This is a genomic window from Streptomyces oceani (assembly GCF_001751245.1).
Lineage (GTDB): Bacteria > Actinomycetota > Actinomycetes > Streptomycetales > Streptomycetaceae > Streptomyces > Streptomyces oceani.
This window is the reverse complement of the sequence record NZ_LJGU01000104.1, coordinates 5,362-109,121: the sequence shown is the minus strand read 5'-3', so window position 1 is coordinate 109,121 and position 103,760 is coordinate 5,362. Positions and strand designations below refer to the sequence as shown.

Here is a 103,760-nt window from a genome sequence, read left to right as displayed (position 1 = left end):
GGCCCCGGACGCCCCGCCGGAGGCCGTCCCGGTCATGGCCGAGGCGCCGCCCCCCGCAGCGGGCGCCGGACCCGCGGCCGGACCGGTGCGCTTCCACTCCACGTACGCCTCCGGGATCTCCTCCAGGAACCGGGACGGCGGGTTGTACTGCGGCCTCCCCCACACGCTGCGCATCACCGAGCGGGTGAGCATGAGCCGTTCCCGGGCGCGGGTGATGCCGACGTACGCCAGCCGACGCTCCTCCTCCAGCTCCTTGGGCTGGCCCAGCGCCCGCTGGTGCGGGAACACGCCGTCCTCCAGGCCGGTGAGGAACACCGTCGGGAACTCCAGGCCCTTGGCGGTGTGCAGCGTCATCAGGGTGATCACGCCGGTGTCGTCCTCCGCCGCGTCCTCGTCCGGGATCTGGTCGGAGTCGGCGACGAGGGCGACCTGTTCCAGGAACTCCGCCAGCGTGCCAGGGTTCTCCTCGCCCCGGTCCTGCTCGAACTCCAGGGCGACCGCGGCGAGTTCCTGAAGGTTCTCCACCCGGGTCTCGTCCTGCGGGTCGGTGGAGGTCTGCAGCTCGGCGAGGTATCCGGTCTGCTCCAGCACCGCCTCCAGCACGGTCGCGGGACCGGCACCGGACTCCACGATGGTGCGCAGTTCCTCCATCATGGTGTTGAACCGACGCACCGCGTTCGCCGAGCGCGCGGCCATGCCGTACGCCTCGTCCACCCGTACGAGCGCCTGCGGGAACGTGATCTTCTCGCGCAGCGCCAGGGCGTCGATCATCGCCTCCGCGCGGTCTCCGATGCCCCGCTTGGGGACGTTCAGGATACGGCGCAGCGGCACGGCGTCCTCCGGGTTCGCCAGGACGCGTAGATACGCCAACACGTCCCGGACCTCCCGACGCTCGTAGAAGCGCACCCCGCCCACGACCTTGTACGGAAGCCCCACCCGGATGAACACCTCCTCGAACACCCGGGACTGGGCGTTGGTCCGGTAGAAGACCGCGACGTCGCCGGCCCTCGTCTCCCCGGCGTCGGTCAGCCGGTCGATCTCGTCGGCGACGAACTGCGCCTCGTCGTGCTCGGTGTCCGCGACGTACGCGCGGATACGGGCGCCCTCGCCGGCCTCGGTCCAGAGGTTTTTGGGACGGCGGTTGTCGTTGCGCTCGATCACCGCGTTGGCGGCGCTGAGGATGGTCTGGGTGGAGCGGTAGTTCTGTTCCAGCAGGATGGTCTCGGCGTCCGGGTAGTCCTCCTCGAACTGGAGGATGTTCCGGATGGTCGCGCCCCGGAAGGCGTAGATCGACTGGTCGGCGTCGCCGACGACGCACAGCTCCGCCCGCTCCGGTCCCGACTCGTCCTCGCCCGTACCCACCAGCTCCTTCACCAGGGTGTACTGGGCGTGGTTGGTGTCCTGGTACTCGTCGACCAGTACGTGGCGGAAGCGCCGACGGTAGTGCTCGGCGACGTCCGGGAACGCCTGGAGGAGGTGCACCGTCGTCATGATGATGTCGTCGAAGTCCAGCGCGTTGGCCTCACGCAGCCGCGCCTGGTAGAGGGAGTACGCCTCGGCGAGGGTCTGCTCGAAGCCACCGGCCCGGTCACCGGAGGTCTGGGCCGCGAAGTCCTCCTCGTCGATCAGCTCGTTCTTCAGGTTCGAGATCCGGGCGCTGAAGGTCTTCGGTGGAAAGCGCTTCGGGTCCAGGTCCAGGTCCCGGCAGACCAGCGCCATGAGGCGTTTCGAGTCGGCCGCGTCGTAGATCGAGAAGCTGGAGGTGAAGCCGAGTTGCTTACTCTCCCGGCGAAGGATGCGGACGCAGGCACTGTGGAAGGTGGACACCCACATGGCCTGGGCCCGCGCCCCCACCAGCTCCGTGACCCGCTCCTTCATCTCACCGGCGGCCTTGTTGGTGAAGGTGATCGCCAGGACCTGCCCGGCGTGCACCCCCCGCGCGCCCAGCAGGTACGCGATCCGGTGGGTCAGCACCCGGGTCTTCCCGGAGCCCGCGCCCGCGACGATCAGCAGCGGCGAGCCCGTGTGCACGACGGCTTCCCGCTGCTGTCCGTTCATACCCTCCAGCAGCGTCGCGGGGTCGATCACCGTACGCGGCGCGCCGTCCAGGTGGTACGGGTCCCGGCCGGTGCCGCCCGCGAAGGTGCCGGAGAACAGGTCGTGCGGCACGGGCTCCGGCACGGACTGCTCGTCCTGCTCGGGCGGAGGCGGCGGCCCGTCCTCGGCCGGGGGCTCGGACCCGAGCTCGTGGGCGAGGCTGGCCAGGAAGCTGTCGTCGAAGAGGCTGCTCATCGTCGTCCGAGTCTAGGCTGCTGCACGGACAGCCGGCGGGCGGTATCGGGAAACCGACGGAGGAGCGGAAAGCCGACGACGGGCCCGGAAGCCGACTGAGGACCCGGCGAGCCGCTCGGCTTCGGAGGGTATCGGCCCGCTGCGCACCGCATGGCCGAACCCGGTCGCCGCCACGGACCTCCCACCCGCGCCGGTGGAGCAGATAACGGACGGATCTCGGATGTAGGGCACCCCAGCCTTCACACCAGCCCCACACCTTCGCTACGGTGCCGTGCCAGGCAGTCCGTACCCCCAGTCGGCGAAAGCGCCGGCACGGGCCGCCTCCGCCGAGTCCGGTCCCGACCGGAGCCGGGGACCCAACACGACACCGGGGTGAATCGGAGCACCAGCCGTGCTCCGTAGGACCGCCTTCCGAGGTCCGAACCCGACAGCTAACCCGGTAGGCGGTCCTTGGAAGGAGTCGCTGGTCTTGGCGTCCCATCGCAAGCCCCGTGCCCGTACTCACCTGTCGGCCGCGAGCCGACGCGGCACCGTCGGTGTCACCACCGCGGCCCTCGCCTCCGCCACGCTGCTGACGCAGAGCGCGAGCGCCGACCCGCAGGACGACAAGCCGTCCCTGGAAGAGGTGAAGCAGCGGGTCGACAAGCTCTACCAGCAGGCCGGTCTCAAGACGCAGCGGTACAACGCGGCGAAGGAGCAGACCGACCAACAGCGGAAGACGGTCGACAAGGCCCTGGACGCGGTAGCCAAGCGCACGGCCAAGGCGAACGACGCCCGGCGGGCGCTCGGCCAGTACGCCACCGCGCAGTACCGCAACGGAGGCGCCTCCGGCACCGCCACGCTGCTGCTCACCGAGGACCCGCAGGGGTACTTCAGCCAGCAGCACCTGATGGGCCGGCTGACGGAGCGCCAGAAGCAGGCCGTCGGCGAGTTGGAGAAGCAGCAGCGGACGGCGAGCACGAAGCGGGCCGAGGCCAGCAGGGAACTCCGCTCGCTGACCTCGGCGCAGAAGCGTCTCAAGAGCAGCAAGCAGGACGTGCAGACGAAGCTTTCCCAGGCGCGGGAGCTGCTCTCGGAACTGACCGCAGAGGAGAAGGCGCGGCTGGCCGCGATCGAGCGGGAGAAGCGCGCCGAGGCGAAGCGCGAGGCCAAGGAGCGGGAGGAGCGCGAACAGCGGGAGAACGAGCGGCCGGGCGGCGGCACGGACGAGTCCCCCGACGCGCCGGCCACCGGGCAGGTCGACAAGGTACTGGCGTTCGCCAAGGCGCAGTTGGGCAAGCCGTACGTGTGGGGAGCCGCCGGGCCGAACTCGTACGACTGCTCGGGCTTCACCCAGGGCGCGTGGAAGGCCGCCGGGGTGTCCCTGCCGCGTACCACCTTCGACCAGGTCGAGGTCGGCACCAAGGTCGCCAAGTCCGATATGCGGCCCGGGGACTTGATCTTCTTCTACGACGACATCAGCCATGTCGGCATCTACGTCGGCGACGGTCAGATGATTCACGCGTCAAAGCCGGGCGATGACGTGAAGTACGAGTCGGTCGACTACATGCCGTTCCACAGCGCGGTGCGTCCCGGCTGAGCTGAGCGGGTTGCTGACGGCTTGGGCCGGCGGCCCGGGCGGGGGGTCGTCGATGGCGCGGGAGTTCCCGTACGCCGGCCGACGGGCTCCGGCGTACGGGAACCGGGCGTACGGGGCTCCGCGCGCCCGGGTCCCTGCGTACGCGCCGCCGGCCTGCGGGACACGGCGGAGTCGGTCGGTCAGATCCCCGCCTGACGCGCGGCGGTGAGCCATGTCGGGAACTCGCCCAGGAGCTGGTCGTACACCTCGCTGTCGGCGACGGCGCGTGGGTCGGCCCCGGCGTGGAAGAAGCCGGCGTTGTCGACGACGCGCTTCTCCGGTACGGGCAGGTCGTCCAGTTTGTGCAGGAAGGCGAACTCGTCATCGTCCGGCGCGCCGAACCCGATGAACTGCCAGAACAGCGGCAGGCGCGCCGCCTTGCACAGGTGACGTTCGGCGGCGAACCGGCTCGTCGGTCCGCCGTCGGTCTGGAACACCACCAGCGCCGGCGCCTCGTTGCCGGAGGCGAGGTGGTGGTCGATGACCTCGTCCATCGCCCAGTGGTAGTTGGTGCGGCCCATATGGCCCAGCTCATCGTGCAGTTGCTGGACACGGCCCCGGTAGTCGGTCAGCGACAGCAGCGCGGTGCCGTCCACGTCTGTGGAGAAGAACACCAGTGGCACGGCGCCGTCGTCATCGAGATGCGCCCCGAGCGAGAGCACCTGCTCGGCGAGGTGCTGCACCGTACCGTCGCGGTAGTACGGCCGCATACTGCCGGAGCGATCCAACACCAGGTAGACGGCGGCTCGTTCCCCCGCGAGGCCGTTGTTGCGCAGGCTGACGCCGGCCTTCTTGTAGAGATCGACCAGCCCGGGCGCGGTGCTCTCCACCGTGCTCAGGCCGGCCCCGGACTCCAGCGGCATCTCTCGGTCCCTCCCGTGTGACTCCGGCGCGACGTGCGTTCTCGTGCCACGCGTACGCGTTTCACGCGTACGCGTCCGTGCTGTGCTGTTCTCCCATCCCGTACGCGGTGGCCGACCGACGGCACTGCCGAGCTCCTGCCCTCGCTCCCGGGACGTCCGATCGTGCTTCAATGACCGGATGCTGCGACGCAGGCCGCCACCGGAACTCGGCAAGCTGATCGACAAGCATCATCCACTCCACCCCGTGCTGGGCTGGGGTCTGATCGTCCTCGTCACGCTGGTGCTCACACCGTTCGCGACGAACGCCGAGCCAGCGCCATGGCCGGTCTACGCCCTCGTCTTCGGGGGACTGTTCTACCTTGAGGCGCTCGTCCTCGCACCACACTTGCTCCTCGAACACCGTCTGTACGAGCACGGTGTCGTGCTGCGCACCATGGTGATCGGCACCCCGATCTACGTCATACCGCACTACACGGTGCAGCCCCGGCTCATGAGCGCGGTATCGCGCGACCGCTCGGGGGACTCGACCTACGACAGTCCGCACCGGCGCAAGTGCGCCTGGTCGCGACCCAGTGTCCGGCTGTACGGCTTGGCGCCGGAGCACGCGCGGCAACTCGGCAAGGGGAGGGTGAGCTGGGACGCGGCGGGGCGCCAGGGTTCCGGAGAACTGCCGGACGGGAGTCGGTCGTTCAGTGGGCAGACGCACTGGGAGATCGACTACCAGGACGCGGAACACCAGCGGAAGTTGATCATCAGTACGGCACTCGCCAGTCACCACACCCGGCCGTACTTCAAGGGGTGGGGCTGAAGTGGCGGAGGAGCCTGTGGCAGTTGAGGGGGCGGGCGGAACGAGGTGGGACGGCCAGGCGACCGGAGCGGCCCTGGGAGACCAGGACGACCGAAGCGACCGGAGTGGCGAAGTCCGTACGTGCTGACGGGTTGCGTGCGGCCGGTGCGACCCGGAAGCTCTTCCCCACTTCGTGATGTCGTGCGCGAGCGTCACGAGACATAGGCATGCCGGACGTATCCAGGAGGCCGATCCCCCATGTCGCTGTCAGGCCAGGTAGGCGGCGGGCACGGGCCGTTCGACGGCGTCGGGGCCAGCGGTGGCGTAGCGGGCGGGCCTGGCGGCAGCGACATGCGGCCTGGCGCCGTGCGGAACATCGCCAAGCGGTACGCGCTGCTGCCGCTACGGCTCTTCCTCGGCGTGACGTTCACCTACGCCGGCGTCGACAAACTCACCGACTCCGGCTTCCTGACCGGTTCCGGTGCCGGCTCCTTCGCGGGCCTGCTGCACAGCGTGCATGACACCGCAGCCGCGAGCTGGCTGGTCGACCTGGCGCTGAGGAGCCCGGCGGGCTTCGGATACGCCATCGCCTGCGGTGAACTCGCCGTGGGGCTGGCCACTCTCGCGGGTTTGTGGGCACGGCTGGCCGCCACCGGCGGCGCGTTGCTGTCGCTGGTCTTCTGGCTCACGGTGAGCTGGTCGGCGGAGCCCTACTACTACGGCAACGATCTGCCGTATCTGATGGCCTGGACCCCGCTGATCGTGCTGGGTGCCCCGCTGCTCTCCCTGGACGGGCTGCTCAGTGCCCGCCGCCGACGCAAAGGGCAGCACATTTTCGGTTGAAGCGCTCTCATGTGGGGTGCGTTGGGGGTACTGCCACGGGATTCCTCCGCTTGACCCTCGATGCTGCTACGCGTGAGCGCCGCACCGTGCTCGGCGGTGCCGCGAGGACGTTCACCGGGCACTCGACCGTTCCACGTTATCCGTCACCTCCCGGGTCGAGTGCCGGCGTCCGCATGCCCGCACGCCTCCCACCATGGCGTTGCCCAATACTCCGACGGCGGCGGCGGCAGGCACGAGCAGGAGCAACACGACGGTTGGCGGCTGCACCACCCCGACGCCCTCCAGCACGTACACCACCCCCGCGCCGGTGATCGGTAGGCCGTACAGCAAACCAGCGGGCTTGAACGACTGCCGGTTCATCGCGTCGTGGCCTCCTTTCCGGTGTTCTCCCCGCCACCCTCCGACGAGAGCCGCAGCACGGACGCGTCACCGACACCGACGTCGACCACGAGTCGGAGCGTCCCGTGGGAGTCGGCTGACTGCCCGGCTCCGAGAGTGCGTTTCAGCGAGAGATTGAAGCCACCTCCGGTGTCCTGGCCGACGTCTCCCGGCACGCGGTAACTGCCCAGGCCCAGCTTGATCTCAACCCGCACCCTCATATCCTCGGGCACCAGAACCCGCAGCTGTCCGGCACCGACCCGAGTCTCCACCCGCTCGGTCCGCCCCTTGGGTACCCGGACGTCCGTGAGATCCAACTCACCCTGTCCCGAGCCGATCGCGTACCTATCGCGCACCTCAGCGACGGAGGTCGGTGCCCAGCGTCTCTCGTCGACCTGGCTGGATATGTCGTCCGGCATAACGGACGTCCCCACCAGCAGGGCGGCGGCCAGAATGATGCCGAAGAGCGTCCCGCCGCCCGTACGCCCCCGGAAGGCACTGGCTGCCAGGCCGAGGCCGAAGACCGCCAAGGCACACCCGAGGCCCGCTGCCAGGCTGGCGCTGAGTGGCTCCGAGGACCAGGTCAGAGACGTGCCCAGGGAAGCTGCCAGACAGGCGAGCAGGAAGGTCACACCGTCCAGGCTTCGCGGTCTCTCCGGGCGCGGGTCGTTGCCCTTGCCCCGCGCGACTCCCCTCGGGTCGTACGGGCCGTGCGCGTAGCGACCCTTCGCGGACGAGTCCGCGGGGCCCTCCGGGTCCTCTCCGTACGGCGCCATGCTGTCCGGCCCCCAGAGATAGCCCGTACGCGCGCCCACCCCGGCTCCTGCCTGCTCCCTGACCGGCTCCCGCCACCAGGAGGGGGCGGACAGGGTGGGCGGGGCCTGAGTCTCCGGTGGCGCGTTGGGCACCGTGTGCAGGGACGCGGAACCCGAGGTGGTCGGATCCGCCGGCGCTCTTCGCTCGGCGCCGGATGCGGGGACCTCACCCCTCGAGTGTCGACGCTGCGACCAGTACGCCGCACCGAAGACCGCTGCCGCCAGCCCGACGGAGAAGGAGGCTTTCGTGCCGCTGCCGAGGGAGACGAGGGACAGGCCACCGCCGACGAGCGCGACGAGCGCAGCCGTGAGCGAACTGCCCTCGATCCGGCCCGACAGCAACCGGCGCGCTTCGTTCTCCCGCTCCCCCTCGGCGGGAATCAGCAACCACGCGATCCCATACCACACCAGGCCGAGCCCGCCGATCAGCGAGAGCACGGTCACCGGCACGCGGAAGATCACCGGGTCGAGGTCGAAGTGTCGCCCCAATCCCCCGCAGACGCCGCCGAACACCTTGTCCGCGCGGCTACGCGTGATCTTTCGTCCCACTGGCGCCACCGACACACCAGAGGTGTCCCGCGAACCGTCGGACGAATCCGTCGGAGGGGACTCCCGCGCTCCGGACGCACCGGACTGGTCTTCTGCCATGACCCCATCGTGGACTGCGAACCGTGAGCGGGGTATCGGGGGCGTCCCGGAGCTATCCCTGATATTCGGGAACGACCGCGGGCGCCACGGCCGATCCGGTACTGCTGGGGGTTCCGCTGGGGTCCGTGGGGTTTCCGCCGCACGATCCGCCGTCCCCGACCGCTTATCCGGGACAGATCAGGGGCCGACCCTGATGTCCACGCCATGGAAGCGTGTGACGATCGGACCATGACCGCCACCACCGCGCCCAGGACGCCGATCGACGAGGAGCCGTCTCCGCGGAAGCTCTACCGCTCCTCGGAGGGTCGGCTCCTCGGCGGCGTCGCCCGCGGTCTCGCCGGCCACCTGGGGATTCCCGTCTCCTGGGTGCGGATCGTGTTCATAGCGCTGAGCACGGCGAACGGCTTGGGTGGGGTGCTGTACGCCTCTTTCTGGTTCGCGGTCCCGCTCGGCACCGGTGGAGTGGATGCTCCGGCCCTCGCCACGCCCGTCGGGCAAGCCCCGGAGGACGGCGGCCGCAGGCGCCCACGACACTGGATTCGCCGCTTCGGCAAGGGCGAGTTCGCCACTGTCCTGGGCCTGCTCGGCGTGCTCGTCGCCCTGGTCAGCAATGTCGGGTTCGGCCGGGCCAACACCTATCTCTGGCCGGTGCTGCTGATGGCCCTCGGTGTGGTGCTGGTCTGGCGTCAGGCGGATGACGCCCGCCGTGCCCGCTGGGCCGCCGCGAGCCGCCGCAAGGGCGTCCTGCCGCTGGCGCGCAGCCTGGTCGGAGTGCTGCTCGTCGTGGTGGGCGTGACCGGGATCCTCGTCGTCCAGGGCTCGACCCGTTATCTGGGCTCGATCGTGCAGGCGTCGCTGGCGGTGCTCATCGGGATCGCGCTGCTCGCTGGTCCGTATCTCGTGCGGATGATGCGTGACCTCTCCGAGGAGCGCCTCATGCGCATCCGAGCCCAGGAGCGCGCCGAAGTCGCGGCACATGTGCACGACTCCGTGTTGCACACTCTCACCCTGATACAGCGCAGTTCCGACAACTCCCGCGAAGTCAGCCGTCTCGCCCGGGCTCAGGAGCGCGAGCTGCGCGAGTGGCTGTACAAGCCGGGTCCGAGGAGCGCGCACAGCGACACTGAGGCCGATGAGGCGGCGACTCTCACCGCGTCGGTCAAGGCCACCGCCGCGGAGGTGGAGGACTACCACGGGGTGCCGGTGGAGGTCGTCTGCGTAGGCGACTGCCCGCTCGACGAACGGCTCAGCGCGCAGCTCCAGGCCGCACGGGAGGCCATGGTCAACGCCGCCAAGTACGGTGGCGAGGGCGGCACCGTACAAGTCTTCGCCGAAGTGGAGGAGAGCACGGTCTTCATCTCCGTACGGGATCGTGGACCCGGCTTCGACCAGGACACGGTCCCCGAGGACCGGATGGGGGTCCGGGAGTCCATCGTCGGCCGGATGGAACGCAACGGCGGCACGGCGCGCATCCGGTCCGCCGCAGGTGAAGGAACAGAGGTCGAGCTTGAGATGGAGAGGGTGGCGAGGACGTGAACGGCCAGCGAGTGCCCGGGGCGGGCGGTGAGCCACAGTCCGGAGGAGTGCCCGCTTCCGTACGGGACACGGTGTCCGCGGTCGGCGAGGTCCCGCCAGCGGGCCCGGCACAAGGACGTGGTGGTGAGGCATCCCGTGACGCTGTGACCAGCCAGGTCAGCGACACCGACGAGACTGTTGCGACCGGCGGGAACGGGGAGACGGTCGGGGCGAACCAACCGGGCGGGGCGAGCGCGACGAGCCCCGAGGACGCCCATGGCGAAGCCAGCCGCCAAACCGTGTCGGACCAGCCGTCGAAACCGGCTGGCGAGGCGGCGCAGAGCGAGCAGCCGGCGGCCCCTCATCGGGTGGTCCGAGTGGTCTTGGTCGACGACCACAGGATGTTCCGCGCGGGCGTCCAGGCCGAGATCGGGCGCACCGAGACGACCGGTGTCCAGGTGGTTGGTGAGGCGGGAGACGTGGACCAAGCGGTTTCCGTCATCCAGGCGACCCGGCCGGACGTCGTGCTGCTGGATGTGCACCTGCCCGGTGGCGGGGGCGTGGAGGTGTTGCGCCGCAGCGCCGCGATAATGGCCGCCCAGGAAGCACCGGTGCGTTTTCTCGCGCTCTCCGTCTCGGACGCCGCGGAGGACGTGATCGGCGTGATCCGAGGTGGCGCGCGAGGCTATGTCACCAAGACCATCACCGGCTCCGACCTGGTCGACGCCATCTTCCGGGTCTCCGAGGACGATGCCGTCTTCTCCCCGCGGCTGGCGGGCTTCGTGCTCGACGCCTTCGCCTCCACCGACGCGTCTCCGGTGGACGAGGACCTGGACCGGCTCACCCAGCGCGAGCGGCAGGTGCTTCGGCTCATCGCCCGCGGATACGCCTACAAGGAGATCGGCAAGCAGTTGTTCATCTCGGTCAAGACGGTCGAGTCACACGTCTCCGCGGTGCTCCGCAAGCTTCAGCTCTCCAACCGGCACGAGCTCACCCGTTGGGCGACCGCCCGAAGACTCGTCTGAGCAGCCCGCCCGTTCGCGCGCGCCCGGCTGAGGGCGCTGCTCGGACGAGTGGGCGTACGGTCACGTACGCGACGGGCGTGGTCAGTAGGCTGGCGCGGTCACGCACCGCCGGGCACTTGCGCGCAGTGCTCGGGCTCGGCGCGTATGACTGGAGTGGGCACACACGCCCTGGGCAGTCCACCACCCTCTCAGTACCCCTGAAGGGGTCGAGCGGAGTTCAGGGCCTCCCTGGCGCGGTGCAGGAAGTCCTCTCGTGCCGCCACCAGTTCATCCGGGGCACGGCCGGTTCCCAGCGCGGTCACGAGCACACGGGCCGCGTCGGCGACCTCCTCGGGCCCTTCCAGGAGCACGGTAGCCAGGGCACGTTGCAGGGCTGAGCGGTCAGCGGATCCGCCTTCCCCGGTCCGGTGCGTCAACAGGACGGCTTCGGCCGCCTCCAGGAATGCCGCGTACGTCTGCCGACGCAGGTCCAACAGCCGTACGTCCCGCTGGTCCTGGAGTGTCGTCCGCACCGTGTCCAGCAGTGCGTCGGCCTGCCGGTCGCCGGCGTGCCGCGCGGCCTCGGCCTGGCGGTTGCCCGCGCTGCGCGCGAACCACCCGGTGACCAGGCTGCCCGCGAGAGCCGAACCAGCCGCGAGCAGCGCGACTCCCCACTCCGTCATGGGACCATTGTCACCACATCCAAGTGGCCTCGCGCAGGCTTTCGATACGATCTGGACATGCCCTCGGAGTGCCCCCACGACAGTCCGCTGAACTGTGGAAACGACCCTCGCGGGAGCAGCGGCACGGGTATGATCACGTCAGCGGCCAGCGGCCAGCGGCCAGCGGCCAGCGGCCAGCGGCCAGCGGCCAGCGGCCAGCGGCCAGCGGTCGGTACTCTTCGCCGCCCGGTCGGCCACCGCGCTGTACCGACTGCTCGACGTCCTCCCCGTGTTCGACGGTGACGAGCGCGTCGCCACCCAGTTCACCCTCGTCCCGGGCTCCGACTTCGCCACCGACGCGCTGGCCGCGATCGAGCGGACACGTGCCCGTACGGTGCCGTGGCCCGAGGCGGCACGGCATCCGTACGACCTGATACTGACGGCTAGCCCCAAGGGCGAACTGACCCGGCTTCGCGGCCCACTGGCCCTGTTCCCCCACGGTGCCGGCTTCGGCAAGGCGTTCCCGGACGAAGGCACGGCCGCGCGCGCCTCCGGACTCGACCCGGCGTTCCTCCAGCCCGACGGACACGCACTGGCCGACTTCCACGCCCTGGCCCACCCCAGCCAGCTCCGTGAACTCACCGCCCACAGCCCGGTGGCCGCCCGCAACGCCGCAGTGGTCGGTGACCCCACGCTGGAACGGCTGCTCGCCTCCCGCAGCCACCGCGATCGCTACCGTGCGGCGCTGCGCACCGGCGCCCGTACGTTGATCGCGCTGTGCTCGACCTGGGGCCCGGAGTCCCTGCTCCGCCGTCGCCCGGGACTGCCCGCCGCGCTGGCCCGGCACCTTCCGTACGACGCCTACCAGTTGGCGCTCCTCGTACACCCCAACGAACGCTGCCGGACCACCGAACCCGACCTCGCCCGCCACCTCGCCCCCGCCCTCGACGCGGGCATGCTCCTGGCCGAACCCCACGCGGAGTGGGCCAGCCTGTTGGTCGCGGCCGACTGCGTGATCGGTGATCACGGCTCGGCGGCGTTGTACGGCGCGGCGCTCGGGCGTCCCGTGATCGGCGCGTACGACGGCGGTGCGGAACTGCTGTCCGGCAGCCCGATGGCCGAACTGCTCGCGCACAGCCCACACCTGCCACACTTCGTCGACCTGCCGCACCCCAGCGACCTGCCGCACCCCAGCGGGCCGGACACGCCTGCCCCGGACACGTCAGACTCGGACACCCCAGTCGAAGCCGTCCTGCACGACGCGCTGACCACCGCCAGCACGGCAGTGGCCCGCTCGTGCGCGGACGCGGCGTTCGCGCGGCGGGGGCAGGCCATGGAACTGCTGGCAGCCGAACTGTACCGGCTGCTCGCCCTCACACCCCGCGTGCGGCCGGCCGCCCGCACGCTGCCCGAGCCCGCGCCGCCGGACCGTACCCCGGGTGCCTTCGCCGTACGAGTGCGGCGTACCGGGACGGCGCTCCTGCGGGTGGCACGGCTGCCCGCTGGCACGGACGCGCGGGGCGACCACCTCGCGGCCGAGCACGGGACCGCTCCGGAGCGGCATGTCCAGAGCGCCGCGCTCCTCTACCGGCGTGCGACGCCACCGCAGGCGCCCCCGCACGCGCCATCAGGCCAGCACCGCACCGCCGTGCCGGAGTGCCGCTGGACGGTCGCGGGTTGGACCGCACAGACGCTGGAGCACTACCCCGGCTGCGACACCGCCGCGGCCATCCTGTCGCACCAACACTGCGTCGTACGGGCGCGCTCGGGGCTGTTGCTGTCCGTCCGCGTCGATCCCGCTACGGACGCCCACGGCCGACGTGTCATACACGTCGATCCGGCCGCCGCGCTCAGCGCGGTGCACGCCTGGCTCAGCGGCCTCACCCGCGCCGCGACCGGGAAGGCCTCCCGCACACCGCCCGGTGGTCGTCGGTCCGGGCACGACCCCGTCGCCGCGGCGCTGCCGGCGAACCTCACCTGTCTCGTGGGAGGGCGCGCCTTCCGTACGCGAGTCGTCAGGGCCTCATCCCAGGACACGGCTCAGCCGTTGTGACCCCCGTCAGCCCGCCAGCCGTCAGCCGTCAGCCCCACCTTCACGGCCGTCACCGCCAACTCCGCCGTCCCCATCCGAACTCGAGCCTGCGCCCAACGCCCCCCGTCGCGCCCGTAGTTCCCGCACCACGGCCCGATGTTGCCGCGCTTCGGCCGGGTCCCCCGCCGCCTCCGCCACCAGGGCCGACTCCTCCAACGCGCGGACCTCCTCCACACCCGATCCCCGCTCCCGCGCGCCGGCCAGAGCGGCCTGGCACAGGTCGCGCGCCCGCTCCGGCGCTCCGCCGCGACGCAGCACCCGGGCGAGCGCCAGCCCCGTACGCGCTGTCATCCGCGCCCGACCCTCCTCCACGGCCCGCGCGCGTGCCTGCTCCAGGAGGCTCTGGGCGCGCTCCAGTTCGTCGAGTTCCGTCAACGCCCGACCCAGCTGGTAGTCCTGCAGCATGACGCCGTACGGATTCCGGTTGGCGCTGTGCATGTCCCGGCACTCCGCATGGTCCGCCGCCGCCTCCCGCCACTCGCCACGTGCCGCGTGCAGCCGTCCGCGAGCCTCTACGGCGGATGCCGCGACCTTGCGTTCCAGCGCGGAGTCGCCCAACAGGGGGATCGCCTGCCACGCCTGCCCCACCTCCGCCTCGGCTTCCGCGAACCGCCCGTCCTCCCACAGCACCCTGGCGAGCTGGCAACGCATCCGTACCAGTGCGGGAGCCTGGGAGAGCCGCCCAGCGGCCCAGACGCCGGTACGGAAGGCGGCGATGGCGTCCTGTGGATGTGGATGGTCCTGATAGTGGGTCCACAACGGTTCGCACAGCGCCACCGTCGCCCGGTCCAGGCTCGACGAGGCCGCGCGGCGCACGAGTTCGTACAGCACCTGCCGCTCCTCCTCCAGCCAGCGCATCGCCCGGGCACTGTCCGGGAACGGCAGGTCCGGCGTCCCCGGCAACTCCGGCACGTCTTCCGCGACCCGCAGCCGAGGCCCCGCCGCGACCAGGTCGGCGCGCTGCGCCTGGCGTGCGTACCAGTCGATGAGCCGACCGACCGCCGCCTCAGCGGCTTCCGGCCCCACCGCACCGACCCGCGCCGCGCGGCGCACCGCATGGGCGCGCAGCAGCTCGGACAGTCGGAGCCGCTCCTCGCGGGAGTCCAGCAGGCCGGCGTTCTCCAGCTCCTCCCGCGCCAGTTCGGCGGCGTCCCAGGCGTCTCGAGCGTCCCCGGCGTCCCCTTCGCTCCCGGCGCTACCAGCCGTCTCCGCGTCCTCGCCGCTCCCCAGCAGCACCGCTGCGGCTTCCGGCAGCACGCCCTGCGGCGGGCAGGACGCCAGCAGCCGGTAGAGCAACGCCGCCTGCGGGCCGAGCGTCTCGTACGCGGCGTCCCACACCCTCTCGACCACCGGCAGCCCCTGCTCGTGTACCTCCGTGGTGAGTTCGCCCAGCAGCCGGCCGAGCGTACGGCGTCGGTGCCGGCGCAACCAGCGGCCCGCGACGTGCAGCGCCGCCGGCAAACCGGAGCACAGCCGCAGCAACTCCTCCACCGCCGCCGGTTCCTGGGCCAACCGCGGATCGTCGGTGACCTTGCGCAACAACAGCGCGGCATGCTCGTCCGACAGTGGAGCCAGCGGCAGCTCGCACGCCGCGCCGTCCTCGAACTCGTACATCGGGCCGTGACTCGCGACGATCACCAGGCTGTCCCCGGATGACGGCAGGAGTGGCCGTACCTCGGCGTCGTACCGGGCGTTGTCGATGATCACGATGAGCCGCCGCGCCTGCGTACGGTCCCAGTACTGCCGACAGCGTGCCGTGAACGCGCGTTGGTGCCACTCCGGTTCCACCCCGAGGCCGCTCAGCAGCGCCCCCAGCACGTCATGCACCTCGACCGCGCCGTCCCAACGCCACTCGTCCAGGTCGACGCGCAGGATGTGGTCCGGATACCGGTCGCGCACCGTACGGGCGATGCGGTACGCCAGCTCCGTCTTACCAGTTCCGCCCAGCCCGCTGAGCGCCAGGCAGAGCGGGCGACTGGCTTCGCGCCACTCGGCGACCGCCCGCAGGGCGCACGCCTGCTCGTCCTCCCGGTCCACGAAGTGCGTGATCGACGCGGGGAGTTGGTAGTTCACTCGCCCTCCCTGTCCGGGTCGTGCCGCGACGCGCGCGCGGCACCCGCCGCGTAACCCTAGGTCATTCACCGGAGATTGACGGTGTTTCACGGATCACGGTCACCGCCCGCCACCGAACGGTCGACAGCGCGCCGCGGGCAGGCCGTACCGGGGAACGGCCCCCGCATCGCCCAGGAACCGATCACGGGCTGCGCAAGAGCCGCGAGAGCCCACGTACGAGCCATCGCCACGGACTCGGATACTCTCGGCCCGCATGGGATTTGACACCAGCTACCACGCTGTCGACGTGGAACTCGTGCAGCGGCGACTGCTGCCGTACCTCGCCGGCCACGGCCACGACGACGACCTGCGGGACCTCGTGGGCCGCGCGGTGGAGACGCGCAAGACACGCTTCTGGGCGAAGCAGTGGGCGCTGGGGGCGAAGCAGGCGGACTGCGGCCTCGATCCGTTCCTGCATGTCTGGGGGCGTCCGTTCTTCGTCATCGCCGACAACGCCGAGCAGGTCGCCGAGGACGTACGGCGGTACATGGCGACCCCGGCCGACGCAGTGCGCCCGCTCGCCGAGGAGATGCTGGCCCGCGTCGACCGCTCCCTCCCCGGCACCGTCGAACCAGCCGACGGCGGAGTCCTCCCGGACGACGAGTCGCTGGGCAAGGGTCTGGACTCGCGGATACGCGCGGTGCGCGAGTGCGCCGGCGCCGTTCGGGACGGGCGGGCTACCGTCCGGCTGGGCTCGGCCGAGCACGACACCGCTCAGCTGCTCGCCCGCGAAGTCCCCTTCACCGTGCTGGATTTCGCTTCGGCGCTCACCCCCGGCTGGATGTCCCGAGGACACTCGTGGCCGACCAGGCTGTACGCGGACGCGGGTGTGGAGCCGCTCGGCTTCACCGGCCCCGCGCCGCTGTACGCCGCCCTGCGGGAGGACTTCCCGGATCTCGACTGGTTCGACTGGCCCACGGTGGTGGAGAACCACATGGTCGGCGGCTTCGTGCCGGCCTCGGACGTCTCCGCGGCCCGGAGGCAGCTCCGGGACCGGTCGGTGGAACTGACCGGTGCGGCGGACGACCGTAAGGCCGAGGACATCGCTCGCGACCTGCGGAAGATCGACGAAGCCTACGCGCTCGCCGAGACTCTGGACTTCGGCTTCTGCGAGGCGACGGAGATCTACAGCGCCATGGCGGGCGAGATGAACTGACGCCCCGAACCGACCCGGTGCGTCAGGTCCGGCGCGTCAGACCCGGCGCGTCGGGCCCAACACGCCGGAGCCCGGTGCGGCCGCACCCCGCCGGCCTGGTCACGGCTTCCGCGCGACCCCGCCGTACATCCCGATATCGCGCTCAGCCACCACCTCGTCGCCTGGCTCCGGCCGCCACTTGTGCACCTGGACCACGCCCGGGTCGAGGACTTCCATGCCCTCGAAGAAGGCCGCCGCCTCCGCTAGCGTACGCAGTCGCATCGGCCGGCCCTACCGGTCGGCCGGGTAGTGGCTCTTGCCGCCCAGGATGTAGTCGTGGATCCACGCCGAGTGCGCCTCACCGGTGTTGGTCTCGTCTCGGGTGTAGCCGGCACCGGGCCGGTTCCCGGACGCCATCAGACGCTCCGGCGGCCGACGGCGAGACTGCTGGACCAGGGCTGGTACAACGCTCATACCAGGCACCCTACGGTTCCGCGGCCACCTGCCTGTCCGGCTCCTCCTCGGCGTTCCGGCACACCAGGTCCAACAGGGCGCGCAGGGTGTCCAGGTCCTGGCGCGGGATGCCGTACGCGAGAGCGGCGTTGGCCTCCTCGATGACGCCGGCCAGTCGTTCGTGCAGTCGTGCGCCCGTCTCGGTCAGCGTGATCTCGGCCTTTCGACGATCCGTCGACAGGCGGCGTCGACGCACCAGCCCCTCGGACACCAACCGGTCCAGGCCACGGGTGGCCGTGGGACCGCGAACTCCCAGTGTCTCGGCGAGTTCGCCCTGGATCATCGGTCCGCGCTGGGCGAGCAACTCCAGCGTCCGCCAGGTGGCGAAGCTCGCGCCGTGTGCCCGCAGTCGACGCTCGAGGAACAGTCGGGCGCTGTGCGCCACGTAGTTGAGCTGGTAACCGAAGCTGTCGCGGCCGACGGGGGTGGTCCGAGTCGATGCCGTACGGCTCGGGCCGTCGGGTTTCGCGTCGTACTGGTTCACGGGGGTCACACATTTCAATAGCTTGCTATCAGTTAGTCTCCTACTGGTAGCTCTACCACTAACAGATTCCCGTACGACAGGCACGGGACCACAGGGGAGAGGGAGGAGCGCAGTGCTGGACATCATCGGAGCGGGATTCGCACGTACCGGGACCGGGTCGCTGAAGGCAGCTCTGGAGCGGCTGGGCTACGGGCCCTGTCACCACATGAGGGAACTCTTCGAGAGCCCCCGGCAGACCGCGCTGTGGAGCGCGGTCGCCGACGGCGGGCCGGTCGACTGGTCCGAGGTGTACGCCGGTTACCGGGCCACCACGGATCTGCCGGGCGCGGCCTACTGGCGGGAGCTGGCCGCCGCCCGTCCCACCGCCAAGGTCATCCTGACCGTACGGGACCCCCAGCGCTGGTACGCCAGCGTCCGGGACAACATCCACCCCTCGGCCCAGGGGGACGCGGCACTGGACGGCAGGCACGACGTCCTGCCGCACCTCCGCGATCTGGAGGAGACGGTCCGCAAGATCGTGTGGGACGGCTTCTTCGCCGGCGAGTTCACCGACGAGGCCCGCGCGATACGGGCGTTCGAGGAGCACAACGCGGCCGTGCGGCGCGAGGTCGACCCGGAGCGGCTGCTGGTGTTCGAGGTGGCTCAGGGCTGGGAACCGCTGTGCTCGTTCCTCGGTGTCGAGATACCGGACGAGCCCTTCCCGCACGAGAACGACTCGGCCACCTTCCGGGAGATGGTCGCCGCCCGCTTCGCGGAGCTGCGAGCGACGGGGACGAGCGAGGCGACGGGGGCCGGCGAGGCGACGGCCGAGCGTTGACCGGGAAGTTCATCGGCACCGGGTCAGTCGGTCGCGCCGGCTGACCCGTGCCCCGCCAGCAACTGCCCCCGTAGCGCGGTAACCAACTCCTCACCCACCCCGAGCCGTTCGGCGGCGTATCCGCGCACCGACCCGTACCGGGAAGTCAGGCCCGCCAGGAAGAGGCGCATGACCTCGGGCGGTGCCTGACCGTAGGCGGGCCACCGAAGCGTCAGGTCGGGATGGTCGGCGTGCCATTCGGCGACCAGGCGTTCGGTGGCCAGCCCGGTCAGGGCGAAGTCGGCGACGATGTCGTCCTCCCGCACCCCGAGCAGCGCGAGGACGAGCATCGCCAGCAGGCCGGTGCGGTCCTTGCCGGAGTGGCAGTGGAACACCAGCGGGGCGGTGTCCCCGGCGAGGGTCTCCAGCGCCCGCCGGATCTCCTTGGCCCCGTCGTGCGCCACCTCGGTGTACTTCTCGGCCAGGAAACGCGCGGGCTCGACGTCCGGCCCTGGCCGGCCTGATCGTACGGACGGTGCTCGATGCTCAGGTTCTGGTAGGCCAAGCCCTCGTAATGGGCGACCCGCCCGCTGCGTGTGACCTCGAAGGGGTGGCGCAGGTCGATCACGGTACGCACGCCCAGGGCCCGGAAGCGCTCCCAGTCACGACCCCGCAGCTTCCCCAGCGAATCGGCGCGGAACACCCTGCCCCAGCGCACCGTACGCCCGTCGGCGGTCCGATAGCCGCCCAGATCCCGGAAGTTGTGCAGGCCCTCGAACGCGATACGCCGCTCCACGAGCCCCACCCTACGCCGCCGGTACGGGACGGGTACGCGGTCGGGGCGCGTACGGGCTCCCGGGGCGCGCCCGGGGCGCCCTTGCGCCCACGGCGGGGCTGTAGTCGGCTGTCGGTATGCGGAAGCGGAGTATCACCACTCTCGTCACCACCCTGATCGCGGGCTCGCTCTTCGCGAGCGCGCCGGCCCCCCGCGCGCAAGCCACCGACGCCGCCACCGGAGACCCGCCCCGTGGTTCGTCCGGACTGGGCGTCGACCTCGACACCGTGACCATCCCGGAGTTGCAGGCGCGGATGGCGGACGGCTCACTGACCTCCTCGGCGCTCACCCGTGCCTACCTGGGGCGGATCAAGGAGATCGACCCCCGGATCAACGCGGTACTGCGCACCGACCCGACCTCGCTGCGGCAGGCGGCCGCCAGCGACAGCCGGCACCGGAAAGGTGACGCCCGCGGTCCGCTCGACGGGATCCCCGTCCTGCTGAAGGACAACGTGAACACCCGGGACATGCCCACCACCGCGGGATCGCTGGCACTGGCGGGCGAACCGCCGGACACCGACGCCGCCCTGGTGACCCGGTTGCGGGACGCGGGCGCGGTGATCCTCGGCAAGACCAACCTGTCCGAGTGGGCGAACTTCCGTGCCGAGCAGCCGACCTCGGGCTGGTCCGCGGTAGGCGGCCAGACCCACAACCCGTACGTGCTCGACCGAAACCCGTGCGGGTCCTCCTCCGGTTCCGCCGCCGCGCTGGCCGCGTCGCTCTCCCAGGTAGCGATCGGCACCGAGACCGACGGCTCCATCGTGTGCCCGGCCGGGATGACCGGCGTGGTCGGCCACAAGCCCAGCCTCGGCCTGGTGAGCCAGTCCGGGGTGGTGCCGATCTCCGCGGAGCAGGACACCGCCGGGCCCATGGCGCGTAACGTGATCGACACCGCGCTGACCCTCTCGGTGCTCAGCGGCGGCGACGCCACGCCTCCCGATCCCGCGGACCTCGCCGAGGAGGCCGGTACGCATCCCGGCGAGCTGCGGGGGAAGCGGATCGGGCTGTGGCGGCTGCCGCCACTGGGCCCGGAGGTGGACGCCGTCATGACGCGTACGGCCGAGCGGTTGCGCGCCGCTGGAGCCGAGGTCGTCGAGGTGAAGCCGCCTTACCAGAAGCGGATCGCGGAGCTTGAGTTCCCGGCGCTGCTGAGCGAGTTCCACCGGGACATCAACGCCTACCTCGCCACCCGCGACGGGCCGCGCGACCTCGCCGAACTGATCGAGTTCAACCGCACGCATCCAGCCGAGCGGACCTGTTTCGCCGGGCAGGAACTCTTCGAGCAGGCGCTCCAGGCGCCGCCCACCACCGATCCGGAATACCAGGCGACGCGGGCGGAGTTGACGGACCTCGCGCGGCGCTCCATCGACGAGACGATGGCCACCCACGAGTTGGACGCCATCGCCGCGCCGACGAACCCGCCGGCCTGGACGACCGACTGCGCGCGGGGCGACGACGACGTGATCCCGTCCTCCACCCCCGCTGCCGTGTCCGGCTACCCCTCGCTGTCCGTGCCCGCCGGGTTCGTGGGCGAGCTGCCCGTCGGCCTGCTGCTGATGGCCGGTGACCGGGAGGACGCCGCGCTGCTGTCGCTGGGGGCCGCGGTCGAACAGCGGCTGGACGCCTGGCGTGCCCCGCGGTACCTGCCGTCGCTCGGTCCCGGCACGACCCGCTGAGCCCGCGCCGGGCCGCCCGTACGGCCTCGTGAGAGGTACGGACGACCCGGCGCGTGGCGTGCGTTCAGGCGCGCCTGCGCCGGAGCTTCGCGTACAGCGCGGCTCCGAGGAGCACCAGGGCACCGCCGCCCGCGGCGACGTACGGGGTGGTGGAGTCGCCGCCGGACTCGGCGAGGGCCTTGCCGTCGCTCTGCACGGTGATCCCGTCACCTGCCTCGTCGCCCTTCGGGCTGCCACCTGAGTCGCTGGAGTCGCCGGAGCCCGTACCAGAACCGTCGCTGACGCTGTTGGCCGCCTCGGCCGGCGCGGGCTCGCCGTTGAGGCTGACCTCGACTGTGGCCGAGCCCTCACCTGACTCCGTCACGTCGATCCTCACCTGACCCGCCTTGTCCGAGGCGGACTTGATGGCGTCCGCGGCCGGGGCTTCCGCCGAGGCGGCCTCCTCCGTCAGGTCCACGAGGGGCGCGCTCTGGTAGGCGCCGTCCTTCACCAGGTAGGCGTGCACGCCCTCGACCTCGGCGTCGAGCTTCCCCGCCTGGTGTCGGTACTCCACGACGAGACGGTTCTCGCCCATCGGGACGTCCAGGGCACGCAGGCCCGTGCCGCCCCGCTCGTGCAGCGAACGCAGCTCGTACGTACCGGACTTCGTCAGCCGCTTCTTCTCCTGGGAGTTCAACCACTTCATGTGGATCATCTCCGGGGCCGTCAGGCCGTGCTTCACGCCGCCGCCTCCCATCGGCGTCTTGCCGCTGGTGCCGTCCTCCTCGCAGTTGGCGAGGTCGCCGTCCTGGCAACGCAGCCGCATCTGGTGCCCGAAGCCGAAGTTGTGGCCGATCTCGTGCGAGAGCGTCGTCTGGTCCAGCCCGAAGGTCGGTATCCAGCTGTACGGGCCACCGACGCTGCCGAGTCCGCCCCAACCGCACTTGGTCTTGTCGTCCGGGAAGACCATCGAGAGGTGCCGGTAGTCGCCCTTCTCCCGGTCCAGCCCCTGCTTCCTCAGCTCCTCCTGGACCAGCGTGTTCATCCGCCCGGTCTCGCACCTCGCGGCCATCGGGATGTCGACCGGGCCGATGACGGGCTGGTCCGCCTGGGCCGGGGTGAACTGGAAACGACCGTTGGTCATGTCGTCGTAGAACGTATTGATCGACTCCGACTGACCGAAGTACCGCTCCTGGACCCTCTTCCGGGTCTCCTCCGGCTTCTCGATCTTGCTGTCGCTGAAGTTGACCATCACGACAGCCATCTCGCGGGTCTCGGTCCCCTCGTCCGCGTGCGCGGCGCCGGGGAGTACGCCGGTGACGACGGCGGCCGCGGCGACCGCGCCGGCGAGGCGGGTACGGGTGGACATCTGCATGGTGATCGCCCTCTGCTTCACGGATGGGTCACCGGTGCAGAGCGGCCTTTCGCGAGGCCGTCCCGCGACTTTGCCAACTCTTTACGAAGGTCTTGCCTGGAGAGACAGGTCCGCACTCCGGAATGACATTTGTGCAGCACAGCCATGACAGGTGTCACTGGTGCCGGCCCGGAGCCGAACGAATACTGGTCGGACTCTGTTGTACGACCACGGAGCGCCACTTGGACACCCCACTTCCGCACTTGCTGCTGACGGCCGACACGGTCACCCTCCTCCTGGTCTGCTCGGAGTTCCTGCTGCACCCCCTCGGCGGCGGCCTCCACCCCCGGGGCATGGGACCGTGGTTCGACGCCCACTCATGGCTGCCCTGGATGAACGCCCTTCTGGTGGTGGCGAGCGCCCTGGCAGCCTCACGGGTCCGCCTGCCGCCTCCGTACGCGCGGACGGACCGATGAAGCCCTGGCACACGCCCCGGCCCGGCTCACTCACATGGCGGACGAGGAATCCGGTCCGGGGAAATCAGCTACGACTCGTTGCGCGAGGAACTCCACGTTTCCTGAGAGGGACGCGTCCTCCCCCGGGCCGGGCCGAGATACTGCTGGGTGGGATCGCCAAACACCGTGGCGCCCGCCCTGGTCGCCGAGGGCGCCTTCCAGCTCGGTGCGATGGCTGCCGAAGCCGGTGAACACGAGCGGGCGGCAGAGTTCCTGAAGCGGACCATCGCAACCAGCCAGCCGGAATTCACGGAGCAGGCCAGGGAACCGCTGATCGAGTTGGACGCGAAACACGCGGAGGACATGCCCGAGGAGAAGCACCGCCCGAGCTGGTGGAAGCAACCACGAAAGGGCGCGAGACCGCGGGACTCCCCCGCCCGCCGACAGCTGACTCGCTGAAGCACAGGTCCACACAAAGCAAGCCACCGCACCACGGGGGCGGCCTGGCGTGCCCGGGTGACTCCAGCACCACGGCCAGGACGCTACAGCACTGGGCAATCCCACAACGCGAAGATCCCGCCCCGATCTCCATGATCGGGACGGGATCTCGTCAACCGTTCACCAGATCACTCAGGAACGGCCTTGCGGTGGACCTGAGGGGATTCGAACCCCTGACCCCCTCGTTGCGAACGAGATGCGCTACCAACTGCGCTACAGGCCCTTGCGGCGAGTGAAACTCTAGCATCCCACTCGCGGCACGCGGAAATCCACTGTCCCGCAGGTCACAGCCGGGGCCTCACTCGTTCACGGCACGCGGTCGGTCCTCGTCGGCGTACTGGTCGAAGAGTGGCGTACGCCCCCGCTCCGGCGTCGCGGCCTCTGTCCCGTCCTTCGCCTCAGGTCCACGCTGTCCCCGCACGTCAGCGGGACGCTGACCACTCGGGGGCTCCGCGGTGCGGGACGTGCCCGGTTCGGGGGCGGGTCCGCCCGCCCCCGCCGTGCTCGAGCGGGCGGAGCTCCAGGTGTCCGGCGCGTCCAGGTCCACTCCCCGCGCCGTACGTGGTGCGACCGGCGCGCTCACGTACGTCGGCAGCGGCACCGGAACCGGGTCCCACTCCTCGCCTTCCGACTGCTCACGGACTCGGCCGCGCTGCTGGTCGACCCACTCGGCATGGTCGGTGCGCTCGACGAGCGCCCGCCGGTCGGCGGATGGCGCCCGTCGGTCAGCGGCCGGCTCGGACGTCCCCGCCACCGCGTGCGCCTGGGTGGACTCCGGCTCCCACCGGGGCTCTCCGGCTCCCGTGGCGTCGGCCGTTCGCGAGCCGCCCGTGGTCGGGTCGGCCGCCACCGGCCTCACGCGTTGGGCCCGTAGTCGCCGAGCCGCCTCCTCCGCCTTGCGGCGGTCCATGGTGACGACGAAACGGCGCCGTTCCTGGATCCGCAGGTGCACGATGTACGCGCTCAGCAGTGCCGCCGGCGCGGCCGGCGCCCAGAGGAACGCGACGCCGCCGACCGCCGCGATGATCGCGCCGCAGGTGAACGCGAGGAACAGCGCCATGGTGGTTCGCCGCCGTCGGGCCAGCACCCGCGCGCGCTTGCCGCGTTCGGCCTTGTTCCGCTCGGTGTTGCCCCGTGCGGCCTTGCTCCGCTCGGCCTTGTCCCACTCCGGTCCGTCCGGCGGTGTGTCCGCCGTCCCGCGTCCCGCGCCCGCACGCTGCGGACGCGCGCCGGCCGCGAGCTCCGGCGCCGCCGACTCCCGGCCGTCATCCTCGCCCCGCGGTGCCGCCCCCACCATGGTCTTGGGGTCGGCGAACGCCCGGACGTCGACCGGATCCTCGGTGCTCTCGTCAGGGGCGTCCCGTGCTCCACGGTCATCCCCGGCTGGCCCGACGTCGCCCTCGGCCGCTTCCGGCTCCGAGTCGGACTCGGCGTCCGACGTACGTCTGTCGGCTTCCTTCGCGTACCGGCGCTCCATGGCCGCCTTTCCGGAAAGCAACCGGATGGCGGTGCTGAAGCGTTCTGTCGGACGCGCCTCGTTCAGCTCGTCCTGCCGGCGAAGCCACATCGGCACCAGATAGGCGGCCCAGGCCCCGACGATGACTGCGTAGATGAGGCCACTGCTGCTCACCCTCACACGGTAGAGGGGATGACGGCGAGGCATCGACCGAATGGCGCGGTGTGTCGCACCATCTTGCTGATATCACCGTAGTTTTTTCATCAGCGCGCACCAAAACGCGCCCTTTGTGCCCAACTCGCGAGCGCTCAGCGACAGTTCGAGAAATGGAATCGAACGCTTATAGCATTCTTCCCTCAGTGCGTGGACTTCCGTTTCGCCAACGGGCCAGCACTCCCTCCGGCACTTCCTCCGCCGTCAACGCGAAAACCAGATGGTCCCGCCATGCCCCGTCGATATGCAGGTACCGGGGCCGCACCCCCTCCTCCCGAAAGCCCAGTTTCTCCACCACCCGACGGCTCGGGTGGTTCTCCGGCCGGATGCACACCTCGATTCGGTGCAGTCCGACCCGACGGAAACAGTGGTCCGTGGCGAGCGCGACCGCCGTCGGCATCACGCCGCGCCCCGCGACCTCCCGGTCCACCCAGTAACCGATGTGCCCCGAGCACATCGACCCCCAGGTGATCCCCGCGACCGTGAGCTGACCGGCCAGCCGCCCCTCGTACTCCACGACGAACGGCAGCATCCGCCCGGCCTGCGCCTCGGCCCGCAGATGGCGCACCATCTGGCGGAAGGTGGGCCGGCGGGCCGGATGGTGGCCGGGCGGCGCGGGCGGGATCGTCGCCTCCCAGGGACGCAGCCAGTCCCGGTTGCGCTGGTTCACCTCTCGCCAGGCCCGTTGATCGCGCAGCTTCACCGGGCGGAGGGCAGTGCTGCCGTCCGCCAGCGCTACCGGCCAGGACGCGTTCAGTTGCTGTCGTCCCCTCTCGGGTGATCGCCGCCGTGGATCTGCTCCACCGCGTGCCACAGGAGCCGGTCCAACACGGCGAGTCCGTCGCGGACTCCGCCGCTGGAACCAGGCAGGTTCACCATCAGTGTGCGCCCGGCGATGCCCGCGACGCCACGGGAGAGCGCCGCGGTGGGCACCTTTGCGGCGCCCTCGGCACGGATCGCCTCCGCGATCCCGGGCACCTCCCGGTCCACGACGCGCCGGGTCATCTCGGGCGTGCGGTCCGTGGGGGAGACGCCGGTGCCGCCGGTGGTGAGTACGACGTCGTAACCAGCGGCCACCGCCTCCCGAAGGGCCTCCGCCACGGGCTCGCCGTCGTGCACCACCCGCGGGCCGTCCGTACGGAAGCCCATCGCCTCGAGTCCGGAGACCAGCAGCGGACCGCCGGCGTCCGGATAGACGCCGTCGGCGGCCCGGTTCGAGGCGGTCACCGCGAGCGCGCGGTACGCACCCGCCGCGTCCGCCGTGCGCGTCGCTCCGCGCGGGCCCCCCTCTGCGCCGTGTGCGCCGTGCTCGTGGTGTGCGTGCTCGCTCATTCCCGCTCCCCGGCCCCCGACCCGGCGCCCGGTGCCTCTCGTACGTCCGCTGTGTCTCGCGGCCAGTTGCCGGAGGCTCGCGACCAGTCGCCGGACGCGCCGCCGGTCTTCTCCAGCACCCGCACCTCGGTGAGCACGGCGGCCTTGTCCACGGCCTTCACCATGTCGATGACCGTCAGCCCGGCGACCGTCACCGCCGTCAGGGCCTCCATCTCCACGCCCGTACGGTCCGTGGTGCGCACGCTCGCGGTGATCTCCACGGCCTCCTCCGTGACGGTCAGCTCGACCCCGACTCCGGAAACCGCCAGCGGATGGCACAGCGGGACCAGTTCCGGGGTCTTCTTGGCGCCCATGATCCCGGCGATCCGGGCGGTGCCCAGCGCGTCCCCCTTGGGGACGCCCTCCCCGCGCAGCAACTCGACGACACGGGGCGCGACCAGCACCCGCCCGGTCGCGCGAGCGGTGCGGGCCGTGACGTCCTTCCCCGAGACGTCGACCATCCGGGCCGCGCCCGTCGCGTCGACGTGCGTGAGGTGCTGCTGCTCGGCGCTGCTCATCCTGCTCCTCCCCCGTGGGTGCCGCCCGTGGGCGTTCCCGATGGGTGGCCACCGTGGGTGCTTCGCGGGGTGTCCGCGCGCCCCGTGGCGGCTCCGGCTTCGCCCCTGGTGTTGCTCCTGGTACGTGTGTGGTGCCCGGACACGGTACCGGGCACCCGGGGAAGGCGGGAGCGGCACGACGGCCTTCGAGACCGTCAGTCGAGCCGGATCACCTCCACCTCGTCTCCCGGGGCCGCCTCCTCGGCGCGCTCCGGCAACACGATCAGGGCGTCAGCCTGGGCGAGGGCCGCGATCAGATGCGAACCGGCGCCGCCGACCGCGCGGACCGTGCCGGTCTTCTCGCCAGCGGCCGGCGGTTCGTACGCACCGCGCAGGAACTGCCGCTTGCCGGCGGGCGAGCGCAGCTTCTCGTCACCCGCCAACACGGCCCGCACCGGCTCGCGCCGGGCTGGTTCGCGCCCCAACAGGACCCGGATGGCTGGGCGTACGAACAGCTCGAACGAGACGTACGCGCTGACCGGATTCCCCGGCAGCGCGAACAGCGGCGTGTTCTCCCGGCCGATGACCCCGAAGCCCTGGGGCTTGCCGGGCTGCATCGCGAGCCGCCGGAACTCGACGTGTCCCCCGGCGTCGTCGATGCCGCTCAGCGCCTCCTTCACCACGTCGTACGCCCCCACGCTCACGCCGCCGCTGGTGACCACGACATCAGCGCGGATGAGCTGGTCCTCGATGGTGGCACGCAGCGTCTCCGGGTCGTCGTCGACCGCGCCCACCCGGTACGCGACCGCGCCGGCGGCTCGGGCGGCGGCGGTCAGCACGAAGCTGTTTGCGTCATGGATCTGACCGTTTGCCAACGGCTCGCCCGGCTGCGCGAGTTCACTGCCGGTGGACAGCACGACGACTCGCGGCTGCGGCCGTACGGTCACCGAGCCGAAGCCGAGCGCGGCCAACAGCCCGATCTGCGGCGGCCCCAGCACGGTGCCCGAGCGCAGCGCGAGCGTCCCGGAGCGTACGTCGCTGCCGCGGGCGCGGACGTGCGCACCCGCGGCGGCCGGCCGGTGCACACGGACCTCGCCGGTGGCGCCGTCCGGATCGGCGCTGCGGGCCGTCATGGAGTCGGCCGGTCCGCCGCCGGTGCCACCGTCCGTCCACTCCACTGGTACGACGGCCTCCGCCCCGGGCGGCAGCGGCGCCCCGGTCATGATCCGTGCCGCCTCGCCCGGGCCGACCTCGGGCAATTCGCCGCTGCCGGCGGCGACATCGCCGAGGACGCTGAGCACGGCGGGCAGTTCCCGGGTCGCGCCCTCGACATCCGCGACCCGCACCGCGTAACCGTCCATCGAGCTGTTGTCGAAGGGCGGCAGCGACGCGGGCACCGTGATCTCCTCGACGAGCACGCAGCCCTGCGCGTCCAACAACTGCAGCTCGATGGGCTCCAACGCGCGGAGGCCGCGCAGGACGTCCGTCAGATGCTCGTCGACGGACCAGGTTTCGCTCACTCGCCTACATCTCCTTGTTCACATACGCACGCAGCCAGTCCCGGAAGTCCGGGCCCAGGTCCTCACGTTCGCATGCCAGTCGGACAATGGCGCGCAGATAGTCCCCCCGGTCGCCGGTGTCGTAACGCCGGCCGCGGAACACCACCCCGTGCACCGGCCCGCCCAACGACGGATCGGCGGCGAGCGCCTGAAGCGCGTCGGTCAGCTGGATCTCTCCGCCGCGCCCCGGGGCGGTGTCGCGCAACACCGCGAAGACGGCGGGGTCGAGGACGTAACGGCCGATGATGGCGAGGTTGCTCGGCGCGTCCGCCACGCTGGGCTTCTCGACCAGGCCGGAGACCCGTACGACGTCCTCGTCGTCCGTGCCGCTCACGGACGCCGAACCGTAGAGGTGGATGGTCTCCGGATCGACCTCCATCAGCGCGATGACGCTGCCGCCGTGCTCGTCCCGCACGGCGTTCATCCGGGCCAGCAGCGGGTCCCGGGGGTCGATCAGGTCGTCACCGAGCAGCACGGCGAACGGCTCGTCGCCCACGTGCGGCTCCGCGCACAGGACGGCGTGCCCCAGGCCCTTGGGGTCCCCCTGGCGGACGTAGTGCATGGTGGCCAGGTCGCTGGACTCCTGCACCCGGGTCAGCTTGGTGGCGTCGCCCTTGTTGCGCAGGACTTCCTCGAGTTCGTAGTTACGGTCGAAGTGGTCCTCGAGCGGGCGCTTGTTCCGACCGGTGACCATGAGTACGTCGGAGAGGCCCGCGGTGACGGCCTCCTCGACCACGTACTGGATCGCGGGCTTGTCGACGACCGGGAGCATCTCCTTCGGCGTCGCCTTGGTGGCGGGCAGGAAGCGGGTGCCAAGGCCCGCGGCCGGAATCACGGCCTTGCTGATCCGGTTACGTGAACTAGTCATGCGAAGCACCATAACGTGTGTGTTTGAGCGGAAGATGAGGTTCTGTTCGGGTGAGTGACGTGGAGGGCAGGAAGCGGGAGTTGCGCCGGGGCATCCTGGCGGCACGTTCCCGACTGTCAGAGGAGGACGTGCGCGAGGCGCCCCGGGTTCTCTCCCGCCGGGCACTGGCACTGTCCGAGCTGGGCCGGGCGCGTACCGTCGCGGCGTACGTCTCGGTCGGCCGCGAGCCGGGCACCCGCCCGCTGCTGGACGCCCTGCGCGAGCGCGGAGTCCGGGTGCTGCTGCCCGTGCTGCTCCCGGACGACGACCTGGATTGGGGAGTCTACGCGGGCGCGCCGGGGCTCGTACGGGCCGGGCGGGGGCTGCTGGAGCCGGTGCGGCCCCATCTGGGGCCGGAGGCGGTGACCGCGGCGGACGCGGTGCTGTTGCCGGGCTTGGCGGTGGACGAGTCGGGCGCACGGCTGGGGCGTGGCGGCGGCAGTTACGACCGGGTGCTGGCCCGGCTCGGGGCCGCCGGGCGGACGCCGCCGCTGGTGGTGCTGCTCTACGACGGCGAGGTGCTGCCCCGGGTGCCGGCGGAGCCGCACGACCGGCCGGTGACCGCGGCGGTGACGCCCGCGGGGGCGCACCGCTTCGGACCGGCCGGAGCGTGGGGCACGGCGTGAGCGGTGGCGTTCCCGGGCCGACCGGGCGGACTGGGCCGACCCGGCGCCTCCGACGGCACCGGCGTCACGGCGTCACCGACCTGACCGGCGTCACGGCGTGAGCGCCATCTTGTCGTCGGTGCTCTTCTCCACCGCCTTCTCGCTGAACGCCCAGGTCAGTTGCTCGCCCTCGGCCCACATGTCCGTCTGGTCGACGTAGTTGGGGTGATAGGCGTGCCCGGAGGCACCGGTGAGGTTGATCCAGCTGGAGTCGTCGAGGTTCGCCAGGTTGACCACCATCCGCATGGACGGGACCCAGCTGACGTCGTAGCCGCCCGCGGCGTTCCAGCCCGTCGCGTTCACCGCGGCCTCGCCGCCACCCAGCTCCCACGGCCCGCGGTTGAGCAGCCACTGGATGGCTCCGGGGCCCTCGGTGCCCAGCGTCTGGTTCCGCAGCATCAACCGGTGCAACCGGCCCCAGGTCCAGGTGTCGATGTCCTTGCCCAACTCGGCGGTCAGCTCCCAGCGCGCGTCCTTCATCGCGTGTTCGAGCAGGTCGTCACGGTTCTGGTCGCCCGCGTCCCGCCGGCTGCCGCGGGTCTTCCACCAGTCGGACTCCGGCTCCTTGAGGAGCTCGCGGACCACCTCGAACCAACGGTCGCCGCCGTCCGGCTGAGCGTTCTCCGGGTCCTGCTGGCCACACTCGCGCACCCGTTTGGTCTGCCCGTCCAGTTCGTCCAGCGGCGCCGACTCGTCCGCCGGCGGTACTCGCAGGCACTCACCCTCGGGTCGCAGCTCCTTGGGGAACTTGTTGCCGAAGGCCAGCTTCAGCACGTTCCGCCAGACGCCGTTGAAGTACGCGGCGGCGGCCGAGTCCGCGTCCTGCGTGTGGTCCCAGCCGCGCAGCAACTCCTGCGCCTCACGCACGTACTCGTCCTCGATGTCGATCTCCAGCAGGTACGGCGTCAACAGCTTCGCGATCTCGCTGCTGTTGTCCAGCTGCATCTCCTGCATGTCCTGCATGGAGACCTTGCCGCCGTGCGCGATCTTCTGCCGGATCATGTCGTTGATCCGCTGGCTGCGCGCGCCGTAACCCCAGTCGTGGGTAAGGAGGTAGGGGTACTTCTGCTGGTCGACGACCGCCTGGTTGGCCGTGACGATGTAGCCACGGTCCGGGTTGTACTCCCAGGGCAGCGCGGACTGCGGCACGTAGTCCTGCCAGCGGTACTCCGGGTCCCAGCCCGGGGCCGGATACCGACCGTCGCCCTTCCCGCGCACCGGGATCCGCCCCGGCGCCTGGTAGCCGATGTTGCCCTCGGTATCGGCGTAGATGAGGTTCTGGGACGGTACGGCGAAGTCGCGGGCCGCCGCCCGGAACTCCTGGAAGTCGCTGGCGGCGTTGAGCTTGAAGACGGCGTTCATCGTCTTGGACGGGGTGAGGGCGGTCCACCTCAGGGACACGGCGTAGCCCTCCGCCCGATCCGGCGCGGAGTGGTCGACCGGGGCCTGCTCGCCGACGTCCGCGGCCTCGTCGTCCCAGTCGGAGATGATCGGCCCGTTGTTGGTCCCGCGTACGGTGATCTTCCGGTCCTTGCCGCCCGCGACCTTGATGACCTCCCGCCGGGTGGTCAACGGCACCTGCTTGCCGCCGTAGAGGTACTTCCCGTCCTTGACCTTCTGCAGGTACAGATCGGTGACGTCGGCGCCGAGATTGGTCATGCCCCACGAGATGTCCTGGTTGTGTCCGATGACGACACCCGGCATGCCCGAGAAGGTGAAGCCGGAGACGTCGAAGGGGCAACCCTCGCTCACGTTCCGGCAGTGCAGTCCCATCTGGTACCAGACGGACGGCAACTGTGGTTTCAGATGAGGGTCGTTGGCCAACAACGGCTCGCCGGTGGTGGTGTACTTCCCGGAGACCACCCAGGAGTTCGAGCCGATACCGCTGCCGTTCGGGCCCAGCATGCCCGGCACCTGGTCGAGCCGCTTCGCCACCGAACCCAGCTGGGTCCGCGCGTCCCGCATCACGTCCGTGCCCGGTGCCGAGCTCGCGGCGCTGCCGGGAGTGGTGCCACCGCCCTCGGGGCGGTACTCCTTGCTGGCCGGGTCGACCGAACCACCCTCGACGATGGGCTTGTTCCGCTTCGTCGGGTACGAGGGGTACAGCTCCTCGATCTCCTCCTTGTCGAAGCGGCTGGTCATCAGGGCTCGATCGATCTCGTCCGACATGTTCCCGCGCAGGTCCCAGGCCATGGCCTTCAACCAGGCGACGGAATCCACCGGGTCCCAGGGCTCCGGGCTGTAGTCGTACTGGAGGTCGAGCGCCGCGTACTCCACCGAGGCGGCCGACCCCTCGTGGTCGTCGAGATAGGCGTTGACCCCGTCCGAGTACGCCTGGAGGTACTTCTTGGTCTGGGCGGGAAGCTGCTTGTACTCCTTCTCCGCGACCTCGCGCCAGCCGAGCGTACGAAGGAACGCGTCCGTCTTCACCTGCCCCTCCCCGAACATCTCGGAGAGTCGACCGGAGGTGGTGTGCCGGCGTACGTCCATCTCCCAGAACCGGTCCTGCGCCTGCACGAATCCCTGGGCCAGGAAGAGGTCTTCGGGATTGTCCGCGTAGATCTGCGGGATGCCGCTGCCGTCCCGCTTGACGGTGACCGGGTCCCGCAGCTTGTCGATCTGGAGCGAACCGGTCGTCTGCGGAAACGAGTCGCGTACGGTGCTGACGCTCCAGAACGTACCGAACCCGACACCCCCGACGAGCAGCAACACGACTGCGATCACGATAAGGCGGGCGCGTCGTGAGGTCATCTTCGCGGGCATCGTTGTCCTTTGGCGGGGCACGGTGGTCCGGGTGGTGCTGGAGCCAACCATAGGCCGAGACCCGGGGCGCTCCGACAGCGAGTCGGCGAAGTCGGCCCGGCAGCACCGGCAGGGCCGACATCGACCCCGCCTCGTCGGTGCGAGGACGAACCCGCACCCACCGACGCACCGCGCCCACGCCCCTCCCGACGAGTCAGGGGCGGGAGTTCGGGCGGTGCTAGATTATTAGCCTTGCGAAGGAACCAGTGAGAGGAGCGGCCGCTGACTGTCGACCAACTCAATCAGCTCATGCTGATCAGCGCGACCGTCCTGCTCGTCGCCATGGGCGCCGTCCGCCTGTCCTCCCGCACCGGCCTGCCCAGCCTGCTCATCTACCTCGGCATCGGAGTCGTCCTCGGCCAGGACGGCTTCGGCCTCGACTTCGAGGACGCGGAACTCACTCGGACCCTCGGCTACGCGGCGCTGGTAGTGATCCTCGCCGAGGGCGGGCTGGCCACCAAGTGGTCCGAGATCCGCCCGTCGGTGCCGGCCGCGACGTCACTGGCCACCGTCGGCGTCGCGGTGAGCGTCGGCGTCGTCGCCTGCGCGGCGCACTTCCTGATCGGACTACCCTGGGAGAGCGCTCTGGTGATGGGCGCCGTCCTCTCCCCGACCGACGCCGCCGCGGTCTTCTCCGTACTCCGCAGGGTCCCGCTGCCACCCCGCCTGACCGGCACTCTCGAAGCCGAGTCAGGCTTCAACGACGCTCCCGTCGTGATACTCGTCGTCGCGTTGTCCGCCGTGGAGCACGCGCCCGCGGTGTGGTACGAGTTGGTGGCCACCATCCTCTTCGAGCTGGCCGTCGGCGCCGTCGCCGGCGTGCTGATCGGCAGGATCGGCGCGTACGGGCTGCGTCGCGTGGCCCTGCCGGCGGCCGGCCTCTACCCGATCGCCGTACTCGCGCTGTGCGTGCTGGCGTACGCGGGTGGCGCGCTCGCGCACGGCAGCGGATTCCTCGCGGTCTACGTCACGGCGCTGGTCCTGGGCAACTCAAAACTCCCCCACCGGCCCGCGGTGCGCGGCTTCGCGGACGGTCTGGCCTGGCTGGCGCAGATCGGTCTGTTCGTCCTGCTCGGGCTGCTTGTCACGCCGCACGTCCTGGCGGACGACGTGTGGCCGGCGTTGCTCATCGGCCTGGTGCTGACCCTGCTGGCGCGCCCGCTGTCGGTGGTCGTCAGCCTGCTGCCCTTCCGGGTGCCGTGGCGCGACCGGGCGCTGCTGTCCTGGGCGGGGTTGCGGGGAGCGGTGCCGATCGTCCTCGCCACCATCCCGATGGTGGCCGAGATGCACGGCAGCGAGCGGATGTTCAACATCGTCTTCGTGCTGGTGGTGATCTTCACCCTGGTGCAGGGACCCACGCTGCCGTGGGTGGCCCGGAAGCTGGGGCTGGCCGGTTCGCCGAGCCCGCGGGACGTGGAGATCGAGTCCGCGCCCCTGGAGCGGCTGCTTGGCCACCTGGTGTCCGTGGCCATTCCGGAGGAGTCCCGGATGCACGGCGTGGAGGTCGCCGAGCTTCGGCTGCCTCCCGGCTCCGCGGTCACCCTGGTCGTACGCGGCGGCTCCAGTTTCGTACCCATGCCCAGCACCGTGCTGCGTCGGGGAGACGAGCTGTTGGTGGTCACCACGGAGGGGGCACGGGACGCGACGGAGCGGCGGCTGCTGGCGGTTGGCCGGGGCGGCAAGCTGGCGAGCTGGCTGGGCACGGACGGTCCGGCGAAGCCACTGCGGTGAGCGTGGGGCGGCTGGTCGCGGGTCCGTCGCGGGGCCGTGCGGACGGTCGGTCGCGGGGCCGACCGGGCGGCCGTGCGGGGCGGCCGATCGCGGGTGCCGGCTCCCCGGCCGGGAGCCGGGCCCGCCGGCTCACCACCCGAATCCGTACGGGTTCGGGTGAGGTATGAGCTATGTCCGGTGGACTATGCAGCGGAAATACTGCACGATGGAGCGTCGTTAGCACTCCATAAGGAAGAGTGCCAGGAGGAAGCAGTGCCGACGTACCAGTATCAGTGCACGGAGTGCGGCGAGGGTCACGAGGCCGTACAGAAGTTCACCGACGACTCGCTCACGGAGTGCCCCAGCTGCACGGGACGGCTGAAGAAGGTCTTCTCCGCGGTCGGCATCGTCTTCAAGGGGTCCGGCTTCTACCGGAACGACAGTCGCAGCTCGTCCTCAAGCGGCAGTGGCGGTGGCTCGTCCGCGGCTTCGGGGACCTCGGGTTCCTCCGACTCCTCCGAGTCCGGTTCCGGCTCCTCCTCCGGGGACTCCGGCGGTTCCGGCTCCTCCTCGGGAGAGTCCGGCGGCTCAAGCTCCTCCTCCGGCTCCTCGGACAAGTCCTCCGGTTCCTCCGGCTCGGCGTCCTCCTCCGAGAAGGGCGGCGGCAAGAGCAAAGCGGGCAGTTCGGCGGCCTGACGTTTCCCGTCACCGGTCGCCTCGTAGGCTGCGCGCATGAGTTCACAGGCAGCGATCGGCGTCATCGGCGGGTCCGGCTTCTATTCGTTCCTCGACGACGTCACGGAAGTCACCGTCGACACGCCCTACGGGGAGCCGAGCGACTCCCTCTTCGTCGGGGAACTGGGCGGCCGACAGGTCGCGTTCCTGCCCCGGCACGGTCGTCAGCACCACCTTCCGCCACACCGGATCAACTACCGCGCCAACCTGTGGGCCCTTAGGTCCGCGGGGGTGCGGCAGGTACTCGCGCCCTGCGCCGTCGGCGGGCTTCGGCCGGAGTACGGCCCGGGCACGCTGCTCGTACCAGACCAGCTGGTGGATCGTACGAAAGCGCGGGCCCAGACGTACTTCGACGGCGAGACACTGCCGGACGGGTCCCGGCCCCAGGTGGTGCACCTGACCTTCGCGGACCCGTACTGCCCGGGAGGTCGCGCGGCCGCCCTCGCCGCGGCGCACGGACAGGGCTGGGAAGCCGTGGACGGCGGCACGCTGTGCGTGGTCGAGGGGCCTCGCTTCTCCACCCGCGCCGAGTCGCGCTGGCATGCTGCGCAGGGTTGGTCGGTGGTCGGCATGACTGGCCATCCGGAGGCCGTGCTCGCGCGTGAACTGGGGCTGTGCTACTCGTCGCTGACTCTGGTCACCGACCTGGACGCGGGCGCGGAAGCCGGTGCGGGGGTTTCGCACGCCGAGGTGATGCGGGTGTTCGGGGAGAACGTGGGGCGGTTGCGGGACGTGCTGTTCGACGCGGTGGTGCGACTGCCGGACGTACGGGAGTGTGGCTGTGCCGACTCGCTGGCCGGCCTGGAACTGGGCATCACACTGCCCTGAGCCAGAGCGCGCGGGGCACACGTGGCGCGGCGGTCGCGGTCGCGTGTGACGGTCACTGGGACAGGCGGCTTACTCGTGAGGTTGACCGAGTTATCCACAACCGCTGTGCTGTCCACAGCCCGGCACATGATTCGGCATGACCGTGCAGTCTGTGGGCGTTACGCCAACTCCTTCACCGCAGGCGGTGATCGTCATGTCCCAGCAGTTCGACAGCGTACGCACGGTGCGGCGCGCTCCCAGTCACGCGCGCACCGGCGGCTCCCGCCGTTTCCCCACTCTGCGGCCGGGCAGCCCTGGCTCGGCCAAACGCGCCAAGGCCCAGCCGACCGGCAGGACCGGCGGGGCGGACACGGAAGCAGCGATGTCACCTCGACACGTGGCCCACACCCGCCCTACCCGCACGGCCCCCGGGAGAGCGGGGTGTTCCGTCCCGGAGTTCGAGCCGATCCGAGCTGGCGGGGGAAGGCGGCTCGGTCGACATCGGCTGACGCGGACGGTCCGAAGGCGAGGACGTCCACTGACCGCCGGACTCGCCGTGGCCGCCGCGGCGTTCGCGGCCACGGCGCCGCACGGCCGGGAGGAGGGCGGGTCTCTCAGCACTCCGGCTCCGGAGGCCGTCGGGGCACAGGAGCGCGCGTCGAAAGACGGGAGCGGTTCGGGCGGGCGGGAGAGCCCGTCTGACCGCGACTCCCGCGAGCGTACGGTCTCCGCGCCGGTGCGGATCGCGGACGGGGCGACAGTGCGGCTGCTGCGGCCGGGCGATCGGGTTGATGTGATCGCGACCGAGGGTTCGAGTGACACCGACGCGCGGGTAGTGGCACGGCGCGCGCGGGTGACGGACGTGCCCACCGCCGAAGGGCCCGCCGTCCAAGGGGCCGGAAAGTCGGGCGGTTTGGTCGTGCTGAGGGTGCCCAGCCGTACGGCCACGAAGCTGGCCGGCGCGAGCGCCACCGCACAGCTGGCGGTGACGTTGTGCTGACCTGGGGATCACCCGGCTGGACACGGCTGGACACCGTCGGGCACCGTGTTCGACGTTCCGTTTTCCGCGGAATCACAGGGCACGAGAAGAGGCAGACCGGTGAGCGAGGAGAAACCAGGACTTCTGGCGGGCTTCAGGGACTTCCTGATGCGCGGCAACGTGGTGGAACTGGCCGTGGCGGTCGTGGTCGGCACCGCGTTCAGCAAGATCGTCACCGCGGTGGTCAACGGGTTCATCAATCCCCTGGTGGGTGCGATCGGCACGAAGAGCCTGGACGACTACCAGTCCTGCCTGCGAGGTCCCTGCGAGGTCGATCCGGCGACCGGAGAGGTCATCAGCGGCGTCCCGATCAGCTGGGGCAGTGTGGTGGGCGCGACCATCACGTTCCTGATCACCGCGGCGGTCGTGTACTTCCTCATGATCCTTCCGATGAACCGCTATCGAGAGCGGCAGGCGGCCCGGAATCCGGTCGAGGAGACCACCGAGCCCACCGAGGTCGAGTTGCTCACCGAGATCCGCGACGCGCTGCTCGCCCAGCGCGCGGGTTCCCCGAGTGTCACCGGTTCCGAAGGGTGCGCTGGTTCGTCCGAGGACGCAGGTTCCTCCGACGGCGAAGAGTCCGCGCCGCCGAGCGAGGGCGAGGGCACGGTGAGGCTGGCGACACAGCGCACGGGCGAGGGCAAGGCCTGAGGGGACGCGTCGGGGCAGGGTCCGCGTGGTCCGCTGAGTGGCGGGGCTCCCGGTGCCGTGCCCGGTTCACACGTGGTGTGGGGGCTTCTCGTTGAGGAATCGCGCGAGGTCGGCGGATTCAGCGTCGCCTTCCGCGCGCGAGTCGCCATCGCCCCACGCGTCGGAACCTTCCCGCCCCCAGCGATGCGCCGTTTCGGAGGTCTCCTGACTCAGCGGATCATCGAAGATCAGTTGAGCGGACGGCTCCGCTTTCGGTTGCTCACTGCTCATGGGGACAGGATACGGGCACCATGGCGGCCATGGATTCACTCACGGACGTGCGGGGCCTGCAGGTCGGCCACGCCCAACGAACCGGACACGGCTGGTTGACCGGGACCACCGTGGTGCTCGCGCCCGAGGGCGGCGCGGTGGCGGCGGCGGACGTACGGGGCGGTGGCCCTGGCACCCGGGAGACGGACGCGCTGGACCCACGCAATCTGGTCCAGCGTGTCGAGGCGGTGGTGCTCACCGGCGGAAGCGCCTTCGGGCTGGATGCCGCTTCGGGAGTGATGACGTGGCTGGAGGCGCGGCAGCGCGGTTTCCCCGTGGGCGACCAGCCCACCCGGGTCGTGCCCGTGGTACCAGCGGCGTGCCTCTTCGACCTCGGCCGGGGCGGGGACTGGCTAGCTCGGCCGGATGCCGAGATGGGTCGCGAGGCAGCCGAGGACGCCCAGGGTGACGTCGTGCTCCAGGGCAATGTGGGAGCCGGGACGGGAGCCGTGGCCGGCGGACTGAAAGGCGGCCTGGGATCAGCGAGCGTGCGTCTGCCGTCCGGCGCCACGGTGGCGGCACTGGCCGCGGTGAACGCCGCGGGCGCCGTGTGCCATCCGGAGTCCGGGGCGCTTTACGGTGAGTTGGGATGCGCCGATACGGTCCCGCCCGCCGCCGAGCAGCATGCCGAGGCACAGCGTCGGCTGGCAGACGCGCGGGAGGAGACCGAGCGGCGCTCGACCGCGTCCGTACGGCCGCCGCTGAACACCACGCTCGCTGTGGTGGCGACTGATGCCGACCTGAATCGGGCGCAGGCGCAGAAGCTCGCCGGCACGGCGCACGACGGCCTTGCGCGAGCCGTACGGCCGGTGCACCTGCTCAACGACGGCGACACGGTCTTCACCCTCGCCACCGGCGCGCAGCCGGTCAGCGGCCCGCAGCTGAACGAGGTGCTGGCGGCCGGCGCGGACGTACTCACCCGAGCGGTGGTCCGTGGTGTGCTGTCCGCGCGGAGCGTGGACGGGCCTGGCGGGGTGTTCCTCTCCTACGGCGAGCTGTACGCCCGCTCCTGACCCGGGGTGGGGAGCGCGGCGGATGCTCCCGCCGGACCTTCGCAAGAGGCACGTACCGCAGCGCCGTACGCCACCCGCCGGACCTCCGTGCGGGAAACGCCATGCGGGAAACGGCGGCACCTGACGCGAGCGGTTCGGTGGTGCGGGAGGTGGGCGAGGTGCGGGGGCACACCACGGCATCGCGTCGAAGATCGCGGCAGCGCCGTGCGCGGCGACGACAGCGCTCAGGCCCACGAGCCGCTTCCGTCTCTCGCCGTACCGTCGCCGTGTCCTCCCCAGGTCACCTCAGGGAGACGCGCACGTCCGGCGCAGCTCACCCCTCACAGCGTCCCCTCGCCTCCGCCCGGTGCCCGGGCGGGCGGCAACCGCCTCGGACGAGAGAAACCGCGGGCCGCGCGCTCGCGCCGACGGGCCGTAGCAGGCGCGGCGTTACGGATCCGCGCCCGCCTCGTGTGCCCAAGCGACCAGCCGCCGATCACGCGGCGGCGTCGAACCCGGTGTCGCGGGCGAGCTTCTTCAACTCCAGCAGCGCGTGCTTCTCTATCTGCCGAATCCGCTCCCGGGTCAGGCCGTGCTGCTTGCCCACCTCGGTGAGTGTGCGCTCCCGACCGTCCACCATGCCGTATCGCGCCTTGATGATCGAGGCGGTACGCGGATCGAGGCGTCCGATCAGGTCGTCCAGCTCCTCGCGCCGCAGCAACGTCAGCACGGACTGCTCGGGGGAGTCGGCCGAGGTGTCCTCCAGCAGGTCGCCGAACTGGGTCTCGCCCTCGTCGTCCACCGACATGTTGAGGCTCACCGGGTCACGTGCCCAGTCCAGCACGTCCGCGACCCGCTCCGGCTTCGCGCCCAACTCCTGGGCGATCTCGGTGTGTTCCGGATCGCGGCCGTGCTCACGGTTGAACTCGCGCTGAACCCGACGAATCCGGCCCAGCTCCTCCACCAGGTGCACGGGCAGTCGGATCGTGCGCGACTGGTCCGCGATGGACCTGGTGATGGCCTGTCGAATCCACCAGGTGGCGTACGTCGAGAACTTGAAGCCCTTCTGGTAGTCGAACTTCTCAACAGCTCGCACCAGGCCGGCGTTTCCCTCCTGGATGAGGTCCAGAAGCGGCAGGCCGCTGCGTGGATAACGCCGCGCCACCGCGACCACCAGCCGCAGGTTGGAGCGGATGAACACGTCCTTCGCCCGCTCGCCCTGGGCGACTATCGCCTCCAGCTCCGCACGGCTCGCGCCCGCGCTCGGCGCGTCCGACGAAGGGCTCTTCTCCACTCCGTCGAGCAGCCGCTGGGCATACACGCCCGCTTCGATGTCGAGTGAGAGATCGACTTCCTTCGCCGCGTCCAGCAGCGGCGTACGAGCGATCTCGTCGAGGTACATGCCGACCAGGTCGCGGTCCGCGACTTCTCCGCCGCCGGTGGCGCGAACACTGCTTGCCGCGTCGTTGGCACCTGTGGTGGCGGCCTGACGACGGGCGACGGCACGGGTTGCCATGCGTGCTCCCTTGCGTGGTCTACAAACTGGATCGGTGTCCGGGTCGGGTCACTCTGCCGAGTGCCCGCATCTGACCGAACCAACGAGGGGAATCCGGACAGAATTCCCACAACGCACAAACATTTTTCCGATCATGCAGTACCCTGCACCGCGACCGAAGAGAGAAACCCATGACGGACAGTGCCGAGGTACAGGTCAGCGACGGAACCGAAGGGGACCTCGAGGAGCTGACCGACCTCTACAACCACTACGTCCGGGTGTCGCCCGTGACCTTCGACATCGAGCCCTTCACTCCGGCGGAACGCCGTCCCTGGTTGCTCTCCCACAGTGGAGACGGCCCACACCGGCTGTTGGTTGCACGGAGGACCGGGTCAGTTGTCCCGGGGCGCCTGCTGGGCTACGCGCACAGCGGCCGATTCCGCCCGAAGCCTGCCTACGACACCTCCGTCGAGTGCTCTGTCTACGTCGCTCCGCGGGCGGCGGGCCAAGGTACCGGCACCCTTCTCTACAAGCAGCTCTTCGAGCGGCTGGACGGCCTTGACCTGCACCGCGCCTACGCCGGAATCACCGTGCCCAACGAACCCTCCGTCCGGCTGCACCAACGGTTCGGCTTCGAGCTGTGTGGTACGTACCACGAGGCGGGGCGGAAGTTCGGGCGCTTCCACGACGTGGAACGCTTCGAGAAGCCGCTGTGATCCTGGCTGACGACCAGCCTGACCACCCCCGTGGACGCCCGGGCCCGCACCCGCTGAGTAGCCGCCCGCACGCGGACCGCACCGCGCACGCCGCCTACGTCACACCGCCGCCCGTGCACCCACGCACCCCCGCTAACGCGTCAGCTCCCGCGCGAGCGGGGTCGGGAAACTCGGCACGAACCGGCTGTCCCCCAGCCACTCCGCCAGCCGCGCCGCCTCGGCCTCCACCGCCGTCTCGGCCTCCGCTCCCCGGTCGGCCAGGCGACGCCAGACGATCTCGCCGTCCGCGCGGCACGCCCAGCCCCCGATGATCTCGCCGTTCCACCAGACCGTCGGCCCGGCGTTGCCGGCGCTGTCGAACAGCAACGGAGTGTGTTCCGGGTCCAGATACCAGTCCCGCTGCTTCCAGCCCATCGTCGTCGGGTCGAGCCCTGGCAACAGCGCGGCAGCCGGCTCCTCGTCCCCTGCCCCGTCCGCGCGTCCCGCCTCCGCGGGTCCCCCGTCCCCGCCTCCTCCCGCGGCCTCCGAGGGCAGCATCCAACCGCTTCCCTCATCCAGCCTCACCTCCACCGCCCCCACCTCGGCAAGCGCCCGGCGCACGTCCCGTACGGGCCAGCCCGTCCACCACTTCACGTCCGCCGTCGTGCCCGGGCCGTACGACTCCAGCCAACGCCGCACCAGTTCCGCCTGTGCCGTGGACACGTCCATGGGGGCCGGCTCCGGCGCGACGTGGTACCGGAACTGTCCCGAGGTCCAACCGCCCAACGGCCGCCCACGCCGCAACCGACCGTCCATGGCGAGCAGTCGTAGCACCCAACCCCCGATCCGCTGCCTGGCCTCGTACGGCTTCCCGCGCGCGAGGACGACGGTCTCCCCCAACCTCGGCACCTCGGCACTGACCTCCGCCGCGCCCGCGCCACCGAGCCGTTCGACCGCGTCCAGCGCGGCCCGCTCCGCTTCCGCCAACCACCCGGCGTCCCAGCCCGGGTTCTCGCCGGCCAGCAGCTTGAGGATGCGCGAGCGCTCCTGAGCGGCGACCGCCCTGGCCGTCGAGTGGTGGTACACCGGCACCAGCCGGGTCGGTACGACGAAGAGCGTGCGCCGCATACAGTGCATCCGCAGCAACGTGCCGTCCTCGTAGAGCGCGCGCTCCACGTCCGCCAACTCCGGCTGCGCGAGCCGGGCGTACGCGCTGAGCGCCACCGTGGCGGCGTCCGTCGCGTGCAGTCCGACCAGCGCCTCCGCCACCTCTTCGGCCTGTCTGGCGCGCGCGGAGGGAGCGAGGAGATGGCGCCGCACAAGTCGGGCGCGGCGCTGGTCGGTCGTCACACGCATGCGGTGACTCTAAAGGGCCTCCGAGCCTGGCGATACTCGCTCGCCGCCGACGACTTGGCCGAGGCGGCGGCGGGCACCCCTACGCACGCCGGTGACGCAGGACACACGAGGCAACGGAATATCCGGGGAGAGCGTCCCCGTTTACGAGTGCGTCCAACGCAACCGGGGATTCGATCCCGGTGCTCCCAAGCCCGTCCACGGCTCCGACGAACCGAGCAGCCGACCGAAACAAGAGGGGAGACCGAGCGGCCATGACCCCCAGCGGCGACCCGGGAGGCGCGGCCCCGCTGCGTGCCGACGCCCAGCGCAACCGAACCCGGATCGGCGAAGCCGCGCGCGAGGCTTTCGTCCGACATGGTCCGGATGTCCCGCTCGACGGGGTCGCCCGGGACGCCGGCCTCGGGAATGCCACGCTCTACCGGCACTTCCCTGACCGGACCGCACTCGTGCGGTACGTCGTCCTGGGTGTCATGGACCGGATCACCGAGCGGGCGCAGACGGCACTGACGACGGCCCACGACGCGTTCCCGGCCCTCGAGCGCTTCGTCTTCGACGCGGTCGACGAACGCATCGGCGCGCTGTGTCCCGTACTCACCGAGCACATCGGCGAGGACGACACCGACGTGATGGCCGCCAGAAAACGACTGGAATCGACCCTCGACACGTTGATGGACTGGGCTCGCGCACGTGGGCAGTTGCGCCCGGACGCGGACACCGGCGACGTGCTGGTGACGCTCAGCCAGTTGTCCCGCCCGCTGCCGGGGACCGGTTGTCCGGAACTGGAACGCTTCGTCCACCGACATCTGTTGATCTTCCTCGACGGGCTCCGTGCTCCGGCGAGGTCCGAACTGCCCGGCAGCGGAGCCACTTACGAAGACCTGAGGAGCCGCCCTACCGTGTTCGACGCCGATCCCGCCGACGCGGCCGCTGACGCCGCCGAAGTCGCGACCAACGTCCCCGGCTGAATGTCCCGGCCGTACGCATGAGGTGGTCGCCGCGGGGCCGATGAGTTCCGGCACCCGCGAAAGTCAGTAGCACCGCCGGGCCCCCGACGACCGCAGGTCGGACGTCCCGCGATGCCCGCGCCGTCCGTACGAGCCAGGCCACCCGGCAACAACCAGCGCCACCCGGCAACACACGCACAGCCACCCGGACTCGTCCCGTCACAACAGTTCGTATCGCGAGGTAAACCTCCTATGTCGTCGCCCAGCCCACAATCCGACCCGAACCGGTGGAAAGCACTCACCTTCATCGCGGTCGCCCAGCTGATGGTCGTGCTTGACGCGACCATCGTGAACATCGCGCTGCCCTCCGCGCAGCGGGATCTCGACATATCCGTCGCCAACCGGCAATGGGTGATCACCGCCTACGCCCTCGCCTTCGGCGGCCTGCTGCTCTTCGGCGGCCGAATAGCGGATCTGTGGGGCCGCAAGAAGACCTTCATCACCGGACTGATCGGCTTCGCCGGCGCCTCCGCGCTGGGTGGCGCCGCCACCACGCCGGCGATGATGTTCGGCGCCCGCGGGCTGCAGGGCGTGTTCGCCGCCCTGCTCGCGCCCGCCGCGCTGTCGCTCCTCGCGGTCACCTTCACCGAGTCCAAGGAACGGGCCAAGGCGTTCGGCATCTACGGCGCCATCGCCGGTGGCGGCGGCGCCGTGGGCCTGATCCTGGGCGGTGTCCTCACCGAGTATCTGGACTGGCGATGGACGTTCTTCGTTAACATCCCGTTCGCCGTCGTCGCCGTCCTCGGCGCGCTGGCCACCGTGCACGAGCCGTCCCAGAGCCGTAACCGCTCGCCGCTGGACCTGCCCGGCGTCGTACTGTCCATCGTCGGACTGGTCTCGCTGGTGTACGGCTTCACCCGGGCCGAGTCGGAGGGTTGGACGGAGGGCGGCACGATCGCCGTGTTCGCCGCGGCTGCCGTGCTGCTCGCGTCGTTCGTGGTGGTGGAGTCCCGGGTACGGGCGCCGCTGCTGCCGTTGCGGGTCGTGCTCGACCGCAACCGCGGCGGGGTGTACCTCTCCATCGGGATGGCCACGGTCGGCATGTTCGGCCTCTTCCTGTTCCTGACCTACTACCTGCAGGTCGTCCAGGGATACTCGCCGGTCAAGACCGGCCTGGCCTTCCTGCCGATGGTGGTCGGCATGATCACCGGATCCACCCAGATCGGGGCCCGGCTGATGACGCGGCTGCCGGCCAGGCTGCTGATCGGCCCCGGGCTGCTGGTGGGGTCGCTCGGCATGCTGCTGCTGACCCAACTCGAGACGGACAGCTCGTACGCCACCCTGGTACTTCCCGCGCAGCTGATGCTGGGGCTCGGCCTGGGCACCGCCTTCATGCCGTCCATGTCGCTGGCCACCAGCGGCGTCAACCCGCGGGACGCGGGTGTCGCCTCGGCGATGGTCAACACCTCGCAGCAGGTCGGCGGCGCCATCGGCACCGCGCTGCTCAACACCATCGCCGCCAGCGCCACCACTGCCTATGTCGCCGATCACGTCGCGGAGGCGGGAGCCTCCCCTGAGGGTCGGAAGCTGGTGGAGTTGCGGGCCATGGTGGAGGGCTACACCTCGGCGATCTGGTGGGCGGTCGGCATCCTGCTGCTCGCCTCGGCCGCCGCGACCTTCCTCATCAACCACCGTCCCGGCGACGGGCCGGCCGCGCCGGCCCCCGGCGACGAGGCGGTGGAGGACGAGCCGGTGCTCGTGCCGGCGCACTGACCCTCCCACGCCCAGGAAGGCTGGTCCCCGCTCACTCACTGGATGGGCGGGGACCAGTGCTTCGACCGCCCGACCGTACGGCCACCCGACCGTACGGCCGAGGGCCGGCCTGGCGGCCGTACGAGCGCCAGGGCAGACGCCCCGCACACGTGCACGGCACCGCACGGCGCCGTTCCGTGAGCGCACCCGAGCGGGGTGTTTGTTGAATCTTCTACTAAATGGCAGACTCTCTTCTGTACCCAACTCTCAAGCAACAGAACGGAGCACCCATGAGCACCCCGAGCCCCGTCAAGCTGGCCGTCATCTACTACTCCGCCACCGGCACGAACACCCTCCTCGCCAAGGAGATCAGCGACTCCGCCGAGAAGGCGGGCGCGGAGGTCAGGCTGCGCCGGGTCGCCGAGCTCGCCCCGCAGGCAGCCATCGACTCCAACCCCGCCTGGGCCGAGAACGCCGCCGCCACCGCGGACATCCCGGAGGCCACACCGGACGACATGGAGTGGGCCGACGCGGTGATAATCGGCACCCCGACACGCTTCGGGAACGTCACCTCGCAGCTCAAGCAGTTCCTGGACCAGCTCGGTGGCCTCTGGCAGCAGGGCAAGCTCGCCGACAAGGTCTACAGCGGCTTCACCTCCTCCGCCACGCTGCACGGCGGCCAGGAGTCGACCCTCCTCGCGCTGTACAACAGCTTCCACCACTTCGGTGGCATCCTGGTCGCGCCCGGCTACACCGACGCGGCCAAGTTCGCCGACGGAAACCCCTACGGCACGTCGCACGTCGACGCCCAGGGGAACAACCCGGTGGACGAGACGACCCGTGCGGCTGCCCGTGTCCAAGCGGAGCGGGTCGTACGGATCGCCGCGGCGCTGCGGGCCGGGCGCGCGGTCTGAGCGGGTAACCCACGGCAGAGGGAGCGGGCGGCATGGCGACGCGGCGAGAACGACTGGTGATCATCGGTGCCGACGCGACGGGCATGTCCGCCGCCTCCCAGGCCCGCCGCCTGCGATCTCCCGAGGAGTTGGAGATCGTCGCCTTCGAGCGGGGCGACTTCGCCTCGTACTCCGCGTGCGGCATCCCCTACTGGATCGGCGGCGCCGTGCCGGACCGGGACCAGCTGATCGCGCGTACGCCCGAGGAACACCGCGCGCGCGACATCGACCTGCGGATGCGTACCGAGGTCACCGCGCTGGACGTGGCGGGACAGCGAGTACGCACCCGCCGGCTCGGGACAGGCACCGGAGACGGCCAGGACTGGACGGACGAGGGCTGGACACCGTACGACAAGCTGGTGCTGGCGACCGGCGCCCGTCCCGTACGGCCGCCGCTGCCCGGCATCGACGCCGAGGGCGTGCACGGGGTGCAGTCCCTCAGCGACGGCCAGGCGCTGCTGGACACGCTGCACACACTGGAGCCGGCCGGGCGTTCCGGCGACACGAACGACACGAACGGTGCCGGGGACGGGCGGCCCCGGCACGCGGTGGTGATCGGCGCGGGCTACATCGGGGTGGAGATGTCCGAGGCGCTCATCCAGCGCGGCTTCCGGGTCACCGTGCTCGACCAGGCCGAGCAGCCCATGTCGACGCTGGACGCGGACATGGGCGAACTGGTGCGGGACGCCATGTGCGACCTGGGCATCGAGGTGGTCACGGAGGCGGCCGTCACCGAGATCCGTGCCGACGACCGGGGCCGGGCCCGTGCGGTCCTCGCCGGAGGCACGGAGTATCCGGCCGACGTGGTGGTGCTCGGCATCGGCGTACGCCCCGAGACCACGCTGGCGCGGGACGCGGAGCTGCCACTGGGCGACGCGGGCGGGCTGCTCACCGACCTGGCGATGCGGGTGCGCGGACACCGGAACATCTGGGCCGGGGGCGACTGTGTCGAGGTGCTGGACCTCGTCTCGGGACGCCCTCGGCACATCGCCCTGGGCACCCACGCGAACAAGCACGGCCAGGTCATCGGCGCCAACGTCGGCGGCGGTTACGCGACCTTCCCCGGCGTCGTCGGGACGGCCGTGAGCAAGGTCTGCGACCTGGAGATCGCGCGTACGGGCCTGTTGGAAGAGCAGGCCGAGCACGCCGGGCTGCGGTACGTCAGCACGGTGATCGAGTCGACGAACCGCGCCGGCTACTACCCGGACGCGACCACGATGCGGGTCAAGATGCTCGCGGAGGTCCGTACGGGCCGGCTGCTGGGCGTACAGATCGTCGGCCGGGAAGGAGCCGGGAAACGCGTGGACATCGCCGCGGTGGCGCTGACGGCGGGGATGACGGTGGAGGAGATGACGGCGCTGGACCTGGGGTACGCCCCGCCTTTCTCCCCGGTGTGGGACCCGGTGCTGGTGGCGGCGCGCAAGGCCGCCCGGGCGGTACGCGAACGGGGCGGCTGAGGAGCCCACCGAGTGGCGGGCGGCTGGCTCCGTCCCCGGTCGGCGTGCCCGACCGCGCCGCCGAGCACGCGCCCACGCACCACCGAGACGCCGCCAGGGCACGGCCAAGGCACGGCCAACGGCGCTAGACTCGGGCGACATGGCTTCCGCCGAGGACCCCACGAGCGTACGACTGGACAGCTGGCTGTGGTCCGTACGCCTGCTGAAGACCCGCTCCATGGCCGCCACCGCCTGCCGCGGCGGCCACGTCCGGGTCAACGACGAGCGCGCCAAGCCCGCGCAGCCGCTGCGCGTCGGCGACGAGGTGCGGCTGCGGCAGGCCGGGCGGGAGCGGATCGTCGTGGTGACCCGGCTGATCCGGAAGCGGGTCGGCGCCGCGGTGGCCGCCGAGTGCCTCATCGACAACAGCCCGCCGCCTCCTGAGGCGATGCCCGTCCCGCGTCGCGAGCGCGGCGCCGGTCGCCCGACGAAACGCGAGCGGCGGGAGATGGACCGGTTGCGGGACGTCTGACGGGCCGGGCCGGCCCGAGGTCACCCTCGGTCATCCTGGCCTGCTCCGCCACCGGACTGGACCACTGAAGTCCCGCGCGCCGTCTAGCTGAGTCGAACACTCCGCTGTAACGATATGGCCGGCCGATCCAGCGACATGAGCATGGCACCGACCCGAGTGATCCTCGCGTCCCCGCTCGTGTGGCCGGACACCTGTCCCGTTTTCCTAAGGAGCGTCCCGATGCAGCAACCCAGTCGCAGACAGGCCCTGGCCGGCGCCGCCGGCGTCGCGGCGGGTCTCGGGATCACCGGCACGGCCCTCGCCGTCGACAACGGTGACTCGGCGGCCGACCGTCGCGATACCGACGAGCGGATCGACCGGATGTCGCTGGAGGAGAAGCTCGGTCAACTCTTCGTCGTCGAGGTGTACGGCGCCACCGCAGACACCGAGCACGAGAAGAACCGCGAGCTGTACGGCGTGGACACACCCGCCGAGGTCATCGAGAAGTACCAGCCCGGCGGAGTGATCTACTTCGACGCCCGACGCGGCACGGACAACGTGCGGGAGCCACGGCAGATGGCCCGGCTCTCCAACGACCTGCAGCGCGCCAGCCGTGTCCCGCTCATCATCTCCACCGACCAGGAGGGCGGCAGTGTCGTCTACCGGCTCACCGAGCCGGCGACCCTGCTGCCCGGCAACATGGCGCTCGGCGCCACCCGTTCGACCTCCGACAGCCGCGAGTCCGCCCGGATCATCGGCACCGAACTGGCCTCCGTCGGCATCAACCAGAACTACGCCCCGGACGCCGACGTCAACATCAACCCCGCCAACCCCGTAATCGGCGTCCGCTCCTTCGGCTCCGACCCGAAGCTGTGCTCCGAGCTGGTGTCGGCGGGCGTACGCGGCTACCACCGGGGCAAGGTCGCCAGCGCCGCCAAGCACTTCCCCGGCCACGGCGACACCGAGGTCGACTCACACCTCGGCCTGCCGGAGATCGACCACACCCGGGAGGAACTCGACCGGATCGACCTGCCGCCCTTCCGCGCGGCCATCGAGCGCGGCGTCGACACCATCATGACCGCGCACATCGTCGTACGGGCGCTGGACCCGAGCGGCGACCCGGCCACCATGTCCCAGCCGATCGTCACCGGACTGCTGCGGGAGGAACTCGGCTTCGACGGGCTGATCGTCACCGACGCCCTGGACATGCAGGGGGCCTCCGGCCAGTTCCCGCCGGACGAGGCACCGATCCGGGCGCTCGAGGCGGGCTGCGACCAGCTGGTGTTGGCGCCCGAGCTGGACACCGCTTTCGCCGCGGTGCTGGAGGCCGTACGATCCGGACGCATCCCGGAGAAGCGCGTCGACGCCTCCGTACGACGGGTGTTGCGGCACAAGCGACGGTACGGCCTGTTCTCCTCCCCGTACGTGAGCGAGGACCGCGCCGCACGGACCGTTGGCAAGCGGCGGCACCTGAGCACCGCGCGGGAGATCACCGACCGCACCGTCACCCTGGTCAAGAACGACGGGCTGCTGCCGCTGTCCCCCAAGACCAAGCGTTCGGTGTTGGTCACCGGTTGGGACGAGGAGACGACCGGCGCCCTCGCCGACGCCGTCTCGGCACGCTCCGGGCAGCGGGCGAAGGCCCAGGCGGTGGACGCGGTGCCGAGCGGGAAGCAGATCGAGGCCGCCGTGGCCGCCGCGCGGGAGAGCGACCTGGTGATCGTCTCCGCGAACGCCATGGCGTCCGGCGAGGACGAGGGGGCGGGACAGGCGAAGCTGGTCAAGGCACTAGAGGAGACGGACACCCCGGTGCTCGTCGTGGCCGTACGGAACCCGTACGACATCCAGCGCTTCCCGTCCGTGCCGGGCTACTTCGCCACGTACTCGCACGGCGCGCCCTCCATGGAGTCCGTCACGCGCGCCGCGTACGGGGAGCTGAACCCCGGCGGCAAGCTGCCGGTGGCCATCGTGGCACTGGACGAGCCGGACAAGGAGCTGTACCCGTACGGGCACGGCCTCACGTACTGAGCCGCGACCGGAACGCCGCGCACGTGTGGGGGTACGGGGGCCTGGATTCCCGTGCCCCCGCACGCGCTCCCGTATCCCTCGCCCCCGCACCTGCCGTACGGCGCGCTGGCGCGGGATACTGGGCGCATGACGGGACGAGACACCGGGCGGGGCACGGAAGCCGCGAAGCCCGCCGCTCCCACCGAGTCGGAGGGCGGGGAGAGCGCCTGCTGGCTGGACCGAGTCTGCCCGGAGTGCGGCCGACTGGCGGAGGCCGCGCCACCCACGGTGTGCGCACGCTGTGGCGCTTCGATGGGCGACACCTTCCGGTGAGTGGCACCCACTGACGAGGCCCGTACCCGCTACGCCGCACCCTCGGACGGCGTCGGACCGGCCGAGGGTCCGGCGAGGAGCTGTCAGTCGTTCACCGTGTGGCTCAACGACAGGTGCTCCGCCACGTCCTCCATTGGATCGTCGACCTGGCCCGCGTTGACCAGCCCGACCCGCGCCCCGTTGTGTGCGTTCCGGTTCGTCTCGTCGGCGTGGGCAGCAGCCGCCGGAGCTGCGAGCACCCCGGCTAGCCCGATCACGACGACCGACCTCCGCAGACCTGCTCCCCGCGGCCTCCTGGTACTGCGATGCATCAGCTGTCTCCTGTTCCCTGGCTGGACACGCGGCTCGGGGAAGTCAACTCGTGGGCGGCCGAGACGTTACGGGCACACGGGCAAGGAAGTCGGTAAATCGTTCCGCCTACCGGCAGAACGTCACGGGCGCGCCGAATCCCATGTTTCGTCCCGCACCAGGCTCGCAGGCCGTTCCCCGCTCCCAGGTTCGACCCGGTACGCTGTTCCCGGCGGCTTACCCAGCCGCCACCCGGCCTCCGTAGCTCAGGGGATAGAGCACCGCTCTCCTAAAGCGGGTGTCGCAGGTTCGATTCCTGCCGGGGGCACTCTGTCCAACCCACACGGGCAGAACGCGCGGAAGGCCCAGGCCACCGGGGAGGTATTCCGGGGCCCGGGCCTTCCTGCTGGGCCAGCCGGGAAGCTGGCCACGGTCACGCGAGAGCGCCGCGTACGGATCACGCGGGCCCGGGCCCACCACAAGACCCAGCAGTCCGCGGAGAGTTGGTGGGCCAGGAGGTACGAGTCCGCGGCCTGACCGCGTCGCGGACCTCCGCGGCCGCTGCTTGGCGGTGCGGGCTGGTCAGCGAAGGAGACCGAGGAACGTGAGCACTACGGAGCGCCCGCACTCCGTGAGCGTCGCCGGAGTCATCATCGACGACCAGGGTCGCGCTCTGCTGATACAGCGCCGGGACAACAGACAGTGGGAGCCGCCGGGCGGCGTCCTCGAAGCCGGGGAGACCGTGCCCGAGGCGCTTGAGCGCGAAGTACTCGAGGAGACCGGACTCAAGATCGCACAGCCCGCCACGCTCACCGGCGTCTACAAGAACATGACCGGCCTGATCGTCTCGCTCGTCTTCCGCTGCGAAGCGGCGGGCGGTACCCCGACGACCGGCGCCGAGACGTACGCACTGCGCTGGGCCACCCGCGAAGAGGTGTCCGAACTCGCCGACGAGGCGTACGCGATCCGCGTCCTGGACGCCCTCGACACGACCTCCCCGCCCGCCATCCGCGCCCACGACGGCGTACGACTCGTCTGACTCAGGACCGCCCCACCACGCTGAATGGAACTCATATCCCCGAATGACGTATCCCAGTGAGTTAGCGTCAGCTCCGTTCGGAATTCCGCGTGGGTCGCTTTCCCACTTCAGGTGTAGCGGAGGTGGGTGTGGCACGCTACGACTATCGCTGCGGTAATTGTGGCGTGTACGAGGTCGAATGCCCGGTGGGAAACGCGGAACCGGAGCGTACCTGCCCGCGGTGTCTCGGCTCCGCTCGTCGACTGTTCTCCACCGGTGTCCTGATCTCGGGAAGCGGACCGGTGGCCGCCGCGATGGACACTGACCGCAGGAGCGCGCACGAGCCCGCGGTGGTGCACGCTCCTCCCCCGGACCCGCTTCGTGGGAGAAGTCGTCCGGCCCATCCCCTGCATGCCAAACTGCCCAGGCCCTGAAACCCGTTGCGGCGGGAGGGAGATGTCATGCCCGAAGTACTCTTCGAAATCGACCAGTCGAAGTCCTTCTACGCGCAGGAAGTGAACTGCCACAACCGTTGGCACCCTGATATTCCTCCGGTGGCCACGGTGCGCCCCGGGACGGAGTTCAGGCTGGAATGCCGGGAGTGGTTCGACGGCACGATCGGCAACAACGACTCCGCGCAGGATGTCCGCGATGTCGATATCTCCATGGTCCATCCGCTCAGCGGCCCGGTGTCCGTGGAGGGCGCGGCGCCCGGTGACCTGCTGGTGGTCGACATTCTCGAGTTGGGGCCCACACCCCAGGAGCAGGGGCCGGCAGCCGGGCAGGGGTGGGGATACACCGGAATCTTCGCCCGGGAGAACGGCGGTGGTTTCCTCACCGACCACTTCCCGGACGCCTACAAGGCCGTGTGGGATTTCCACGGCCAGATGGCCACCTCCCGGCATCTGCCCGGCGTCCGGTTCACCGGAATCACCCACCCCGGGCTCATCGGAACGGCTCCCTCGCACGCTCTTCTCGAGCGGTGGAACACGCGGGAGGCTCAGCTCATCGCCACGGATCCGGAGGCGGTGCCACCGCTGGCGCTTCCGCCGGAGGAGCACAACGCGCTCATGGGCGGGCTCCCGGAGGCGGAGGCCCGTGCGGCGGCCCGTACGGGCGCACGGACGGCGCCGCCTCGGGAGAACGGCGGTAACCAGGACATCAAGAACCTCTCGCGCGGGTCGCGGGTCTTCCTGCCCGTCTTCGTGGAGGGCGGCAAACTCTCCGTCGGTGACCTGCACTTCAGTCAGGGCGACGGCGAGATCACGTTCTGTGGCGCGATCGAGATGGGCGGGTACATCGATCTGCGGGTCGATCTCATCAAGGGCGGGATGGAGAAATTCGCTGTCCAGGACAACCCGGTCTTCATCCCGGGAAACGTCGAGCCGCGTTACAGCGAATTCCTCACGTTCGTCGGGATCTCCGTCGACGAAAAGGGAGACCAGCGCTACCTGGACTCCCAGTTGGCCTATAAGCGTGCCTGCCTCAACGCGATCGACTACCTGACGAAGTTCGGGTACTCGCCGGAACAGGCGTACCTGCTGCTCGGCGCCGCCCCGGTCGAGGGTCGCTTCAGCGGAGTCGTGGACATTCCGAACGCGTGCGCGACCCTCTATCTGCCCACCGCCATCTTCGACTTCGACGTACGGCCTTCCGCCTCCGGCCCGCGGGCCGTTGACCGCGGTCGTTGCGCGACCACATAAGCGTGCTCGGCGGAACGGCCCGCTCCGGACTGTTCCGCCAACGGCCCGTGTCACTCGTCCCCCGCGTCCCCCGCCGCACACCACCGCACCCATCGCCCCCGCCGGTGAACGTCGCTCCGGATGCGTCACCCGGACGGCTGAGCGACGATCGAGGAGAGGCGGTCTGAGACCGACTGCCCGCAACCGACGTGGGTCGGCCTCCCACGGGCGCGTCCCGCGCTTGCCTCGGAGCGCGAGGGAGGCTGGTCGTGCCCGCATACGAATCCGCACACGAAGGCGAACCGAACGAAGGCGAGCCGTACGAAGGCGCCTGGGCCCAGCGTGCGGAGGCCGAGTTGCCCGGCTTCCGGCACCAACAGGAGACCGAGCGTTGCCTGGAGCACGGCCTGCGGGGCGCACCGACGATCACGGACCGCACGATCCCGACGTTCTCCCGCGGCGAGCTGCCCCACTTCGCCGGTGAACGCGGGACCTTCCTGAAGTGTCCGTTCGTCGAGGACGTGCGCGAGGTCGGAGACGCCGAGGTGGCGGTCTTCGGGGTCCCGCTGGATGCCGGAGCCACCTACCGGCCGGGGACACGGTTCGGCCCGCAGGGCATCCGCAGGTCCACGAACCTCTTCGGTACGTACTGCTACGAACTCGGTGTCGACCTGCGCGAGCAGCTCAACATGGTGGACATCGGGGACGTGTTCACCATCCCCGGCAACCTGGAGAAGTCCTTCGACCAGATCAGCCAGGCCATGGCGCATGTGGTGAGCAACGGCGTGACGCCGGTGGTCATCGGCGGGGACCACTCCATCGGCTATCCGACGATCCGCGGAATGGCACCCCATGTCGACGGCAACATCGGGATCATCCACTTCGACCGCCATGTCGACACCCAGGAGTCGGACCTGGACGAACGGATGCACACCTGCCCGTGGTTCCACGCCAACAACATCTCGAACGCCCCGGCCACCAATCTCGTGCAGATCGGTATCGGAGGCTGGCAGGCGCCACGTGCGGGGGTGCGGGTCTCCCGGGAGCGCGGAACCACCATCATCACGGTTTCCGACGTCGAGCGCGTCGGCGTCGAGAAGGTCGCGGAGATCGCGCTGGAGACCGCGTGGAAGGACGCGAAGGCGGTCTACCTCTCCTTCGACATCGACGTGGTGGACGCCGGCTTCGTGCCGGGCACCGGCTGGCCCGAGCCTGGCGGCCTGCTGCCTCGTGAGGCTCTCAAGCTCGTTCGCAAGGTGGCCGAAGCGGGCCTGGCTGGCGTGGAGATCGTGGAGTGTTCCCCGCCCTACGACTGGGCGGAGCAGACCGCGCTGCTGAGCAGCCGGGTCATCCTCGACAGCCTGGCGACGCTCGTACGGACCGGTCGGCTCGGCCGGAAGGCGGCCCGCCGAAGCGGGGCCGCCTGGGGCCCCGAAGCTGCTTAGGATCCCCGATCCGCGGCCGCGGCGCGGCACCCACGGTCAGGCGGCTTCCTCGACCGGCAGTCGAGCGGCCTCCATCCACACCCGGCGAAGCCGCGCCAGCTCCTCGAGGTCCGCCGGTGTCCAAGCATGCCGGCCCGCCACGAACTCGCGTATCGCGGCGTTGGCTTCCTCGAGCGCCAACCGCGACGGCGTCGACGTGGACGGCGCCTGCGATGGTGAAGAAGTAGAGGACATGCCGTCAAGGTTACGGGAGAGGACCGACAATCTCACCCACCGCGTTCAGCCGAAAGCGGCATGAACACACAACGAAACGGTCACTCTCGGTCGCCGACAGCGGCGCCGTGGAGTCGCCTCCGTCGACGGGCGGCAGGCCGCACGAAGTGCCTCAATCCGCCCCTGAACAGCACTTACCAGCGGTACTTGCCCCGCGGATAAGCCGACGCGGCAGCACCCTACGGACCGCCACCGGCCACAGCACAGCGTACTGAACCGACTCCGAAGTGTCGCATGTTGAGCCCAGGGGACGTGGGAAACGTCACCAAAACAACCCGCCCGAGGAGGGTTTGTGATCGTGATCGTCGTCGTGCGACCGCCCCCACCGCCGTCGAGGGGCCCACGTCCCCGAGCCCGCCGTCTTCACCACCCGGACCGGTTGTGGTTATCTGGCGGGGCAGCTGGTTCGCCCCACCCCGCGCGGGTGGACGCGACGAAAGAGGGAACCCGGTGCGAATCCGGGACTGCCCCGCAGCGGTGAGCGGAAACGACCGCCGTCACGTGCACTGGCCCGACCCGGGCCGGGAAGCGACGGCCACTAGGCGTCCTGCCGGCAGGCACCTGCCCGGCACGACATGTCCGCGAGTCCGAAGACCTGCCACTGCCCGCGTGCAGCCCGCACGCGGTGATCTCGGTGACCTCGAGGGCGGGTCAGCGGACGGACGGACGCGGAGTGCCGCGCCGTTCCGGATTGCTTCCCCTCCTTCGTGGTACGCGTCCGCGCGACGACCGCCGGAACGCGACGGCACCGAGGTCGTACCGTGACTCGCGAAGGAGAGTTTCGTGACCAGCAAGACCGCGGCCGCGGCAACACGGTCCACCGTGTACGGATACCCACGGCAGGGCCACGACCGGGAGCTGAAGAAGGCCATCGAGGGCTACTGGAAGGGCCGGGTCAGCGCCGAGGCGCTCCGCGGCACGGCCGCGCGGCTGCGCCAGGACAACTGGCGGGAGTTGGCGGAGGCCGGCATCGACGAGGTGCCGACGGGCGACTTCTCGTACTACGACCACGTGCTGGACACCAGCGTGATGCTCGGCGCGCTCCCCGAGCGGCACCGCGCCGCCGTGGCGGCCGACCCGCTGGACGGCTACTTCGCGATGGCCCGGGGCGGCGAGAGGACCGCGCCACTGGAGATGACCAAGTGGTTCGACACCAACTACCACTACCTCGTCCCCGAACTCGGCCCGGACACCACCTTCCAGGCGGACTCCACCAAGCAACTCGGCGAACTCCGCGAGGCCCTCGCCCTGGGCCACACGCCCCGCCCCGTGCTTGTCGGCCCGATCACCTTCCTGCTGCTCGCCAAGCCCGCGCCCGGGGTGGCCGCGGACTTCGAGCCGCTCACCCTGCTGGACCGGCTGCTCCCCGTCTACGCCGAGGTGCTCGCCGACCTACGAGCCGCCGGCGCCGCGTGGGTGCAGCTGGACGAGCCCGCGCTCGTGCGGGACTGGAACGGCGAGGTCGCGGGGTCCGAAACCCTGAGGAGCGGCAGCTCCCATGCGGGGGCCTCCCAGCCAGCGGGCTCCCAGGCCGTCACGACCGAGGCCGTACGGAGCGCCGCCGCGCGTGCGTACAAGGAGCTCGGCGACGTCCACGACCGGCCGAAGCTGCTGCTCGCCACCTACTTCGACCGGCTGGACGGCGCGCTCCCGCTGCTCGCCCAAGCGCCCGTCGAGGGCCTGGCGTTGGACTTCACCGGACCCGCCGCCGCCAACCTGGACGCGCTGGCCGCGGCCGGCGGCCTCCCCGGGAAGCGGTTGGTCGCGGGCGTCGTGGACGGCCGCAACGTGTGGATCAACGACCTGGAGCGTTCGCTGTCCACCCTGGCCACCCTGCTCGGGCTGGCCGGCCGGGTCGATGTCGCCGCCTCCTGCTCACTGCTGCACGTGCCGCTGGACGCGAGCCGGGAACGGGACGTCGATCCGCAGGTCGCCCGCTGGCTGGCGTTCGCCAGGCAGAAGACCGCCGAGGTGGTCACGCTGGCCCGCGGGCTGAGCGCCGGCTCCGCGGAGATCGCCCCCCAGCTGGCCGCCAACCGCGCCGCACGCGCGTGCCGTGCGGCCTCCGCGCTCACCNGCCGACGCCCGGCGCGCGCAGCCGTACGCCGAGCGGGTCGCCGCGCAACGCCAGCGGCTGCGGCTGCCGTTGCTGCCCAGCACCACCATCGGCTCCTTCCCGCAGACCGCCGCGCTGCGCACGGCCCGGGCGGACCTGCGTGCCGGGCGCGTCGACGAGGCGGCGTACGACGAGCGGATCGCCGAGGAGATCCGGGACGTCATCCGCTTCCAGGAGGACGCCGGCCTCGACGTGCTGGTACACGGGGAGCCCGAACGCAACGACATGGTGCAGTACTTCGCCGAACAGTTGACCGGCTACCTGGCCACCCGGCACGGCTGGGTGCAGTCCTACGGCACCCGGTACGTCCGGCCGCCCGTGCTGGCCGGCGACGTCTCGCGACCCGAGCCGATGACCGTACGCTGGACCTCGTACGCCCAGTCGCTCACCGACGCGCCCGTCAAGGGCATGCTGACCGGCCCGGTTACGATGCTCGCCTGGTCCTTCGTACGGGACGACCAGCCGCTCGCGGACACCGCGCGTCAGGTCGCGCTGGCCCTCCGGGACGAGGTGACCGACCTGGAGCGGGCGGGCACCTCGGTGATCCAGGTGGACGAGCCCGCGCTGCGGGAGACGCTGCCGCTGCGGGCGGCGGACCGGGCGGCGTATCTGGACTGGGCGACGGAGGCGTTCCGGATCACCACCGGCGGGGTGCGCGCGGACACCCAGATCCACACGCACATGTGCTACGCGGAGTTCGGCGAGATCCTCTCCGCAATCGACGATCTGGACGCGGACGTGATCAGTCTGGAGGCCGCCCGTTCGCACATGCGGGTCGCCGACGAGCTGGCGGAGGGCGGATATCCACGGGAGGTGGGGCCCGGGGTGTACGACATCCACTCGCCACGGGTGCCGAGCACCGAGGAGTTGGCGTCGCTGCTGCGCGCCGGGCTCGAGGCGATCCCCGCCGAGCGGCTGTGGGCGAACCCGGACTGCGGGTTGAAGACCCGCGGTTGGGCGGAGGTGCGCACCGCGTTGCGTCATCTGACCGCCGCCGCGCGGGAGGTGCGTACGACGCTGAAGTGACCCCACCGGGGGGCGTGCGGGCGTAGGGTCACGGGACCGGGCGCGCCCGCGGGCCCGGCTGTGCAGCTCTCCCTGACTCCCGACGTGTCCGGACCGCCCTGTGCCGGGGCGTCGGGTCCCGCCGCGGGTCGGCCCAGGCCCCGGGCCGACCCGCGGCGAACCTCCCACGACGGCGTGCGGCGTGTACCGGGAAGGAGCACGCCGGCAGGGCCGCGGTGGAACACACGTGCGGGGGGAGAAGCCGGTTTCACCTCACCGATCCGTCTTTCTGGCCAGTGACGAGAGCGAACGTGAGAAGTTCTCCACGATCGGTGTCCAGCATGGGGATCGTGGCGCGAGAGTTCTGTCTGACGGGTTCGTTGGGGGAGTGTTCGGCACACACCTCGCACCACAGCTTCCAGTCAAGCCAACCACCGGGTTGTGCCCGGCTCGCGATGACCTGAACCAGTCCGGTCTGTTCCCACTGGAAACGCCACCACTCGGGCGTGTGAAAAGAGAGAACCTCCCACCCCGCCCCGGATCGCAGATGCGCCGGGGCACCACCGAGCTCGCGCAGTTCGCGGTGCAGTGACGGCACGGCGATCGACAGCCGGCCACCTGTCTTGAGGAACTCGCTGATGTAGCCGAGGTAGAGGTCGTCGGTGCCGAAGTAGTGATAGCTGTCCACGGACAGGATCGCATCGAACTGTTCCGATGCGAACGGCAAGTCGTGCGCTTCGGCACGCACGGCGTGAACCTGGTCGCCGACGCCTGCCTGCTCGAATCGCGCGGCGTTCTCCTCGGCCGGGATCCACAGCTCCGAGGCCCACACTTCGACGCCGTACTCGCGCGCCAGGAAGATCGAGGTCATACCCAGTCCGCACCCGAGATCGAGGACCTTCATTCCGGGCCGGAAGGTACAGTCCCGGCTGAGGTCTTCGAGCAGCCACAGTGGGTTTGGACCCATACAGTTGTCGACCATCCACTGTGGATCGTACTTTGCCGCACGTGGGTATTCATCAGACCTGACGAGTGCGTCCAGCGAAGTCATCGCACCTCCGTACCAGCCCGTCTCACGGCCCGACAACGGAGTTTCCCGGGCAGGGCCACGGCAACTCCTCGGCTTCGCCGGACCCGGTGTCCGGCCGCCCCCGACTCTCGGGCGCGCGGGCGAGCGCTGGGTCGGTACGGCGGCGCGGGGCTACCCTCGGCGGATGGCGAAGTACTACGACGTGCACCCCGACAACCCACAGCGGCGCACGCTCGGCAAGGTGGCCGACGGCCTCCGCGCGGGCGCGCTGATCGCGTACCCGACCGACTCCTGTTTCGCGTTCGGATGCCAGTTGGGAGAACGGGACGGGATCAACCGCATCCGATCCATCCGCGACCTCGACGACCGCCATCACTTCACTCTCGTCTGCCAGGACTTCGCCCAGCTGGGCCAGTTCGTACAGATCGACAACGACGTCTTCCGCGCCATCAAGGCGGCGACGCCCGGCAGTTACACCTTCATCCTGCCGGCCACGAAGGAGGTGCCCCGTCGATTGCTGCACCCGAAGAAGAAGACCGTCGGAGTCCGTATCCCGGACCACAACACGGCTCAGGCACTGCTCGACGAGCTGGGTGAACCCCTGGTCTCCAGCACGCTGTTGCTGCCGGACGAGGAAGAGCCGCTGACCCAGGGCTGGGAGATCAAGGAGCGGCTGGAGCACGTCCTGGACATCGTGGTCGACTCGGGCGACTGCGGCACGGAGCCGACCACCGTGGTGGACTTCTCGGGTGCCGAGCCGGAGATCGTACGCCGCGGTGCCGGCGACCCGGACAGGTTCGGCTGACGGACATGCCCTGCAGCCGTCCGGGCGGGGGCGCCCCGGCCGCCGCGTTCGTACCGCGAGTACCGCGAGATACGCCCTGTGACACCAGCGCTGGCTGGAGACACAGGGCGTGGAGGGGCGCATCGGACGTGCACGGAGGCCACGCCTCTCCCTCCTCCTGCGACCCTAGCCACCCCCGGTGCCTCGTAGCCCACTGATCGTTTCGCTGTGACGCGCCTGTGACAGAGAAGAGTTGGGCTCGCGTGGCTGTACGAGACGGGCCGGGCGGTAGCCGCGGGCCCGGGGCTGGTGTGACCTCCGGCCTTGGCCCGCGGCCGTACCACTCAGGACTGGGGACGCCGACCGTGGTTCGCGGCGTTCTTCCGACGTGCCTGCTTCTTCCTGCGTCGCTTCGACGACATGCCGTGCTCCTCTCTCGCTGGCGGGCCGGGGAAACGCCACCGTTTCACATGGCGAACTCGCCCGTCTAACACCCCGCCGGCCGTTCCGTACGCTCCCGCGCCTCCGCCCTGGGGCCGTCCAGCGGCCGGTCAGCGCGCTATAAGCTGAGGTTATGCGGATTCGGAGAAGCACAGCGGCGGACTGGGAGCAGATGTGGCCCATCGTCCGGGAGATCGTGCGTGCGGGCGACACGTACGCCTACGAGCCGGACATGACGGCGGAGGAGGCGTACGCCATCTGGATCGAGGAGCCACCGGGACAGACCGTCGTGGCGGTCGAGGACGACCGGGTGTTCGGCACGGCGAAGATGGGCCCCAACCGTCCCGGCGCGGGGGCGCACGTCGCCACGGCGAGCTTCATGGTCAGCGCCGACGCGCGGGGGCGCGGAGTGGGCACGGCGCTGTGCCAGTTCGCGCTGGACTGGGCTCGGGAGGACGGATACGCGGGTATGCAGTTCAACGCCGTGGCGGACTCCAACCAGTCGGCCATCGAGATCTACCGGCGGCTCGGCTTCGAGATCGTCGGCACCGTCCCCGGCGCCTTCGAGCACCCCAAGCTGGGGCGGGTCGCGCTGCACATCATGTACTGCGGCTTCTGACTCCCCTCACCCTCGCGCTCCCTCCCGACTCCGACCGCCCGTAGGCCTCGACCGTCCCGTACGCCCGCCCAGCCCGTACGCCCCGGGTGTGCGGCGGCGCCACGACGTCGGCGAGGATGGGGCCATCGCAGGGGCGACGGGCCGACAGCGGCCCCCACGGCGGTCGGGACCGGGTCGTCCACGGGTCGACGAGTGAACGGGGGACGGTGTTGTCGGACACCGGGGCCGAGGAGGTACGGGCCGAGCGGGGGCAACTTGTCGCGGCGCGCTACCAGTTGCTGGAGCGGATCGGCAGCGGCGGCATGGGGACCGTGTGGCTCGCCGAGGACCCGGTCCTCGGCCGGCAGGTGGCACTGAAGAAGATGCACGCGCCCCCCGGCGAGGACGGCCGGGCGCGGGCGACGTCGTACGAGCGGACGCGGCGCGAGGCCCGCAGCGTCGCCCGGATCAGCCATCCGAACGTGGTGGTGGTGCACGACGTGGTGGACCACGACGGTCTGCCGTGCATCGTCATGGAGTACGTCCCCTCCCGCACGCTCGGGGACGTCCTGCGGGAGGACGGGCCGGTCAGCGTGGCGGAGGCCGTACGGATCGGGCACGGGATGATCCGCGCGCTACGGGCCGCACACGCCGCCGGGGTACTGCACCGGGACGTCAAGCCGGGCAACGTACTGCTGAGCGGGGACGGCCGGGTGGTGCTGACGGACTTCGGCATCGCCGTGGCCACCGACACCTCCTCGCTGACCCGGACCGGCGAGGTGATCGGCTCGGCGGACTACCTGGCGCCGGAACGCCTTCGCGGCGGGCCCCCCGACGCCGCCTCCGACCTGTGGGCGCTCGGCGCCACGCTCTACCTGGCCCTGGAGGGCGAGTCGCCGTTTCGCCGGGACACCCCCGTGGGGACTGCGTATGCCATCAGCAGCGAACCGCCGCGTCCGCCGGAGCGGCACACGGCGCTGACCCCGCTCATCGAGGCGCTGTTGACGAAGGACCCGGCGGACCGCCCGTCCGCCGAGGAGGTCGAGGAACGGTTGCGGGACGCGGGCACCTCCACGGCCCCGGGGCCCGCGAACCCCACGCCCGCGCCCGCCGGTTCGGCGTCCGTCCAGGCTCCCGCCGATCCGATGCCCGCGCCCGCGTCCGGCCCGCCCTCTCGTACGGTTCCGCAGCGCCGCCGTGGTCGGCGTGGCGCCGTGGCGGCGGCCGTCGCCGTACTCGCCCTGGTGGTGGCGAGCGGTGCGGCCTTCACCCTGCTGAACCAGGAGGATGATCGGGGTCACCAGCCGCCGGACGACAAGCCCAGCCACTCCAGCACCACGCCTCCCCAACTCCCCCAGGGTTACCACTACGAGCGGGACGAGGATCTCGGCCTCCGGGTGCCGCTTCCGGACGGCTGGCGTACCACGGACACCGCGGACAGCGACCTGGCGTACACGGACCCGGCGCGGCTGGTGAGCCTGCGGGTCAGCGCCGGCGAACTCGCCGCCTCGGACCAACTCCAGCGCTGGAAGGACGACAAGGCGAAGTCCGTCAGTGCCGGGAAGCTCCCCGGGTACAGCGAGTTGCGGATGCAGCGCACGACCTATCGGGGCATGCCCGCGGCCGTCTGGGAGTTCACCTTCCAGGGACGGGAGCGCGAGTTCCGCGCCATCTACCTCGGCTTCGGCAAACCCGGCGGCAAGGAGTACGCCCTCTACCTGTCCGCACCGAGCGCGGACTGGGGCAGCGGCCAGAAGGTCTTCGCGCAGGTGCGGGAGCGGCTGGTCATCGAGCCCGGTTGACGTACGGCGACGAGGCCGCCCGCCGGAGCTGGCACAGGCACGGGCCGGCACGGGCCCTGGTACGGGCCTCAGCTCTGGCCGGCGATCTCCCGCCGCAGGAGGTCCCTCCTGAGCCAGTCAGGCGCGTCCGGCCGGGCGCCGTACCACTTACCGCAGGGCTCACAGGCGTAGTTGCCCCGCATCGGCCCGGACATCGTCTCGATGACCCGCACCAGCACCGTGTCCTCGGTGGCTCCTCCGCACCGGCAGCAGTACACCGGCACCCCCTTCGTGCAACGGGTTGGGCGGCGCGTGTTCACGCCCCTGTCCGGACAGACGGGGGCGAGCCCGGGCGGGTTCCATACCGGGGCGGCCGAACGGGCCTGGAAGTGCGGAAACTTGACGCCGGGTTCCCAGCCACGGTCCGTCCCCCCATCCGCCTCGTGGGCCGCTCAGCCCTGCCGGTGCCGCAGGAGCAGCATGGCCGCGTCGTCCTGCAACGGACTGTCGACATGGGCCACCAGGTCGCGCCGCATCTCGTCCAGCGCGTGCTGCGGATCAGGTTCCTTGAGCAGTTCCGCCCGTTCGGCCAGCGGATAGAAGCGGCGCTGTGGGTCACGGGCCTCGGTCACGCCGTCGGTGTAGAAGAGCAGTTGGTCACCCGAGGCGAAGGGGATGTGGTACGGCGTGACGCCGTGGCCGTCCAGGGTGCCGAGCACGTCGAGGGCTGCGTCCTGGAGCTGACCGTCCGGGGGGCCGTGGCCCGCCGCGCCGTCGGGATCGTGCTGCCCCTCGCCGGGACCGGCGAGCAGGCTCAGCCCCAGGGGCGGTGCCGGGTCCGGCGGCTGCACGAACTCCTGCTGGCCGTCCTCCCGTATGAGCAGCGGCGGCGGATGTCCGAAGTCCAGCAGCGTCACACCACCGTCCCGGGTGATCTCGGCGACCGCGGCGGTCACGAACTTCTCGTCCGGCAGCTGCCGTCGCAGGGCGCGTTCCAACCGGCCTCCGACAGCCAGCAGTTCACTCTCGTCGTACGCCGCCTCTCGGAAGGCGCTGAGCACGACCGCGGCGGTCTCGACGGCGTCGAGCCCCTTCCCCTGCACATCGCCGACGATGACCCGTACCCCGCCGGGGAAGACCACCACTTCGTACAGGTCTCCCCCGATACGCGCCTCGGCCACCGCCGAGGTGTACGACACGGCGATCCGCAGGTGGCCGGCGTACGTCGGCACGGGGCGGAGGAGCACCCGCTGGGCGACCTCCGCGATGTCCCGTACGGAGGCGAGTTCCGCCTCTCGATGCTGGCGGCGGGTGGTCGCCAACAGCCCGGCGGCGGAGACCCCGAAGACACCGATGAGAGCCGTGACGCCCCGGCGCTCGCCGAACGAGCCGTTGATGAGGCTCAGAATCAGGCACAGGACCAGCGCCAGCGCCCCGATTCCGGCGGTGCGCCGCAGTCCGCCGGTGAGTCCGGCGAAGGCGGGGCCGAGCGAGATCAGCGGGAGGAAACCCACGCCGGCACCCGCCGTGAGGTCCACCGCCGCGACAACCGCCATGGCGGCGAACGGCAGCCAGAACAGCAGTCCGCTGCCGAGCGCCTGACTGAAGCGACTGGAGCGGAACACACTGCGCAAGGGGATCTCCGACACGTCGGTAAACGCCGCGGACACGGCTGGTCCCCAAGCTTCGCAGTATTTTCACCGCTCACCAACGCCTTGGGCGCATTCGCGACAGTCCGCACCACGCCATCGGCCGCGGCGGCGTGCCCGAGTGTCACGCTCCCCTTCTCGCGGCGCACCGCCAAGCCGTCAACCCTCGGGTGTACGGCTCCCGGTAGCCTCCGCCGGCGCGGCGGTCACGTCGCGCAGCCAGGCGGGTTCGTTGGCGATCTCCAACAGCAGCATCAGGCGGGTCATGGGGTCGTCCCAGCGTTGCGCATCTCCGTGCTCGTCCGCACGCATGGGTTGGGGCTGTGTGGTCATCACAAACTCCGCGGCAGCTCTTGGGCGTTGGGCTCGAGTGGCGCTGTCTCGTACGCCATCATCCCCTTCTGTGCTTACGTCTGCAAGAACACCTGCAAGGACAGGTGCAAGCACGGCGAGATGTGGGAACCTTCTTCCCATGCATATTGATCACGCCATCGAAGACCCGCGTCTGCAGGACGCCACCTGGCGCAAGAGCCGGCGCAGCAACCCCAGCGGCAACTGCGTCGAGCTGGCCGAACTCGCCGATGGTGGAGTGGCGGTACGCAACTCGCGCTACCCCTCCGGGCCGGCCCTCCTCTACACCCCCGCCGAGATCACGGCGTTCATCCAGGGCGCGAAGGACGGCGACTTCGACGATCTGCTGGGACGGGACAGCACGTCCTGACCGGCATAGGCCCCTCGGGGCCGAAGGACCACACCGACCACGACCACCACAGCGGGTCGCTTCGTCCGCCGGAGCGGCTCCGGCCTCCCAGCCCCGACCGATACCCGTATCACCAGGTGCACGTTTCCGCGCCGGCTTGTCCACTCGACCGCTTCACACGAGACGGGCAAGTGGCTTGGGAACGTGCACCTGTCAGTTGCACGCTGTACGTTCTCTGCTACGGGTGGAACACTGGGCGCTCGCACAACTACTCACAGAAGCACGACAGGGGCCGGAGAATGACAGAGCCGTATCCGGAAAGCCGCGCGACGGTACGGCGCATCCTCGATCACCCGCGGGGTGGGCCGACCATCCTGCGTATCGTCCTGGGCACCCAGTTGCGGAGGCTGCGGGAGGCGTGCGGCATCTCGCGACAGGAGGCCGGGGAGGAGATCCGCGGCTCACACGCGAAGATCAGCCGCCTGGAGTTGGGGCGTACGGGCTACAAGAACCGGGACGTCGCCGACCTGCTCTCGCTCTACGGGGTGCGAGATCCCGAGGAGCGCGAGGAGTTCCTGGCACTCGCCCAACAGGCGAGCGTGCCGGGCTGGTGGCACAAGTACAACGACGTGTTGCCGTCCTGGTTCGAGCAGTTGATCGGCCTGGAAGAGGCCGCGTCGGTGATCCGTACGTACGAGGTCCAGTTCGTGCCCGGGCTCCTGCAGACCGAGGACTACGCGCGCGCCTGCACCCGACTCGGTCATCCACGGGCGGGCGAGGAGGAGATCGAACAGCGCGTCCGGCTGCGGATGGCGCGCCAGGAAGCCGTCTGTCGGGGCGACGGACCACGGTTGTGGACGGTGGTCGACGAGGCGGCGTTGCAGCGGCCGTTGGGCGGACCAGGCGTGATGCGGGCGCAGATCGACCAGTTGCTCTGGGCGGCCGAGCAGCCGCACATCACCCTCCAGATCGCGCCATTCCACATCGGCGGACTCGCGGCCGCTGGTGGACCGGTGACCATACTCCGCTTCCTGGCGCCCGACCTGCCGGACGTGGTCTACCTCGAACAGCTCACCACCGCCCTCTACCTCGACAAGCTCGAGGAAGTGGAGAACTACATGGTCGTCATGGACCGACTCTCCGCGACAGCCGACCCGCCGGCGAAGTCGGCGGAGTTCCTGCGGGAGTTGCGCGACCGCATCTGAGCCCAGTCGCTGGTGGGCCCAGCCGCGTCGGAGTGCAGCCGCGTCGAAGCCCAACCGCCGCGTGAAAGCGGCCGGGCCGCGGTGGTCGGAGGGTGCGGAGTCGGGGCTCTCAGCTTCGGGGCGGGCCGTAGGGGGCAATGGGATACGGGGTGTTGGCTGTGTGGCGGCGGTGGCGTACGTACAGGCTGGTGGCGCCTCCGGCGGCGAGGATGCCGGCGGTGGCGAGGCCGTAGGCGAGCCAGTTGGGGTCGGAGTCGTCGCCGGAGGCGGCCTGCTGCTTGTCGTCCTCGCTGTCCGAACCACCGGGCTTCGCCGGCTTGTTCGCGTCGGAGGCCGCCTTCTTCTCGCTGTACGGGCCTGGTAGCGGATTGGTGTTCGGGTCTCCTGGGTCGCCGGGGTTCTTCAGGGCTATTCGGGGGCGTACGGCGCCGTGGCCGATGAAGTCGTCGCGCTCGTCACCGTTCTTGGGGCCACCGGCGGTGTTCACCAACACCCGGGTCACTTGATTCGCCGTCCAGTCCGGATGCTCGGCCCAGATCAACGCGGCCGAAGCCGAGGCAATTGCTGTCGCGTCACTCGTGCCATGGGTGGTGCAGATTCCGTTGCCATGTGGACACGCAGCGACCATGTCCTCTCCGGGCGCGGCCAAATCCACCTGATTGCCGCTTTGCGACTCGTCTGTCGATTGCGCATTCCTATCAAGTCCAGAAACGCCAATCACGCCCGGAGAAGCCGCCGGATACAGAACCTTGTTTCCGTAGTCCCCATCATTTCCCACTCCGGCAAAAATAATCTTTCCCTTTTCGAGGGCGTATTTGATGGCCCTCCTGAGTTCTTTGGAATTTCCTGGAGAAGCCCGCGAAAGATTTATTACATTCGCTTCTGAATTCGCAGCATAACGAATAGCTGGACCTACGCGTTTTCCGAAGCTCTTTATAGCTTCCGCGTGATTTTTTTGGTTGTATCCGTCGTCGACGCGCAGGGGAAGTATTTTTGATTTGGGTGCCAGTCCGTAGGATCCGTGTTCGGGACCTGCTGCGCCGGTGGCGGCGATGAGGGCGGCCATGCCGGTTCCGTGGCCCCTGTAGTCGTCGTGGGCGTCGCCTGGGTGTGTGGAGAAGTCTTTTCCCTTGAGGACTTGGCCTTGGAGGTCTGGGAGGGTGGGGTCGACGCCGGTGTCGATGACGGCGATGGTGATGCCTTCGCCTTGGCTGGTTTTCCACATCTCCTCTGCCTGCATGGCGTCCAGGTGCCACTGCCGTTCCCGGACGCTTTCCGCGTGGGCGGGTACGGCGCCCACGCCCACCACGGCCAGCGCGAGTGCCGTTGCCGAGAGGTTCCTCAGTGCGGCCCGACCAGGACCGTAGCTACGCATGTGGTTCGTCTGCTCCCAGTCTCGGGTCACTCGACAACAGGCGGGGCGGTACGAGGAGTAGATCGCGTCCAGGTCTCCTCATCCTCCACGAGATAGTCCGGGCGCTCTGACCCATGCTCGCGCTCGTCCCGGCGCCCAGCAGTAGGACCCGTGGCGCCTGGTCCTCGGCCGGCGGGGTGGCTGGAGCGTGGCGAAGCCTCGTTGCCGCCCTGCGCCGCCGGGCGCACCAGTCCCGTACCGCCCGGGGTGAAGGGCCGTCCTGGCGGTATGACACCCGAGCGTGGAAGACCGGCCGGGCCACCAGGTTGGGAGGCAAGCCTGCGCCCACCGCCCGGGCTTTGCTGGCCTACCGGTCCGCCAGTCCCGGGCATGCCGGTCGGTGGGCGGTAGCCCGGTGGGCGTGACTGGNCTACCGGTCCGCCAGTCCCGGGCATGCCGGTCGGTGGGCGGTAGCCCGGAGGACGGGCTTGCTGGTTCTGGCCCGGCTGCTCACCACCGACCACCGTGGGACGGGGGATCGAACGCGGTTGCTGGCTGGGTTGGTTGATCGGCCGGCCCGCCTGAATCCCATCCCCGGGCGGACGCGTCCCCGGACGCGGCCCCATCGGAGAGGTGTTCGCCCCCGGTGGACGGCCCGACGAATCCCCTGGCCCGCTGGGTGGCTTGGGCACCGTCGGGCCAGCGGAGATCGGCGGCCGAGGCCCCACCGGCGGACCCGACCCCGGCGGCACACGCCCCGGCGGCACAGGACCCACCACAGGCCCCTCCGACGCCGGACCCGAACCAAGCCCAGGACCCTGCTGAGCAGGACCCGGCCCAGAAGGCGACACCGAAGGCCCCTCCGGAACCCTCACCCCACCCGCCACATCAACGGAAACATCTCGATCAGACGTTCCTGGCCCGGCGATGAAGCCTTCGGAGCGGCCAGCAACAGAAGTCTCGGCAGCCGCCCCCGGCGACTGAGTCGTCACATCAAACGTGGGCTCGTGGTAGCCGGACGTTCCATGCGCCACATGTCGCATTGAAGGACGAATGTTCTCCATCGGTGGCGGCATCATGGCTTCGGGCATGGGTGGGAAAGTAGGCCGCTCCAGCTGTTGGAGTGTCACGGTGGTCTGTCCGTAGGACCGGGCCAGCTTCTCCATCTGGCGCACCGCCTCACCATGCTGGTCGGCCAACTGCTCCTGTGCCGCGTACGCCTCCTCGTACGACGGCCCCGGACCGTTGGACTTGTGCGACGGCGCCAGCGGACTGCGCCCCTCCAAGCCACCCGGGTTCAGCACCTCGAACCCCTCGATCACCCCACGCGCCTCGGCTGACGGCGTCGGCATATCCCGCCGCACCTCACGCAACACCTGCGCCGCACCCTGCATCGCCTCACCCGCACCCCGACTCATCAACCCCAACCGCAACGCCGCACTCGCCATCTCGTTACTCCACACCCCACACTCCGCCGCGCCCTCCCCCTCCCAATCCACCCGCGGCACATGCCGCTTCAAGTCATCCCCGATCTTCTCGATCACCTTCGCCGCCCGCACCAGCTTCTCCCCCAACCGCTGCGACTCCTCCGGATCAGCCCCCTCCACCATCCCCAACAACTCCTCATGCGAATACCCCGCGAAATCCGTCACCGCATAGAAGTCGGTGAAGATCTCCCCCGCACCAGCGAACGGACCCTCCAACCCACCAGACCCAGCCACAGTCCCACCCCTCCCCACACACGTCACACGACAGACGGACAAGCCCTACGGAGAGCGCCGGCAACAGCCCTCAGTAACCCCCTTCACCCGTACCCTGCGGCTTGCCCCCTCCGGTGTCGTAGCTGCCGTCCTCGTTCCGCACCGCGTACGGATCGAGCTTCGCGTCGTACCTGCTCTCCGCACGTTTCTGGATCGCCCACATGCGGCGACGCGCGTCCTCGTCCACACCCTCGTATCCGTTGCTCGCGGCCCGCACCGCCGTGCCCAGCCCGTCCACCTGTCCGGACAACATCCGGGACAACCGTGTCAGTTGTTGGATCACCTGGTCATACCCCTGATGCAGCACGGACGCCTCGAGGAATTCCCCACCCAAGGTCGTCGCAGCCATCCCCTCCTGACCCAACCGCCCGGAATCCGCGTCCGATCCGGTCAGCTCCTCCAACAAGGCGTCCACCCGCGCCTTGAACCCCCGCATCGACTCGATCTCCGAGCGCATCCGCCCGGGTCCTGGCACCAGCGCTCCCGGGCTCGTGGGCGCGGCCTTCGCCAACTGAAGCGACACGCCCTGCGATCCGGACGTGTCTCTGCCCTGTTCACCGGCCATTGCTCCCCCGTCCGTCGCCATCCGCGCATCCACTACCGACAGTTAAAACCCGCGTCATCATAGTAACCATTGCATCCATCGCACCATCGTGCGAATCGGATACCGCGTGTGGTCTCAACCACCCGTCGAGGCAACACCGTTCACACGCCGGTGTGCGCATCCTGCGGGCGCTTCACCGCGTGCCGCATGAGCATCCGTACTCAGCTCACGCCCCACGACACAGCGGTGCGCGGGCCGGCGAAACCGACCCGCGCACCACGCGAACTGCCGAGACGACCCCTACGGGATACGGGCGACGCCTCCGAACTCGTACCACTCGTCGGTCTCCTGGCGAGGCCCGAGGTCCGTGTCCGGGCGCCAGTCGTTGATCCTGCCGAGCCCGGGCGACACGACCTCCAAGCCCTCGAAGTACCGCTTCACCTCCGGCACCTCGCGCACCCGCCCCCAGTTGCCCTCGGTGCTGTCGTGCATGAAGCGGGTGAACTCCTCCCGCTTGTCGGCGTGTTCACTCACCAGTTGGTTGAGCACCAGGAAGCTGCCGGAAGGCAGCCGCTCGAGCACCCGCGCCAGCAGTTCCTCCGGGTCCGGGTCGGAGACGCAGTGCATGACGGACACGAACAGCGCGGCGACCGGCTGTGAAAGGTCCAACAGGCGTCGCACCTCGGGGTGTCCGAAGATCTCCTCGCTGTCCCGCATGTCCGCCTGGATAACGGCCGTACGGTCGTCCTCCTGCAACAGCGCTCGGCCGTGCGCGAGCACGATGGGGTCGTTGTCGACGTACACCACCCGCGAGTCCGGATCGACCCGCTGTGCGACCTGGTGCACGTTGTCCTGGGTGGGCAACCCGGAGCCGTGGTCCAGGAACTGCCGCACGCCGTGTTCCTCCGCCAGCCACCGCACCGCACGTTGGAGGAAGCGTCGGTTCCCCAGCGCCAGCGGCTTGGAACTCGGAGCGATCTTGTACAGCTCGGCCACCGCGGCGCGATCCACCGCGTAGTTGTCCTTGCCGTCCAGGGCGAAGTCGTACATACGAGCCACGCTCGCCGTGGTCACGTCGACTTCGGGCTGCCTTGCGTCCTGCATGCTGGCCTCATCTTCCGCACTGCGTCGTGCGCGCTGAACGCGATCCCGTGAATGCGCGGAATCATCCCACGGTGACTTCCGTTGACGCTACGTCAATTAAGCATTCAAGCAAGCCGTTCCCGCACCGCACCGGGCCCGCGCGCCGGCGTCCGCACGCGCCTCCGCCGTCGGGACGCGCCGCCCGCCGTACGCTGCCGCCACCCCGCCCGCCCTCGGGGCACCATGGCCGCATGCTGCTGGCTGACCTCGCACGTACCTCTCTCGCCGTCACGGCCGCGTCCGCCCGTACGCGGAAGGTCGCGCTGCTCGCCAGGCTGCTCCGCGAGACGGAACCAACCGAGGCGCCCATCGTCGTCACCTATCTCGCCGGCCGCCTGCCCCAGCGCCGTACGGGCGTCGGCTGGCGCTCGCTCACCGACCCCCCGACACCGGCCGCCACCGCCCGGCTCACCGTGTACGAGGTGCACGCCGCCCTGGACGCGCTCGCCACCGTCGCCGGCCGCGGCGCACAGGCCGAACGCAGGCGGCTGCTACACGAGTTGCTGGCCGCCGCCACCGCCGAGGAACAGGACTTCCTGATCCGACTGATCGGTGGCGAGCTGCGTCAGGGCGCGCTCGACGCGCTCGCCGTGGAGGCACTGGCCGCCGCCGCTGAGGCGTCCCCCGAGGCGGTACGCCGCGCGGTGATGCTGGGTGGCTCCCTGGGCGCGGTCGCGCGGGCGCTGTTGGGGCGCGGGCCGGAAGCGCTCGCCGAGTTCCGGCTCGAGGTGGGCCGCCCGGTGCTCCCCATGCTGGCGCGGTCCGCCAAGGACGTGGACGAGGCCCTGGACCGACTCGGTGCCTGCGCCCTGGAGGAGAAGCTGGACGGCGTACGGGTGCAGGCGCACCGTTCCGGGCGGGACGTACGCCTCTACAGCCGCACGTTGGAGGAACTGACCGACCGACTGCCGGAGGTGGTGGCCGCGGTGCGGGAAGTGGACGCGGAGAGCGCGGTGCTGGACGGTGAGGCGATCGCGCTCGGGCAGGACGGCAGGCCACGGCCGTTCCAGGAGACCTCGGCCCGGATCGGCGCCCGGTTGGACATCCCGGGCGCGAGCGAGAGCCTGCCGATCTCGGTGGCGTTCTTCGACCTGTTGTACGTCGACGGCCGGGACCTGCTCGATCTCCCCGCCCGTCAGCGACAGTCGCAGCTCGAGCGGGTCGTGCCGGCGACGCTACGGGTGCGACGTACGGAGGTCGTACCGGAGCCGGCGGCGGAGGCGCGGCCAGGGCCGGAGCCGGCAGCGGAGCCGGTCCCAACCGATGAGGCGGGGCCCGTCCCCGGGCGGGCGGAGGCGCGGGAGTTCGCCGCCGCGGCCCTGGCGGGCGGCCAGGAGGGCGTGCTGGTCAAGTCCCTGGACACGCCGTACAGCGCGGGCCGGCGTGGCGCGACCTGGCTGAAGGTGAAGCCGGTACGCACGCTCGATCTGGTCGTCCTCGGCGCCGAGTGGGGCCATGGCCGGCGCACCGGCACGCTGTCCAACCTGCACCTGGGAGCGCGCGCCGCGGACGGGTCGTACGCCATGCTCGGCAAGACGTTCAAGGGTCTGACGGACGCCCTGCTGGCCTGGCAGACCGAGCGACTGCCACGGATCGCCGTACGCCACGAGCCGTGGGGTGTGGTCGTACGGCCCGAGTTGGTGGTGGAGGTGGCGTACGACGGCGTGCAGCGGTCCTCCCGCTATCCGGCCGGGGTGACGCTGCGTTTCGCACGCGTGGTGCGCTACCGGGAGGACAAGCCGGCAGCCGAGGCGGACACCGTCGACGCGGTGCTCGCCGCGCTGCCGCCCAGCTGATCCCGACCCGCCCGTAGCCTCAGCTCCCACCATCCGAACTGTCCGGGCACGCCGTGCCGCGCGGCAGCCGGTACGGCGCGGCGATGCGGTACGTGCCGGCGCGTGGGGCCTCCAGGACCGTCCACTCGTCCGTCGGCCGCTCCTTCGCCTCCTCCTCGGCGTCCTCCTCCCCCGGCGGGGGAGCCGTCGGGTCGCTGGGCATCGGCTCGGCGGGGCGGAGACAGCCGTTCCGGTTGGCTCCCTCCTCGGCCGGCTCCTCGATCCGCTTGCCCTCCTCGGTGACCAGGCCCAGCCACGGCGACCACGGGATGCGGACCAGCACCTCACCCGCCTCCCGCACCTTCACGGTGACGCTGCCGGCGGACGCGGTGGAGTCCTCCGCGGGCGGACTCGCCAGCGGCTCCGGCTCCCGCACGCGGTACAGCTTCCAGTTGTCGTCCTGCCAGACCTTCTCCAGAAAGTCCGGTCCCGAACGCACCAGCTTGGCCTCCTGCTTCGCCGCGACATCCGGCTCGTCGGAGGACAGCACGACATACCGCACCGCCCAACGCTTCAGCCAGTCGTGGTAGCGCTCCGGCGAGAAGCCGTCCTCGTCGTAGAACATCGGGTTGCGCCCGGTGTCCGCCTGACGGCTCCAGCCACGGGCGAGGTTGACGTACTGCGTGAAGGCCGAGGACTCCCGGTGGCTCTGCACCGGCACCACCTCGACCCGACCGCGGTCGGCGTCGACCTTCTTCAGCTGGTGTACGAGCGGGGCCAACTCGTGTGCCCAGGACGCCTCCGGGGTCGTCGCGATCACGTCGTAGGTCGGCTTCACGAGTTGCCACCCGCCCACGATGACCAACGCGATGACGAGCGCGGCGCGACGACGGGTGCGACGCATCGTGAGCGGGATGAGGGTCGCCAGGACCACGGTGCCGAAGTGCAGCCCGAGGCGCTCCACGTTCGACCCGACCTGGGAGGGGATCGCCCAGGTCAACACCACGCCCAGGGCGTACACCTCGGCGCTTCTGCGCACCACCCGCCAGTCGCTCGGTACGAGGAAGCGCACCAGCAGCGCGGAGGCCAGCGGGAACACCACGGAGTGCCAGGGCATCGGCTGGGTGCCGGAGAACGGGAAGAACAGCGCGCTGAGCCCCACCATCACCGGCGGCGGCAACGCCAGCGCCAGGGCGATCCGCCAGCGCCGCTCGAGCACCAGCGCCCCCGCCACCACCAGGAGGAACAGCGCCGCGACCGGACTGCCCGCGGTGGACAGCGCCGAGAACAGCGCCACCACCGCCCCGCGGGTCTTCCGCGCGTGCCGCCACCGCCCCGGCCAACTCCAGATCGCGGCGATCGCCAGCAGCGCGAAGAGCGTGCCCAGCGCGAAGGTGACCCGTCCGGAAGCCGCGTTGCACACGAAGCTGAACGCCCCCGCCAACGCGGGGACAAGCGGGCGTCGTACGCCGCTGGAGCGCACGAGGATCAGTGCCAGCACCCCCGCGGACAACACACCGGAGAGGATCAGGACCGGGCGCACGCCGACCACCGCCATGAGATACGGCGAGATCACGCTGTACGAGACGGGGTGCATGCCGCCGTACCAGGCCAGGTTGTACGCCGAGTCGGGGTGCTGGCCGACGAACTCCGCCCAGGCGTCCTGCGCGGCGAGGTCACCGCCACCGCTGGCGATGAGCCACAGCCACACCAGGTGCAACACCGAGCCGAACAGCATGGCGGCGGCGATCGGGAACCACCAGCGGCCTCGACCGGGCACTCTGGCCAGCAGCGAGGCCAGCGTGCCGCTCGCGAACCGGCCGCTGCCGGCCCGATCGACCCCGGCCCGGTCCCTGCCGGCTGCTGTCCCGCTGCTTCCGGTGTCACTGCCGGCGGTTTCCTCGTCCGTCGCCGGCAGCCGCGGCGGCCGTATGGTCGTCACTGCGCCCCTCATTCTTCCCCCGAGGCCTCCCGCTCGGATCAGACTACCGACCTGGGAGAACCCTGCGTCACAGAATCCGAGTCAGCTTGTCCCCGAACCCCGGCTCCACAAGACCTTCCTGAAGCGCCACCGGCACCTTCACCTGACCCGGCCCGTCACCAGCGGTCAGAACCCCCACCTTCTCACCCGCCTCCGCCGAGTGCGGCACGCCCTCCTCGCCTTCCTCCAGGTCCAGGCGCACCTTCAGGCCGGGCCAACCGACCACCGAGACGTCCTCGGTGGCGACGACGGGCGTACTGCCGCCGAGGCCGTCCTCGACCTCTCCGACGACCTCGCCCTTCTTGATCACCTTGTGATCCTCGAGGGTGTCCTGGGCCGCGGTGAGCAACTGCTTGCTGACCGCGTTGGCGGTGTCGATTATCGGCGGCTTGTGCTGACCCAGCACGGCGCCCACGATCAGCTGCGTCGTGCCGCCGACGGACTTCCGGCCCGCGAAGAGCAGGTTGCCGCCGGCCGCCGTCGTACTTCCCGTCTTGATGCCGATGGCTCCGTCGAACGGCACCAGGGTGTTGTAGTTCCGCCACTTCTTGCCGGACGGGTCGGTCCAGGTGGGCAACTTGGTGATCTCCACCAGGGCGGGGATCTCCATCACCTCCTTGCCCAGCTTCACCTGGTCCGCCGCGGTGCTCTCGGTGGACTCGCGGAGTCCGCTCGGATCGGTGTAGGTCGTCCTGCTCATGCCCAACTGCTCGGCGGCCTCGTTCATGTCCTTGACGAACTCCGCCTCCGAGCCGCTCGTCCAGCGCGCGAGCAGCCGGGCGATGTTGTTCGCGGACGGGATCATCATCGCGGACAGGGCCTGCCGCAGGGTCAGCTTGTCGCCTTCCTTGACGGTGTCCAGCACGGACTCGTCGCCGTTGCCCGCGCCACGCTTGCCGCCCTCCTCCGCCTTCTTGTCCACGGTGATCGGCGGTCCCGGCTTGCCCGGCTTCAACTCGTGCTTCTGTAGCACCACGTAGGCGGTCATGGTCTTCGCCACGCTGCCGATCGGTACGGCCTTCTGCGGCCCGTACGAACCCAGCTTCCCCAGCCCGGACACCTCGAGCGCCGCCTGGCCCTCGCTGGGCCACGGCATCGACGGCTTGGCTCCGTCGAAGGCGTACGAGCTGGGCGCGGACATGGTCAACGACGCTTCCGGCAGCGGGCGTACCGCCTGCACCACCATGAAGACCAGCACCAAGAGCATGACCAGCGGCGTCCAGATCTTGACGCGTCGCACGGCGGTCCGCAGCGGTGTCTCGGGCGGCGGCGGCTTGTTGGTCAGCTGCGCCAGCAGGTCCAGCGGCGGCGGGTCCGGGACGGGCTGCTGGGTAGTCTCCTCGCTCGGCGGCATCGCCGCGTCCGGGAGGGCGGCACCCGTGGTAGCGCTCGCTCCCGGTGCCCCGGCCGGCGGCTGCCCGGGCGGGGACGGCGGCTTGGGGGGTACGGCGGGCGCGGCCTGCTCGGGCTTGGGCTGCTCGGGCTTGGCCGGTTCCGATGTGGCCGGCTCGGACCTGGGCTTGGCCGGTTCCGATGTGGCCGGCTCGGACCTGGGCTTGGAGCGCGGCTGATCCTCGGCCGACCGCAGCGGCACGAACTGGCTGGTGCGCTCGGACTCGCTCTCGGCGGGGGCCGGCTCTGCCTTCCGAGGAGCCCGCAGGGCCGTCGTCGGAGTGTCCCCCTGACCCTTCGAACCTCCCGAAGCACCGGAGTCCCTGGCGGGCTTGGCGTCCGGCGCGGGCTTGGACTCCCCCGCCGACTCCGGCGCCCCGGCTTCCTCGGAGGGCTCCGCGGGCCCGGACTCCGCGACGGGCTGGGCGGACTTGGACCCCGCGGAGTCCTTCGCCTTCCCGCCCTCCGAGCGGGGAGAGCGCAGCGTCGTCGTCGGGCTGTCCTTCTCCGCCTTCGGGGACTTCGTCCCCTCCGAGTCCTTCGGCTCCTCCGCACCGCTCTCAGGGCTCTTCGCAGCACTCGCCGGGGACCGCACGCCCTTCTCGGTCGTGGAGCCCCGGGAGCTCTGGGAGTCCTCGGCCTTCCCGGGCACCTGGGAGCCCTGGGAACCCTTCGACTCCTTCGGGGCCTTCGCCCCTGTTGAGCCGCCGGCCCCCTTCGAACTCTTCGCGGCTTTCTCCGCCTTCGGGCTCTTCGTATCCTTTGCGCCCTTTACGTCCTTTGCGCCCTTGGTGCTCTTCGTCGGGGCCGACGGCTTCGCCTCGCCGTCCTCCTGCCGGGGCACCCGGATCGCAGTGGTCGGACTGTCTCCCGACTCCTTCGAAGGTCCGGACGGCGCGCTCTTCCCCTCCGCCCCGCCGGCCTCGCCGGCCTCGCCGGCCGGCTTGGCGCCGGCGGCTTCCGGAGCGTCCGCCCCTTCGTCCGTGCCTTCGTCCGTGCCTTCGCCCGTGTCCGGGTCAGCGGAGGACGAGGACGCCTCGGTCTCCGCTCCGCCCCTGGGCGCCCCGAAGAAGGCCGAGGTCATCTGCTCGGCACGACGCTGAGGCGCGTCCTCTTCCTCCCGACCGCCCTTGCCCCGGCCCTGTTCGGGACGCACCACGCTGAACATCGCGGTGGGCGCGTCCTCCTGAGCCGGACCTTTGGCACCCCCGGCCCGGTCAGCGGTGGCACGAGGATCGGCGGCCTCGCGAGGCTCCTCCTTCGCCCCGGACGAGCCAGCTTTCGCGGAGGAGCCAGCCTTCGCGGACGGGCCGGCCTTCGCCGCCGAGGAACCCGCCTCGCCCGCCGGCTTCCCGCCAGCGACCGGCTTCCCGGTCGTACGCGCCTTCCCGCCGCTCGTGCCCGACTTCGCACCGCCCTGGCGGGACTGCCCAGGCCCACCGGACTTCGCGCTCCCGCCCGTACGCGCCCGCTTCTCCGCCTCCGCGGCGGCCTCGGGCGCCGGCCCCTGGTCGACGTCCTCCGCGGCGCTCTCAGCGCCGTCCTCCGCCGCGTCCGCGGCATCCCTCACAGCGCTCTCCGGCCCGCTCGCGCCGCCCTCCGAGCGCCTCGTACGGCCCCGGCCCTCGCCCTTGCCGGAACTCTCGCGCCGTTCTGGTGGAACCTTCCGGGTGCTCTCCGTCGTTTCCCCCGACGTCCTCTCCCGCTCCGACTCACCGGGGGATTCGCCCGCCACCAATACCTCCTGGGTTCTCGCTCGCCCTACCAGTTAACAGTGTCCGACGCGGCGCGCGGTCTCCGCCGAGGAGATCCGCCCGCGGGGGCCGTCCGCCGCACCAAGCCCACCCTGAAGACGAGAACGACATAGCTACTGGTTCCCGTACATACCGACCAGGCACTCTCGACAGACCAATGTGAGAGGGGTCACCCTGTCATGCATCCACGCGGGGAGGCTTGGATGGGCAGGAGCCGCAGAACAATCCCGGAGGAGCTTCTGTTGCTCGCACTGGACCCGACCACGGGTACCACTGCGCAGCCGCAGTCGCTCGACCTCGGCTTGGCCGGGGCCCAGCTAGTCGAGCTGGCTCTGGCAGGACGGATAGCCCCAGACGGGGATCGTATCGCCGTGGTCGTGCCACGGCCGACAGGAGATCCGACGCTGGACTCCGCGCTGGAGTTGCTGCGAAGGCGTGGCAGCCCGGTGCGAGCGGTCCACTGGATAGGCGGGCCCCGGTTGGGGCTTCGTCAGACATATCTCTCACATCTGGAACGTTGCGGAATGGTACACGCCGTAACCGGTCAGGTGTGCGGAGTGCTGCCGACGACGCGCTACCAGGCGTCCGACTCGGCGGTCAGCAGGGAGATCAGGCATCGACTGGACAACGCGATCCGCACCGGCGTACCGCCGGACCCGCGGACCGCGGCGCTCGCCGCGCTGGCCCACGCGGTCGGCCTCGGCAAGCACCTCTATCCGGGGAACGAGGGCCGTTCGTGCCGCTCGCGCCTGCGGGACCTGATTCGGCACGACCCGATGGGCGGCCTGGTCGCGCACGCCGTGCTGGACGTGCAGAACGGTTCCGCCGCGCAGTCGCGGCGAGGTGGAGGCGGCGGCTCAGGTGGCCGCACCGCGCCCGCCCAGCAGCGTACGGGCTCGGCACCACCCGCGACGGCCGCTGACCCGGCCGGCGCACCGCCGGGACCACGACAGGTCCCCGAACAGACCCGGCAGCCAGCGCCGGTGGGTCACATGGCGCGCGCCGGGTGACCGCGAAGCCGACGTAGCGCCGCATCAGCCACGGTGAGCGCGTGCGGGGTGGTCGATCAGGTCCGTCCCCGGGTGCCGGGCGATCACAGGTTCGCCATCCCGCGCGTGCTCGACCCAGCACCCTCTGTTGCCATTTGCCGGCATCGCCACTCATGGTGGTGGCAACCTGCTGGTGAGCAGGGGTACTTACGGAGGTGCTGTTGCTGTGGCGTCCATCGTCAATCCCACCGTCCGTCGCCGGCGGCTGGGCCAGGAGCTGCGCAAACTGCGCGAACTCAAGGGCATGACCGCCGAGGAGGTCGCGGACCGGCTGCTGGTCTCGCAGTCGAAGATCAGCCGGCTGGAGAACGGCCGGCGCAGCATCAGCCAGCGGGACGTACGGGACCTGTGCGGGGTGTACGAGGTCGAGGACCACCGCATCGTCGACTCGCTGATGCAGATGGCCAAGGAGTCGCGCCAGCAGGGCTGGTGGCACGCCTTCGGCGACATCCCGTACAGCGTCTACATCGGCCTGGAGACGGACGCGGCCTCGCTGCGGGTGTACGAGCCGCAGGTGGTGCCGGGTCTGCTGCAGACGCCGGCGTACGCCGAGGCGGTGATCGCCGGCGCGCTGCCGGAGGCGGCGGCGACCGACATAGAGCGCCGGGTCCAGGTCCGGATCAGACGGCAGGAGCGCATCACCAACCCCCGGCATCCGCTGCGGCTCTGGGCCGTGCTGGACGAGGCCGCGCTGCGGCGCACGGTGGGCGGCCCCCAGGTGATGGCACAGCAGTTGGAACACCTGCGGGAGCTGTCGCAGCAGCCGCACATCACGATCCAGGTCATGCCGTTCACGATGGGCGCGCATCCGGGAGTGAACGGGCAGTACGCCATCCTGGAGTTCCCGGACGCCTCCGACTCCACGGTCATCTATCTGGAGGGGCTGACCAGCGACCTGTATCTGGAGAAGGGCAGCGACGTGCAGAGCTACAGCGTGATGTACGAGCATCTGCGCGCCCAGGCCCTGAACCCGGACCAGACCCGGGAGTTCGTGGAGGACGTCGCGAAGGCATATGCCCGAGCCTGAGGGGCACGGGAGGGGACAGCCCAATTCGGGAGCGGGCGGGGAATGTTAGCGCTCGGCTCGGCATGACGTGAAGACTCGGTTGGAATATGCCACACGGTCGAGTGAACTCTCTCTCTGCTACCGGCCCATGACGCGTAGTGTCCATCACACGCCTCTAGAACCGGGAGCAGAAATGGCCATTCAGCAAGGACGGACCACCCGCTGGCTCAAGTCGAGCTACTCGGGCGGAAACGGCGCCTGCGTGGAGATCGCCTCGCCCGCGCTGGGAGCGATCGCGGTGCGGGACTCGAAGCATCCCGACGGGCCCGCGCTGAGCTTCCAGCCGGGCTCCTGGAGCGGCTTCGTGGGGGTGCTGCGCGGCGCCGACGATCGGTCGGGCGGCGGGTCGAGCAGAGCTGCTGGCTGACGTCTCACGCGCCCGCACACTCCGCGGGCATCCGCTCGCGTGCCCGCGTACGCCTCCCCGCGTGCGGGCACGCGCCCGTCCTGCCCCACCGCCCGGGCCGTCCAAGCCCCGGCGGCCCGTGGTCAGGCTGTCGCGAGTCAGGATCTCGGATAGCGTGCCAGCCAGGCCGGCGCGGAGGACGCGGGCGAGTGCAGCGCGGGCCCCTGCGTCATCTCCATGGCGAAGTCGTCGGCCAGCTCCAGGATGGTGCCCCGACCCTCCAACTCCGCGACCCAGCCCGGCGGCAGCGCGGTCTCACCATGGATGGCACCCAGCAGATTGCCGCAGAGCGAGCCCGTCGAGTCACTGTCACCACCGTGGTTGACCGCGAGGAGCAGACCGTGCTGCATGTCCTCGGCGACCAGCGCGCAGTAGACGGCGATGGCCAGCGCCTCCTCGGCGACCCAGCCCTCGCCCAGCGCCTGCACCCGTTCCGCCGAGGGCATCCCCTGGCGTACCGAACCGAGCGCCCGTTTCAAGGCATCCGTCGTCTCCTCGTGCCCGGGTCGGGCGGCCAGTTGCGCCAGTGCCCGCTGCACCCCGTTGTCCAGCGAGTCGCCGCGCGCCAGCGCGTGCACGATGGCCGCGAAGGCACCGGCAGCGAGATAGCCGGTCGGATGCCCGTGGGTCTGCGCCGCGCACTCCACCGCCAGTTGAAAGACCAGCTTCGGCTCCCAGCCGACCAACAAGCCGAAGGGCGCCGAACGCATCACCGTGCCGCAGCCCTTGGAGTCCGGGTTCTTCGGCTTCTCCACGGTGCCCATCCGCTCGTCCGCCAGTCCGGACAGACAGGCGTTCCCGGGGGCCCGGCGCGCGTACAACCACTCCTCGCGCGCCAGCCAGCCGTCCTCCCGCTTGCGCTCGTCCGGACCCCAGTCCCGCTGCGTGGCCGCCCAGCGCCGGTACGCCGCGTGCACGTCGGTCGGCGGATGCCAGGCGCCGGTGTCGCGGCGTACGTGTGCCCGGATCAGCCCGTCCATGGTGAACAGCGTCATCTGGGTGTCGTCCGTGATGGCCCCGCGCCGCCCGTAGGCGGGCACGAAGTCGGTGATGCCGACCGCGCCGTGGGCGGCCCGGATGTCGTCCAGCGAGTCGAACTCGATCCCCGCCCCGAGCGCGTCGCCGACCGCCCCGCCCAGCAGGCAACCGCGCACCCGGCTGCGGAAGTCCTGCTGCTCCGTGCGACCCCAGATCGCGTCACCGTCCGCTGCGGTCACTGCGCCCTCCCTCTGCTCGCCGGTTTGCCCGGCTCGCCGCGCGTCGCCGGTCCACGAACGGTACGTACCATCGCGCACGCACTCTATGCGAGAGCCGAAGGGCGGCGACCCGGGCCGAAGACCACGGGTGTTCGATTTCGTGCCACGGGTCGTCAAAGATCAAATAACATGCCGCAGCATGGCTGAGAGCGCTGACGAGGACGTGAACGCCCGCCTGGTGCGGGCGGCCGAACTGCTGGAAGAGTGCGTGTGGCGGTTCTGGGAGGACCGGAACACGGACGGGATCGCGGGGAGGATCTCCGAGGCACGGGCCTGTTACGACGCGGTCGACGACGCGACCGCGTCCGAACCGGGAGAGAATACCGAGGAGGCGCCCGCCGGCCCGGAGCTTGCCGACCTCGGGTTTTCCGGCCCCGGGCTTCCCGGCGCCGAGAGCGGCGCCACGGTGAACGCCGCCACCGTCGCCCTCGGACGCTCCACCGCCGCCACCTTGGCGCTGCGGCTGTGCGTCGACGTCGACCACGACCTCAACTCCGGCTGGGACCACGACACGGAGCCGCCCCCGCTGGGCGGGATGGCGGAGGAGGACCCGGACGGGGCCAGCGAACCGTTCGTCGCTGAGGCCGTGTCCGCCGCCCGCGCGGCCCTGGAGGCGGACCCGGACGACCCGATGGCACCGCTCCAACTGGGCCACGCGCTCGCCTGGTCCGGCGACCGGGACGGCGCGGTCGCGGCGTACGAGAAGGCACTGTGGCGCGACCCCTGGGACGGTCTGGCCCGCGACTGCCTGCGGGCCCTCGAGGTGTCGACGCCCGACCCACCGCCCGCCGACCTGGTACGCCGCCGCCGGTACGGCTTCGTGCTGCTGCGGCACGAGGCCCGGGCCAGCAACTCGGAATGGCTCACCCACCACCGGCTGTTCGGCTCCGTCGCCGCCGCGCGGGCCGATGCCGAGGACGTGCTGCGCTCCAGCGCCGGTGACCTCCGTAGGGCCGAATTGCCGGACCGCCTCGGCCTGGTGCTGGAGGTCCACCGGCCCAGCAGGCCGATCGCCCGACACGATCTGGTCACCCTGATACCAGCGGAGCCCGACGGGGGGCCGTTCGTCATCGACTGGTCGACCGTGCCGGTCGACGAGCCGATCGAGATGCCGCTGCCCCCGGGCCGCATGCTGCGGATGGGCGGCGAGACGTGCTTCTGCTACGGCACGGCGAAGGCGCCGGCCCACAACTGACCGGCCCCACACCGCCGTTGCCCTGCCGGCGGCGACCCGGAGCGCGGGGAGCCTCGTGGGTCGAGGCGCGCTCCCGGCGGCATCGTCAGGCAGCCCGCCAGCCCGTCACGGCGCCGCCAGACAGCATGGCCGCCGACCCGAACGGCTGGGGCGCCCCACCCCCGTGGGGGCGCCCCAGCGTCCGCCCACCCGGCCCGCGAGCCCGGTCAGCCCGCGGTACGCGGAATGCGCCGCTCCCAGCAACGACGGAAGACCTCCGTCTCGCCCTCGGCGCACACGACCTCGTTCCAGGTCCGGAAGTCCGCGCCGTCCGCGGTGATCTCGCTGCGGACCCGTATCCGCACGTCCCACCCCAGCTCCGGTCGCCGCAGCCGGATCGACCAGTCGGACCGGGTCCGCGCACTGCCCGGGTCGGACGCGCCGATGGTGTACGTCTCCAGGGCGTCCTCGGTGAACTCCAGGCCGTCCGGGTAGATCCGGGTGCCGCCGTAGCGCGGGTCCACCTCGAGACGCCACTCGTCGGCGGCCACGTCCCGTACGACGACCCGCTCGGGACGCTGGCCGGGCACCTCCGGGTAGCGCACGTCCAGGGGTTCGGCCTGCTCCGGTTCCTCGAAGGTGATCGCGGGCCGCTCAGCGTCCCCGGCGGCGACCGCGTCCCGTACGGGCAGGTCGAGCGCGGAGGCGGCCGGCTCGACCGACCAACCGGCCGCGCTGCCGGGTTGCGGCCAGACCCACGGCCAGTACGCGGACGACAGCGCGAGGCGGATGCGGTGACCGGCGGGGAAGGCGTGACCGATGCCGTTCAGGTCCAGTTCGACGTCCTCGGTCGCGCCGGGCTCCCAGTCGACGACCCGGTCCCGACCGTGCCGAGCGGAGAGGTTCAGGACGCCACGGGTGACCAGGGTCGAGGAGCCGTCGGGCGCGACGTCGCACACCCGGGCGATCACCTGTCCACGCGGCACCTCGCTGGTGAGGCGCAGCCGTACGCGCGGCCGGCCGAGGATCTCGAGAGGTTCCGCGAGCGGGTCGTAGTCGAAGCAGACCGAACGGCTGTCCTCCTCGCGCTGGTCCGGGGGCAGGTCGGAGTCGTTGCCGAACGGGAAGTACCGGCCCGCGTCCACTCCGGTGTGCTGTGGGGAACGCACGAGCACCGGGCCGGCCGAAGCGGCGCCCGGCAGTCCCCAGGTCGTCATCGTCACGCCGGCGGACGGCCATCGGGCGTCGCCCACCCAGCGGCCGGGGAGTTCGGGGTACACCGTGGCGGGTGGATGTGACTCGCTGATCCAGGAGCGCAGCAGCGGCTCCTCGAGGACGCCGGTGTCCTCGTCCTTGAGCCAGTGGTCCCACCAGCGCAGGGTCTCCTGCAGGAAGCCGATGGCCGGGCCCGGCGGTAGCCCGCGGTCCGGATACTGGTGCGACCAGGGACCGATCAGGCCGCGTACGGGCGCGGTGCCCTCCCGTGGCAGGTGTTCGACGAGGCGCAGCACGGTGTCCCGGTACGGGTCGTGCCAGCCGCCGACCGCGAGGACCGGCGCCTGGATCGCGGAGTAGTCCTCGCAGACGCTGCCGTGCTTCCAGTAGTCGTCCCGGGTCTGGTGGTCCAGCCAGGTGTGGATCAACGGGTCGAGGGCCTCGAGCCGTTGACGCCACATGTCCCGCCAGTCGTCCCCGATGTGTCGGGGGTCCGGTGGGCGGGAGAAGAAGGCGAGCATCGTGGACGCCCAGGCGTGCATGTCCACGGCCAGCACCGAGCCGCCGGTGTAGTGCACGTCGTTGTCGTAGCGGTCGTCGGCCGAACAGACGGTGACGACCGCGTGCAGCGACTCCGGGGCGCGCGCGGCCAGTTGGAGGCTGTTGAAGCCGCCCCAGGAGATGCCGAACATGCCGGTCCGGCCGGTGGACCAGGGTTGCGCGGCGAGCCATTCGAGGACGGCGACACCGTCGGCGAGTTCGGTCTCGTCGTACTCGTCCCCCGGAAGCCCCTCGGAGTTGCCCTGGCCGCGCACGTCGACGCGTACGGAGGCGTAGCCGTGCCCGGCGTACCAGGGGTGCCGCTGCGCGTCCCGGGGCGCGGTCCAGTCACTGAGCCGGTAGGGCAGGTACTCCAGCAGGACGGGCACGGGGTGCTCGGGCCCCGCGATGTCCGGTCGCCACACCCGGGCGTACAGCCGGGTGCCGTCCGGCATGGGGATGCGCAGGTCCTCCTCGATGACCGAGTAGGGGAACTGTTCGGTGGTGCGGATATGCATGAGACCTTCGTTCAAGACGCGGTGTACGGGTCCGGGTTCGGGTTCAGGTCCGGGTGGGACGACGCGCCCTCAGTGCACCGGTGCCATGGTCCGGCGCAGCCGCGGCACGGCGGCGAGCACCGCCAGTCCGGCGACGACGGTGAACGCTCCGTTGACACCGAAGTAGACGGCGGTGGGCAGCACGTCGTACAACCGCACCGTCTGCGACTGCACCCCGTTGGCCAGCGCGATGGACAGCATCCACAGCGCCATGGTCTGGTTCGCGAAGGCGGCGGGGGCCAGTTTCGTGGTGGTGGACATGCCGGTGGCCTGCAGGACGACATCGCCGGTGCCGAGCAGCACGTACGAGCCGACGATCCACCAGGCCGCCATGGTCCAGCCGCTGCCGTCGTCCGCGCGACCGACCGCCGCCCAGGCCATCAGGAGGAACGACAGTCCGCCGAGCACGACACCGAGGGCGATCTTCTGCGCGGCGTGCGGCTGGCGCCGGCCCAGCTTCAGCCAGAGCGCTGCGACCAGCGGCGCGGCGAGGACCTCGACCACACCCAGCACGGAGTTGTACCAGGTGGAGGGGAACTCCCAGCCGAGGACCCGGGTGTCCGCGTGATCGGCGGCGAGCAGCGTCATCGTGGAGTACGACTGGAAGAGGATGAGGTTGAACACCACGGACGAGCCGAACAGCACCACGTACGGTCGCAGCCGGCCGCGCTCCTCGGCGGTGGTGCGCGGGCTGCGGAACATCACGGTGAAGTACGCCACGGGCGCGAGCACGGAGAGCACCGAGGTGACGTCGACGACCCGGCTCATGGTGAGCCAGCCGGTGGTGGCGAGGCCCCAGGCCAGCGCGGCCAGGAGGGCGACGGCGGCGAGCGTCAGCCGGACGACCCTGCGCAGCGTCGCCGGGGGCAGCGCGAACTCCGCGCCCTCCGTGCGGCCCGCCAGGTCCCGGCGCCCCAGGACGTACTGGCACAGGCCCAGGGTCATGCCGACGGCGGCGGCCGAGAAGCCCCAGTGCCAGCCCTGCTTCTGGCCCAGCCAGCCGGAGATGAGGGGACCCAGGAAGGCGCCGATGTTGATGGCCATGTAGTAGAGCGCGAAGCCGGCGTCCCGCCGGTCGTCCTCGGTGTCGTAGAGCTTGCCGACCATGGAGGAGACGTTGGGCTTCAGCAGGCCCGTCCCGAGGACGATCAGCCCGAGCCCGGTCCAGGTGGCCGCGGCGACCGGCAGGGCCATGGCGTAGTGGCCGCAGGCGATGAGGATGCCGCCGTAGAGGACCGCCCGGTAGGAGCCGAGGATGCGGTCGGCGAGCCAGCCGCCGAGGACGCAGCAGAGGTAGACGAGCGTGCCGTAGGCGGCGACGACGGAGGCGGCCGTGCCGGAGGCCATGCCCAGGCCGCCGTCCGCGACGGCGTCCGCGAAGTAGAGCACCAGGATGGCCTGCATCCCGAGGAAGGAGAACCGTTCCCAGACCTCCAGGCCGGACAGGGGCAGCAGCCCCCGTGGGTGGCCTAGGAAGGTACGCCGCCGGCCCGCTCCCGAGCCCTCGGCTCCGGCCGAGGTACCGACGGTGGCGGTGGCCGACGGACCGACGTCCGCACCGTCGGAGGCGGACGGGTGGCGTGAATTCGACGGTGTGGACACGAGCCTCTCCCGTGGACGTATACGACAGAGGCTCTGCTGTCCGTTCAATGGTGGAACAAAACCACTGCTCAGAGGTGACTCATGCCATACCGGACAGGCGGCAGTGACCCGCGCGTACGGCGGCCCGCCGCTGGACGCGCCACCGCACCACCACCTCAGGGAGTGGCTGAAACGTTCTGTTGCCCTCCCCCGGAACCTAGTCCCCCAGCACCGGCAGCAGCTCCGGCAACTGCCCGTCCGACTCCCGCGCGGCCCGCTCCCGCTCCTCCGGCACCGGCCCGTAGCCCGTCGTACGGGCGCGGGCGGGCCGCCCGGCCAGCTCGGCGATCGCGCGCAGGTCCGCGACGGAGCGGTAGGAACCGTACGAGGAGCCGGCCATCCGCGAGATGGTCTCCTCCATCAGCGTGCCGCCCAGGTCGTTGGCGCCGGAGCGCAGCATCTCGGCGGCGCCCTCGGTGCCCAGCTTGACCCAGCTGGTCTGGATGTTGGTGAGGTGCGGGTGCAGCAGCAGCCGGGCCATGGCGGTGACCGCGCGGTTGTCCCGGTCGGTGGGGCCGGGGCGGGCGATGCCGGCGAGATACACCGGCGCGTTCGTGTGGATGAACGGCAGCGTCACGAACTCGGTGAAGCCGCCGGTCTCCCGCTGAATCCCGGCGAGCAGCCGCAGGTGGGCCAGCCAGTGCCGGGGCTGGTCGACGTGCCCGTACATCATGGTGGACGAGGAGGGCAGACCCACCTCGTGCGCGGCCCTGACCACCTCGACCCAGGTCGCCGCGGGCAGCTTGCCCTTGGTGAGGACCCAGCGCACCTCGTCGTCCAGGATCTCCGCGGCCGTGCCGGGGATGGAGCCCAGCCCCGCCTCCTTCGCGGCGCTCAGCCACTCCCGTACGGACAGGCCCGTACGGGACGCGCCGTTCACCACCTCCATCGGCGAGAAGGCGTGCACGTGCATGCCGGGAACCCGCTCGCGTACGGCCCGCACCAGGTCGAAGTACGCGCTGCCGGGCAGGTCCGGGTGGATACCGCCCTGCATGCACACCTCGACGGCGCCCACCTCCCAAGCCTGCTCGGCACGCTGGGCGACCTGGTCCAGGGAGAGGGTGTACGCGTCGGCGTCGCTGCGGCGCTGGGCGAAGGCGCAGAACCGGCAGCCGGTGTAGCAGACGTTGGTGAAGTTGATGTTCCGCGTGACGATGTACGTCACCTCGTCACCGACCACGTCCCGCCGCAGCTGGTCGGCGATGCCGCACAGCGCGTCCAGCGCGGGCCCGTCCGCGTGCAGCAGGGTCAGCGCCTCCGCGTCGGTGAGCCGGGTGGGGTCGTCGGCGGCGGTCGCCAACGCGGCCCGTACGTCGCCGTCGATCCGCTCCGGCGTCATGCCCGGCGCCGCCCGCTCCCGCAGCTCCTCCCAGTCGCCGTACACCTCGTCGAAGTCGTCGCGGCGGTCCGCCGTACGACCCTCGGTGTCGATGTCCCGGTGCAGTTCGGTACGTCCGCCCGCGGCGATGCCGCCCAGTGCGCCGGCCGCGCCGTAGCCCTCGTCCGGCTCCTGCCAGGGCAGCCCGCGCGGCACCGCGTCCGGGTCGGCCAGACCGGTGTCCGGGTCGGCGAGCGCGGTGACGTGGGGACGCACCCGGGGGTCCAGCCACGGCTCGCCACGGTTGACGAACTCCGGGTAGACGCTGAGGCGTTCACGTAGGACGAAACCGGACTCGCCGCTGCGCGCGGCCAGTTGCTCGATATGCGGCCAGGGTCGCTCCGGGTTGACGTGGTCCGGGGTGAGCGGGGAGACGCCGCCCCAGTCGTCGATGCCGGCGTCCACCACACGGGCCCACTCCGCGTCCACGAGATTGGGCGGCGCCTGGATGCGCGCGCTCGGGCCGAGCACCAGCCGGGCCAGCGCGATGGTGGCGAGCAGTTCGTCCAGCTCCGCGTCCGGCATGCCACGCATCGCGGTGTCCGGCTTGGCCCGGAAGTTCTGCACGATGACTTCCTGGATGGCGTGGTACGCCCGCTGGGTGCGGCGCAGCGCGAAGAGCGAGTCGGCGCGCTCCTCGTACGTCTCCCCGATGCCGATCAGGATGCCGGTGGTGAACGGCACGTTGGACCGGCCGGCGTCCTCCAGCACTCGGAGCCGTACGGCTGGTTCCTTGTCCGGGGAGCCGTGGTGCGGCCCACCCGGCTCGCTCCACAACCGGCGTGCGGTGGTCTCCAGCATCATGCCCATGGAGGGCGCGACGGGCTTGAGCCGCTGGAACTCGGTCCAGCTCAGCACGCCGGGGTTCAGGTGCGGCAGCAGCCCGGTCTCCTCCAGCACCCTGATCGCCATGGCGCGTACGTACGCCAGCGTGTCGTCGTACCCCTCGGCGGCCAGCCACTCGCGGGCCTCCGGCCAGCGGTCCTCGGGGCGGTCGCCGAGCGTGAACAGCGCCTCTTTGACGCCGAGTTGAGCTCCACGGCGGGCGATGTCCAGCACCTCGTCCGGGGACAGGAACATGCCGTGCCCCGCCCGGCGCAGCTTGCCCGGAACGGTGACGAAGGTGCAGTAGTGGCAGCGGTCCCGGCACAGCCGGGTCAGCGGGATGAACACGCTGCTGGAGTACGTCAGCACGCCCGGCCGTCCGGCGGCCTCCAGGCCGGCGTCACGCACCCGGCGGGCGGCACCGGTGAGTTCGGCGAGGTCGTCGCCACGCGCCCGCAACAGCACGGCGGCCTCGGTGACGTCGAGCGTGACGCCGTCCCNTTCCTTGTCCGGGGAGCCGTGGTGCGGCCCACCCGGCTCGCTCCACAACCGGCGTGCGGTGGTCTCCAGCATCATGCCCATGGAGGGCGCGACGGGCTTGAGCCGCTGGAACTCGGTCCAGCTCAGCACGCCGGGGTTCAGGTGCGGCAGCAGCCCGGTCTCCTCCAGCACCCTGATCGCCATGGCGCGTACGTACGCCAGCGTGTCGTCGTACCCCTCGGCGGCCAGCCACTCGCGGGCCTCCGGCCAGCGGTCCTCGGGGCGGTCGCCGAGCGTGAACAGCGCCTCTTTGACGCCGAGTTGAGCTCCACGGCGGGCGATGTCCAGCACCTCGTCCGGGGACAGGAACATGCCGTGCCCCGCCCGGCGCAGCTTGCCCGGAACGGTGACGAAGGTGCAGTAGTGGCAGCGGTCCCGGCACAGCCGGGTCAGCGGGATGAACACGCTGCTGGAGTACGTCAGCACGCCCGGCCGTCCGGCGGCCTCCAGGCCGGCGTCACGCACCCGGCGGGCGGCACCGGTGAGTTCGGCGAGGTCGTCGCCACGCGCCCGCAACAGCACGGCGGCCTCGGTGACGTCGAGCGTGACGCCGTCCCGTGCCCGGCGCAGTGCCCGACGCATGGCGTTGGCCGTCGGCGGGGTCTCCGCGGGGCGGGATGTGGAAGTCCGTGCCACGGGCGGCGTCGGTACGACGGGTGCTGACTGCGGCTGCTCGTCATGGGATTCTGCCTGAGCGTCCATCCTGCGAGCGTACGGCCTCATTCGGGGGTCCGGGCAGTACGCGGCTGCGGCGCGCGTCACAGCCGTCCGCCGGGCGCCCGGCAGCTCCGTTGGCCGCTGCCCGGCCGCTCCGGTGCCCCGCTGCCCCGCCGTCGGGCCGTCGGGCCGGACTCAGAGGTAGCGTGCGTAGTCGTCCAGTGTGCGCAGCACGTCCGCCTCCTTGCCCTCGGGCAACGACAGCACCACCTCGGGCACTCCCAGCTCCCGGAAGTGCGCGAGCTTTCCGGCGGAGGGCAGCACGAAGCTCGGCACCACCTCGGGGCCGGGCTCGGCGTCCCGGCCCGCCTCCCGCCAGGCGGCGCGCAGTTCGGGCAGCGCCCGGGTCAACCCGCCACCCCCGGTCGGCAGCCAGCCGTCGGCGTACTCCGCGACATGCCGGAACAGCGTGGGTGACGCCGCCCCGCCCAACAGCAGCCGGGGGCCGCCGGCCCGTGCCGGCTTCGGATGCGCCCAACTGGCCGCGACCGAGCCGAACTCACCGTCGTAGGCCGTGGGTTCGTCCGCCCACAGGGCGCGCATCAGGGCGACGCGGTCCCGTACGAGGGATCGGCGCCGGCGCCAGTCGACGCCGTGGTCGGCGGCCTCCTCGCGGTTCCAGCCGAGGCCGACGCCCAGGGTGAACCGGCCCGAGGACATCAGGTCCAGGGTGGCGATCTGCTTGGCGAGCACGATCGGATCGTGCTGGGCCACAAGGGTGATGCTGGTGCCCAGCCGGAGTTCGCCGGTGACGGCCGCCGCCGCGCCGAGCGCGACGAGCGGGTCGACGGTGCGGTGGTAGTCCCGTGGCAGTTCGCCGCCCATCGGCGCCGGTGACTCGCGGCTCACCGGGATGTGGGTGTGCTCCGGGAGGAAGAGACCGTCGAAGCCGCGCTGTTCGAGTTCCCGCGCGAGCCGGTCCGGACGGATCGTCTCGTCGGTGAGCAGAACCGTGACGGCGATCCGCATCCCACACCACCCCTATGGTCGTCCAGTTCGTCGGAAGCACACTGCTTCGACGCTACAACCGGACCCACTGGGGAACACAGCATTTGACCTCCTCCGTCGCCCTGAAGGGCGAGGATTCTCCGTCTGAGGGTGGTCGTCCCATGTGGGGGCGGTCACCCGCTTCGGGTGGGTTCCTGGTTCTTCCCCACCGTGGTGGGGGTTGTGCGCGCTGCCAGGGCGTCCCTGGTCTTACGCGCGCTCCGCAGGCGTTTACCTCGCGCGTTGCCGCGCGAGGGCCCCCGGTCCGGGGGTGGGTGGTGCGGTCGCCGCGAGGATGCGGCGGCCTTCGTATCGGACGTTCCGGCCCGCGTTCCAGTCGCGGTCGTGGACGGTTCCGCAGGTCGGTTCGGGGCATGTCCAGATGCGGACGTTGAGCGGCTTCTTTCCGTCCCGGCGTCCGCATGCGGAGCAGATCTGGGAGGAGGGGAAGTCACGGGCGACCTTGGTCAAGGAGCGTCCGTGTCGGATCGCTTTGTACTCGCAGAACATCACGAACTGAGCCCAGCCGGCGTCGTGGACGCTCTTGGCCAGCCGTGTGCGCGCCAGTCCTCGCACGTTCAGGGTCTCGGTGAACACCGCTTGGTTTTCGCTGGTGAGCTTGTGGGACCACTGGTGGTGGAAGTTCCGGCGCGAGTCGGCCACCTTGGCGTGAGCACGGGCGACTTTGATGCGGGCCTTGTCCCGGTTGTGCGATCCCTTCTTCTTCCGCGACAGCTCGCGCTGCCGCTTCTTCAGCTTCTTCTCCGCCCGCCGCAGGTACTTCGGCGAGGCGATGTGTGAGCCGTCCGCGAGGACCGCGAAGCGCGTGAGGCCCAGATCGATGCCCTGGTCCCGGTCTACTGGGGGAAGCACGTCGGCGGCCGGGTCGGTCTCGACCACGAACGATGCCCAGTACCGTCCGGACCGGTCCTTGACCAGCGTCACCGACGACGGCACGGACGGAAGGTCTCGGGTCCACTTCACCTTGAGGTCGCCGATCTTCGGTAGACGCAGGCGACTTCCTTCGGTGATCGCCCACCGGTCAGATCGGGTGAAGCGGGCGGATTGCCGGTTGTCCTTGCGGGACTTGAAGCGCGGTGGGGCCACCTTGGGGCCCTTGCGTTTGCCGGTCTTGGAGTCCTCGTGCGCCTTCCACGCGGCGTCCAGATCCCGAAGGGTCTGCTGCATCACGCCGACCGGGCAGTGGGTGAAAAACGCCCGCCCAACGGTCTTCTTCGCCTCGGTGACCAGGGTCTTGGACAGGTCGGGGTTCTTCGGCACCCGCAGGTACGGTCCCTCGGCGAAGCGGTTGTCCGGGGTGCCGAGCAGCTTGTTCGCCGCCTTGACCAGCTTGACGCGGGCCAGGGCGTCGTTCCAGACCACACGCCTGCACCCGAACACCCTGGCTGCGCGGGTGCGCTGACCGGGCGTCGGAGAGACGCGGAACTGGTACCGAAGCTGCATGACAATCACTCTACTACCATTGGCTTATGGCTGAGTACCGATCCATCCGGACTGGCAGACACTGTGCGTTCCTCCTTCATGCCCACTTGGTTTTCGTGACGAAGTACCGGCACAACGTGTTCGCTGACCGGCACCTGGACCGGTGCGAAGAGATCATGCGAAACGTGTGCGCCGACTTCGAGACCGAACTGGTCGAGTTCAACGGCGAGACGAACCACGTGCACCTGCTGGTGAACTTCCCGCCCAAAGTCGCCGTCTCCAAACTCGTCAACTCCCTCAAGGGAGTCTCATCCCGCAGGCTCCGCCAGGAGTTCCCCGATCTCGTCCAGCACTACTACCGGGCCAACAAGCTATGGGCCGGTTCGTACTTCGCGGGCTCAGTGGGGGATGCCCCGATCAGCATGTTGCATCAGTACATCAAGCAGCAGAACCAACCGCTGTAGGTAGTGGACACTGTTCCACCCTGGCAGCGGAACAACTATCCCTGCCCTGCTCCACAGGAAGCCGACTTCACCACCGGGCTGAAACCCGGTACCCCCGTCAGTTCATCCGGTGGCACACACGTGTCCTGATCCCGCTCGCCGTGTTGGCGGGGGCGTCGCTGAGCGCGCCGGTGGCCGCGTACGCCGTACCAGGCACGTCCTGGACCAGCGGCACGTCCGGCGACACGACAGCGGCCGGCGAGACCTCCATCCCGCACGAGGTGGGCCGCTCGGCCGCACGGTCCGAGCCGCACCAGGCGCCGGGTCGGTCCGCGAGCGGCGGCCGGGGCGGATCGAGCGGCAGTGTCAGCTCGGGCGGGCACAGCGGTTCCGTCAGCTCCACCGGCGGCCGAGGCGGAAGCCGGAGCGGCGGCTTCGGCAGCGGTGGCCTCAGCGGCACCGGTGGGGACGACGACCTCGACGACGGTGACTGTGCCCCTAACGACGGTTCCAGCGACTCGTACGGCGGCTGCGGCGAGCAGGACGACTGCGAGGAGTACGACACCGGTTTCGGCTCGGACGACGCGTACGGTGACAAGTCCGGTTCGGACGACAATGACCTCATCGTCGTCACGTTGGTCGTGGTCGGGATCATCGGTGTCATGGGGGGGGATCACGCGGTTGGCCATGCGGAACAGCGGTTGAGCCCACCGCGGTGCGCTCATTCCGTTTCCCTCCTGTTCCCCTCGACGCCCGACAGGCGTACAACAATCGGCAGCGAAGCACCGACCAGCGCGCGTCGAGAGGGGCAGAAGTGGAACGGCGCACCGTGTTCAGGCTCTCCGCCGCCGCCGGGACGGCGGGAGTCCTGACGCTCGACCCGGTGGCCTTCGCGGCCCCGACGGCACCGTCCGACGACGGAGCGGGCGAGCAGCCCGACGACCAGCCCGGCGAGCGGTCCCGCACCGTCCGTGGCCACCTGCCGGCGGGCGCCCCGGACTGGGTCTATCTCCCGGTGGAAGTCCCCGAGGGCATCCGGGAGTTCGCGGTGTCCTACGACTACGACAAGCCGGAGGTGCCCGCCGGCACCCCGGGCAACGCCCTGGACATCGGCGTCTTCGACGAGCGCGGCACCCGCCTCGGCGGCCCTGGCTTCCGCGGCTGGTCGGGCGGCGCCCGCACGGAGTTCGCCGTCAGCGCGGACCGCGCCACCCCCGGCTATCTGCCCGGCCCCGTACGCGCCGGCACCTGGCACGTCGTCCTCGGCCCCTACACCGTGGCGCCCCGGGGCCTCGACTACACGGTCACCGTCACGCTGCGTACCGACGCGGCCCGAGGGTCCGAGCGGCACCGGAAGCCCCAGCGGCGCCAGCGACCCGCGTACCCGCCGGAACGGACGCGGGGCCGGGGCCGCGACTGGTACCGCGGCGACTGCCACCTGCACACCGTCCACTCCGACGGCGAGCGCACTCCGGCGCAGGTGGCGGCGGCCGCGCGGGCCGCCGGTCTGGACTTCATCGCGACCACCGAGCACAACACCACCTCCGGGCACGGCGCCTGGGAGGGCCTGTGGGGCCGGCACCCGGACGGCGAACTCCTCGTGCTGTGCGGCGAGGAGGTCACCACCCGCAACGGCCACTACCTCGCGCTGGGCACTGACCCGGGCACCTTCGTCGACTGGCGCTACCGCGCCCGGGACGACGCGTACGCCCGCTTCGCGCGCCGCGTCCACCAGGCCGACGGGCTGGTGGTGCCCGCGCACCCGAACTGCCCCTTCGTCGGCTGCCAGTGGAAGTTCGGCTACGCGCACGCGGACGCCGTCGAGGTGTGGAACGGCCCCTGGACACCGGACGACGAACTCGCCCTCGGCGCCTGGGACAACGCCCTGGTCGCCGGGGACGACTGGCTGCCGGCGATGGGCAACAGCGACGCGCACCGCGAGGGTCAGGACGTCGGCCACCCGCAGACCGTCGTCCTCGCCGCCGACCTGTCGCGCCGCGCGCTGCTGGACGGCGTCCGGCACGGGCGCAGCTATCTCGCCGAGTCCTCCCGGATCACGCTGAAGCTGTCCGCCTCCGGTCCGCGCGGCGAACACGCCGGTATCGGCGACCGGTTGCGGCTCGAGGCGCCGGACGCCGAGGCGGCGGTACGGCTGGAGGTGGCCGGGGCGCCGGAGGGGGCGCGGGCGCGGCTGCTGACCGACCAGGGTGAGCTGCGTGCCCGGTCGGTGTCCGGCGACGGCACCGTGACCTGGTCGACGACGCCCACCCGGGCGACGTACGTACGCGCGGAGTTGCGGCATCCGCTACGGGACGGGGACGATCCGGCGGTGCCCGGGCGGATGGCGGCGATGACGAACCCGCTCTGGCTGCTGCCGGGCGGGCCTGGCCGGTGACCGGTAGCCGATAGCCAGTGCTCGGCGGTCGGCAGCCACACCACCGGCCGACTCATCGGAGGTGTCCGCGGGACGTCGGCCGGTCGCCGACGCCGACGAGTTTCGGCCACCCCCGCTCCCCGGTCGGGCGGTACGTGCGATGGTGGTCTGCCGGCTCACCGACGGCACGGTACGAACCGCCGCCCGAGCGGTGGCCTCGGCACGCCCTGCCACCCGCGATCGCCGTATCCGGAACGCCCTGTCAGCCGACGGACCCGGTAGCCGCCAAGCCCTTCGGAGGCCACGTCAACAAGAGGTGAGAGTAGTAGTCCTGACAAAAGGTCAGCTGTCGCACCTCGATGCGCCGGCATACGAATGCCACAAGCGGGTACATCCCGTCGGATGCGGCCGGTACCGTGCTGACGTACCGGGCCTTGACAAGGCACACTGGCCGGTGCGGAAGCGGAGCGCACTACGGCAGGGGGCACCATGACCGCCGGACGCCACCCGAGCGGAGCCACCGGGGCGCGGTTGGAGAGCCAGCTGCGGTTCACGGTGCTCGGACCCGTGCGGGCGTTCCGCGGTGACACCGTCCTGCCCACCGGATCACCCCAGCAACGCGCCCTGCTCGCCGCGCTGTTGCTTCGTGGCGGTCACACCGCGACCGTCGAGGAACTGATCGACGCGTTGTGGGGCGAGGAGCCACCGGACCAGGCCAAGGCCACCCTGCGGACGTACGCGTCCCGCATCCGCAAGGCCCTCGCGCCGGACGCCGACGTGCTGGCCAGCGAGTCCGGCGGATACGCCGTGCGCATCGCCGCCGCCCGCGCGGAACTCGACCTGGACACCGCCTCGTCGCTGGTCACCGACGCGGAGAAGGCCAGCGCCGCGGGCGACCGCTGCCGCGCCCGCGAGCTGTACGACGCCGCCCTCGCCCAGTGGGACGGCGAGCCGCTGGCCCAGCTGCCCGGACCGTACGCGCAAAGCCAGCGCGTACGCCTGGGGGAGTGGCGACTCGGACTGCTGGAGCATCGGCTCGACCTGGACCTACAGGTCGGTTGCCATGCCGAGGCGGTGTCCGAGCTGACCGCGCTGACCGCGGCCCATCCGTTCCGGGAGCGCCTGCGCGAGTTGTTGATGCTCGCCCTCTATCGCGGTGGCAGACAGGCCGAGGCGCTGGCGGTGTTCGACGACACCCACCGGCTGCTGACCAACGAACTGGGCGTGGACCCACGCAGCGAACTCTACGAACTGCGGCAGCGCATCCTGGAAGCGGACTCGGAGCTGTCCCTGAAGGTCGAGGAGCCCGCCGCTCGGAGTGGCCACGGCAGCGCCCCGCGTCCCGCTCAACTACCCGCTACCGTCGCTGACTTCACTGGTCGCGTCGCCTGTGTCGCCGAGCTGGGCGACCAACTCGCCGCTTCCGAGGGCACGGTGATGGCGGTGTCAGCGGTGGCCGGGATCGGCGGCGTCGGCAAGACCACCCTGGCCGTGCACGTCGCGCACGCCGCGCGGGAGCACTTCCCGGACGGTCAGCTGTACGTCGACCTACAGGGCGCCGGGCCAACCGCGTCGGAGCCCGAGGCCGTCCTGGGCGCCTTCCTGCGCTCCCTCGGCACGCCGGACGCCGAGATACCGGACGGCGTGACCGAACGTGCCGCGCTGTACCGCTCGCTGCTGGCCGGCCGCCGCGTGCTGACCCTGCTGGACAACGCGCGGGACGCCGCCCAGGTGCGTCCGCTGCTGCCCGGTACGGCCGGCTGCGCGGCCCTGGTGACCAGCCGCGCCCGGATGGTGGACCTGGCCGGCGCCCATCTCGTCGACCTGGACGTGATGAGCCCGGAGGAGGCCATGACGCTGTTCAGCCGGATCGTCGGCGCCGAACGGGTCGCGGCTGAACGGGAGGCCGCGATGGACGTCGTGGCTGCCTGTGGCTTCCTTCCGCTGGCGATCCGGATCGCGGCGGCCCGGCTGGCCGCCCGGCGCACCTGGACCGTCTCCAACCTGTCGGCCAAGCTCGCGGACGAGCGCCGCCGGCTGGACGAACTCCAGGTCGGCGACCAGGCCGTGGAGGCGACGTTCGAGGTGGGCTACAGCCAGCTCGACCGGGAACAGGCGCGCACCTTCCGGCTGTTGGGTCTCGCCGACGGCCCGGACATCTCACTGCCCGCCGCCGCGGCGCTGCTGGACCGTACGAACGAGCAGACCGAGGACCTGCTCGAGTCGCTGGTGGACATCTCGCTGCTGGAGTCCGCCGCACCCGGCCGCTACCGCTTCCACGACCTGCTGCGGCTGTACGCCCGCACCTGCGCCGAGCGGGACGAACACCCGCCCTCCGAGCGGGACTCGGCGCTCTCCCGGCTGCTGGACTTCTACCTCGCCACCGCCACCGCCGCCTACGCCCTGGACCAGCCCGGCGAGCGGATGGTCGAGCACCTGGCGCCCACGGCGACGCCGGGCCTCGGGTTCGTGGACCAGGCGGCGGCGGTCAGCTGGTTGTTCGCCGAGTCCGCGTGCTTCCTGGCGTGCGCCCGCCAGTTGGCGCACGGGAGTCATCTGCGGCGCGCCGTGGACCTGTTGATGGTCACCATCGGGCTCGCCGAGGCGGGTGTGAACCTACGGCCGTACGAACTGGCCGCCGAGGAGTTGAAGGAGGCCGCGCACACCGCCGAGGACACGCACGCGGAGGCGCGTGCCCACTCCCTCCTCACCGGCCTGTGCCTCACCACCGGGCGCTTCGAGCGGGCCGACGAGGAGGCCCGCTCGGCGCGGCTGCTCGGACTGGCCGCCCAGGACCCGGTCTCGGCGTCGTACGCGCTCAACGACCGTGGCATCGTCGCCAACTACCAGGGGCGGTACGCCGACGCCGAGGCGTACCTGAGCGAGGCGCTGGTGGCCTTCCGGGACTACGAGAACCGAACCTCGGAGGCCAGCGCGCTGTGCAACCTGGCTCGGGTACGCATGGCGATCGGTCAGTACGACTCCGCCATCTCGCTGGCCCGGCAGGCCATCGAGGTCCACCAGAGCGACGACCACGAGATGCGGCTGGCGAACTGTCTGTACACGCTCGGGACGGCGTTGGCGATGGCCGGCCGCGTGCCGGAGGGACTCGACGCGCTCAGCCAGGCACTGTTGATCTTCCACGAGAGTCGACAGGGGCAGTGGGAGGGCACCACGCACTTCCGGATGGCCGAGGCGCATCTCGCGGCCCAGCGCCCCGGACAGGCCGCCGCACACGCCGAACAGGCCCTGGCACTACGGGTCATCGGCGGGGACTGGCGACGCGCCACGGTGCTGCTGGTGCTCGGCAAGTCGCTGCACACGCTGGGCCAGAAGGACCGCGCGGCGGCGATCTGGCGGGACGCCCTCACCGTCTTCGAGCAGTTGGACCGGCCGGAGGCGGACGAGGTCAGGGAGCTGCTGACGCCCTCTGTTGCCGCGTAGTGACCTGACGCGGACACTCCCCGGACGGGTTGGTGACTGACCGCCTATCAGACGTTAATCGATCGTTTATCGCGGCCCGCCATGCTCTTATGTATCGAGCCGTCGCCGCGGGGGGCAGGCGGATCGATGGGGAACGGTCACCCTGTCCCGCAGGGGTTTGAGCGGCCCTGATAGCCCGTCCGGCGGCCCACGGGGGAGTCGCCGGGCGGGCGCTGCCAGACAACCTCAAGGCCAAGGAGCCACCATGACCACCAATGAGGACAAGATCACGCCGGAGCCCAAGCCCAAGGACGGCGAGAAGACCACCGACAACCGGCACGGCACCTCAGAGCCGGCGGACGTGGGCAGCAAGAACCGTCACGGCACTTCCGTGCCCTCGCACCTCAGCACCAAGAACCGGCACGGGACGTCGGAGCCGGCCACGTAGTTCGAGCATCGATCATCGGGGGACAGACGGCCCGGCATCAGCGGCGAGAGGGGGCTGCTGAGGCCGGGCCTCACTGTGCGTACAAAGCTGTCCGAAACGCGTCACTAATCGGCCAGCGATCGGGCACAGGCTGTACAAGCCCGTCGTGTCCCGGACGGGCAGTCGACGTGCACCCCCTCCCCCGTAGGCAGGAGTTACTGTGACCCGCGCCAAGAAGATTCTCGTCCTCAGCGCCGTGACCGCCGGATTCGTCGTGACGACGGCCGGGCCGGCGCTGGCCAGCCAGCAGGCCACGTCCGTGGCTGACCAGCACAGTTCGGTGGAGACGCTGGGCAACCGGCATGGAGCGTCCGAACCGTTGGTCCTGGGCACGGACGCCGAGACGGACAACCGCCACGGGGCCTGAGGCCCGTGGCGCCTGGGGCCGGGCCGGAATCCCCGGGTCGGCCCCGCGCCGCTGCTGCGCCGAACCGGTTGAGCACGCCTCATGCCGGGCGACACCGCGCCACCGAAGCAGCACGGCGAGGGGTTACGTACGCCCCCAGCGCGGAAGCGACCGCACGACGCGGGGACGGCGGAACGTCCGGGCTCCCGGACAACAGCCAGGAGACGTTCTCCCGGGCCCAGGATGATCCCGAGGCAGCCGACGGACATCGCCCCGGCGGCAGCACGCTCCTTGGAGAGGCGGCACAGCTCGCCGCGACCCTCGGCAACCGATTCGCGGACGACCCGCACAAAGCGTTCGCACGCGCTGGTTCATACGCCTGCCCGGCCCGCTGTGCCTGTCCGAGTCCGTGTCCGACCGTAGCCTCTTGACTCTCACACCGTGTCAGGACCTTCGCTCGGAGACATCATGCTCACCATCGGAGACTTCGCCCGGCACGGCCGCGTCTCGGTCCGGATGCTGCGTCACTACGACGCGACCGGACTGCTGCACCCTGCCCATGTCGACCCCACCACCGGCTACCGCTACTACACCGCCAGCCAGTTGGCGCAGCTCAACCGCGTCATCGCGCTCAAGGACCTGGGCTTCACGCTCCAGCAGGTGCGGGAGATCGTGGCGGAGAAGGTCACCACGGAGCAGTTGCGCGGCATGCTGCGGCTGCGGCGGGCCGAGCTGGAGGCCACCGTGGCCGCGACGACCACGCGGTTGGCGCGGATCGAGACGAGGCTCCGAGCGATCGAGAGTGAGGGACACATGCCCACCAACGACGTCGTCATCAAGAGCATCCCGGCCGTGCGGGTAGCGGAGCTGACCGCCACCGCCACGAGCATGGAACCCGAGTCCATCAGTCCTGTCATCGGACCGCTCTACGACGACCTGTTCGAACTCCTTGACGCGGCGGGCATCCCGCCCGCCGGCCCCGGTATCGCCTACTACGACGACTCCCCGGACGGCGAGGGCCGAATCAGGGTGCACGCCGCCGTCCAGGTCTCCGCCCCGCTCCAGGTCTTCGAGTTTCAGGTGCTCGACCTGCCTCCCCTCGGCCAAGCGGCGACCATCGTGCACCACGGCTCGATGGACACCGTGCTACCGACGGTCCAAGCCCTGGCCCGCTGGATCGACGACAACGGTTACCAGTCGACCGGATACCCCCGGGAGATCAACCTGGAGTGCCCGGAAGTCCGTGACGACTGGGTCACGGAACTCCAGACGCCGCTCGCCCCGGCCCGACCGACGAGCACCGACGGCTGACCGTGGGCGTACGCGACCGGAGCGGCCCCGGTCGCGTACGCCCACGGCCCGGCGTAGCTTCGGAAGCGGACGACGCACGGTGTGCGCGCCGCCCGCACGGCACCCGCGCAGCGGAAACGAGGCGAAGCCGATGCTCCTGAAGCGCATGCTCGGCTCCCTGCTCGCCCTCCTCGGAGCGGCGATCGCGGTCGCGAGCCCGTTCCGTTCCTGGTACGCCGGCCGGCACGGCCAGGACTACCGGATCGGCGAACTGTTCACCCCGGACGGCGTCTCCGGGGCCGACGCCGCGCTGATCGGCGGACTGTTCCTGCCGATGGTCGTCGCCGCCCTGTTGACGCTCGTCGCGGTCGTCCTGCGCTCCACGCTCACGGCCGCGTTGGCCGGGGTGATCGTGCTCGGCGTGACCGTCCTGTGGATGGTGCGCCAGGGGCAGGCGGCGGGCAGCCTCACCGCGGGCGGGGACAACGGCCTGGGGCTGGGCCTCGTGATGGCGCTCGTCGGCGGGTTCGTGCTGCTGACCGGCGCCGTGCTGATGAAGGGGCCGCGCCGCAGGCGGGCGCGGCACCGGATGGCCGACGAGGAGCGGCGGCGGCAGCGCGTGCGGACCGAACCAGCGCGGCCGGTGGCACCCGGACAGCCAGCGCAGTCAGCGCGGCCAGCGACTCCGGCCGGCCCCAGCCCCGCGGAGGCGGACGCCCGGAACACCCGGAGCACCCCGGCCCGTACGGACACCGAACCGGTGGACGAGCGGCCCGCGCGGGACGGCGGCGAGCCGGCGACCGGCCCGGACGGCGATACGGCCGATCACGAGCGCGCACCCGAGCCCCAGCCTCAGCCCGCACCCGAGCAGCCCCAGCACGAGCCCCAACCCGAGCCACTGTCCCAACGGCTTCTGGAGCGCGTACGACACCCGCGACGCACCGACCAGGACACGCGGGCCGGACGACACGGCCCGAGCGGACAGGGGCACGGCGACCACCGGGACGCGGCCTGAGCGGCCACCCGGACGCGGCCGGCCCAGCCAGGGGGGCTCAGCCGGATCTGGACTGGCCGGTCCCCTTGGCGGCGTCCAGGGCGTACACGCACCGATCCCTGCTGCACGCGTACACCACTCCGCCGGCGGCTACCGGGGAACCGGTGATCTCGCCGCCAGTGGCCAGCTTCCAGCGCAGCTGTCCGCCGACCGCGTCCAGGGTGTACAGGCAGTGGTCCGCGGAGCCGAAGTGCACCCGGCCGCCGGCCGCGACCGGCGCCCCGATCACGTCTCCACCGGCCGCGAAGCGCCAGCGGGGCGTGCCGCTCACCGCGTCCAGGGTGTAGAGCGCGCCGCCGCTGCCCAGATGCACGAGGCCGTCCGCGACCACCACCGGCTCCGTGGTGTGCCGGGCCTCCGTGGCGATCCGCCAGCGGTCGTTGCCGTTGGCGGCGTCCAGGGCGTAGACCGTGCCCAGATAGTCCGCGAGGTAGACACCGCCGCCGGACACCGCGGGGCCAGTGACCAGGGTGGGGGCGCAGAGGAAGGCCGCCGGGCCGTCGAAGCGCCAGCGCTCGGCGCCGGTCGTCACGTCCAGCGCGAAGACCCGGGAGCCGGCGCAGACGTACACCGCGCCGTCGTCACCGGCGGAGAGGCGGACGGGGACACCGCCGGTCACGGAGGCGTCGCCGACCGGATACGTCCAGCGCTCGGCGCCCGTACGGGCCTCCATGGCGTACAGCCGTCCGTCTCCCCAGACGTAGGCCGTGCCGTCCAGGATCGTCGGGCCTGCCTCCGGGGTCTCGAAGTCGGCCTGGGCTCCGGTCAGTTCCCACAGCTTCTCGCCGCTGGCCGCCTCCCACGCCTGTACGCCGCCGCCCCGGGTGCCGGTGAGCAGGGTGCCGCGCTCGGCCTTGAGGGAGTACACCCAGCCTTCCGTGGCGAGTCGCCAGCGCTCCGCGCCGTCGGCGGCGTCCAGGGCGTACAGGCTGGGGCCGTCGGAGGCGTGCACCCGACCGCCGGATACGGCCATGGACCACGCGACCTCACGTGTCTTGAACTGCCGCCGACCGCTCGCGATGTCCAGGGCGTGCACCTCGAAGGAGGTGACGTAGAGCAGGTCACCGGCCACCACCGGGGTACCCCACACGTCGTTGGACATCCGGAAGCGCCAGGGCCGCCAACGCTCCGGGGCGTGGCCGTCGGGCGCCGGAAGACCGTCCGGCGAACCGGCGGTGTGAGCCGGCGGACCTGTCGGAGCGCCGCCGGGCGGCGCGTGGGACGGCGCGGAGGGCGAGGGAGGCGCCGGGGCGTGCTGTACGGCGCTGGACCCCTGCTGTAC

At 70.8% G+C, this 103,760-nt stretch carries 87 protein-coding genes, 2 tRNA genes, 4 pseudogenes and 2 riboswitches; of the genes and pseudogenes, 50 read left to right on the top strand and 43 right to left on the bottom strand.

Translation table 11 applies throughout. The features are described from left to right. The coding region (pcrA, locus tag AN216_RS04325; RefSeq protein ID WP_070195238.1) for a DNA helicase PcrA at positions 1–2,292 on the bottom strand (2,292 nt) is incomplete at its 3' end. A gap of 314 nt (positions 2,293–2,606) precedes the next feature. After that, positions 2,607–2,753: riboswitch (cyclic di-AMP (ydaO/yuaA leader) on the top strand. An 8-nt stretch (positions 2,754–2,761) separates the two neighbouring features. Here pcrA and AN216_RS04320 point away from each other — a divergent pair. Then, a complete protein-coding gene (locus AN216_RS04320) occupies positions 2,762–3,871 on the top strand; it encodes a C40 family peptidase (RefSeq protein WP_070195237.1) in 1,110 nt (369 codons plus the stop codon). A gap of 179 nt (positions 3,872–4,050) precedes the next feature. On the opposite strand, the gene AN216_RS04315 is transcribed toward AN216_RS04320, so the two are convergent. Continuing rightward, positions 4,051–4,773: a VWA domain-containing protein gene (locus tag AN216_RS04315; protein ID WP_070195236.1), complete on the bottom strand. Its 723-nt coding sequence runs from the start codon at positions 4,771–4,773 to the stop codon at positions 4,051–4,053. A 178-nt stretch (positions 4,774–4,951) separates the two neighbouring features. Between AN216_RS04315 and AN216_RS04310 the strand changes: the two genes are divergently transcribed. Together AN216_RS04310 and AN216_RS04305 are read left to right on the top strand one after the other, a co-directional pair. Then, a complete protein-coding gene (locus AN216_RS04310) occupies positions 4,952–5,581 on the top strand; it encodes a hypothetical protein (protein WP_070195235.1) in 630 nt (209 codons plus the stop codon). A gap of 237 nt (positions 5,582–5,818) precedes the next feature. Further along, a complete protein-coding gene (locus tag AN216_RS04305) occupies positions 5,819–6,403 on the top strand; it encodes a DoxX family protein (protein ID WP_079166237.1) in 585 nt (194 codons plus the stop codon). Positions 6,404–6,514: 111 nt separating this feature from the next. On the opposite strand, the gene AN216_RS04300 is transcribed toward AN216_RS04305, so the two are convergent. Then, positions 6,515–6,763 carry a hypothetical protein gene (locus AN216_RS04300; RefSeq protein WP_070195234.1) on the bottom strand — a complete coding sequence of 83 codons (249 nt, stop codon included), beginning with the start codon at positions 6,761–6,763 and terminating at the stop codon, positions 6,515–6,517. Then, a complete protein-coding gene (locus AN216_RS04295; protein ID WP_079166236.1) occupies positions 6,760–8,244 on the bottom strand; it encodes a PspC domain-containing protein in 1,485 nt (494 codons plus the stop codon). The genes AN216_RS04300 and AN216_RS04295 overlap by 4 nt, the downstream gene beginning before the upstream one ends. A 228-nt stretch (positions 8,245–8,472) precedes the next feature. Here AN216_RS04295 and AN216_RS04290 point away from each other — a divergent pair, with 228 nt between their 5' ends. Next, the gene (locus AN216_RS04290) at positions 8,473–9,780 is read left to right on the top strand and encodes an ATP-binding protein (protein WP_079166235.1); all 1,308 of its coding nucleotides are present in this window, start codon (positions 8,473–8,475) and stop codon (positions 9,778–9,780) included. A 347-nt stretch (positions 9,781–10,127) separates the two neighbouring features. Beyond that, positions 10,128–10,784: a LuxR C-terminal-related transcriptional regulator gene (locus tag AN216_RS04285; RefSeq protein WP_070195252.1), complete on the top strand. Its 657-nt coding sequence runs from the start codon at positions 10,128–10,130 to the stop codon at positions 10,782–10,784. A 188-nt stretch (positions 10,785–10,972) separates the two neighbouring features. On the opposite strand, the gene AN216_RS04280 is transcribed toward AN216_RS04285, so the two are convergent. Continuing rightward, positions 10,973–11,446, bottom strand: coding sequence for a hypothetical protein (locus tag AN216_RS04280; protein ID WP_070195231.1), 474 nt, complete (start codon positions 11,444–11,446; stop codon positions 10,973–10,975). 268 nt (positions 11,447–11,714) lie between these two features. Between AN216_RS04280 and AN216_RS04275 the strand changes: the two genes are divergently transcribed. Then, positions 11,715–13,478 (top strand): glycosyltransferase family protein, encoded by a 1,764-nt coding sequence (locus AN216_RS04275; protein ID WP_244502309.1) that lies wholly within the window; start codon positions 11,715–11,717, stop codon positions 13,476–13,478. A gap of 21 nt (positions 13,479–13,499) precedes the next feature. On the opposite strand, the gene AN216_RS04270 is transcribed toward AN216_RS04275, so the two are convergent. Beyond that, positions 13,500–15,590: an ATP-binding protein gene (locus AN216_RS04270; RefSeq protein ID WP_070195229.1), complete on the bottom strand. Its 2,091-nt coding sequence runs from the start codon at positions 15,588–15,590 to the stop codon at positions 13,500–13,502. A gap of 253 nt (positions 15,591–15,843) precedes the next feature. Between AN216_RS04270 and AN216_RS04265 the strand changes: the two genes are divergently transcribed. Continuing rightward, entirely contained in the window at positions 15,844–16,785 is a 942-nt protein-coding gene (locus AN216_RS04265) for a hypothetical protein (RefSeq protein WP_070195228.1), read from the top strand. Between the two features lie 99 nt (positions 16,786–16,884). On the opposite strand, the gene AN216_RS30805 is transcribed toward AN216_RS04265, so the two are convergent. The 3 genes from AN216_RS30805 to AN216_RS04260 are packed head-to-tail and all read right to left on the bottom strand — an operon-like array spanning position 16,885 to position 17,761. Next, a complete protein-coding gene (locus tag AN216_RS30805) occupies positions 16,885–17,046 on the bottom strand; it encodes an SAM-dependent methyltransferase (RefSeq protein ID WP_079166234.1) in 162 nt (53 codons plus the stop codon). Positions 17,047–17,055: 9 nt separating this feature from the next. Further along, on the bottom strand, positions 17,056–17,238 hold the full coding sequence (locus tag AN216_RS30800) for an SAM-dependent methyltransferase (RefSeq protein WP_107401886.1): 183 nt from the start codon (positions 17,236–17,238) through the stop codon (positions 17,056–17,058). Between the two features lie 10 nt (positions 17,239–17,248). Beyond that, positions 17,249–17,761 (bottom strand): MarR family winged helix-turn-helix transcriptional regulator, encoded by a 513-nt coding sequence (locus tag AN216_RS04260; RefSeq protein ID WP_170843022.1) that lies wholly within the window; start codon positions 17,759–17,761, stop codon positions 17,249–17,251. Positions 17,762–17,873: 112 nt separating this feature from the next. On the opposite strand from AN216_RS04260, the gene AN216_RS04255 reads away from it, so the two are divergent. Continuing rightward, positions 17,874–18,578 carry a sulfotransferase family protein gene (locus tag AN216_RS04255; RefSeq protein ID WP_070195226.1) on the top strand — a complete coding sequence of 235 codons (705 nt, stop codon included), beginning with the start codon at positions 17,874–17,876 and terminating at the stop codon, positions 18,576–18,578. A 23-nt stretch (positions 18,579–18,601) separates the two neighbouring features. On the opposite strand, the pseudogene AN216_RS30980 reads toward AN216_RS04255, so the two are convergent. Then, positions 18,602–19,353: pseudogene (locus AN216_RS30980) on the bottom strand (tyrosine-protein phosphatase). Positions 19,354–19,469: 116 nt separating this feature from the next. On the opposite strand from AN216_RS30980, the gene AN216_RS04245 reads away from it, so the two are divergent. Further along, positions 19,470–21,068 (top strand): amidase, encoded by a 1,599-nt coding sequence (locus AN216_RS04245; protein WP_070195225.1) that lies wholly within the window; start codon positions 19,470–19,472, stop codon positions 21,066–21,068. Positions 21,069–21,132: 64 nt separating this feature from the next. Here the strand turns inward: AN216_RS04245 and AN216_RS04240 are convergent, their stop codons facing one another. Further along, the gene (locus tag AN216_RS04240; RefSeq protein ID WP_070195224.1) at positions 21,133–22,443 is read right to left on the bottom strand and encodes an LAETG motif-containing sortase-dependent surface protein; all 1,311 of its coding nucleotides are present in this window, start codon (positions 22,441–22,443) and stop codon (positions 21,133–21,135) included. A gap of 200 nt (positions 22,444–22,643) precedes the next feature. Here AN216_RS04240 and AN216_RS04235 point away from each other — a divergent pair, with 200 nt between their 5' ends. Both AN216_RS04235 and AN216_RS04230 read left to right on the top strand, forming a co-directional pair. Continuing rightward, on the top strand, positions 22,644–22,877 hold the full coding sequence (locus tag AN216_RS04235; protein ID WP_070195223.1) for a hypothetical protein: 234 nt from the start codon (positions 22,644–22,646) through the stop codon (positions 22,875–22,877). 147 nt (positions 22,878–23,024) lie between these two features. After that, positions 23,025–23,315, top strand: a complete 291-nt coding sequence (locus AN216_RS04230; RefSeq protein ID WP_139140853.1) for a hypothetical protein — start codon at positions 23,025–23,027, stop codon at positions 23,313–23,315. Between the two features lie 189 nt (positions 23,316–23,504). Here AN216_RS04230 and AN216_RS04225 read toward each other — a convergent pair. The 7 genes from AN216_RS04225 to galU form a co-directional block, all read right to left on the bottom strand. Beyond that, positions 23,505–23,577, bottom strand: a tRNA-Ala gene (locus AN216_RS04225). 75 nt (positions 23,578–23,652) lie between these two features. Then, positions 23,653–24,984, bottom strand: a complete 1,332-nt coding sequence (sepX, locus tag AN216_RS04220; protein ID WP_070195221.1) for a divisome protein SepX/GlpR — start codon at positions 24,982–24,984, stop codon at positions 23,653–23,655. Positions 24,985–25,150: 166 nt separating this feature from the next. Next, the gene (locus tag AN216_RS04215; RefSeq protein WP_079166240.1) at positions 25,151–25,780 is read right to left on the bottom strand and encodes a GNAT family N-acetyltransferase; all 630 of its coding nucleotides are present in this window, start codon (positions 25,778–25,780) and stop codon (positions 25,151–25,153) included. After that, a complete protein-coding gene (locus AN216_RS04210; protein ID WP_079166231.1) occupies positions 25,777–26,355 on the bottom strand; it encodes a MogA/MoaB family molybdenum cofactor biosynthesis protein in 579 nt (192 codons plus the stop codon). The genes AN216_RS04215 and AN216_RS04210 overlap by 4 nt, the downstream gene beginning before the upstream one ends. Continuing rightward, a complete protein-coding gene (gene moaC, locus AN216_RS04205) occupies positions 26,352–26,912 on the bottom strand; it encodes a cyclic pyranopterin monophosphate synthase MoaC (protein ID WP_079166230.1) in 561 nt (186 codons plus the stop codon). Before moaC ends, AN216_RS04210 begins: the two co-directional genes overlap by 4 nt. A 194-nt stretch (positions 26,913–27,106) precedes the next feature. Then, entirely contained in the window at positions 27,107–28,411 is a 1,305-nt protein-coding gene (gene glp / locus AN216_RS04200) for a molybdotransferase-like divisome protein Glp (RefSeq protein ID WP_070195220.1), read from the bottom strand. 4 nt (positions 28,412–28,415) lie between these two features. Further along, on the bottom strand, positions 28,416–29,318 hold the full coding sequence (gene galU / locus AN216_RS04195) for a UTP--glucose-1-phosphate uridylyltransferase GalU (protein WP_070195219.1): 903 nt from the start codon (positions 29,316–29,318) through the stop codon (positions 28,416–28,418). 50 nt (positions 29,319–29,368) lie between these two features. Here galU and AN216_RS04190 point away from each other — a divergent pair, with 50 nt between their 5' ends. Beyond that, positions 29,369–29,983 carry a 5-formyltetrahydrofolate cyclo-ligase gene (locus AN216_RS04190; RefSeq protein ID WP_070195218.1) on the top strand — a complete coding sequence of 205 codons (615 nt, stop codon included), beginning with the start codon at positions 29,369–29,371 and terminating at the stop codon, positions 29,981–29,983. A gap of 90 nt (positions 29,984–30,073) precedes the next feature. Here AN216_RS04190 and AN216_RS04185 read toward each other — a convergent pair whose 3' ends face one another. Then, a complete protein-coding gene (locus tag AN216_RS04185) occupies positions 30,074–32,785 on the bottom strand; it encodes a penicillin acylase family protein (protein ID WP_107401885.1) in 2,712 nt (903 codons plus the stop codon). Positions 32,786–33,073: 288 nt separating this feature from the next. Here AN216_RS04185 and AN216_RS04180 point away from each other — a divergent pair, with 288 nt between their 5' ends. The 5 genes from AN216_RS04180 (at position 33,074) to mscL (ending at position 37,766) form a co-directional block, all read left to right on the top strand. Next, positions 33,074–34,555 carry a potassium/proton antiporter gene (locus AN216_RS04180; RefSeq protein WP_107401884.1) on the top strand — a complete coding sequence of 494 codons (1,482 nt, stop codon included), beginning with the start codon at positions 33,074–33,076 and terminating at the stop codon, positions 34,553–34,555. A 252-nt stretch (positions 34,556–34,807) separates the two neighbouring features. Further along, on the top strand, positions 34,808–35,230 hold the full coding sequence (locus AN216_RS26435) for an FmdB family zinc ribbon protein (RefSeq protein ID WP_079166229.1): 423 nt from the start codon (positions 34,808–34,810) through the stop codon (positions 35,228–35,230). 36 nt (positions 35,231–35,266) lie between these two features. Beyond that, complete coding sequence (locus tag AN216_RS04170; RefSeq protein ID WP_070195215.1) at positions 35,267–36,097, top strand: S-methyl-5'-thioadenosine phosphorylase; 831 nt, start codon at positions 35,267–35,269, stop codon at positions 36,095–36,097. Between the two features lie 535 nt (positions 36,098–36,632). Beyond that, entirely contained in the window at positions 36,633–37,076 is a 444-nt protein-coding gene (locus tag AN216_RS04165; RefSeq protein WP_244502308.1) for an RcpC/CpaB family pilus assembly protein, read from the top strand. 99 nt (positions 37,077–37,175) lie between these two features. Then, positions 37,176–37,766, top strand: coding sequence for a large conductance mechanosensitive channel protein MscL (gene mscL / locus AN216_RS04160; protein ID WP_070195214.1), 591 nt, complete (start codon positions 37,176–37,178; stop codon positions 37,764–37,766). Between the two features lie 66 nt (positions 37,767–37,832). On the opposite strand, the gene AN216_RS04155 is transcribed toward mscL, so the two are convergent. Further along, positions 37,833–38,036, bottom strand: a complete 204-nt coding sequence (locus tag AN216_RS04155) for a hypothetical protein (protein WP_070195213.1) — start codon at positions 38,034–38,036, stop codon at positions 37,833–37,835. Between the two features lie 29 nt (positions 38,037–38,065). Between AN216_RS04155 and AN216_RS04150 the strand changes: the two genes are divergently transcribed. Next, positions 38,066–39,088, top strand: coding sequence for a P1 family peptidase (locus AN216_RS04150; RefSeq protein WP_244502307.1), 1,023 nt, complete (start codon positions 38,066–38,068; stop codon positions 39,086–39,088). A 475-nt stretch (positions 39,089–39,563) separates the two neighbouring features. Here AN216_RS04150 and AN216_RS04145 read toward each other — a convergent pair whose 3' ends face one another. Then, complete coding sequence (locus AN216_RS04145) at positions 39,564–40,583, bottom strand: sigma-70 family RNA polymerase sigma factor (RefSeq protein WP_070195211.1); 1,020 nt, start codon at positions 40,581–40,583, stop codon at positions 39,564–39,566. Positions 40,584–40,753: 170 nt separating this feature from the next. Between AN216_RS04145 and AN216_RS04140 the strand changes: the two genes are divergently transcribed. Next, positions 40,754–41,278 (top strand): GNAT family N-acetyltransferase, encoded by a 525-nt coding sequence (locus AN216_RS04140; RefSeq protein ID WP_070195210.1) that lies wholly within the window; start codon positions 40,754–40,756, stop codon positions 41,276–41,278. Positions 41,279–41,410: 132 nt separating this feature from the next. Here the strand turns inward: AN216_RS04140 and AN216_RS04135 are convergent, their stop codons facing one another. Continuing rightward, the gene (locus AN216_RS04135) at positions 41,411–42,613 is read right to left on the bottom strand and encodes a winged helix DNA-binding domain-containing protein (protein WP_070195209.1); all 1,203 of its coding nucleotides are present in this window, start codon (positions 42,611–42,613) and stop codon (positions 41,411–41,413) included. A gap of 251 nt (positions 42,614–42,864) precedes the next feature. Here AN216_RS04135 and AN216_RS04130 point away from each other — a divergent pair, with 251 nt between their 5' ends. The 7 genes and pseudogenes from AN216_RS04130 to AN216_RS04100 all read left to right on the top strand — a co-directional run bounded on the left by AN216_RS04130 (position 42,865) and on the right by AN216_RS04100 (position 50,549). Beyond that, positions 42,865–43,578, top strand: a complete 714-nt coding sequence (locus AN216_RS04130) for a TetR/AcrR family transcriptional regulator (protein WP_070195208.1) — start codon at positions 42,865–42,867, stop codon at positions 43,576–43,578. 231 nt (positions 43,579–43,809) lie between these two features. Next, a complete protein-coding gene (locus AN216_RS04125; RefSeq protein ID WP_070195207.1) occupies positions 43,810–45,330 on the top strand; it encodes an MFS transporter in 1,521 nt (506 codons plus the stop codon). A 269-nt stretch (positions 45,331–45,599) separates the two neighbouring features. Beyond that, entirely contained in the window at positions 45,600–46,223 is a 624-nt protein-coding gene (gene wrbA / locus AN216_RS04120; protein ID WP_070195206.1) for an NAD(P)H:quinone oxidoreductase, read from the top strand. Between the two features lie 32 nt (positions 46,224–46,255). Then, entirely contained in the window at positions 46,256–47,719 is a 1,464-nt protein-coding gene (locus AN216_RS04115; protein WP_070195205.1) for an FAD-dependent oxidoreductase, read from the top strand. A gap of 160 nt (positions 47,720–47,879) precedes the next feature. Continuing rightward, positions 47,880–48,230 (top strand): annotated as a pseudogene (locus tag AN216_RS04110) (RNA-binding S4 domain-containing protein); the annotation flags it as partial. Positions 48,231–48,449: 219 nt separating this feature from the next. Beyond that, a complete protein-coding gene (locus tag AN216_RS04105) occupies positions 48,450–50,237 on the top strand; it encodes a glycoside hydrolase family 3 protein (protein WP_070195203.1) in 1,788 nt (595 codons plus the stop codon). Positions 50,238–50,363: 126 nt separating this feature from the next. Beyond that, on the top strand, positions 50,364–50,549 hold the full coding sequence (locus AN216_RS04100) for a hypothetical protein (protein WP_070195202.1): 186 nt from the start codon (positions 50,364–50,366) through the stop codon (positions 50,547–50,549). An 83-nt stretch (positions 50,550–50,632) separates the two neighbouring features. Here the strand turns inward: AN216_RS04100 and AN216_RS04095 are convergent, their stop codons facing one another. Further along, positions 50,633–50,806, bottom strand: coding sequence for a hypothetical protein (locus tag AN216_RS04095; protein WP_420855686.1), 174 nt, complete (start codon positions 50,804–50,806; stop codon positions 50,633–50,635). Positions 50,807–51,092: 286 nt separating this feature from the next. Between AN216_RS04095 and AN216_RS04090 the strand changes: the two genes are divergently transcribed. The 5 genes from AN216_RS04090 (at position 51,093) to speB (ending at position 54,982) form a co-directional block, all read left to right on the top strand. Then, positions 51,093–51,165, top strand: a tRNA-Arg gene (locus tag AN216_RS04090). Positions 51,166–51,468: 303 nt separating this feature from the next. Beyond that, positions 51,469–51,876, top strand: a complete 408-nt coding sequence (locus tag AN216_RS04085) for an NUDIX hydrolase (RefSeq protein WP_070195247.1) — start codon at positions 51,469–51,471, stop codon at positions 51,874–51,876. 89 nt (positions 51,877–51,965) lie between these two features. Further along, complete coding sequence (locus AN216_RS30975) at positions 51,966–52,289, top strand: FmdB family zinc ribbon protein (protein WP_079166228.1); 324 nt, start codon at positions 51,966–51,968, stop codon at positions 52,287–52,289. 27 nt (positions 52,290–52,316) lie between these two features. Next, positions 52,317–53,558, top strand: coding sequence for a formamidase (fmdA, locus tag AN216_RS04080; RefSeq protein ID WP_070195200.1), 1,242 nt, complete (start codon positions 52,317–52,319; stop codon positions 53,556–53,558). A gap of 248 nt (positions 53,559–53,806) precedes the next feature. Further along, complete coding sequence (gene speB / locus AN216_RS04075; RefSeq protein WP_070195199.1) at positions 53,807–54,982, top strand: agmatinase; 1,176 nt, start codon at positions 53,807–53,809, stop codon at positions 54,980–54,982. Between the two features lie 36 nt (positions 54,983–55,018). On the opposite strand, the gene AN216_RS28565 is transcribed toward speB, so the two are convergent. Then, a complete protein-coding gene (locus tag AN216_RS28565; RefSeq protein ID WP_070195198.1) occupies positions 55,019–55,216 on the bottom strand; it encodes a hypothetical protein in 198 nt (65 codons plus the stop codon). Between the two features lie 424 nt (positions 55,217–55,640). After that, positions 55,641–55,872: riboswitch (cobalamin riboswitch) on the top strand. Between the two features lie 166 nt (positions 55,873–56,038). On the opposite strand from AN216_RS28565, the pseudogene metE reads away from it, so the two are divergent. After that, a pseudogene (gene metE / locus AN216_RS04065) lies at positions 56,039–58,397 on the top strand (5-methyltetrahydropteroyltriglutamate--homocysteine S-methyltransferase). Between the two features lie 247 nt (positions 58,398–58,644). On the opposite strand, the gene AN216_RS04060 reads toward metE, so the two are convergent. Beyond that, positions 58,645–59,427, bottom strand: a complete 783-nt coding sequence (locus AN216_RS04060) for an SAM-dependent methyltransferase (protein WP_070195197.1) — start codon at positions 59,425–59,427, stop codon at positions 58,645–58,647. Between the two features lie 163 nt (positions 59,428–59,590). On the opposite strand from AN216_RS04060, the gene AN216_RS04055 reads away from it, so the two are divergent. Continuing rightward, positions 59,591–60,211, top strand: a complete 621-nt coding sequence (locus AN216_RS04055) for an L-threonylcarbamoyladenylate synthase (protein ID WP_070195196.1) — start codon at positions 59,591–59,593, stop codon at positions 60,209–60,211. Between the two features lie 323 nt (positions 60,212–60,534). Here the strand turns inward: AN216_RS04055 and AN216_RS31195 are convergent, their stop codons facing one another. Further along, complete coding sequence (locus AN216_RS31195) at positions 60,535–60,612, bottom strand: 50S ribosomal protein bL37 (protein WP_476755923.1); 78 nt, start codon at positions 60,610–60,612, stop codon at positions 60,535–60,537. Between the two features lie 152 nt (positions 60,613–60,764). On the opposite strand from AN216_RS31195, the gene AN216_RS04050 reads away from it, so the two are divergent. After that, the gene (locus AN216_RS04050) at positions 60,765–61,250 is read left to right on the top strand and encodes a GNAT family N-acetyltransferase (RefSeq protein WP_070195195.1); all 486 of its coding nucleotides are present in this window, start codon (positions 60,765–60,767) and stop codon (positions 61,248–61,250) included. 209 nt (positions 61,251–61,459) lie between these two features. Then, positions 61,460–63,031, top strand: coding sequence for a serine/threonine-protein kinase (locus AN216_RS04045; RefSeq protein WP_070195246.1), 1,572 nt, complete (start codon positions 61,460–61,462; stop codon positions 63,029–63,031). A 68-nt stretch (positions 63,032–63,099) separates the two neighbouring features. Here the strand turns inward: AN216_RS04045 and AN216_RS04040 are convergent, their stop codons facing one another. The 3 genes from AN216_RS04040 to AN216_RS29040 form a co-directional block, all read right to left on the bottom strand. Further along, complete coding sequence (locus tag AN216_RS04040; protein WP_139140852.1) at positions 63,100–63,330, bottom strand: hypothetical protein; 231 nt, start codon at positions 63,328–63,330, stop codon at positions 63,100–63,102. A gap of 132 nt (positions 63,331–63,462) precedes the next feature. After that, complete coding sequence (locus tag AN216_RS04035) at positions 63,463–64,566, bottom strand: PP2C family protein-serine/threonine phosphatase (RefSeq protein WP_079166239.1); 1,104 nt, start codon at positions 64,564–64,566, stop codon at positions 63,463–63,465. Between the two features lie 252 nt (positions 64,567–64,818). Continuing rightward, positions 64,819–64,992 (bottom strand): hypothetical protein, encoded by a 174-nt coding sequence (locus AN216_RS29040; protein WP_170843020.1) that lies wholly within the window; start codon positions 64,990–64,992, stop codon positions 64,819–64,821. 139 nt (positions 64,993–65,131) lie between these two features. Here AN216_RS29040 and AN216_RS04030 point away from each other — a divergent pair, with 139 nt between their 5' ends. Both AN216_RS04030 and AN216_RS04025 read left to right on the top strand, forming a co-directional pair. Continuing rightward, entirely contained in the window at positions 65,132–65,380 is a 249-nt protein-coding gene (locus AN216_RS04030; RefSeq protein ID WP_070195193.1) for a DUF397 domain-containing protein, read from the top strand. 278 nt (positions 65,381–65,658) lie between these two features. Then, positions 65,659–66,564, top strand: a complete 906-nt coding sequence (locus AN216_RS04025) for a helix-turn-helix domain-containing protein (RefSeq protein WP_070195192.1) — start codon at positions 65,659–65,661, stop codon at positions 66,562–66,564. Between the two features lie 109 nt (positions 66,565–66,673). On the opposite strand, the gene mycP is transcribed toward AN216_RS04025, so the two are convergent. Then, positions 66,674–67,804 carry a type VII secretion-associated serine protease mycosin gene (mycP, locus tag AN216_RS26425; protein ID WP_244502306.1) on the bottom strand — a complete coding sequence of 377 codons (1,131 nt, stop codon included), beginning with the start codon at positions 67,802–67,804 and terminating at the stop codon, positions 66,674–66,676. Positions 67,805–69,169: 1,365 nt separating this feature from the next. On the opposite strand from mycP, the gene AN216_RS28560 reads away from it, so the two are divergent. Beyond that, entirely contained in the window at positions 69,170–69,577 is a 408-nt protein-coding gene (locus AN216_RS28560) for a hypothetical protein (protein WP_139140851.1), read from the top strand. Between the two features lie 132 nt (positions 69,578–69,709). Here the strand turns inward: AN216_RS28560 and AN216_RS04015 are convergent, their stop codons facing one another. Beyond that, positions 69,710–70,135, bottom strand: coding sequence for a hypothetical protein (locus tag AN216_RS04015; protein WP_070195191.1), 426 nt, complete (start codon positions 70,133–70,135; stop codon positions 69,710–69,712). Between the two features lie 387 nt (positions 70,136–70,522). Next, entirely contained in the window at positions 70,523–71,326 is an 804-nt protein-coding gene (locus tag AN216_RS04010) for an SAM-dependent methyltransferase (RefSeq protein WP_070195190.1), read from the bottom strand. Positions 71,327–71,556: 230 nt separating this feature from the next. Between AN216_RS04010 and AN216_RS04005 the strand changes: the two genes are divergently transcribed. Beyond that, on the top strand, positions 71,557–73,161 hold the full coding sequence (locus tag AN216_RS04005; RefSeq protein WP_070195189.1) for an ATP-dependent DNA ligase: 1,605 nt from the start codon (positions 71,557–71,559) through the stop codon (positions 73,159–73,161). Between the two features lie 19 nt (positions 73,162–73,180). On the opposite strand, the gene AN216_RS04000 is transcribed toward AN216_RS04005, so the two are convergent. Further along, on the bottom strand, positions 73,181–75,082 hold the full coding sequence (locus AN216_RS04000) for an MFS transporter (RefSeq protein ID WP_244502305.1): 1,902 nt from the start codon (positions 75,080–75,082) through the stop codon (positions 73,181–73,183). Between the two features lie 67 nt (positions 75,083–75,149). Continuing rightward, positions 75,150–78,083 carry a serine hydrolase gene (locus AN216_RS03995; RefSeq protein ID WP_079166225.1) on the bottom strand — a complete coding sequence of 978 codons (2,934 nt, stop codon included), beginning with the start codon at positions 78,081–78,083 and terminating at the stop codon, positions 75,150–75,152. 387 nt (positions 78,084–78,470) lie between these two features. On the opposite strand from AN216_RS03995, the gene AN216_RS03990 reads away from it, so the two are divergent. The 3 genes from AN216_RS03990 (at position 78,471) to AN216_RS03980 (ending at position 80,749) form a co-directional block, all read left to right on the top strand. Continuing rightward, positions 78,471–79,277, top strand: a complete 807-nt coding sequence (locus AN216_RS03990) for a GOLPH3/VPS74 family protein (protein ID WP_070195186.1) — start codon at positions 78,471–78,473, stop codon at positions 79,275–79,277. Positions 79,278–79,482: 205 nt separating this feature from the next. Continuing rightward, positions 79,483–80,343 (top strand): helix-turn-helix domain-containing protein, encoded by an 861-nt coding sequence (locus AN216_RS03985; RefSeq protein WP_070195185.1) that lies wholly within the window; start codon positions 79,483–79,485, stop codon positions 80,341–80,343. Positions 80,344–80,515: 172 nt separating this feature from the next. After that, positions 80,516–80,749, top strand: coding sequence for a DUF397 domain-containing protein (locus AN216_RS03980; protein WP_070195184.1), 234 nt, complete (start codon positions 80,516–80,518; stop codon positions 80,747–80,749). A gap of 137 nt (positions 80,750–80,886) precedes the next feature. On the opposite strand, the gene AN216_RS03975 is transcribed toward AN216_RS03980, so the two are convergent. Beyond that, positions 80,887–82,005 carry an ADP-ribosylglycohydrolase family protein gene (locus tag AN216_RS03975; RefSeq protein ID WP_070195183.1) on the bottom strand — a complete coding sequence of 373 codons (1,119 nt, stop codon included), beginning with the start codon at positions 82,003–82,005 and terminating at the stop codon, positions 80,887–80,889. A 178-nt stretch (positions 82,006–82,183) separates the two neighbouring features. Here AN216_RS03975 and AN216_RS03970 point away from each other — a divergent pair, with 178 nt between their 5' ends. Next, a complete protein-coding gene (locus AN216_RS03970) occupies positions 82,184–83,239 on the top strand; it encodes a hypothetical protein (RefSeq protein WP_070195182.1) in 1,056 nt (351 codons plus the stop codon). A gap of 206 nt (positions 83,240–83,445) precedes the next feature. On the opposite strand, the gene AN216_RS03965 is transcribed toward AN216_RS03970, so the two are convergent. The 6 genes and pseudogenes from AN216_RS03965 to AN216_RS03945 all read right to left on the bottom strand — a co-directional run bounded on the left by AN216_RS03965 (position 83,446) and on the right by AN216_RS03945 (position 93,082). After that, positions 83,446–85,491: a CocE/NonD family hydrolase gene (locus AN216_RS03965; RefSeq protein WP_070195181.1), complete on the bottom strand. Its 2,046-nt coding sequence runs from the start codon at positions 85,489–85,491 to the stop codon at positions 83,446–83,448. Between the two features lie 69 nt (positions 85,492–85,560). Continuing rightward, on the bottom strand, positions 85,561–87,132 hold the full coding sequence (locus AN216_RS03960) for a peptide MFS transporter (protein WP_079166224.1): 1,572 nt from the start codon (positions 87,130–87,132) through the stop codon (positions 85,561–85,563). Positions 87,133–87,328: 196 nt separating this feature from the next. Further along, complete coding sequence (locus AN216_RS03955; protein WP_420855687.1) at positions 87,329–89,947, bottom strand: bifunctional FO biosynthesis protein CofGH; 2,619 nt, start codon at positions 89,945–89,947, stop codon at positions 87,329–87,331. Next, positions 89,945–90,496 (bottom strand): annotated as a pseudogene (locus tag AN216_RS30970) (radical SAM protein); the annotation flags it as partial. The gene AN216_RS03955 and the pseudogene AN216_RS30970, both read right to left, overlap by 3 nt. Positions 90,497–90,766: 270 nt before the next feature. Next, positions 90,767–91,600, bottom strand: a complete 834-nt coding sequence (locus tag AN216_RS03950) for a TIGR03619 family F420-dependent LLM class oxidoreductase (RefSeq protein ID WP_070195180.1) — start codon at positions 91,598–91,600, stop codon at positions 90,767–90,769. 249 nt (positions 91,601–91,849) lie between these two features. Next, positions 91,850–93,082 carry an RNA-guided endonuclease InsQ/TnpB family protein gene (locus AN216_RS03945; protein ID WP_070195179.1) on the bottom strand — a complete coding sequence of 411 codons (1,233 nt, stop codon included), beginning with the start codon at positions 93,080–93,082 and terminating at the stop codon, positions 91,850–91,852. Positions 93,083–93,108: 26 nt separating this feature from the next. Between AN216_RS03945 and tnpA the strand changes: the two genes are divergently transcribed. Beyond that, the gene (gene tnpA / locus AN216_RS03940) at positions 93,109–93,525 is read left to right on the top strand and encodes an IS200/IS605 family transposase (protein WP_070195178.1); all 417 of its coding nucleotides are present in this window, start codon (positions 93,109–93,111) and stop codon (positions 93,523–93,525) included. Between the two features lie 97 nt (positions 93,526–93,622). Here the strand turns inward: tnpA and AN216_RS28555 are convergent, their stop codons facing one another. Further along, positions 93,623–93,907: a hypothetical protein gene (locus tag AN216_RS28555; protein WP_139140849.1), complete on the bottom strand. Its 285-nt coding sequence runs from the start codon at positions 93,905–93,907 to the stop codon at positions 93,623–93,625. 411 nt (positions 93,908–94,318) lie between these two features. Between AN216_RS28555 and AN216_RS03930 the strand changes: the two genes are divergently transcribed. The 6 genes from AN216_RS03930 (at position 94,319) to AN216_RS03905 (ending at position 102,439) form a co-directional block, all read left to right on the top strand. Continuing rightward, positions 94,319–95,899 (top strand): CehA/McbA family metallohydrolase, encoded by a 1,581-nt coding sequence (locus AN216_RS03930; RefSeq protein ID WP_107401882.1) that lies wholly within the window; start codon positions 94,319–94,321, stop codon positions 95,897–95,899. 468 nt (positions 95,900–96,367) lie between these two features. Next, positions 96,368–99,322 (top strand): SARP-family global regulator AfsR, encoded by a 2,955-nt coding sequence (gene afsR / locus AN216_RS03925; protein ID WP_070195176.1) that lies wholly within the window; start codon positions 96,368–96,370, stop codon positions 99,320–99,322. Positions 99,323–99,566: 244 nt separating this feature from the next. Beyond that, the gene (locus AN216_RS03920; protein WP_070195175.1) at positions 99,567–99,749 is read left to right on the top strand and encodes a hypothetical protein; all 183 of its coding nucleotides are present in this window, start codon (positions 99,567–99,569) and stop codon (positions 99,747–99,749) included. Between the two features lie 199 nt (positions 99,750–99,948). Further along, on the top strand, positions 99,949–100,155 hold the full coding sequence (locus AN216_RS03915) for a hypothetical protein (RefSeq protein WP_070195174.1): 207 nt from the start codon (positions 99,949–99,951) through the stop codon (positions 100,153–100,155). A gap of 447 nt (positions 100,156–100,602) precedes the next feature. Next, complete coding sequence (locus AN216_RS03910) at positions 100,603–101,445, top strand: MerR family transcriptional regulator (protein WP_070195173.1); 843 nt, start codon at positions 100,603–100,605, stop codon at positions 101,443–101,445. A gap of 130 nt (positions 101,446–101,575) precedes the next feature. Next, complete coding sequence (locus AN216_RS03905; RefSeq protein ID WP_070195172.1) at positions 101,576–102,439, top strand: hypothetical protein; 864 nt, start codon at positions 101,576–101,578, stop codon at positions 102,437–102,439. A 37-nt stretch (positions 102,440–102,476) separates the two neighbouring features. On the opposite strand, the gene AN216_RS03900 is transcribed toward AN216_RS03905, so the two are convergent. Next, positions 102,477–103,760: outer membrane protein assembly factor BamB family protein (locus tag AN216_RS03900; RefSeq protein ID WP_170843018.1), on the bottom strand; the 1,284-nt coding region annotated here is incomplete at its 5' end.

Bases quoted from the DNA above. Each gene is read 5' to 3' on its own strand.
- AN216_RS03990 (WP_070195186.1), top strand. From the start codon at position 78,471: ATGGGCAGGAGCCGCAGAACAATCCCGGAGGAGCTTCTGTTGCTCGCA.
- AN216_RS03945 (WP_070195179.1), bottom strand. From the start codon at position 93,082: ATGCAGCTTCGGTACCAGTTCCGCGTCTCTCCGACGCCCGGTCAGCGC.
- AN216_RS03970 (WP_070195182.1), top strand. From the start codon at position 82,184: ATGGCTGAGAGCGCTGACGAGGACGTGAACGCCCGCCTGGTGCGGGCG.
- AN216_RS04210 (WP_079166231.1), bottom strand. From the start codon at position 26,355: ATGAGCGAGCACGCACACCACGAGCACGGCGCACACGGCGCAGAGGGG.
- AN216_RS04310 (WP_070195235.1), top strand. From the start codon at position 4,952: ATGCTGCGACGCAGGCCGCCACCGGAACTCGGCAAGCTGATCGACAAG.
- AN216_RS04100 (WP_070195202.1), top strand. From the start codon at position 50,364: ATGACGGGACGAGACACCGGGCGGGGCACGGAAGCCGCGAAGCCCGCC.
- AN216_RS04015 (WP_070195191.1), bottom strand. From the start codon at position 70,135: ATGCGCTCGGAGATCGAGTCGATGCGGGGGTTCAAGGCGCGGGTGGAC.
- mycP (WP_244502306.1), bottom strand. From the start codon at position 67,804: ATGCAGGCAGAGGAGATGTGGAAAACCAGCCAAGGCGAAGGCATCACC.
- AN216_RS04030 (WP_070195193.1), top strand. From the start codon at position 65,132: ATGCATATTGATCACGCCATCGAAGACCCGCGTCTGCAGGACGCCACC.
- AN216_RS04180 (WP_107401884.1), top strand. From the start codon at position 33,074: ATGCTGATCAGCGCGACCGTCCTGCTCGTCGCCATGGGCGCCGTCCGC.
- AN216_RS04055 (WP_070195196.1), top strand. From the start codon at position 59,591: ATGGCGAAGTACTACGACGTGCACCCCGACAACCCACAGCGGCGCACG.
- AN216_RS03950 (WP_070195180.1), bottom strand. From the start codon at position 91,600: ATGCGGATCGCCGTCACGGTTCTGCTCACCGACGAGACGATCCGTCCG.
- fmdA (WP_070195200.1), top strand. From the start codon at position 52,317: ATGCCCGAAGTACTCTTCGAAATCGACCAGTCGAAGTCCTTCTACGCG.
- AN216_RS04125 (WP_070195207.1), top strand. From the start codon at position 43,810: ATGTCGTCGCCCAGCCCACAATCCGACCCGAACCGGTGGAAAGCACTC.
- galU (WP_070195219.1), bottom strand. From the start codon at position 29,318: ATGACTAGTTCACGTAACCGGATCAGCAAGGCCGTGATTCCGGCCGCG.
- AN216_RS04265 (WP_070195228.1), top strand. From the start codon at position 15,844: ATGGGATTTGACACCAGCTACCACGCTGTCGACGTGGAACTCGTGCAG.
- AN216_RS04145 (WP_070195211.1), bottom strand. From the start codon at position 40,583: ATGGCAACCCGTGCCGTCGCCCGTCGTCAGGCCGCCACCACAGGTGCC.
- AN216_RS28565 (WP_070195198.1), bottom strand. From the start codon at position 55,216: ATGTCCTCTACTTCTTCACCATCGCAGGCGCCGTCCACGTCGACGCCG.
- AN216_RS04005 (WP_070195189.1), top strand. From the start codon at position 71,557: ATGCTGCTGGCTGACCTCGCACGTACCTCTCTCGCCGTCACGGCCGCG.
- AN216_RS04130 (WP_070195208.1), top strand. From the start codon at position 42,865: ATGACCCCCAGCGGCGACCCGGGAGGCGCGGCCCCGCTGCGTGCCGAC.
- AN216_RS03980 (WP_070195184.1), top strand. From the start codon at position 80,516: ATGGCCATTCAGCAAGGACGGACCACCCGCTGGCTCAAGTCGAGCTAC.
- moaC (WP_079166230.1), bottom strand. From the start codon at position 26,912: ATGAGCAGCGCCGAGCAGCAGCACCTCACGCACGTCGACGCGACGGGC.
- AN216_RS31195 (WP_476755923.1), bottom strand. From the start codon at position 60,612: ATGTCGTCGAAGCGACGCAGGAAGAAGCAGGCACGTCGGAAGAACGCC.
- AN216_RS04060 (WP_070195197.1), bottom strand. From the start codon at position 59,427: ATGACTTCGCTGGACGCACTCGTCAGGTCTGATGAATACCCACGTGCG.
- tnpA (WP_070195178.1), top strand. From the start codon at position 93,109: ATGGCTGAGTACCGATCCATCCGGACTGGCAGACACTGTGCGTTCCTC.
- AN216_RS04150 (WP_244502307.1), top strand. From the start codon at position 38,066: ATGGATTCACTCACGGACGTGCGGGGCCTGCAGGTCGGCCACGCCCAA.
- AN216_RS29040 (WP_170843020.1), bottom strand. From the start codon at position 64,992: ATGACCACACAGCCCCAACCCATGCGTGCGGACGAGCACGGAGATGCG.
- AN216_RS30805 (WP_079166234.1), bottom strand. From the start codon at position 17,046: ATGCGACTGCGTACGCTAGCGGAGGCGGCGGCCTTCTTCGAGGGCATG.
- AN216_RS04295 (WP_079166236.1), bottom strand. From the start codon at position 8,244: ATGGCAGAAGACCAGTCCGGTGCGTCCGGAGCGCGGGAGTCCCCTCCG.
- AN216_RS04300 (WP_070195234.1), bottom strand. From the start codon at position 6,763: ATGAACCGGCAGTCGTTCAAGCCCGCTGGTTTGCTGTACGGCCTACCG.
- AN216_RS30800 (WP_107401886.1), bottom strand. From the start codon at position 17,238: ATGAGCGTTGTACCAGCCCTGGTCCAGCAGTCTCGCCGTCGGCCGCCG.
- wrbA (WP_070195206.1), top strand. From the start codon at position 45,600: ATGAGCACCCCGAGCCCCGTCAAGCTGGCCGTCATCTACTACTCCGCC.
- AN216_RS04050 (WP_070195195.1), top strand. From the start codon at position 60,765: ATGCGGATTCGGAGAAGCACAGCGGCGGACTGGGAGCAGATGTGGCCC.
- AN216_RS03920 (WP_070195175.1), top strand. From the start codon at position 99,567: ATGACCACCAATGAGGACAAGATCACGCCGGAGCCCAAGCCCAAGGAC.
- AN216_RS04245 (WP_070195225.1), top strand. From the start codon at position 19,470: ATGCGGAAGCGGAGTATCACCACTCTCGTCACCACCCTGATCGCGGGC.
- AN216_RS04185 (WP_107401885.1), bottom strand. From the start codon at position 32,785: ATGCCCGCGAAGATGACCTCACGACGCGCCCGCCTTATCGTGATCGCA.
- afsR (WP_070195176.1), top strand. From the start codon at position 96,368: ATGACCGCCGGACGCCACCCGAGCGGAGCCACCGGGGCGCGGTTGGAG.
- AN216_RS04010 (WP_070195190.1), bottom strand. From the start codon at position 71,326: ATGCAGGACGCAAGGCAGCCCGAAGTCGACGTGACCACGGCGAGCGTG.
- AN216_RS04155 (WP_070195213.1), bottom strand. From the start codon at position 38,036: ATGAGCAGTGAGCAACCGAAAGCGGAGCCGTCCGCTCAACTGATCTTC.
- AN216_RS04170 (WP_070195215.1), top strand. From the start codon at position 35,267: ATGAGTTCACAGGCAGCGATCGGCGTCATCGGCGGGTCCGGCTTCTAT.
- AN216_RS04135 (WP_070195209.1), bottom strand. From the start codon at position 42,613: ATGCGTGTGACGACCGACCAGCGCCGCGCCCGACTTGTGCGGCGCCAT.
- AN216_RS03905 (WP_070195172.1), top strand. From the start codon at position 101,576: ATGCTCCTGAAGCGCATGCTCGGCTCCCTGCTCGCCCTCCTCGGAGCG.
- AN216_RS04035 (WP_079166239.1), bottom strand. From the start codon at position 64,566: ATGGCGGTTGTCGCGGCGGTGGACCTCACGGCGGGTGCCGGCGTGGGT.
- AN216_RS03910 (WP_070195173.1), top strand. From the start codon at position 100,603: ATGCTCACCATCGGAGACTTCGCCCGGCACGGCCGCGTCTCGGTCCGG.
- AN216_RS04280 (WP_070195231.1), bottom strand. From the start codon at position 11,446: ATGACGGAGTGGGGAGTCGCGCTGCTCGCGGCTGGTTCGGCTCTCGCG.
- AN216_RS04105 (WP_070195203.1), top strand. From the start codon at position 48,450: ATGCAGCAACCCAGTCGCAGACAGGCCCTGGCCGGCGCCGCCGGCGTC.
- AN216_RS04025 (WP_070195192.1), top strand. From the start codon at position 65,659: ATGACAGAGCCGTATCCGGAAAGCCGCGCGACGGTACGGCGCATCCTC.
- AN216_RS04315 (WP_070195236.1), bottom strand. From the start codon at position 4,773: ATGCCGCTGGAGTCCGGGGCCGGCCTGAGCACGGTGGAGAGCACCGCG.
- AN216_RS04115 (WP_070195205.1), top strand. From the start codon at position 46,256: ATGGCGACGCGGCGAGAACGACTGGTGATCATCGGTGCCGACGCGACG.
- AN216_RS04140 (WP_070195210.1), top strand. From the start codon at position 40,754: ATGACGGACAGTGCCGAGGTACAGGTCAGCGACGGAACCGAAGGGGAC.
- AN216_RS04305 (WP_079166237.1), top strand. From the start codon at position 5,819: ATGTCGCTGTCAGGCCAGGTAGGCGGCGGGCACGGGCCGTTCGACGGC.
- AN216_RS03965 (WP_070195181.1), bottom strand. From the start codon at position 85,491: ATGCATATCCGCACCACCGAACAGTTCCCCTACTCGGTCATCGAGGAG.
- AN216_RS04290 (WP_079166235.1), top strand. From the start codon at position 8,473: ATGACCGCCACCACCGCGCCCAGGACGCCGATCGACGAGGAGCCGTCT.